Origin of the sequence: Microtetraspora fusca, from assembly GCF_001570365.1 — a bacterium.
In the GTDB taxonomy this organism is placed as follows: domain Bacteria; phylum Actinomycetota; class Actinomycetes; order Streptosporangiales; family Streptosporangiaceae; genus Microtetraspora; species Microtetraspora fusca.
Window position 1 is genome coordinate 55,993 of the sequence record NZ_BBYK01000044.1, and the last position, 111,645, is coordinate 167,637.

Below are 111,645 nucleotides of genomic sequence, written 5' to 3' on the forward strand. Positions count from 1 at the left end.
CCAAGGCGGCCGTCTCGATCGGAAGGACGGACACGTTCATGGGGCATGTGACGGAACCGGTGGACACGGGCAGACGGTACGGCGGCGCGGCCGCACCGGCGCGCGCCGGCGGGCGGGGCGGCTCCCGGAGCGGAAAGGGCCGGATCCCGCGCGGCGGTGTGGTCGTCGCCGGGCTGCTCGCCTTCGCGGCGACCACGTCGTCCGCGTTCGCGCAGTCCGCGCCCGCCTCGGCCGGGCCCGCGTCCGCTTCGTCCTCGGCCGTGCCCGCCTCGGCCGGCCTTTCGGCGACATCGAGCAGCACGCCCTACCTGCCCAAGCCGACCGGGTCGAATCCGGTCGGCACCACGTCCCTGTACCTGAAAGACACCTCCCGCCCCGACCCCTGGGTCCCTTCCGTGAAAGCCCGGGAGCTCATGGTCTCCCTGTGGTACCCGGCCAAGTCGCCGGGCCGTAAGCGGGCCCAGTACATGACGCCCAAGGAGTCCGAGCTCCTTCTGAAGGGCGCGAAGATCACCAATGTGCCGGCCGACACGCTGAGCAAGACGCGGACCAACGCCTTCACCGACGCCAACCCGGCAGGTCGCAAGCACGGTCTCCCCCTCGTCGTGCTCTCCCCCGGCCATACCAAGCCCCGGGCCGAACTCACGGGGCTGGCCGAGGATCTGGCCAGCCGCGGCTACGTGGTGGCCGCGATCGACCACACCTACGAGAATGTCGCCACCACCTTCCCCGACGGACGGGTGACCACCTGCGTCACCTGCGATATGGACAAGGATCCGGCGTGGTGGGAGAAGCTGGTGAAAAGCCGGGCGGCCGACGTCTCCTTCGTGCTCGACGAACTGACCGGGTCGCACTCGAAATGGAAGGGAACCCGCCTGATCGACCCGTCTCGTATCGCGATGGCCGGCCACTCCGTCGGAGGAGCGAGCGCGACCGCGGCCATGCTCAAGGACTCCCGGATACGCGCCGGCATCGACATGGACGGCACCACAGATCTCCCGATCCCGGACAGTGGGCTGTCGCGACCGTTCCTGTTCCTGGGCAGGTCGTCCACCTACACCCCGGGTAAGGGAGAGCCGGCCGCCACCTGGGAGCGCGACTGGAAGCATCTGACCGGCTGGAAGCGCTGGCTCCTGATGACCGGGGCGGAGCACACGTCCTTCACCGACCTCGGCGTGCTGGTCGACCAGATCGGCATCGACGTCGGCGCCGACGTCCCCGGCGTCCGGGCGATGGACATCACTCGCACGTACGTCGCGGCCTTCTTCGACCTGCACCTGCGTAAGCAGCCCCAACCCCTGCTGGACGAGCCGTCGACCCGCTACCCCGAGATCAAGTACTGCTCGGCCGAGACGAAAACCTGCCGGTAGGACGCCGCCCGGTGAAGTACCGAACCCGCCGCCTCATCATCACTCCCGGCGATCCGACCTTCACCGGCTGAAGCTTTCTCGCCGTCGCCGATCGTCCGCTCCGGGACCTGACCGCGTCGGCTCCACGCGGCGGCGGAGGCGTCGAGCAGCGGGCGGATCTCGGCGGCGGCCTTCCGCAGCTCGGCGGCGCGATCGCGGTCACGGCGACCGCCGATCACCTTCCGGGATCGCCAGGAAAATACGCCACCTATATGTATGCATATGTCACACGCCGAAAACCCGATGTAGCGGGATGCTCCGCCCCGGAATGATGGCCGGGTGACCATCGCGAACGACCTCACCGTGCGCCCCTACGCCGACGCGGACATGCCACTCCTCCAGCGGACCTTCGCCGACTGGATCGCCGAGGCGGGCCGCTGCGGTTACGACCACATCGGCGAGCTGCCGCACCGCATCTACGAGAACCTCCGCGGCCGACGCCCGGTCGGCGAGCTGGTCCACGTCTGGGAGGGCGTCGGGGGCGTCGCCGGGCTCGCGATCAACCTGCGCTTCGGGGCGGCCTTCGACGTGTTCACCGCGCCCTCGCTGCGCGGGACCGCGGCGGAGTCACACATGCTCCGCACCGCGTACGAGACGACGGGCCGCCTCATGGGCGAGGACGAGCCCTTCGTGCTGACCGACCTCTTCGACTGCGACACCGTGCGGGCCGACCTGCTCAGCCAGCTCGGGTTCACCCGCTTCCGCGTCTGGGACCACGTCAACGAGCGCGATCTGTCCGGCCAGGTCGCCGAGCCCCGGCTCCCTGCGGGGTTCGTCGTGCGCGGCGCCCGCCCGGACGACGCCGCCGGGCTCGCCGAGGCCCGCAACAACTCGTTCGAGGAGAGCTGGACGGGAGACCTGTACCGCTCCGCGGTCATGGAGAAGCCCGGCTACGACCCCGCCCGCGAGATCGTCGTCGAGTCGCCCGAGGGGCGGATCGCCGCGTTCACCGTCTACTGGACGGACGACCGGAACGGGATCGGGCACTTCGAGCCGGTCGGCACCCATCGCGACTTCCAGCGCCGCGGCCTCGCCCGCGCCGCCATGCTGTACGCGATACGACGCATGGCGGCGGACGGCATGACCGCGGTCACCGTCAACCACAACGCCGAGAACACCCCCGCGGCCCTGCTGTACGCCTCGCTCGGGTTCGTCCGGCGACACGAGACGTACGGCTTCCGCCGCCCCCGCCCGAACGACGTCTGACGATCGTCACCCGGAGGGCCGCGACGAGGAGGGCGAATCGGACCCGGTCGCGGCCCCCGGCAGGATCCGCCGGAGGTGGTGGTCGACGATCGCGGCCGCGTCACCCACGGCCAGTTCCCCGAGCAGCACCCCGTCGGCGAGGCCGCGCGCGAGGCCGAGCAGCGCGTGCGCCTCCGCGCCGGGGTCGACGTCCGCGGCCGGGCCGGAGGCCGCCACCAGCGCGGCGATCTCGCGATGGACGGCGTCGCCGCCGGCGCGATAGAGGTCGCGGATCTCCGGATCGCCGACGGCCCTGGCCAGGAACGCGTGCCCGGCGAGCAGCGGGATCGGAGCGGTCACACCCAGCCCGACGACCGCGAGCAGCGCGCGCCGCAGCGTGTCCGCCGGGCCGCGGGCGTCCCGAACGGCCTCGAGAATGCGGCGCTCGATCTCTCCTCGCATGACGTGGGCGCTGGCGCGCAGCAGATCGGCCTTCCCCGCGAAGTAGTGCTGCACGAGCCCCTTGGAGACGCCGGCCTCCTGCGCGACCTGCCCGATGGTCACTCCGGCCAGGCCGTCTCGCGCGCACAGCCGCAGCGCCGCCTGGGCGATCTCCTCCCGCCGAGCCGCGTGGTCGACCTGCTTGGGCACGGCCCGCCCTCCCTCTTTCGCAATACGACCGTATCGTGATATCGATACAATACGATCGTACTGCCAACGGGGAACGGAGGACCCGTACGTGAATGACCTCGTGCGGCCCAACATCGGAGCCGAGTTCCGCCGACGGCGCCTCGGGCACTTCCCGGACGCGCCGGCCTACGCGCGCTACCGGCGGAACTACGACCGGGCCATGGCCGACCTTCCGGCTCCCGGCGGGGTCCAGGACGTGCCGACCGGCTTCGGGACCGTGCGCGTCTACCGCTTCGGCACCGACGGCGCCGACGCCGGAAGGCCGCTCCTCCTGCTGCCGGGACGCACCGCGTCCACCCCGATGTGGGCGCCGAACCTCGCCGGTCTCACCGCGTCTCGCCGCGCCGTCTACACCATCGACCTGCTCGGCGAGCCCGGCCTCTCGGTGCAGAGCGAGCCGTTCGCGAGCGCGGCCGACCAGGGCGTGTGGCTCGCGGAACTCCTGACCGGGCTCGGCCTCGACCGGACGCACCTGCTCGGGGTGTCGATCGGCGGGTGGACCGCCTTCCAGCTCGCCAGGCACGCTCCGGAGAAGGTCGCCTCCCTGAGCCTGCTCGACCCCGCCTGCCTGTTCGGCCGGATCACCTGGAAGACGGTCGCCGTCTCGCTGGGATCGGTGGGGCCGCTCCCCGAGTCGTGGCGGCTGCGGCTGCTGAGCTGGATCTCCGGCGGAGCCGACCTCTCCGGCGACGAGCCGGTCGCCGACCTGATCTCCGCGGGGATGCGGGAGTTCACCGCCTTCCTGCCTCCGCCGACGTACCCCTCGGACGAACAGGTCGCCGCGGTCGACGTGCCGACCCTCGCTGTGATCGCCGGGCGCAGCATCATCCACCACCCGGGCCGGGCCGCGGAACGCGCCCGCCGGCTGCTCGCCCGAGGGGTGGTCGAGCTGTGGCCCGACGCCTCCCACGCCCTCAACGGCGAGTTCCCGGAGCGGGTCAGCGCCCGGGTTCTCGCCTTCATCGACCAACTCGACGGGGACGACACCGGCCGCTCCTGACCCTCGTGGCCGGCGGGAGCCGAGCTCAGCCCGGACGGGGAATCCGCAGCGGCGCGAGCCCGGGAGGCGAGGGGTCCGAGAACCCGTCGGCCATCATGGTCGCGACCGCGTACAGGTTCCAGACCACGTCCATCCGCCGCCGCGGGAGGATCGCGAGGAACCGGCCGAGCTCGTCGCCCTCGACGAGACTCGCCAGGCTCTCGCGTACCCGCGCCTCGCCCGGAGCGGCGATGCCCGCGCGCAGCAGGTCGGCCACCTCCTCGGAGGGCGTCAACCGCCAGTTCCACGGCTTCCCGCCGCCTGTTCCACCGGCTGCGCCGGCGACGGGAGGCCGGGTCCGTGCGCGCCGGCGCAGGATCCGGTTCACGAAGCCGTGGTCGGAACGCTCCACCGCGAAACGCCACGGCCTGCCCTCGATCGGGATGCCGCGCAGCTCCGGCGCGAAGTGGTCGATCACCCGGTGGACGACGTCCTCGGAACGCCTCCACAGCGGGTCCATGCTCAGCGCGGCCCGTACGACACGGTTGTCCAGGAACGGCGGGATCGGATTGCTCGTACGCAGCAGTGAGGCGCGCGAGGCGGCGTGCCACCGCCCGACGCGATACGTGACGTAGAAGTGGTCGAGCGCCTCGGCCGGGTTCTCGTGGCACCGCGCGAGCCACGGCGAGGCCAGCGCCTGGGCGTGCTCCCTGGCCCGCTCGGTCAGCAGGTCCGCGTTCTTCGCGTAGAAGCCCTCCATCCGGCGCCTGACCGCCTTGTGGCCGGGGTCCTCCTGGTTGTGCAGGAAACCGGCGCGCAGGATCTCCCCGCCGTGCCCCGACATGCGCGGCGCCGGATCGAAGCGCGCCGGTCCCGGCACGTTCTCGTACGCCGACAGCATGCCCTCGCAGGCGTACCGGACGTTGTGCGCGCGAACCAGCGGATGCGGGACGACGACGCTCTCGCCGTCCGGCGACCGTTTCGGCCGGTGGACGCGATGCTCGACGCCCAGCGCGGCGGCGACGCGCCGCGCGAGCTCCACGTCCGGGTCGCCGTCGTTCCCGCTCGTCGTGGCGACGAAGGGGATGCCGGCGCCGTGCAGCAGGGCGGCGAGCAACCGGCTGTCCCGTCCTCCGGTGAGCGAGAGCCGCACCGGCTCGGCCGTGCCGAGCAGCGGCTCGACGGACGAGAGCAGCGCGTCGCCCAGCTCGCCGACCTGGGCGCGGATGTCGCGCTTGGACGCCGGCATGGGACGCGCCGCCGGTAGCGGGACGACCGTGACGATGCGGCGGCCGCCGGCGATCCTGATCTCGCCACCGGGCGGCAACGCCGTCACACCCTCGAACGGGGTCTCGTCGGAGAGGAAGTACCCCGTCCGCACCATCGACTCAAGAGCCGGCAGGTCCCAGACGATCTCGGGCCACGCCGAGCCGGTCCGGGCGGCCTGCGCGACCAGGTGGACGAGCAGGGCACGGGTGCCGACGACATGGACGTCCGAAGTCTCCGCGTAGAAGATCGGGCAGGCTCCCGTGCTGCCCGTCGCCGCGGCCAGGTCGTCGTCGCAGGCCCGCAGGACCGAGAAGCAGCCGCCGGTACGGCCGATCGTCTCGCCCAGCCGCGAGGCCGCGAGCAGCGTGTCGGCGTCCGACGGCCTGCCGAGATGTCCCGTGATGCCCGCCACCCGGCCGTCACGCCGCAGCATCACCGGCAGCCCGTGGTCTTCCGGCTCGTTCGACCAGGAGAGCAGCGAGATGTGGCCGCGCGCGGAATGCCACTCATGCGCGACGACGGTCTCGGCGGGCACCGGGAAGGCCCGCGTTATGGCCTCGCGGGCCGTGGTGAGGGCCTCGAGCGGCAGCGGGACACCGGCGCGCCTGGCCGCGATGCCTAGATGAACGCGCACCGTGCCACCCCTGCCGTCCGGCAGCCCGTACCGCCGTCGAGATGAAGGGGAAACGGTGCCCGGGAACGACCGGGCCGAGCCATGGTTGTGCTCCGATAGATCACGAATCGCATACCCGGTAAGAGACGCCGGCGGTCAGGAAAGTTGGCGAGAACTCGTCACGACCGATCCGCACCCGTGTATCGGCACTCGCGCCGAGGTTACCCGACGGGTCCGGCACGCTCGCCGAGGTTCCCCGACGGGTCTGGCAGCGTGCCGCAAAAGGCAGCAAACTGAGCCTTTCACGCACGGCGGCACCCGGCTGACGCGGACCCGGCGGAGGCAGCATGACGACGGCGCACCGCGACCCGCCCCAGACGCGACGGCCGGAGTTGGACGTCATCCGCGCGCTCGTGGTGGTCGGGCTGGTGTTCTTCCACGCGGCGCTGGTGTTCGACACGGGCGACGACTACTACGTCAAGAACGCCGAGACCACCGAGGCGACCACGGTCGTGGCGGGCCTGGCCGTGGTGTGGGCGATGCCGATGCTCTTCCTCATCGCCGGGCTCGGCGCGTGGCACTCCCTCCGCCGTCGCGGGCCCGCCGGGTTCGCGGTGGAACGGCTGCTGCGGCTCGGCGTTCCCCTGGTCTTCGCGACCATCGCCCTCCTACCGGTGCCGCAGTGGCTGAGGCTGCGGGCGGACCCCGCCTACCAGGAGTCGTATCCGCGCTTCCTGCCGCGCTTCTTCGACGTACGGCTGGACCTGTCGGAGTTCCCCTTCGTCGTGCAGGGCGAACACTTCGAGTCCGGCCATCTGTGGTTCGTGGTGATGCTGCTCGCGTACGCGCTGCTGCTCGCCCCGCTGGTCCGCTGGCTGCCGCGCGAGCCCGGCCGCCGGATCCGCGAACGGCTGGCCGCCGCCGTGCGGACGCGCGGGGCGATCCTCGCGCTTCCGGCGCTCCCGATCTCCCTGATCACCGCCCTGGCGGGCATGGAGAAGCCGTTCGCCGGGTGGAGCCGCTGGGCATACCTGCTGTTCTTCCTGTACGGGTTCGTGCTCGCCTCCGACGAGCGGTTCCGCGTCGCGATGCGGCGGGACGCCCGCCCCGCGCTCGGCTCCGCGCTTGTTCTACTGGGGATCGGAATGCCGGGCTTCCTGATCGCGGGCGACGCCCTCGGCGCGGACCCCTTCACCGACATGACCGCGCTCGCGATCACGGTCCGCGCGCTGTACGGCGCGGCCGGCTGGTGCTGCCTGGTCGCCATCCTGGGCCTGCTCGACCGCCGCCGCACCGCGCGGAGCCCTGGGACGGAGCCGACCGCCCCTGCTCTCTCGTCCTCGCCGGGGCGCGGCCCCGGAGGGCCGCATCCGGCGCCGCGGGCCGGCCTCGGCAGGCGGCTGTACGGCTACCTGGCCGCCGCCGTGCTGCCGCTGTACATCCTCCACCAGCCGATCCTCGTCGCCGTCGCGTACGGCGTGGTCCGGTGGGACGCCGCGACGCCGGTCAAGTACGTCGCGATCGTGGCGGCCTCGCTCACCCTGACGGTCGCCGCGTACGAACTGGTGGTGCGCCGCACCCGCGCGACCCGTTTCCTGTTCGGGATACGCCGATGAGCGAGCCGCCCGTCGCGCGGGCCGGTTCCACGGCCGGCGTACGGAGGCTGAGCTGCGCGTCCGCAGCCCGATGATCTGGGAACGCGCCGACGTCCGCGTCCGCCCCTTAAAGCTTCCAGGTACCCGACAGAACCGGTCCCCCTCACCATCTCCTTATGCGGCGCCTGGACGGCCCGGGAGCCTTTCATCCCTCACCCAAGGCTTCTACGGGTCGGATCGGGTTCGCACACTTTTCCGCCCCTAACCGGGGCACGAAAACAAGGAGACAAAGTGGCATCACGGAGGATCAGAGTGCCCATGCCGTCTCGACGGCTTGCGGCGGCGGGCACCGTGGCGGCGGCGTTCCTGGGAACGGTGCTGATCGCCGGACCGGCCTCGGCCGAGCCGTACGGCACCCGCACCTGCAACAACGCCCCTCCGCTGATCTCGTGCACGACGGGGTCGCTGGAGCCGCACAGCACCCAGAAGTGGCTGGAGGTCAAGCTCAACCCCAGCGGCTCCGCGATCTGCCGCGTCAGCTGGTCGCTGTACGACATCACGAACAACTGGACCCGAGTGGCGGACGGCACCAAGTACCTCGCGACCAGCAGCACGACGTTCAAGGTCAACAACCTGAACGCCAGTCACTACTACAGGCTCGAGGCCGTGTCCCAGAACTGCATGCTCTCGATCCGGCTGCGCAACTTCACCTGAACAGGCGATGTGGCCGGGGCGGGCCCGCGTTCGCTCTCAGGTCCGCCCCCCACAACGTGAGCCCGCGCCGCGGCCCCCATCAGCCGCGGGCGCGGTGCGTTGTCAGAAGGCCCGCGCCGCACTCCGCGGCCAGGTGGTGCGCGATCCTTCGGGCCGGGTCGAGTTCCGGCGAGGAGATCAGCAGGAGCCGGCCGGCTCCGTCGAACGCCGCCCGCAGGCTCGCCGGGTCGTCGTAGTCGCCCCGCCGTACGGGGACGCCCTCCGGAGCCCGCGCGGGGTCGCGGACGACGGCCACCACGTCGGTCCTGCCGGAGAGCCGGTCGACGACCAGGCGTCCGAGCTGTCCGGACGCGGCCGAGATCACAATCATGGCGCAGGAGAACAGCCTGAAGGAGGGCGATCCCCCTTCGCGCCGGGGAAACGCCGACGCCGCAGATCGCCGGTCCTCTGACGTCGCCGGCGACGCAGTCAGGGATCGGTCTCGGGGTGCAGGGGTGGCCTGTTGTCCAGGCAGCAGCGGACGAAGTCCCGGACGACGGGGTTGGCGTCGTCGGCGGGTGCCCAGGCGACGCCGACCTGGCTGGGGCTGACGCCGCTGACGGGCCGGTAGACGACGCCCGGGCGCGCGTAGAACCGAGCGGAGGATTCGGGAGCCAGCGCGATGCCGTAGCCGTTGGCGATCACGCTCAGCCAGTCGTCGGGTTGGTCCATGACGGCGCCGACGCGGACCGGATGGCCGTCACGCTCGTCGGCGGCCAGCCAGTAGTCCCGCCACCCGCCTGTCTCGGGTGGGGCGGCGACGAAGGGCTCGTCCCACAGGTCGCGGAACGGGATCACGTCACGCATGGCGAACGGATGCGTGTCGGGGAGCGCAACCCAGCGCGGCTCGGCGAACAGAACCTCCACACGCAGGGTGTCCTGGCCGGGGAACGGCAGGCGCAGCAGGGCGACGTCGACGTCTCCGTCGGCGAGTCCGGCGGTCGGGTTCGACCACGCGGCCTGCCGCATGTCGACGCGCCAGCCCGGCCGGCGGCGGGTGAACGCCGCGATGATGCGCGGGGTGGCCTCGTTCGCGGCGCTCGCGATGAAGCCGACCCGCAGCACGCGGGCCGCCCGCTCGGCCACCTGCCTGGTCTCCCGCAGCGCCCGGTCCCAGTCGGCCAGCAGGGCGGGCACCCGCTCCGCCAGCGCCTGTCCCGGTTCGGTCAGCGCCATCCCGGCCCGGGACCGCGTGAACAGCCGCGTCCCGAGCAGGTTCTCGAGTTGCCTGATCTGCTTGGTGAGCGCCGGTTGCGACACGAACAGCCGGGCGGCGGCGTGCGTGAGGCTCCCTTCCTCGGCCACCGCGAGGAAGTACCGCAACAGTCGCGTGTCGACATCCATGCCATCAGGTTATAGACGCAGGTATTGGACGCCTGAGGCGGCGCTCGGTGAGACTCGACACAGCGAGCGGGGAGCGGCTCGCAGCGCTCACGTCCGTGGGAGACGCCATGCCGTCTCGATGCTTTCGCCACAGCTGCCCCGCGACCGTGGCCGTGCGGACTGTACGGCCGCGTGCCGCCCCCGCGACGCGCCATCTCCCCCATCTCCATCCGAACAGGGGCCATCCGCGTGTTCATCGCCTACGTCATCGTCACCGTCGTCACGATCGCGGCCAACGCCGGGATCGCCGTCGCCGACTTCTCCCGGGCCAGGGCCGTACTCGCCAACTCGGCCGCGGTCGGTGTCCCGCCGTCCTGGATCCCGCTGCTGGCCACCTTGAAGGCCGCCGGAGCGGCCGGGCTCCTCCTCGGCCTTCTGGGCGTGCGGGCCATCGGCATCGCCGCGGCCGTCGGGCTTGTCCTGTTCTTCACCGGCGCCGTCGCCGTCCACGTACGGGCCCGCGTGTTCCACAACATCGCCTTCCCGGCGGGCTACTTCGCGCTGGCCGTCGCGTCCCTCGCCCTCGCCGCCGCGCGATGACGCCACTGGCGCGTACCGACCCTCGCTCCCAAAACGGGCGAACCAGTCGGGAAGATCGCACATCTTCACAGCTGTGATCAAACGCGTTATAGCGACGGCCTAGGGGTGACGTGCGCGAGCCCGCTCCGTTCCGGGACTCCCGGACTTCTGAACGAACGGCGCGGCGGAAATGGTGCGGGCGGACGAAGTCCGTCGCTCTCGATATCAGCAGGATGAACGAATGGCTGACCTCACCCACCTGCAGAGCCTGCTGGACCGCGAGGCGAAATCCCTTCAGGTCCCCGGCGCCGCCGTCGGCGTGCTCTTCGACGGCGCGGAGCACGTCCTCACCACCGGCGTCACCAGCGTCGACGCGCCGACCCCGGTGACCGGCGACACGCTGTTCCAGATCGGGTCGACCACCAAGACGGTCACGGCGACAGCGATCATGCACCTCGTCGAGCGCGGCCGGCTCGACCTGGACGGGCGGGTACGGCAGTACCTGCCCGACTTCCGGCTGGCCGACGAGCGGGCCGCCGACGAGCTGACCGTACGGCACCTGCTCACCCACACCGGCGGATTCCTCGGGGACATCGACGACGGCGAGAGCTGGGACACCGGCGCGCTGGCCGCCTCGATCGACGCCTACGACCGGCTGCCCCAGCTCTTCCCGCCCGGCGCGCTCGCCTCGTACAACAACGCCGGGTTCCGGCTGCTCGGCAGGGTCATCGAGGCCGTGTGCGGCGAACCGTACGAGCACGCGGTCAGCCGGATCGTGCTCGAACCTCTGGGCATGAGCTCCAGCTTCTTCTTCCCCTGGGAGGTGGCGACGCGTCCGCACGCCGTCGGCCACACCGTTCGGGAGGACGGCCCGCAGGTCGCGCACACGTGGGGACTGTTCCGCGAAAGCATGCCCGAAGGCGGGCTGGTGTCGTCGGTGCGCGACCAGCTCCGCTACGCCGCCTTCCACCTGGGCGCGAGCGGTGAGGAGCCGGTCGGTGCCGCCACCAGGGAGCTGATGCAGGCGGAGCACGTCCCGGTCGGCGTGCCGTGGACCGGCATCGGGCTGCCGTGGCTGCTGGACGAGCAGGCGGGCGTGCGTTTGGTCACGCACGGCGGCAACATCGGCAACCTGCAGTTGTCCGCGTTCGTGCTGGCGCCCGAGCGCGGCTTCGCGGTCACCACGCTCACCAACTCCGCGCCCGGCAAGGCGCTGGGCAACCTGGTGACCGACTGGTGCCTGGAGCACCTCCTCGGCGCCACGCCGCAGGCCGTACGGCTGACGCTGCGCGAACCCACACCGGAGTACGTCGGCGGCTACGACGCGGGGCAGTGGACCTTCGAGGTCGACGAACACCTGACCGCGCGGTTCGTGCTCTGCCCCGAACTGGTGGCCGCGGGGGTGGAGGGCATGCCCGACATGCCGCTCGCGCTGGTCGAAGGCTGTGACGACGTGACGCTCGCCGCCGCCCCGCAGCGCGCCGTCGGTCGCTTCCTTCGAGACGACGCAGGCGAGGTCGCATTCCTGCACCTGGCCGGTAGGGCGGCCCGACGGATCCGCGACACCAGCCGCTGACGATGACAACGGAGGGGCCCGGCACCAGGGCGCGCATCTGGCTGTGATCAAGGAACGGTCCGGTGACGTCTCTGATCCAGACCGCGGCGCGAAGGTGGAGGCCGGACTTCGATCTCACCGAGACCGTCGTACGCGGGCGCCGGGCCGTTCGTCCTCGGCGCCCCGGGCGACGGTTTCGGCACCCACGCGGCGTTCCCGCTGGTGCCCGCGCCGATCGCTCGTGGTCGGCGGGATCGTCAGCTCCAGGTCGCGTACTTGAGGACCGTCGAGAGGCCCTGCGTGTTCCACTGGTCCACGAACAGGATCTTGGACTTGGGCAGGTACCACTCGCGCTGGGTGAAGCGACCCTTCACCTTGCCGCTGTTCGGGGTGACGCAGTCGGCCGACCAGGCGCGATAGTACGCCTTGTGCCCTGGGCCGACCTGGCGCAGCCCCTTGGCAGCGAGCTTCATCTCGCCGACCGAGAGGTTCGCGTCGTACACGCAGGGGCCGACGTCGGTGGCCGGATAGAACGGGGCGTCCGGGGTGTACGCCTGGAACACCTCGTGCCCTATCTCGATCGCGCTCGGGCCCAGCACCCAGAAGCTGCGGCAACCGGAGTCACGGAACCCGAAGACCTCGTCGTTGACGGTCGGGCACGAACCGGTCACCACGCGGGTCCAGTCCTTGCTGATCTTGTAGACCTTCCAGGACTCGGGGATGATCAGGCTCAGTCCGGCACGCAGCCGGAGGGTCTTGGTGTCGGAAGCGGCGGCGGAAGCGGCGGCGGAAGCGGCGGCGGAAGCGGCGGCCGAAGTCACCAGGACAGCGAGGCCGGCGACCACAGCGGTGATCGTCTTCTTCATCATGGCGCGATCGTAGAAACGCGTGGTTGTAAATGACTTGCCGGAGATATGTGGTGCGCGTCTCGCGGTGTACCGCCTCGCCCGTATCAAGGTCCGCCTGCCCGTTGGTCGCCCGCGAACCCGCCCAGGTGCGGTAGCCGCCGACAATGCCTACTCCTCTCGCGCTAACCGCACCCATCTGCGTCGACGCCGAATCAAGGCCGTCATCCCGGAAAAGGCCGACCAGGCGGCCAACCGTAAGAAACGTGGGACACAAGTCATATCCAAGAGGTGCTGCCTAACATCTCCCTGGACGCTGGACCGGGAGCGTCCAGGTATCGAGATGCGTACGCAATATGCACCTCAGTTCTTCCCGGCTTTCCACGGCGAAGTATCAAGGAATTTCTCATGCAGATCGGATATGCAGTCCCGCAGTACGGTGCCTTCGCGGACCCGGATTTCATCCGGCAGGCCAGCGCGGACCTGGAGGCCATGGGCTACAGCAGCCTGTGGGCGGGTGATCGAATTATGCTGCCGCTCGCACCCAGCGATCCCTACCCGGGAGGAGACGGCGAGGTCCCCCCGGCCTTCGCGACGTTCTTCGACCCGCTGACCGCGTTGACGCTGGCCGCCGTCAGCACTCGGGAGGTCCGGCTGGGAACCAGCACGCTCAACGCGCTGTGGCAACCGCCGGTCCTGCTCGCCCGCATGCTGACCTCGCTCGACCTGCTCAGCCACGGACGGCTGGACGTCGGCATCGGCCTCGGCTGGCTGCGTGACGAATACACCGCGACCGGGGTGCCCTGGCAGGGGAGGGGAGACCGGCTCGAAGAGACGCTCGACCTGATGGAGGCCGTCTGGAGCAGTGAGGTGGTCGAGCACAAGGGCACGCTCTGGACCGTGCCGCCGTCACACATCGACCTCAAGCCCTTCCAGCGGCCGCGCCCCCCGATCCTGCTCGCCGGTTACACGCCCTCCTCTCTGGAGAGGATCGGCAGGCGAGCCGACGGCTGGCTGAGCGCGGCGATCCCCATGCCCTATCTGACTTCCCTGTGGGATGTGGCGCTGCAGACCGCGGCACGCGTCGACCGGGACCCGTCGGCCCTGCGAATGGTGGTGCGCGTCAATCCGAAGATCACCGATTCTCCCGCGCCCGACGACCAGGTGCCGCACGCCGGAACCGTGCAGCAGATCGGTGACTACCTGCTGACCCTCGCCCAGGCCGGTGCCCACGAGGCGTTCGTCGACCTGCAGACGACGACGTCCTCGCGCGATCAGTTCCTGGACGTCGCGCATGAGCTCATCACCAGGCTGCACGCCGGCTGAGCTCGCGCGCCCGGCCCACGCTCGGCACCGTGGCACCGCAGGACGCCGCACCAGCCAGATCAAGGAGTGGCGCGGGCCGGCTTGCCGCTTCGACAAGACGCCGGAGAGCTATCTGGCAGTACTCCGTCCGCGCGGTGCCATCCTGTGGATCCGGAGCCTCCGTCCCATCTAAAGATCCGAACTCCGCGAGCAGGCCCTAGTCAAGCCAGATCACGATGCCGGTCAGGCCGTTGAGCACGGCTGCGGCACCGGCCCGGACGGCGCGCCCGGCACGCTCGGGGGTGAAGGTGCCGGGATCGTACGTCGACGACATGCCGAGCCCTTCGCCTCGAAACGACGCACCGGCCCAGTCGGCGGCGGTGACGTTCGCGGTGGGCTCGGCCAGTTCGGCGCCGACCACGAGGAACTGCTGGTCGAGGTGGTTGGGAGTGACCAGGGCCAGGGGGTCGATGAGGTCGTCGCCGGCGCTGATGATGAGGTCGGGCTTCATGTCGATCGCGCTGCTGATGCGCGGAATGAACTGGTCCGGCTCCGTGGCCGTGAGGGTCTTGAGGCTGACGTGCTCCTCCTCGGCCCACTCCGTCACGGCGCTCACCAGCGTTTCGGTCTGGGCGTCGTCCCCCGCGGTGAGCAGCACCACCCGGTAGCCCTCCGACGGGCGAACCCCGTTCCATGAGCCGGGTCGCGGCGTGATCGTCGCCTCCGGGGCGGGCGACGCGTCCGGGAAGAACCCCGGGCCGGGGGTGCCGACGGCGCTGGGCTTCGCGTGCGGCCGGGACCAGTCGTCGCCGGAGCCGCATCCGCCGACCAGCAGGGCGGTCGCGACTGCCGCGGCCAGTGCGCCGGCAGACAGAAGCCGAGAGCGCATAGAAGATCGTCCTCCGAGATGGGGGGAAGTGCGCCTACTTCCTACCTCATCGCTTACGGCGTTCGGTGCGAGAGCTGTCTCCGCCGGGTTTGGTTCGTCGCGATTTCGCGTGCGAGAGGCCATTCGTTCATCTGAGTCGAGCAGATTTCGTACACCAAACCCGAAAAGGAGTCATATGTCCCCCGCCGCACGGCGTCGTGCCGGTGTCGTCATCACCGCCGTAGCCGTGGCCGTCCTGCTCAGTGCCGCGCCCGCTCTCGCCCACGGGTTCACCTCGACCGTGTACGCCGGCCTCACCTCAACCGAGGCCGGGCACGTCCGCACCGAGCTCCAACTGGAGTACGACCTGCTCGTCGTCTCGGCCGCCGACAACGCAAAGAATGATCAGCTCTTCCGAGCGGGCACCGCGGCGTTCGAGGCCGGTGACGCGGCGGAGCAGGCCGCCGCGCTCGACGCCCACGCCGACTCGGTCGTCGCGTACGTGACCGAGCGCTTCGGCGTCACGGCCGGAGGCAAGGCGTGCACCCCGGTCCGGGACGGCGACTTCACGATCGGGCAGCGCGAGGGTGTCCCGTACGCGCTGTTGACCCTCGACTACCGGTGCCCGGAGTCCGCCGAAGCGCACGAGGTGCGCAGCGGGCTGTTCCCGGATTCCGAGGGCTATGTACGTGACAGCAAGACGATCGTCACCTACGACCTCGACCTGCAGTCCGGGAGCACCGCCCTCGACGCCCAGCATCGGTCGTTCTCCACGCAACAGTCCTGGATCGAGCGGTTCTGGCAGTTCTTCCGGCTCGGGGCCGAGCACCTGCTCGGCGGACTCGACCACATCCTGTTCCTGCTGGCGCTCATCGCGGGATCACGCCGCCTGCGCGAGATCGTGCTGGCGGCGACGACCTTCACGCTGGCCCACTCGGTGACCTTCATCATCGCCGCCCTCGGCCTCGTGGAGGTGCCCGAGTCGTTCGTCGAGCCCGTCATCGCCCTCTCGATCGCGGTCGTCGCCGGCTGGCATCTGTGGCAAATCTGGCGACGCCGATCGCATGCCACGGAACTCGCGACGCTCAGCCGCAGTCACCTCAGCCTGGACCGCGCGGGCTGGACGCGGCTCGCGGTGGTCTTCTGCTTCGGACTCGTGCACGGGCTCGGCTTCGCCTCGGCGCTGGGGATCGATCAGGCCTGGTCGTGGACGCTTCTGTGGTCGCTCCTCGTCTTCAACGTGGGTATCGAGGCCGTCCAGTTGGCGATCATCATCGTCGTCTTCCCGCTGCTCGCCCTGCTGCGCCACCGCCGACCGGCCGCGGGGCTGTGGGCGACCGGGGCGATCGCGGCGGGAGTGTCCGTGATGGGCCTGGTGTGGTTCGTGCAACGAGTTCTCGAAATCTGAGATCACGTCACAACTTCCGGCGCGCGCAACAGCCTGCCCACCCGGCGTTCACCTCCACGACACCGCTTTCCGGAATCTTGACAAACCTCCCTAATACCCCCAATTGGATGGAAACACATGAAGATCGACAAGGGGACCCAAGGTCCGGGGCGTGTTCTGCGCCGGGTGGCCATGAGCGCCACCGCGGCGGCCATCGGTGTCACCGCGGTGCTCGGCGGCGGCCTGGCGACCGCGGCCCACGCTGACGGCACGACGCTCACCGGCATCGTCCTCGGCGTGGGCACCAACGAAACGCAGCGCGTCGTGTCGTGGTACTCCTCGGCCGGCACCGCGCAGGTGGTCCAGGTCGCGCCGACGTCCAAGCTCGTCAACGGCCAGTTCCCCGCCAGCGCCGTCACCTTCCCGGCCACGGTCGCCGCCAACAGCGTCAACGGCGGCCACAACGCCCACGCCACGATCGACAGCCTGAAGCAGAACACCTCGTACTCCTACCGTGTCGGTGCCGAGGGCCAGTGGTCCCCGACGTACTCCTTCACGACCCAGGACTTCAACGGCAACAACCTCGACTTCCTGTTCTTCGGCGACCCGCAGATCGGCTCGTCCGGCAATGTGGCGAAGGACGGTGCCGGGTGGCTCGACACCCTGGACGTCGCCCTCGCCGCCAACCCGAAGGCCGAGCTGCTGGTCTCGGGTGGCGACCAGGTCGAGACCGCCAACACCGAGACGCAGTGGGACGCGTTCCTCGCGCCCGCCAAGCTGCGCCAGTACCCGTGGGCCGCCACCATCGGTAACCACGACGTCGGCGGCAAGGCGTACGAGCAGCACTTCTGGACGCCGAACACCGACCGTTCCGCGCCGTACTACAACGGCGCCTCGACGACCCGGTCGGGCGGCAACTACTGGTTCAAGTACAAGAACGTGCTGTTCATCGACATCAACAGCAACGCCTACGCCAGCGGCTCCGACGCCGCGCACGTCGACTACATCAGCAAGGTCATCAAGGAGCAGGGCGCCGACGCCAAGCACACGGTGCTCATCTACCACCACGCGATCTACTCTCCGGCCAGCCACGCGAACGACTCCGACAACAAGCAGCGCCGCCAGGACTTCCCGACCGCCTTCTCCAAGCTCGGCGTCGACCTGGTTCTGCAGGGTCACGACCACAGCTACTCCCGCAGCTACGTGATCAAGAACGGCCAGAAGGCGAACAAGGACGAGCAGCCCGGCGCCGCCGAGGTCTCCAAGGGTCCGGGCGGCGTCATCTATGTGACGGCGAACTCCGCGTCGGGTTCGAAGTACTACGACCTGACCGCTCCGGACGCCACCAAGGACCCGAACTACGGTCCCGACCCGCTGAACCCCAAGAGCCACTGGGCCAACTCGGTCGAGAACCAGGAGCACGTCCGCACCTACGTGAGGGTCCAGGTGCGCGGCAACAAGCTCGTTGTGGAGAACATCCGCAGCGGCACCTGCGCCGCCCCCAACGCCGCGGTGGAGCTCGGCCAGGTGAAGTGGTGCGGCCCGAACAACGGCGCCGACGCCGCTCCGGGGGTCGGCTCCAGCGTCGACAAGGTAGTGATCCACACGAACGAGGGCAAGGCCAACGGGAACAAGTCAGCCGCGGCTGACTCCGGCTGGCTTCAGTAGACGACCGAGAGTGGTGCCGGGCTCCTCACGCTCACCGCGTTGAGCCGATCCGGCCCGCTCGACCTCGTGGGGTGGGTGCCGTCGGGCGCCCACCCCACCACAGGTCCTCCATCCCACGCACGCCTTCCAGAACCGCCCAAGGACCATGAGATGCACCCGTCCAGACCGCGTACGTCCACAGCAGCCGGATCCCTCGCCCAGGCCACCGTCGTGGTGCTGCTCGCCGTGCTCGGCTTCCTCGGAGTGGGAACGGGACCTGCCGCCGCGGCGGACGGCGAGGTCTCCTGGACGGTCAGGACGGCCTCCAACGACTTCGGGTCCGGCCGTCAGAACTACGGCTACACCCTCGACCCGGGCGGGCAGCTCGAGGACGGTCTCGTGGTCGTCAACCACGGCACGGCGCCGCTCCGCCTGGCCGTGTACGCCGCCGACGGGTTCACCACCGAGCAGGGCCGGCTCGACCTGGCCGCCAAGGACGCGAAGTCGACCGGGGTGGGTGCGTGGGTCCACACGGACCGGTCCGACGTGACCGTCCCACCCGGTAAGTCGGTCGAGGTGCCGTTCACCGTCGCTCTTCCGGACAGCGCCGCGCCCGGCGAATACATGGGCGGCATCGTCACCTCGCCGGCGCAGGCCGGCGAAGCGGACGGGATCGATGGGGACCGGCGTCTCGGCATCCGGATCCGCCTGCGCGTGGGGGGAGAGCTCAAGCCGAGCCTCTCGGTAGAGGAGCTGAACGTGCGCTACTCGGGCACGCCCAACCCCTTCGGGAAGGGCGATGCCACCGTCACATACACGATCCACAACACGGGCAACGCCATCCTCTCCGCTCGGCAGGCGGTGTCCGTTTCCGGCCTCTTCGGGCGCTCGGACGGCCAGGCGGGGGAGATCGACGATTCGCCCCAGTTGCTCCCGGGCGACACCTGGAAGGTCTCCGTGCCGATACACGGAGTGGTTCCCGCGCTGAGACTGACGGGGACGGTCACCCTCGTCCCGCTGCTCACCGACGCGGCGGGCTCGGTCGCCCCGCTCGCCGACGTTGAGAACACCACGCACGCCTGGACCGTCCCCTGGGCACTGCTGCTCTTCCTCATCGTCCTTTGCGGCCTCGTCGTCGCGGCTCTGGCCTCCCGCCGCCGTCGGACCAAGCTCCGCGTCCAGGAGGGTGTCGAGCACCCGCTCCGCGAGCGGGAGACCTCCGACCGGTAGCCGTTCGGATCCACGGCGTGCCTCCAGCTCAGCGGACCGGGCATCACCCTGGGCCCGGCACGGCGCACCGGTTGGGAGTCAGCCGGCCGTGGCGCGCCGGCAGCGGGCCAGTGCCGCACGCAGGTCGCGTCGCAGTGCCCGGTCCAGGCCGGGCTGGGCGAGGGCGTCGGCGAAGTCGCGGGCGGCCTCGTCCCACCGCTCCAACCGCATCAGGGCCGTACCCCGGTTGTAACGGGGCACCGGCGCCGGCGACAGCGCCACCGCCCGGTCCAGGTCGGCCACGGCGGCGGCCACGTCGCCGCGTTCGAACCGGACGGCGGCCCGGTTCGTCCATGCCTCGACCAGCTCCGGATCCCCGGCCAGGGCCCGGGTGAGCAGCTCGTCGGCTTCGGCGAGGCCGCCGCGCTCCGAGCGGATCAGCCCGAGGGTGCACAGCAGCGCGGGCTCCTGCGGGGCCAGCGCCAGCCCGGCTCGCGCGCCCTCCTCGGCCGCGTCGAGCGCGCCGCGCTCCACCTGCAGGTTGACCAGGGCGATCCGAGCGTCGAGGTGCCCGGGGTCGATGGCGAGCACCCGCTCCAGGTCGTTTCGCGCCGACTCCGGTCGGCCCCGCTCCTGCTGGAGCACGGCGCGGTTGTAGTACGCCTCGGGCAGGTGCGGTCCGAGGCGGATCGCGGTGTCATAGTCCTTGATCGCGGCCTGGGAGCGACCCGCCGCCCGGTGCAGGGCGGCCCGGTCCACGTAGTACTCACAGTTGTCGGGGTCGTGTGCGATCACCGTGTCGAGGTCGGCCAGGGCCTGTTCCGGGTCGCCCAGGGCCAGATGCACCTGTGCCCGGTTGTGGCGTAACCGAGCCAGATCCTGCGGACGCTCGCCGGGAGCGAGCACCGCCGTCAGTCGGGCCAGCCCGTCGTCGATCAGCCGCAGCGCGCGGGCAGGCTCACCCTCCCTGCTGTCCAGCAGCGCCAGACCCTGCTCGTAGAAGACGGTGGACAGCACCCGCTGCCGCGGGTCGTCCAGTCCGGCGGCGAGGTGGAGCGCCTGTTCCAGCCAGTGCCGCGCCTGCGCCTGGTCCTGCTCGGCCGCCGGCAGGTGCCTGGCGTACAGCATGGCGGTGGCGTACGCGGCCGACATGGTGATCTTGGGGTCGTCAGTGGCGGCGCGCGCCTCGTGGTAGAGGTCGAGAGCCTCGGCGGCGCGGTCCAGCGCCGCGAGGGCGGTGGCCAGGCCGGTGGTGAACGCCCACCAGTGCCGCAGATCGCCCTCCGGCGTCACCATGGCGCGCCCGCGCGAGGCGACTCGGGCCGCGTGGTGGTAGAAGCCGCGGGCCAGGCTGTCGCCCAGGGCCGTGCGTATCGCCTCCGGCGTCGGGTCGGCCGCCACCGGCTCGCGGGCGCCGCCGTCGCGCAGGTCCAGGCGCAACGGGGACGATCCGACCCGGCGGGTCAGCGCGTCCAGCAGTTCGCGGGTGGTCTCGTCGGCATCGGCCACGTGGTCGAACCGCACGGTGACCGGGTGCCGGAGCGTGTCCGCCCAGGCCCCTGCGAACTCGGCGGCGCCGTACGCCAGACAGGCGGTGCGCCGGGCGGGATGGAACCGGATCGGCTCCTCCTCAGCCGCCGGTCGCGCCACGGGGTCGAGCCAGGGGGCGATGGCGTACAGCTCGACCTTGTGGCGGGACGCCAGACGGGGACGGTCGGCGGCGATCCGGCCGAGAAAAGCCGCGACCCCGGCGTACGGCCCGTGGTCGCGATGGCAGTCGTACCCGCTGTGCTCGTCGGTCACGGTCGGGCCGATCGCCGCAGGGGCGGGCGCCCGGGAGCGCCCGCCGTGCCGGCAACTACCAGCACCACTCGATCCAGAGACGACGGGCACCGGACAGCAGGCGCAGCCCGGCCTTGCGACGGACGGTCATCTTCCTCATGAGCACCTCCGCTTGATCCACTTCAGGACTGGCCCGAGCATAATCCGACACAACGGAAATAAATAGACACCTTTCACTTACGTCAGGCCATGCTCATGCGGACGGGATGCGTCTGCGGGCAGGCGCGGACGCCGGATCTGGTCAGCCGTCGTCCAGAGTGAGCAGGCCGCGCCGGAAGGCGACGGCGACAGCGGCCGCCCGGTCGTTGACGCCGAGCTTTGTGTAGATGTGCAGCACGTGGCTCTTCACCGTGGCCTCACTGATGAACAGGCGCGCGGCGGCTTCGCGGTTGGTGGCGCCCTCGGCGATGAGGTGGAGGACCTCCAGTTCCCGGGCGCTCAGCGGGTCGGCGGGCGCGCGGACCTGGCCGAGAAGACGGGTGGCGACCGACGGGGACAGCACGGCTTCGCCCCGCGCCGCCGTACGGACGGCACGGATGAGCTCGTCCCGGCCGGTGTCCTTGAGGAGGTAGCCGGTGGCGCCGGCCTCGACGGCGGGCAGGACGTCCCTGTCGGTGCCGTACGTGGTGAGGATGAGGACGCGGGCCGCGACGCCCAGCCTGGCGAGTTCCTTGATGGCCGCGACGCCGTCCATCCTGGGCATGCGGAGGTCCATGAGGATCACGTCGGGGTTCAGCGCCCGCGCGAGTTCGACGGCCTGGGCGCCGTCCCCGGCCTCGCCGAGCACCTCGAAGTCCGGGGTCGATGACTGCCATGGCTCAAGCATCTTTCGCCTGCGCCCGGGGCGAATCGATCTGCCGGCCATACTCGTCCGCGAATGCTGCTGACCCGAAAATCCACCGTTCGGTGGATGCCGCCGAAGAGCCCTACGAGGCAGGCGGCGGTTCCAGAAGGTCGACGTTGACACCGGGACCACGGCGTTCGGCTTCCTGGTAGGCGAGCCAGGCCAGGGCGAGGTCCTGACAGAGGAAGCAGCGCAGGCGGATGCCGGTCAGGTAAGACCTGCGTCGTGAGCGAGGAGCGCGATCTGGGTGCGGTTGTCCAGGCCGAGCTTGGTCAGGATGCTGGAGACGTGGGCTTTCACGGTCGTGATGCCCATGACGAGATCGGCGGCGATGTCGGCGTTCGTCCTGCCCCGGGCGATCGCCAGCGCCACCTCGTGTTCGCGCGGGGTGAGTGCGGCCAACGCGGCGCGAGCACGCTCGTAGGCGCCGGCCTGGGCGACTGTTCGATCCATCAACCGCCGGGTGATGCGCGGGGACAGAATCGGGTCTCCCGCGGCGACCCGGGTGATCGCTTCCACGATCTGCGGCGGCGAGGTGTCCTTGAGCAGGAACCCGGCGGCGCCTGCGCGGAGCGCGTGCAGGACGTTCTCATCCGTGTCGAACGTGGTCAGCACGATCACCTCGGGCGGCCGGGCGCGGGCACGCAGTCGGCGGGTGGCGGTGATGCCGTCCACGCGGGGCATCCGCAGGTCCATCAGGACGACGTCGGGGGCGTGGGCGTCGGTGGCGGTGATGGCCTCCTGGCCGTCCGCCGCCTCGGCGACGACGGTGATGCCGGCGGCGCCGTCGAGCATCATGGACAGCCCGGCGCGGACCAGGGCGTCGTCGTCGACAAGTAGCACGCGGATCACGCCGGCCATGGTAGCCAGGCCTGGAGCCGGAACTCTCCGTCGGTGGTGTGGTGGTCCAGTTGCCCGCCGGCCAGCCGTACCCGCTCGGTGAGCCCGACCAGGCCGAGCCCGCTGCCCGGCGCGAGGGGGGCGGCGTCCGCCGGGGGCAGCGGGTTGCGGACGTCGATCAGCAAGGGTGTGCCGGGAGCGCCGCGCAGCAGCACCTCGACCTGCCGGCCCGGGGCGTGCTTGCGGGCGTTGGTCAGGCCCTCCTGCACGACGCGGTACGCGGTCCAGGACACGGCCGCCGGCAGGGCGGCGACGTCGGTGGCCTCCTCGCGCAGCCGTACCGACTGGCCCGCCTGCCGTACGTCGGCGATCAGGCCGGCCAGGTCGGCCAGGCCCGGCCGGGGTTCCAGCTCGTCCACTTCGTCGTCCTGCTCGTGCAGCAGGTTGATCACCTGGCGCAATTCCTCCAGCGCCTGGTGCACACCGGCGCGGACCACCCCGGCGGCGCGGGCGAGCTGGTCGGGAGAGGAGTCGGGGCGGTATTCCAGTGCCCCGGCATGCGTGGCCACCAGAGACAGGCGGTGGGCCAGCACATCGTGCATCTCTCTGGCGAGCCGGCGGCGTTCGGCCATGCGGGCCTCGGCCACCTGCCTGCCTTGTTCGGCCTCGGCGCGGTGGGCGCGTTCGCGCAGGGAGATGAGCAGGGCGCGGCGGGAGCGGGTCAGCGCACCCCAGCCGAGGAGCGCTCCGTAGGAGGCACAGATCAGCAGCAGCCACCAGCCGAGGGAGATACCGGAGTTCGGTCGCCACAGCCCCTGGACGACGTGTGCCGCCATGCCTGCGGCGGCCACCGCGGCTGCGACGGGGAAGCGCCTGCGCTGGGCCACCTGCAGCGCCCCCATCGACGCCGCCGGCGTGGCCACTGGAGAGAGCGTGGCAAGGAGGGTGGCGGCCAGTGCCCCGGAGGTCGGCCACCGCAGCTGGGCGAGCGCGGCGACCATGCTCACCGCCGCGACCGCGATGTCCAGCCCCCACGTGGGCCGGCCGGCCTGGGCCCACAGCGCCACCGCGGTCAGCGCGCCCATCCCGAGGACCACGCCGGCCACCGCGACCACGTACGGAGGCTGGATCTTGCTCATCGGCCCAGGTTAGTCGGCGGTACGGCGGAGCCATCACCTACCAAAGTCGGACCCGTACCCCACAGGGGAAGGACAGGGCGCGACCTCGCGCCCGATGTGGCAGACCGGGCCGGCGGGCGAAGCTGACCGACATGAACATCTCCGTCAAAAGACTCCTGCTCACTGTGATCGGCGCACCCGCGGCCGCCCTGGCCGTCTGGGCCCTGGCGGTTCCGGTGGCCGGAACGACGCTGACCGCGCGGATGGGCGACAGCACGCAGCCGGTGGGGCCGGTACTGGTCGTGGTGACGAGCCTGCTGGCCGGGCTGGCGGGCTGGGGGCTGTTGGCCGTTCTGGAGCGATTCGCGTCCCGGCCCGGCCGGACCTGGACGATCGTCGCCCTGATCGTGCTCGCCCTGTCCCTGTTCGGCCCGGTCGGCAACGCCGTCGGTATCGCCGCGACGCTGGTGCTGCTCCTGCTGCACCTGGTCGTCGGCGCCGTGCTCGTTCTGGGGCTGGCCCGGCGATGAACGTGCCCGGCGAATGCCTGATCACCTGGGTGGTGTCGCGATCTCCACCCTGTGCGCATCGGCCGCACCGGCCCGGACCCGACTGCGGACGGTCGCCCGATTTGCGGGCCTTTGCGAAGACCAGGACGATTCGCACCTTGTTGGACAACAGCAGGACGACACAGGAGACATGACATGACGGTCCTCGCCAGAGCGATCGAGGCCACCCGCCAATACGGTGACGTGCTCGCGCTCGACCGCGTCTCGCTCGACATCAGGGCAGGCGAGCTGGTCGGGCTGCTCGGCCCGAACGGCGCGGGCAAGTCCACCCTCATCAACCTCTTCGCGGGACTGCGCCGGCCGACGTCGGGCGTGGTGGAGCTGTTCGGCGGCTCGCCGCTGGACCCGGCCATACGGCGCGGCATCGGTGTGACGCCGCAGGAGACCGGGCTGCCCGAGTCGTTCCGCGTGGGCGAGATCGTCGACTTCGTCTCCGCGCACTTCCCCGAGCCCGTCGGCAGGGCGGAGCTGCTGGCCAGGTTCGGCCTCAGCGACCTGGTCAAGCGGCAGATCGGGGGGCTGTCCGGCGGGCAGCGGCGGCGGCTGGCGGCGGCACTCGCGTTCGCGGGCCGGCCGCGGCTGGTGTTCCTCGACGAGCCCACGACCGGGCTGGACGTCGAGGCCAGGCGGGCGCTGTGGGACGGCATCAAGGCTTTCCACGAGGACGGCGGCACCGTGCTGCTCACCAGCCACTACCTGGAGGAGATCGAGGCCCTGGCCCAGCGGGTCGTGGTGGTCGGCAACGGCCGCGTGCTGGTCGACGACACCGTGCCGGCCGTACGCGGCATGGTGGGCGCGCGGCGCGTCTCCCTCGTCGCCGAGGACCTGCCCGAGCTGCCCGGCGTGCTCGGCTCCGAACGTGCGGACGGCCGGATCGACCTGGTCACCACCGACCCCGACCGGCTGGTCGTGGAGCTGGTGCGCAGCCGCGTGCCGTTCTCCGGCCTGGAGATCAGGCCGGCCACTCTGGAAGAGGCCTTCCTCGCCATCACTTCGAAGGAGTCCGCGAATGTCTAACCTGGTCCTCGCCCATACCCGCTTTCTCATGGTCGAGCAGATCAGGGTGCCGATCGGGCTTCTGGCCAGTTCGTTGTTCCCGGCCATCTCGATGCTGGCGTTCGTGGTGCCGTTCGCGGGCCAGGACGTGCGGGGAGCGACGACGGCGACGGCCTCGCTGATGTTCTTCGGCGCCATGTCGGCCGCGCTGATCGGGCTCAGCAACGCGGTCTCGCAGGACCGCGAGCGGTCGTGGAACCCGTACCTGCGCACACTGCCCGCGGGCCCGTTCCCGCGCTTCGCCGGGCGGATCCTGTCGACGCTCGCGGTCATGCTGATCTCGGTGATCCCCGTACTCGTGGTGGGCGCGCTGTTCACGGTGGCGACGATCACGCCGGCCAGGCTGCTGCTGGGGCTGGGCGCGCTGGTCACGGGTGTCGTGCCATTCATGCTGATGGGGCTGTTCGTCGGCTTCGTGATGGCGTCGAAGGCCGCGATGGCGGTGTCGCAGCTCCTGTTCTTCCCGATGGCCATCCTCGGGGGGCTGCTGCTGCCACCACAGATCCTGCCGGAGTTCGTGCAGGTCGTCTCGCCGTACGTGCCCACCAGGGGCGCGGCCGAGCTGATCTGGTGGGCAACCGCCGGCGTCAGCCCGAGCGCGGTGTCGCTGGTCATGCTGGCCGTCTGGACTGTTCTCTTGGCGGCTGCGGCCGTGTGGGCCTACCGCCGCGACGAGGGCAGGCGTTTCTCCTGACCCGCCGAACCTTAAGCTAGAAGAGGGCCTCCGGGCCGACCGGCGGATGGGCGCATGGTCCTGCGGGGCGCGTACGAGGTTTCGCGAGAGTGGCGCGGGAACAGCATGTTGCGTGTAGTGTCGCAGGCACAGGTTGTGTCGAAGTCCCAGTATGCGTAAAGCGCCTGCGGAGCTATGACAGCGGGCGTTACCGTACGAAGCCGAGGCTTTCCCAAGGCGGTCGGTCGCAGCAGCCCGAGGATCACATTCGTGGCTCTCAAGATCGTCTAAACAAGGAGAAAGCATCATGGCTCAGGGAACCGTCAAGTGGTTCAACGCCGAGAAGGGCTTCGGCTTCATCGCCCCCGACGACGGCACTCCGGACGTCTTCGTCCACTACTCGGCCATCGACGCCGGCGGCTACCGCTCGCTGGAGGAGAACCAGCGGGTTGAGTACACCGCGGGCCAGGGCGCCAAGGGCCCGCAGGCCGAGCACGTCCGACCGCTCTAAGCAGCGCTTCGCACCGCTGATGCCGGGCCCACTGAGAGTGGCCCGTCATCCGACGGCATCCGGCCCCGGGCTTCTCACGGAGTCCGGGGCCTCGTCATGCGGACGCACGATCTTCAGCGGCCGAGGTCGCCGCTCCGATCTTTTGCGGCAACGAGATCCCGCTGTGCGCGGGCGTCGCGGGGATACCCACCTGGACCGCGTCGGGGATCGACACGATGGAACTCCTACAGGATATCCGTTCGTCTTCTGGACGATCACGACGACGTGTCGGCCGGCCGACCTACGCTAGCGTAGGTTACGTTTCGGCAGCTTGCAGACCCGGAGGCCACACATGCCGATCACGTCTCGCCCGCTCACCCAGACGGAGCTTCTCGTGGAGCTCGAACCCGTGGTCGGGCGAGAGCTGGACCGCCACCTCGCAGTGGCCAAGGAGTGGTTCCCTCACGAGTTCATCCCGTGGAGCGAGGGCCGGACGTTCGACGGGGTCCTGGGGGGCGAGGCCTGGTCGCCGGAGGACTCCTCGATTCCCGAACCCGCCCGTGTTTCGCTCATCGTCAACCTCCTGACCGAGGACAACCTGCCGAGCTACCACCACGAGATCGCCACGACATTCGGCAGGGACGGCGCTTGGGGCACCTGGGTGCACCGGTGGACAGCGGAGGAGGGCCGGCACGGGATCGCCATCCGCGACTACCTCACCGTCTCCCGGGCCGTCGACCCGGTCGCTCTGGAACGAGCCAGGATGACCCACATGCAAACCGGCTTCGCCACGGAGTACGACGGCATGCTCCGGCAGTTGGCATACGTCTCGTTCCAGGAGCTGGCCACCCGCGTCGCCCACCGGAACACCGGGAAGGTGTCGGGAGACCCTCTCTGCGAGAGGTTGCTCTCGAGGGTCGCCGCTGACGAGAACCTCCATATGCTCTTCTACCGGAACCTCCTCGCCGCCGCGTTCGAGCTGGCCCCGTCGCAGACCATGCGAGCCGTCACCGATGTCGTGACCTCATTCCAGATGCCGGGCCAGGGCATGGAGGGCTTCGCCCGCAAGTCGGTGATGATCGCCATGGCGGGCATCTACGACCTGCGCCAGCATTGTGACGAGGTTCTGACGCCGGTGCTGCGGCAGTGGAAGCCCTTCGACATGGAAGGGCTCGACGCGGAGGGGGAGCAGGCCCGCGAGGAGTTGGCGGCCTTCCTCGCCAAGCTCGAAGTGGCCGCGACCCGCTTCGAGGAGCGCCGGGACGCCCGGCGGGCGAGGGCCGAATCAGTGTCGTAGCGAATGCGGACGCCTCTCGACACGCCCGCCCCGGAAATTCACGCAACACAGGAGTTCCTCTACCGCGCCCACTACGGGGACGACTGGGCAGACGAGGAGGAGACAGAGGTTGTCGTCAGCGTTGTCGTCAAGGCCAGGCAAGAACGCCCCGGCCGTGATCGGCTCGGGGCGTTTGGGCTGTTCTTTTGGGCTGTTCAGAGAGTGTGGCCAGGGGCAGGGGCGAACTGCCGACCTTCCGCTTTTCAGCTGTCGCAGTCGCCCTGCCACCTATCCGGGATCCGGGGATGGAGGGCGCGTGATGGCGCCCGGCGTATGCCTCTGACCGAGGACGTTGCCGCCAAGGTTGCCGTCGGCATCAGCAGCAGGAAACTCGTCAGTAGCTGAAAGTGGTCGCGCCCTCGTCGCCGATCCACTGCCACATCGGGATGGTGCCGCCCAATTCCGCGCCCTCGATGAGCCGCTGCCCGTCGAGCGCGCGCGCCTCGAAGCAGATCGGGCAGACGAAGTAACGCCCGCCTGCCTTGGCGTACCGGGCTACGAGGTCGGCCAGTGGAGGACAGCCGTCACATGCGACTGCGGTGGCGACGCCGTCCAGGGCCAGCCGGGTTGCTTCCTTGGTAAGGAACATGAGTGTGGGGCGGCCCTGCTCGGCCGCGCCGAGCGCGACCAGGAACGCGACAGTGACCCGCTCGGGGTCCTCCAGTCCGGTAGTCAGGCTGATGACGGCTTTTCCGGCCATGATCTTCTCCTTGTCCTTCGTCGAGAGCGTGTATCGGTGCCAGTGAGTCAGGGAGCGGGTAGCGGTCCACCACGCCGTCGGCGAACCTGCCCGCTCGGCGCCGGGGACAGTTGGTGGAAGTCATCGGGACACCCCGAGCGGATCGAGCTACGAGCCGCCTGCGTCGCCCCGCCGGTGGGAAAAGGCCTCATCGGTAGCCCCGACGGCCGCCCGGACACCTGGGGGCAGCTCGCGGAAGACCGGATCCGGGACGGCGCCGACCGCGGACAGGATGCCGCTGAAGAACCGGCGCAGACAGACGGCGAGGACGATCTGGAAGATGTCGGCATCGGCCAGGCCGTGCCCGCGCAGGACCGCGATGTCCCCCTCGGTCACGCCGGCGGGATCGGCGGCGACGCGGTCCGCGAAGTCCATGGCCGCCACATCCACCGGCGCCAGCCCCGCGTCGTGATGGTCGGCCATGATCACCCGCAGGGCCGCGTCATCGTAGAACCGCTCAAGCAGCGCGGCCGCGTGCGCGAGACCGCAGTACGTGGAACCGAGGCGGCGGGCGGCCGTCAGGGTGACCAGTTCGTACCGACGCGGGTCCATACCGGCCCTGACCGCCTCCCCGAGCCGCAGCCATGCGTGGTAGACCTCAGGCCGCAGCGCCAGCACCCTCAGATAGTTGGGCACGTATCCCTGGGCTGCCCGCTCAGCTTCGTAAAGGGGTGATTCGCCGGGTGTGCTGAGATAACTCATGTCTCCCCCTTGGGACGGCATCTCAGCGCAGAACGGTAGGTCCTCGCGACGATCCGCGATTGGGGAGAATTCCCTATTTTGCCGGCTTCCGGACTAGGTTCAGCCGGTGTGCCGCAGCAACTGCCTGGCCCCGGTTGGCCACACCGAGCTTGTCCAGCACCGCGGAAACGTGGTGGTCGACGGTTTTGACCGACAACGACAGGCGCCCGGCTATCTCGGCATTGGACAGCCCTTCGACCAGCAGCGCGAGCACCTCCGCCTGGCGCAGCGTAAGGCCGCCGGGGTTGGCGGCCGTCGTCCGGCGAGGGCCACGCGGCACCTGAGTGAAACCGCGCCTTCTCAGCTCCGCCCGCAACCGCTCCGCCACCCGCGTGGCCCCCAGCTCGTCCAGGACCCGCAAGGCTTCGGCCGCAGCGCCCTGATCACCGCCCGCCAGTGCCTCGACGCGCATATACGCGGCCCCGCGCCGCGCCCACTCCGCGGCCGCGCCGGCCCAGTCTCCGTCGATCATCATCTGGTACGGCCGGGCCCCCGCACCGGGCGACCCGTCCTCCCCGGCCCGCCACAACCGGTAGGCCAGCTCCCCGATGTAAACCGAATGGTTCGCCCTGACGGCCAGGTCCAGGCCGTGCCGGGCCTCCTCGGCGGCACGCTTGGCATCGCCATACAGCAGGAAGTACTCCGAGCGGGCCGCCGCCACCGGGCAGACCCGCTGCACCTCACCGGTGCGTTCGGCCTGGCGGGCGGCCTCGTCGAGCGTGACCCGCGCCTCGCGTTCGCCACGGGCCGCCTGAATCCGGCCCCGCGCCAACAGCGCGGGAACCACGGCGACCCCGGCTCGGACCGGCCGATCCAGTGCCGCGTCCGCATCGGCCAGAGCGCCGGCCCAGTCACACCGCACCAGCCGCACCCCCGCTCGCACCCCGAGCAGGTACTGGACGTAGCCGTCGAGGTCCTGTTGAGTCGCGTACGCCAGCGCATGTTCGACCGCCGGTGCGGCGGCTTCGTACTCGGCCAGTTGCACCAGCGAGGTCGCCAGGTTGACGAGTGCCCGGACGGCGTGATCGGCCAGCCCGAGGGTTGAGGCGCGCTCGTGCACCTTCCGCAGCGCCGCGACCGCGGTTTCGTCACCGCCGGTGAGCCGGGCGGTGCTCACGTTGATCTCAGCGTGGACGGAGGTCTCCACATCCCCCAGCCGAACGGCCAGGGTTCGCGCCCGCTCTCCCCACGAGACCGCCGCCTCCCCCTCGCCCGCAAGCATGTGCAACTGGGACCGGTTGCTGTAGGCCATGGCCAGTTGCCGCCCCGGCGGCTCGGTCTCGAGGACTGTGATCGTCCGCGCGGCCGCCTCCCATGCCTGCCCCGCGTTCCCCGCCCACCAGGCCAACCGGGAGATCCAGCGCAGATTCTCACCGACCTGTTCGGCTTGCCGCAGATTCTCCCGTACGGCCAGCGCCGCCCACCGGGCCTGCAATCCCTCCTCGGCCAGCCCGGCCAGGTACGCCTGGAACGCGTAGGCCTCCAGCAGCTCGGCCTGCTCCTCGGCCGGTAGCCGGTCCGCGTACACGGCGGCCGACCGATAGTGTGCCGTCGCCTCTCGATGGGCGCCCTGCCGGGCAGCTCCGGCCCCCGCCACCTGCCCGTACCGCAGAACCGCGGCCTCGTCCCCCGCTTGCGTAGCGTGATGGACCAAGCGGCCCGGGTCGACCCCGGAGACCCCGGCCAGCACGCCCAGCACCCGCCGGTGCAGCGCGGCGCGGCGCGCGGGCGGCAGCGCGTCCTCCACCGCACTCCGCAGCAACTCGTGACGGTACGACACACCGTCACCGGACGGCACGAGCACCCCGGCGTCGACGCACATGTCGACCAGGTCCGGCACTCCCGCCACGACGGCGGCGTCGGCGCGAGTCGGGATCACCGACACCAGGTGGGCCAGCTCCCGGGCGGGCCGCGGCAACAGCCGCAGCCGGTCCAGGACAAGGTCCTGCACGGTGGCCGGCACCGCCCGCCCCTCCGCCTTCAACAGTTCGGTCACCAGCAACGGGTTGCCGCCGGACAACCGGTAGACCAGCTCCGGATCCCGCCCGGTCCGGTCTGCCTGATCCGCCACGCACTCCCGCGACAGCGGCGACAGCGCCACGCGTCGCGTGATCGCGCCGGGCAGGGTCGCAAGGGCGCCCCGCAGCGGGTGCTCGGCACCCACCTCGTCGTCACGGTAGGTCACCACGAACAGGACCGGCATCCGACCGATCCGTCGGCCCGACCAGATCAGCCAGTCGAGTGTGGCCTCGTCAGCCCAGTGGGCGTCCTCTACGACAACGACCGGGCGCGGGCGCTGCGGCGGGCCGGAGATCTCGTCCAGAAACGCCGTGAAGAGCTCCTCCTGCGCGGCGCCGGCGTTCAGCCGCTCGGCCAGGACACCTCTGGTCTGGCGGCCGATGTCGTGCAGGGGACCAAGGGCCCGTGGGGTGATCAACCGGTCGCAGCCGCCCCAGAGCACCCATGCCGCCGGCCCGCATCGCCGGACGAACTCGGTCACGAGCACGGACTTGCCGATCCCGGCCTCGCCGGCCACCACCGCCACGCGACCGCCGCGGGCGCTCTCACGCAGAAGATCGCCGAGGAGATCCAGCGTCCCGGAACGCTCCCACAGCTCCATGCGCACGATAGTAAAGTCCAAAACGGCCCGGAGCGTGATCGCTCGGGGCGTTTGGGCTGTTCAGAGAAGTGTGGTCATGGGCAGGGGCGAACTGCCGACCTTCCGCTTTTCAGCTGTGGCAGTCGCCCACCTCGCCCTTGCTGACCTGGGGCTGGAGAGTGCTCGGCGGTCCTGTTGAACACGTTGATGTGGCCGGTGCCGTCGTACCAGGTGTTCTCGACCGCCGGGACCGCGACCAGGTCGTCCTGCTCGGCATTGAACTTCGCGGCGCTCTCGTGCAGGTAGCGCCACTCGGCGGAGTCGGCGTCCGGAGGGCCGGGCACATCCCAGCGGAGTCGGATCTTCTCTCGTCCACGCCGACCACCACCAGCCGGTCGGTCTCGTAAGCACGAGCCCCGTGAACGGTGTCGCAGGCACCGTAGCCATACCGGAGAAGCAGTTCGTTCGGCTCGCTGGCGACGAGGTCGAACGCCGTCACTTCTTCGACGTCCCCGTGCATCCCCTTGGGACGGGTTGTGACGGCCGAGGGGTCGACCGCCACATGGACCTTCTTCTGCTCGACTCCCTCAACGGTGTCGGCGGAACTCGTCGGCGGCGCGGGCTCACCGGCCGGGCGCGGACGCTGGACTGGCTCGCCGAGGCCGGTATGTCGGAGGAGGCGTTCTGGAGCCACGTCAAGACGCAGGCGCTCATCGGCCGGGTCCGCGAGCGCTTCGCCGGTGAGTCCGCCCGGCGCTATCTCGCCGAACACCCGGACGAATTCACCGTACGGCGGGCCGCGTGGGTGACCGGACCGCGGCCGGAGGCGCTGCATGCCCTCCTCGACGGCCCGGTTGCGGAGTTCACCGACCGGGCCACCACGGCGCTGCTGCCCACACGGCACGCCGGACACCCTGCCGTGGCGGGCGCCGACGATCTGGGACTCCACTTCGAAGCCTCCGCGACGCTCACCCCCCGGCTCCCGGAACCCCTGCGCGGGCTGCCCGCGGGGGCCGCGATCGGGCCGGTCCCCTACGGCGGCGGTCACATGGCCGGAGTCGTGTACGAGGTGCTCCCGCCGGATCCCGAGGCTCAGGAGGTGCTCAACGCGGCGCGCGATGCCGCGTTCCAGGCGTGGCTGGACGAGCGGCGGCGCACATCGGACATCAGGTGGTTCTGGCTGTGAGAAGGCGAGTGCCGCTGCGGATGCAGCTCGACCGCAGCGACTGCGGCGCCGCCTGTCTCGCCATGGTGCTCGGCGCCCTGGGGCGCCGTACGAGCCTCGCCGAGGTGCGCCGCCATCTCGCCGAGGGCGTCGACGGCGTGAGCATGCGCGAGATGATCCAGGCCGGTGCCCGCTTCGGGCTGCGGCTGCGTGCCTGCCGCGCCCCGATGGACACCATCTCCGGCCTTCCCACGCCGTTCGTCGCCCTGTGGGAGAACAACCACTTCGTCGTGGTCGAGCGGATCACCCCGCGTGCCATCGCCGTCCTGGATCCGGCGCGGGGACGGCGGCGGCTGTCACAGCGGCAGTTCAGGGCTGGGTACTCGGACAAAGTGCTGCTCGCCGACGCTCCCGCCGGACTCACCCCCGCCGCCAAGTCGCGGCCGTGGCGGGTGCTGCGCCCGCTGGTCGCGCCCGCGCTGGCCAACCGGGGGCTGATCGTCGCCGTGGTGCTGGCCTCGCTCGGTACACAGCTCCTCGGGCTGGCCGTCCCGCTGTTCACCAAACTCGTGGTAGACCGGCCGGCGACCCTGGATACGACGGCGCTCGCGGCGGCGGCGGCGTGCGTCGCCTTCGTCCACGCCCTGCTGTCATGGGTACGCGCTTGGGTGATGATCAGGCTGGAGACGTCGGTCGCGGCCGAGGCGATGCGCAAGCTGGTCGGCCACACGCTGGCCCTGCCGTACCGCTTCTTCCAACGCCGCTCCAGCGGCGACCTGCTGAGCAGACTCAGCGGGGTGGCGATGCTGCGCGACCTGCTCACCGAACAGTCGCTCACCTTCCTCTTCGACCTGTTCACCGCCGTGACGTACCTGACGCTGCTCTTCATCGCCTCGCCTGGCCTGGCGCTGTTGACACTCGCGGCCGCGGCCGCCCAGGGTGCCGTGGTATTGGCCACGGCCCGCCGCGGAATGCACCTGGCTTTCGCCGCGCTGCACACCAACGCCACCACCCAGTCCACCCTGGTCGACAGCCTCGCCGGCATCGAGGCCATCAAAGCCTCCGGCGGCGAAGCCGCCGCAGTCGCCCGATGGCGCGCCCATCACGACGATGAGCTGACCACCGGCGCCGCCCGCGACCGGCACGTGGCCGGGGTGCAGGCGGTGAGCGGCGCCCTGCGGACGGCGCTCCATCTGGGGCTGCTCGTCGCCGTGTTCGCCACCACCGGCGGCGACGCCATGCTAGGCGACCAGCTCGCCCTGGTGTCCCTCGCCATCGCGGCGACCACCCCGCTCGCGTCGTTGCTCGGCATCGTGTACCAGCTCCAGCTCGCCGCCGCACACATCGGGCGAATCGCCGACCTGATGGGCACCGCGCCGGAACGCATCGGCGGCATCCGGCTGGGCGGCCGGCTGCGCGGCGAGATCACCGTCACCGGGCTCAGCACCGGCTACGACGCCCGCACGCCGGTGCTGCGCGACATCTCCCTGCGCATCCCGCAGGGTTCGAGAGTCGCGATCGTCGGCACATCCGGATCCGGCAAGACCACCCTCGGACGTGTACTGGTCGGGCTGGTCGAGCCGACCGCCGGACGGGTCTACTTCGACGGGATACCGCTGGAGGAGCTCGACCGGCAATGGTTACGCGGGCAGGTGGGAGTCGTCACCCAGCAGCCGCACCTGTTCGCCGGCACCATCATGGCCAACATCGCCGGATTCTCCGGGCTGAGCAGACCGGCGGTCGAGTACGCCGCCCGCATGGCCGAGATCCACGACGAGATCGTGCGGCTCCCGCAGGGATACGACACCGACATCGGCGAGGGCGGCGGGCGCCTGTCGGGAGGGCAGCGCCAGCGTCTGGCCATGGCCCGCGCGCTCGTCCGCCGCCCGCGGATCCTGCTGCTGGACGAGCCGACCGCCAGCCTGGACGCGGTCACCGAAGAGCGCATCCGCCGCAACCTGTTGAGGCTCGGGCAGACGCAGATCATCATCGCCCACCGGCTGTCGACCATCCAGGACGCCGACCTGATCGTCGTGCTGAACCGCGGCCAGCTGATCGAGGCCGGCACCCACCACCAGCTGATGGCCTACGGCGGGCACTACGCCGACCTGGTCCGTTACCAGCACCAGTCGACCGGCCCCACCTTGACAACCGCCCCCGGCTCCCGCTGAACCGCCGGCATGTGACCAGGAGATCCGGTCGGGAAGCCGCCGATCTGTGCTCACGCCTCCCTCGACGACAAGCGCCGTGCCCTCGGCAAGCTTGGGGAGACACTGGGCTAACCACAAGCCACCAAGGGCCTCACCAATGAAGTGGTCGAGGCCCTTCGTCATGCACGTAGGTACTTCCGCCATGACAAGCGACGAGCCACGCTTCAGCGGGATCTTCGATGACTTCGAACCGCCAGGGGTCCTCTGGCCGATTGCTGATGACGATCTCCTCGCCGAAGATCCCGACTGGCGGTTTGTGGCCCGCCTCGACTTCCAGAAGGGCGAGTGGCATGGCTACAGGCACGTTGCTGTCATTGGAGATCAAAAAGCCCCGGGCCGTCATCGGCTCGGGGCGTTCTTGCTGTTCAGAGAAGTGTGGTCAGGGGCAGGGTCGAACTGCCGACCTTCCGCTTTTCAGGCGGACGCTCGTACCAACTGAGCTACCTGACCCGGCGGCTTACGCCGTGAGCGGTCCTGACGGGACTTGAACCCGCGACCTCCACCTTGACAGGGTGGCGAGCACTCCAAACTGCTCTACAGGACCTTGTTTCGGAGGCTTTTCGCTTCCGTTTTGTTCGGCTTGCTTAGCTTACCAGTTCTTCGGAGGTCTTCGACCTTCCGTTTCCCCGGTGAGCTTTCGCTCGCCAGTGCCCCCAACGGGATTCGAACCCGTGCCGCCGCCTTGAAAGGGCGGTGTCCTAGGCCGCTAGACGATGGGGGCTCGGAGCTTTCGCCCCGTTCCGTTCCGTCTTCCGTCGGAGACCTCTGAAGCATAGGGGACGTTTGCCCGTGATGCCAAAGCGATCGGCGACGGTGTGCCGCTGATCGTTCCCGTTGGCGACGGGACGTTCTTCGGCTCCGGAAGAATTGTACGGCCCGGCTCCGCCTCGATACGCCGCTGGCACTGGATCCACTGCTCTCCCAGACCGCCCACAGTGATGTCGTCCCAGGCCTGGAGCCGGTGGGTGTCCTTGCTGAAATACAGAACGGACGCCTCAAGTGGGGTCGGTTCCTCGTGCTCCAGGCCGCGAAGCCCGGCGCCTCCGGTGGATCCCTGGACCATCAGCCGCGTACCGGTGGGCAGCAGCTGGGTCGAGCGCTTGTGGACGTGCCCGGCCAGCACCAGCGCCGTGGAGCCGGAGAGCCCCCGGCCCACGGTCGGGTCGTGCACGGCGACGAGATCGACCGGGATCTTCTCGGGCGACGGATCGGCCGCGGGGTTGGGCCGTTCGGGCGGCGCGAGCCGCGCGGCGTGGGTCCGGCCGAGGTTGACCAGGTCGGCGTCGTCGGCGGCGGGCTCCAGCGACTTGTCCGGGGTGAACCTGGGGTCGCCGATCCCGTAGATGCGCAGCCCCTTCACCGTCTTGGCGGTGCCGTCCAGCACGATCGCGTTCTTCTGCTTGGCCACCGCACGCTGCGTGATCGCCGAGTCGTGGTTGCCCCGGACGTACACGTACGGGACCCCGAGCTTGCCGATCTCCTCGACGAACGGGTTCTCCGCGCGGGTCCCGTGGTCGCTGATGTCACCCGTGTCGATGATCAGATCGACCTTGAACTGCTCCTTGAGCGAGCGGATGACGTTCCAGCCGACGGGGTTGATGTGCAGGTCGGAGACGTGCAGGACCCTGATCGTCCCCGGGTCGGGGGTGTAGATCGGCAGCGTGGAGCCCGCCTCGTAGAGCTGGGAGACGTTGGTCACCAGCTTGGCCAACTGGCCCCGGTACTCGTCGAACCGGGTCACGATCGACTGCGCGCTGCCGATGAGCGACGGAACGCCGGTGAGCAGCCCGGTGTAGCGGGGTTCGGAGACGGAGCGCGGGTTGAACGTGAGGACCGACACCCCACCCAGCGCGGCCACGGCGACCAGCGCCCCCGCGCCCGTCCACGCGGCGCGCGAGAGGCGGCGGAACACGATCAGCCCGGCCAGGAAGCCTCCGCCCACGGCGAAGAGCACCGCACGGATCGCCAACTGGCGCAGCCCCTCGAGCAGGTCTCTCTCGATGGTCTCCGGGAGGCGGTTGGCCCACTCGGGGCTGTTCAGGATCTCCTGCGCCACGTCCGGATGGACCGCCTCGATGCCGAGCGTGAGCCGTACCGGCCCCCTATGAGACGCGAACCGGAGCGTTCCCAGCGGGCGGACGTCGATGACCGACTCACCGCGCCAGGTCGGCTGGAAGGACATCTGGACGTCCGCCGGCCCCATGGAGGTCCGGACGGACGCCCCGAGCGCGAGCCCGAGCCACGCACCGGCCACCGCTACGGCGGCGATCGCGAGCACTCGTGCCACGCGGCCCCTGATCAGCCGCCGGGCGATACTCTTCCACGCCGATATCTCCATGCCTTTCCTGCTTACCCCAATCCACAGTCGATCGCGACCGGATACCCCTCGGAATCGCCGCCAAACGGGCGGCCGCCGCCCCGACCGAGCGCATCGCGAGGGCGCCGGAGGCGTGGCGGAGGGCCGGTGACCGGCCGCGGCGTCCCTTCACGGAGCCGCCGGGGCCGTACGGTGTCACCTCGCGGCGACATCCGCGTTCCCCGATGACACGATGGAGACATGATCGACGTCCCCCTGGACAGGTTCGAGGAGCTCGTTTCCGAGGCGCTGGACACGATCCCGCCCGGGCTGGCCAAGGTCATGGACAACGTGGTGGTGGTCGTCGTCGACGATCCACCGGAGCCGGGCCTTCTCGGGCTCTACACCGGCATCCCGCTGACCGAGCGCGGCGACTGGTACTCCGGGGTCCTCCCGGACCGGATCGAGATCTACCGCAACCCCACCCTGGAGATCTGCGAGACACCGGAGGAGGTCGTCGAGGAGGTCCGCATCACCGTCGTCCACGAGATCGCCCACCATTTCGGGATCGACGACGATCGGCTGCACGAGCTCGGTTGGTGATCCCGTACGAGTTGCGAAACCCCGAGACCGTGGGAACCCTTAGTGACATACTGAACACGGTTCGTATGGGTGATCTCAGCGGGGTGATATGGCGGCGACCAGGCCCGGTCGGTCCCCCGGACGGCATCGTCGTCCCATCGAAGGGCAGGCGACCTACGGCGAGGTCATCGCCATCGGCGAGTTCCGCGCCCTGTGGCTCGGCCAGGGCATGTCCCTGCTCGGCGACCAGCTCGCCCAGGTCGCCCTGGCGATCCTCGTCTACAACCGGACGCAGTCCGCTCTCGCCACCGCCGGCGTCTACGCGCTGACCTACCTGCCGCCGATCGTCGGGGGGCCGCTGCTCGCGGGGCTCGCCGACCGTTATCCGCGCCGCCGCATCATGCTCGTCTGCGACGTCCTCAGAGCCGGGCTGATCGCCATCACCGCCGTGCCCGGCATGCCCTTCGCCGCGCTCTGCGCGCTCGTCTTCGGCGTGGTCCTGCTCAGCGCGCCGTTCTCCGCCGCCCGCGCGGCGCTGCTGCCCGAGGTGCTCGAAGGCGACCGGTACGTCGTCGGCTCCGCCCTGCAGAACGTCACCAACCAGGCGGTCCAGATGCTGGGGTTCGCGGCGGGCGGCGCCGTCATCGCGACCCTCGGGCCGTACCGCGCGCTCGCGCTCGACGCGGCCACCTTCCTGGGGTCGGCCCTGGTCATCGTGGCGGGTGTGGCCAGGCGCGACGCCCCCGCCGGATCCGGGGGCCGCCTCTCGATGTGGACCACGACCAGGGCCGGCGGCCGCCTCGTCTTCGGTGACCGGCGGCTGCGCACCCTGGTGTTGTTCGCCTGGCTTTGCGGGTTCTACGTGCTGCCCGAGGGCATCGCCGTGCCGTACGCGATGGAGCTCGATGACGGGACGCTGCCGGTGGCCGCCGTGACGGGGCTGCTCATGGCGGCGATGCCGACCGGGACCGTGATCGGGGCGTTCGTGTTCAGCCGGTTCATCGCGCCGTCGGCGCGGCTGCGGGCGATGGGGTGGATGGCGATGCTGACGTGCGCGCCGCTCATCGTGTGCGCGATGCGGCCCCCGCTCGTCGGCGTGCTGCTGCTGTGGGTCCTGTCAGGGATCGGCGGCGCCTACCAGCTCGCGGCGAACGCCGCCTTCGTGCAGTGCGTCCCGGCCGACCGGCGCGGCCAGGCGTTCGGGATCGTCCAGTCGGGCCTGCTGGCGGCCCAGGGCGTCGGCATCCTCATCGGAGGCGCCGTCGCCCAGGAACTCGGTCCGGAGCCGGTGGTGGCCCTCGCCGGCGCGGCCGGACTCTCCCTCGCGGCATGGCTGGCCATGGCCTGGACCGAGTCCCGTACGGAGATCTTCGCCGAGGCCCGGGCGGCGTGACTCACGCCTGGGGTCCGTGCGGCCCCTGCGGCTCCTGCGGCGACTGGCGGGGCTGGGCGTAGGGGTGCTCTCCGTAGCCGTCCTGCCGGTACGGCTCCGCCGTCTCCCCCGTCGGCTGCGACCAGGCCTGCTGGGCGCGGTCCCACCTCGTCTTGGTGTCCTGCCAGACGTGCCCGTCCTTGTTCTTGTTGACCAGGTCCTGGACGATGGAGGCGTCCTTGCCCTCCTCGGGGATGAGCAGCCAGGCGACCGCGTAGATGCCGACGCCGAGGCCGCCGAAGAACGTCGCGACGGCGAAAGCCACCCGGAGGATGTTGGCGTCGACGCCGATGTACTGGCCGACGCCGGAGCAAACTCCGGCCACGACCCTGCCGTTCCTGGTCCGCCGTAGCTGCCTGACCGAACTGTTCGTGTGCGTCTCGTTCATGTCTCCAGACTGCCTCCTGCGTCCGCGTCCGAACATCGGGATTCCCCCTGGCCCAACCCCGGCTCGGCCCCGATACGCTGGCAGCCATGGACGACCTGCTGCGCCTCGATGACGAGCTCACCTCCGAACAGCGCATGATCAGGGACGCCGTGCAGTCCTTCGTCGCCGACCGGATCCTCCCGGACGTCGCCGAGTGGTTCGAGGAGGCCGTCTTCCCCGCGCGCGAGCTCGCGCCCCAGCTCGGCGCACTCGGCGTGCTCGGCATGCACCTCGAGGGGTACGGCTGCGCGGGCCTCGACGCCGTCTCGTACGGCGTGGCCTGCCGCGAGCTGGAGGCGGGCGACTCGGGGCTGCGCTCCTTCGTCTCGGTTCAGGGTTCGCTGGCCATGTTCCCGATCTGGAAGTACGGGTCCGAGGAGCAGAAGCAGGAGTGGCTGCCCCGTATGGCCGCCGGAGAGGCCATCGGCTGCTTCGGGCTGACCGAGCCCGACCAGGGCTCCGACCCCGCGGGGATGCGCACCACTGCCAAGCAGGACCCGTCCGGCGACTGGATCCTCAACGGCGCCAAGATGTGGATCACCAACGGCTCCGTCGCCGACGTGGCGATCGTGTGGGCGCAGACGGACGGCGGCATCCGCGGCTTCGTCGTCCCGACCGACACCCCCGGGTTCTCGGCCCCGGAGATCCACAAGAAGATGTCGCTGCGCGCCTCGGTGACGTCCTCGCTCTACTTCGACGACGTCCGGCTGCCGGCGTCCGCCGTACTGCCCGGCGTGACCGGGCTGAAGGGCCCGCTCTCGTGCCTGAGCGAGGCCCGCTTCGGCATCCTGTGGGGCGTTCTCGGCGCCGGCCGCGCGTGTCTGGAGTCCGCCGTCGACTACGCCAAGACGCGCCTGCAGTTCGGCAAGCCCATCGGGGCGTTCCAGCTCACCCAGGAGAAGCTGGCGTGGATGGCCGTGGCCCTTGAGCAGGCGGGGCTCACCGCCCTGCACCTCGGCAAGCTCAAGGACGCGGGCACGCTCAAACCGCATCAGATCAGCTTCGGCAAGCTGGCGAACGTCCGCGCCGCCCTGGACATCGCCCGCCAGGCCCGTTCTGTGCTCGGGGCCAACGGGATCACCCTGGAGTACCCGGTGATACGGCACATGAACAACCTGGAGAGCGTCCTGACCTACGAGGGCACCCAGGAAGTGCACCTGCTGACGCTGGGCAAGGTCCTCACCGGGCTCGATGCCTTCCGCTGACCCGTTATCGTGATCGCGGTAAAGCACGTCGCCGGAGGCGCGGTACCCTCTGTACCCTGCTTCTAGCAAGGGGTGCTAGCTCAATGGCAGAGCAGCGGACTTTTAATCCGTAGGTTCAGGGTTCGAATCCCTGGCGCCCCACCACCAATGAGCTGGGCAGACTCCCGAATGATGATCCTTCGGAAGCCTGCCCAGTTGCATTTCTGGTTGCAGTTGTGCAGTTGTCTGTTCAGTCGGCCCACAGCGCGCGGCCCATCCTCGCGACCGCGTCACCGGCCAGATTCTCCGTGACGTGGGTGTACCGCTTCGTCGTGGTGAGCTGGGAGTGCCCCAGGATGACCTGAACGACCCGCATGTCCACGCCCTGCTCCAGGAGGAGCGTCGCGGCTGTGTGCCGAGCATCGTGGACTCTGGCGTCCTTCTCGACCTCGGCCAGGCGGAGCAGTTCCTTCCACTCCTCCCAGTCGTTCCGCGCCTCGATCGGGCTACCGTCCGGCTCACACCAGACGAGGTTCCGGTCCTGCCACTTCTCCCCCGCCGCCCGGCGTTCGGCGTCCTGGGCTTCACGGTGGAGCTTCAGAAGGGGAATCAGCGGCGGAGGGAGCGGGACGGTTCGCCGGCTCTTGCCCTTGGGCTTCACGAACGCCCATCCGCCGATGCGCTGTGGGCAGGACGGCGCGTGCTTAGTGCAGCCGGGTTCGCAGAACTTCGGGCACTTACCGCCGTGCCTGTCACAGGAGGCCGGGCAGCGCTGCTTGACGCAGGTGTGCCGCCGTCCGGACGTCCGTTTGGCCTTGGAGCAGTCGGCCGGGCACGGGTACCGGTGACGGTCAGCGCCGCAGGCGTGGGGATCGTCGCAGCCGTGCCGGTAACGCTGGTGCTTGATCTGCCAGTAGATCCGGAGCTGCCCCTTCTTCAGGTCCACGTACTTCCACCGCAGCCCCAGCGCCTCACATTGCCGAAGACCGAGCGCGAGAGCCACCGACCAGCGCGTACCGTTCCGGCGATCCTGGGCGACGTCGAGGATGTCGCGCGCCTCGTCCTCCGAGAGCGGCTCTATCTCGACCTCTTCGCCGTTCGGTGCGTCGATCAGGCCGCAGACGTTGCGGCTGATGATCTCGCGGCGTACGGCGAGCTTGATCGCCCGCGAGAGGATGCGATGGATCTGCAAGATGGTGTTCGGCTTGAGGTCCTGCTGGTTCAGCCAGCCATAGAAGGCGTCCAGGTGCTCCGGCCGGAGCCGATCGAGCCGATGGGAGCCGAGCCGCGGAATGATCCACCGCTCAACCTTGGGCCGGTAGGTGCTGACGAGCGTTTCCTGACTGACGTTCAGCGGCGCGATCTCGTCGAGGTAGACCCGCATCCACTCTTTTACGGTCGGCACCTTCCCCGGCTTGTCGATCTTTCCGGAGTCGCGCGACTTCTCCAGCTCTTGGACCTTGCGCGTGACCTCCGCTTCGGTCTTGCCGATACGGTGCCGCCGGTCGGGCGTGCCGTCGTCCTTGACGCCCATCGTGACCCAGCCGTGCCACTTGCCGTCCTTGCCGAAATAGATCGACGACCGGCCGTTGGGCTTCCGCGACATCACGCCACCTCTTGCAGGTGACGGGCAAACTCCTGGAGGGCGTCAGCCGGGACGAGGCGGTAGCCCTCGTACTTGACCGAGCGCAGTTCGCCTGACTTGATCAGCCGGAACACCGCTGTACGGCTCATGCCGAGCACGACCGCCGCGTCCTTGGGCCGGTAGAAGAGTCGATCCATCACGCCGCCCTCCCTTCTGTTGCCGAAAGATCTTGTCCGTCTGCTTGGGCTTGGAGCCGGGCCAGGTGGTTGCGCCATCGCTGGCGTTCGTGGACCGACCGCAGAAGCCGGACGCCGATGGGGTCGAGGCCGGGATCACCGGGCTTGACCGGCCGCCAGACGTACCGGTGTGGGTCGACTGGCTCGTCTGGCAGGCCGAGGGCTTCCAGGACCCACGTACGGCGGTCGTGCTTGTGCTCGGTGAGGGTCTTGTTCGACCACTTCCGGGAGACCAGGACCCGGCGGCCCGCGTAGCCGAGGTGCTCGGGCTTGTGCGCCTTGCCCCGGCACCGGCCAGGGATCATGCCCGGCTTGGCGCCCTTGGGCTGGACGCCGTACCGGAGCCAGTTCGGGCACGTGGGCGAGCACGGCTCATAGCGGAGGGCGTTGCCGAGGCGTTCCGCGTGCTCCCGTTGCGCGGAGTCGTCCGGGTCGATCGCATCCCCGATGGACTTGGTCAGGTACTTCGACAGGTAGCGGATGCACGTGTCGGCATCGGTCGTACCGGCAAGGACGCCTTGGACGTCGAGCTGAGGACCGAAGGTCAGCACGTGGAGCGGTTCGGCCTCGTCATCCTGGTCGAGTTCGTCGAGGGCTTCATCCCAGGTGGGCAGGATCACGCCGGTTTCCGGGTCGAGGTAACCGACCCCGTCCGCCCACACCGGCAGGTGGTCCCCCTCGAACCTCACGGTGTCGACAGATGGCCACCACACCTGGTGGTACGTGGCCGCCGCAATCTGCTTGATCTCCGCACGCGGCAGGTGGCCCCGGACCGCCATGTGCAGATGCGGGGCGAGCCGCTTCTGAGGTTCGACGGCCGCGAAGTACTGAACGTCGAACCCGGCCACGCGGCGGAGGTTCTGCACGAAGCGGTCCACCAGCTTGGAGAAGTGCAGCGCATCCCGAGCAGCCCGCCCGTAGTCATACGTGCTCGGATCGACGGGCGCGCCGTTCTTCCTGACCCGCCCGTACGAGGGCAGGGTGAGCGTGATGAACATCGATGGCCGGAATGTCTTACCGTTCGAGCCGGTGAAGGTCCGCCCGAGCGTCGTGGCGCTCATGGTCCGCTTGGGCAGGTCCGGGGCGTCCTGCCGCCGCCTCGTGGACCGCGACCGCTTCCCCGAGGTTCGGCCGAGGACATTGCCGCGCATCCCGGCCCGGGTGATCTCGTCGTCCAGGTCGCCTATCGCCGCGTCGAGGTCGGTTGTGTCCTCGCCGGCCTTCTCCGCTTCGTCCCGCCAGGCTTGCGCGTCGGCGCGGAGTTCGACGAGGTAGCGCTGATAGTCGTCGGCCTCATCGGGGGTGTTGACCGGCTCGTGGTCGAGGTGCCAGCCCTCCCGACACTGGGCCATCCGAAGCTGCCGATTCCGCTTGGCACAGGGTGGGCACTTGCTCTCCAAGGTCGCCCCGCACGGCACGTCGATGGTTTCGACCTTGCCGGTGTAAGTGTCGAGCCGCCGCAGGGCGATGGGGCGGATGCACACGCCGTATTGCTTGGCGATCTCTTCGACGACCTCGCGGGCGAGTGGCTGGGCCATGCGCAGCGCGCGAGGTGTTGCCCGGTTGACGGGGCGGGAGGAGGGGCCGGGGGAGATCGCCTGGTCTCCCCCGGCCGGGTTGGCGTCGGTGGTGTCGGTCAACTGTCCTCCTTTCCGATCTCGGGGAAGGTGAGCGCGGTCTGTCCGCATTCGCGGCACTCGATCAGGCCCCGCACGGGGTCGAGCCACAGCACGTCGAGCGCGGCGCAGCAGGAGCAGCGCAAGCCGTCGAGCAGGTGAGCCAGGATCACGGCGCTGCCTCCCGCATGACCGGCACGCGGGTCGTGAGGGACGTAGGGCTCGGGGCCGTCGTCTGCTCCATGACCAGCTCGGTATCCACAGCCTGTGCGTACTCGGCGACCATGGCCCGGATGTCGTCGTCGGAGACGTATGCGGCCCGCACCCGCACCGGATCCGGCGAGGTCTCCAGTCGGACGTATCCGACGCCCGCCCCGAGTTCGGGAACCGGTGAGATGTGGTCGGCCAGCGCACCGCGATCACGTGCGCCATCACCGAGGACCATGTCAACCTGTTCGGACTCATCGAGCCGGAGCGCGATCTTGTCGGGGAACAAGTTGCGGATGTTCATGACCTCCTTGCGCGGGTCCTGCAACGCGGCCATGACCCCGACGCCGACCGCCCGCCCCTGGGTCGTCAGGGTCGCGAGCGCGGCCGTGATCCGCTGCTTGAGTGCCCGGTCGGACTGGTAGGCGGTGAGGAACGCGACCTCATCGACGAGCACCAGGACGAACGGGTCCGCCACCGTCGCGGTGTGGGAGCGCTGGAGTCCGGCGAAGCGTCCGGCGCGTTCCTGCATGACCGTGACCGCCTGGTCGAGCAGGTCGGCGCACTGTTCCGGGTCGGCCGCGTACCGGGTGAACAGGTCACGGCCGAACGAGAGCTCCATCAGCTTGGGGTCGAGCGCCCAGAGTTCGACCAGGCCCGCCCGCAGCGCGGGGAGCAAGCCGCGGATTGTCGACCAGAGGAACGAGCCTTTGCCGGCCCCGGTCGCTCCCGCGATCAGGACATGTGTGCCGTGGACCTTGAGCCGGTAGGGTGTGCCGTCCTCGCGGGCGCCGATCTCGACCGGCACCACCGAGACCACGTCAGGGATCGGAACGGCAGGTAGCGGAACGGCCAGCGGGTCACGACGCGGGAAAGTCAGCACGAGCCGCCCAGCACGAGCGATCGAAACCCGGCAGGTTCGGGAGTCGAAGCCGTGGGCGAGCTGGTCGGTTCGGTCGGCCCAGTCTTTGACCGCCTGCCCGTTGAGCATCTTCACGGTGACGCGGTCGGCCCAGCCGTCGCACTCGACCCGCACGAGCCGGGGCAGGTAGTCCCGGCCGCGTAAGTGCCGTCCGAGACCGGAGACGATCATCACGGGTTGCCAGTGACGGCGGTAGATCCAGACGCGCCGCCAGAAGGCGAGCAGCCGCCAGGCAACCAACCGCGCGAACGAGCCCCGGTGAAGCGATGCCCAGGACAGGCCCGCCAGGAGGACGAGGCCGACGAGGAGCAGGGCGAGACGCCAGCCGTACAGGGTCCAGATCACGCCGGGGACGACGGGCACGGCGACGGCGATCGGATGCCGCCAGACGAGCCGGACCAGGCCCGCGACCAGGCGCGACAGCCAGATCACGATCGTCACGAACGCCGGGGTGCGGACGACGGCCGGACGGAAGACAACAGCGGTGTCGGGTGTGGTGGAGACGAGGTTGCGCGCCTCGTCTCCGGGGAGCTTGCGGAACATTAGGCTTGGTTTCCTCTCTCAAGCATTCGCGTGTGTGGGAGATCAGGGGCCGCCGGAAGGACCAGTTCCAGCGGCCCCGCTTCATCTCTCAGGCCGCCTCACCGGAGGCCCGAGGAGTGGCCGATTGCTGCTCGTCGTGTAGGCGCTCGCAGTCGGCCAGGTAGCGCGCGGCGGCGTTGAAGATCTGCCGGGCAATGTCGACATCGGTCGTGGTGACCGGCCCGGCCCCGCTGGTCGAGATCGAGATGTCGGCCTCGCGGGAGGAAACCGACAACATCGGCCGTTCACCGTGCAGCACTGAGGCACGCGCCCGCAGATCCGGCGTGTAGAACGAGACGCTGATCCGGGGCGGCTCGCCGGGATCGATCGACATCGAGACGTAGGTGTACGGGGCGTGTTCCATCAGGCCGCCACCCCTCGACCGTCCGGCAAGCCGTGGAACATGCGCTCCACCGACCGGGCGAACGAGGCCGCCTCACGCGCCAGGGTCCGGGCGAACTCCACATCTTCGGCCGTGACGTGGTCGGCGGCCGATGTGGTGACGAGCACCTGCACGCCGCCGAAGACCAGCCCCAGCACCGGGGAGCGCTGCGGGTACGGGTGGTTGACCGCCGAGGCGCCCGGCCCCGTCTTGAGACTGATCGTGCTCACGGGGTGAGCCATACGCCGCCCCATCACGCCGCGTCCTTCGCGCTCGCGGTCTTGCCCGTCCGGACGGCGCGCATTTCGCGGACCCGGATCGAGTACGCCAGCCGGTTGGTGTTGCTGTTGACGTACGGCGTGACCGTGACGCCGTCGAACTCCACCGGCGTGAACGGCACCCCCGGCACCGGGGCCGGCGGAACCGGCTGCACCGCGGCCAGGATCTTCACCGCCACCGTCTTCTGCGACGGCTTGAGCGTCGGGTCCGCGTCCATCACCGCGACCTGCCAGACCAGTTCCCTCGTCTGCTTGTCGCGAGCCTGGACGAACCGGCCGTTGGTCGAAGCGTCGAAGTCCTTGACCGCCTCGACCTCGCCCACTAGGTAGCAGCCGTGCGGGAACACCATGTCGAACGTGACCGGGATAGGTCCCTGTAGAGCCATGTCGCCCACCTCCTCTTGTCATCCTCTCGACAACTCGTATTGTCGAGTGATTCGAGAGTAGCAACGAGATGCAGGCTCGACAAGTCGAGTTGCCGAGCTTTTTGAAGAGTTGATCTGCGTACGCTGACCACCATGGCGGGAAACATCCCAAGGCGGGCGAAAGCGGCCGCCCTCAGATGGGTGACCACCTTGGGCGGCCCTCACATCCCCAGCACGCGTTCCCTACAAAGGGCACAGCAAGCCTGTCAGAGAGAAGATCGCCAACTCCAGCCCACGCCACGCTCCGCGGCCCCGGGCGAGCGAGCCAATGCCCAGTTGAAGAGTTGGCGCGACCTTCAGAAACTACGCTGCCGCCCCAAACGAGCAGGTCAGCTCGTGAAAGCTATTCACGTCCTTCAGACCCGAGAAGCAGGATGAAAGGGCTAGCGACTTGCCCGATGCCCGTTGGGTTTTGATCGAATCTGCGTTGACGGCGGTGCTCCACGCGCCATCATTCGCCAACCCGCAACACGGACTACCACCTGGGAGGGCGTGAGGCGTATTTCGGGCTGCGCCAATCAATTACTTAAGTAGGACCAGAAACGACAGGCGGACTAGCCGTGGAACATCGCAAACTGTAGCCTCTTGACAGAAACCGTCCGTGTCAGCATGTATGGTCGCGACGCACAGTTGATGCAAGAGGGGGTAGCGTGGCGCGAATCCGGCCAACCCGTCGCATTGAACGCGCCGGGGTCAACGCGCTTCGAACGCTTCTTGAAGAGAATGATCATCTCGTTCAAGAGATAGACGGCAGTATCGATCATGGCGAAGACCTGTATGTAATATTCACGCGGAATGGCCGAAGGACTGGTCATGTCATCGCGGCACAGGTCAAGAGTGGCCGGAAGTATAAGCGAGCAAATGGCTACGCGATCCCCGTAGATGATCACGCTCAAGACTGGAGAAATAGCCGGATTCCGGTAATAGGCGTAGTGTACGACAATGACAACAAGGAGCTCTGCTGGGTAAACTTGACAAAGGTCCTCAAGGAATACAATGCACAACTTAGTTGGATTCCGGTGCCGGCTGAGAATGTCATGTCGAAGTCTTCGTTGCGCGGTATCGTCGCAGAACTGGAAGCATTCATTGATCTGGAGGGCATGAGAGTTCGCCGATCATCCGTTGCAGAGGTTCTAGAGATAGCAATCAGAGCAAGGCGTGCGGGATTGCTTGACCATCTAGATGATCCCGATGACCCTAACCCGCTCTTTGAGCCTCTCGCAGACTTCGCCCTCAAGCACGAGAAGCCCTTGAAGCATCTCATCAAGCATTCGCCTAAGTATCTCTTGCTGTGCATTCTCGGCATGATCATGGCCTTTGAGTGGCCGCATCAGGTGAGATTCGTTCACACCTATTCACAGCTCGATCCGGTCATTTGGATAGGCAACATCTATCTCTTTACATATGTTCTTGCCTTGATAATGTTCTTTGAATTCAAGGCCGGGCGTGTGCCAAGATTTACCGGATATATATTCACGCTAATTATGTGCAACTTCTATGTGAATCCATTCTTTATGGGGGACGGCAAGCAAGATTTCGACGTCTTTTGGGGTAGCACATGGATTACAGTTGGAGTATTTCTCCCCACTTTTGGATATAAGCTCGCAGTGATTCATTATGTGCGTGCTGCTCTAGAGAGACGGAGGCGCAAAGCGCGAAGCAGCGCTCTTAATTCGTAGCAGTCGACGAAAGTAGCGGCTATGTTCCGCCACGGTGTGGACCGCTCCGGGTTTCGTGGAGGCCCTGGTGTGATCCGGAGCGTTCGCTGCCATCGCGTCTTCCACTGGATCAGTCAGAAATCGGCGGGCATCTTCCATGGGATGCGCGCTGAGGCTCCGGTTCTCCTGCCCCTCCTCAGAGGGAGTAAGCGTCTTCCAGCTCGTGAACGTCTCCAGGGAGGACCAGGTCAACGACGAGGGCCGGACGGCCGCCGCCGTTGTAGACGCTGGCCAGCACGCCGAGGACGGGCGCGGTTTTGCGGAGTTCCAAGAGCTTGGCCTCTTCCGCCGACGGATGCCGAGCGCTGAGCCGTTCCGCGACATGTTCGAGCTTGAGCCCCTTGGACTCCTGGAGATGCTGACGGATGCTCACCGCGAGGAGTTCGGAGCTGCCGAGGCCGGTGCCGTCGGCCAGTTCTGCAAGGCACCAGATGGTGACGAGGTCGATCGGTCGGTCAGCGTCTCGGAAGAGCACCCGTCGCATCATCACCGGCGTCTTCTCAGGCACGCCCAGAAGCTTCGCCACGCTCCCTGGAGCAGGGTAAGCGCCAGCGTTCACCAGTACGCCGTTCTCGTCTGCTTCCGCCCGATCCAGTACGGCCCGGCCGGGCCGGGAACTCTCCTCCACTGCGACCGGTGGGGCCGCCTTCACGAAAGAGCCTTTGCCGTGCTCCCGTTCGATCACGCCGCGAAGCTGGAGAACCTGGAGAGCCCGAACGACGGTGGGGCGGCTGACGTGGAACTCTTTGACGAGTTGCGTCTCAGAGGGAAGAAGCGAGCCAGGCGCATAGGTGCCGTCCTCGATCCGCCGCCGGATCGACTGGACGATCTGTACGTATTTCGGCGGAGCGTACTCTTCAGACGACATGACGACTTCCCTAGAACTCGACTTGTCGTGAAGTCTAGCTATGCCTTTACGGTCTGTCTCCCCCAGGCGGGAACCCCGAGGCGCGACGGCGCAGGAGCTTTCCTCACTGTCCCGAGGGCTCGACCGCGCCGCCGCGCCCGTCTACCCGGATCTGACCGGTCAACACGGCTGTCCATGTTCGCCAGGCGTGCCGGATCGGCCACCGGTGGGTCTCGAAGATCACATGTCCGCGCTCGTTCTGGATCGTCTTCCTGATGAACGCGACACCGCCGGACTGGATCAGTTCGAAGTACACCGCACGGCAGTCGCAGGTCCAGGCCAGCACCCGCTCTCGTCCCGGGGGCTGGCGGCTCAGCCATATGAGCGGCTCGGCATCCGGCTGTGGCCGTCCAAGGTGCGGGCTCAGGTGGCGTGAAGCGCTCACGAGCCGCCGCCCTCGAAGTACGGCGAGTACGGGTGATTGCGGCGCAGTTCCTCACGGCGCAGAGCGACCCGCCGAGCGGTCGTGATCACATCGTGTGCCGGAGCGAAGGCGTACACGGGGCGGCCGTTTACCGAGGTTCGGCCAGTCGACCAGCGGAACCAGCGGCCGTTGGTCCAGACGAGCAGCTCAACCCAGACAGAGAGCAACGCGACGCCGTGGCCCGAGTGCACATCGGCGGTGATGCCGTGCCGTAGCGCGAGGGCATCACGGAGGAGTCCGGCCGCCTGTTCGGCGGTAAGAACGGCATCAGGAGGCAGCGAGGGAAGCTCGATCGCGTCGAGGTGGAATGCGGCCATGGCGGGACCTCACTCCCCCGAAACGGTGCCGCGTCCCTGGCACCCGAGGCATTCGACCCTGACCCGCTCCCCGCTCACGGTCTCGCCGGCCCCTTCCGTGGCCACGACGACACCGCGTCGCGGACTGGCGTATTTCCAGCCCCGACCTCCGCACAGCTCACACTGCCCATCCATGATCCGAGGATTTCCCGAGGGGCTGTCACGTCTCGACCGCGCGCCTGTACCGCCTGTGTTCACGCCGTCTCGTTTTGTCTCGTCTTCGTCTCCTCCTGATCGCCTCTGCTGGTTAACCTGTGGGCAGACCAGGGTTCCCGATCTCCGAGGCGCGGATCATGACCGAGCAGTCGATCGTGTTGAAGTCGCTCTTACGGCAACGCCACTGGCAGACATACGGGACGTTCTGTCGCGAGTACGACAAGGCCGCCAAGAAGGTGGATCCCGCGCTTCAGGGCAGGTGGCCCAGCCGCGCCCAGCTTCACCGCTGGCTGTCCGGCGAGCTCAAAGGCCTGCCTTACTCCGACCATTGCCGCGTCCTGGAGGCCATGTTCCCCGGCCTGTCCGCCGCCGAGCTGTTCGCGCAGAGCACACCGGAGATCCCCGCCCCCAGGAGCAGCCAGGACAGGCCGATTGAGGTTCCGGAGCCCGCCGACGATCCCCAGCTCGCTGACGTGACCGCCGTGTTCAGCAGCCGTTCCGCGTTCAGCGCCGCCTACCCACCCGCGTCGCTCTTTGACGGGGCGAACGAGATCAGCGCATGCGGCCTGTCTTTGAACGTGATCTGCCAGAGCTACCCCGACCACCAGCTCAAACGGCTACTTGAGAACGGCACCCGCATTCGCTGCCTCTTCTTGGATCCCGAGGGCGAGGCGATCAAAGCGCGCGAGCGGGAAGAGAGCTACACCGACGGCACGCTCCAGACGCTGACCGCCCTCAACATCAGCATGTTGACCCGCCTCAAAAACAGACTCGACCCCGAGGCCGCCGAACGCCTTGAGATCCACGTCTACGACGAGACCATCCGGTTCAACATCCTGATCGTGGACGGCACGACATGCGTGGTTCAGCCGTACCTGCCAGCGGCCCGCGGAGTCGACTCACCTACGCTCGTCATCACCGACAACACCGCCGCTGACGGCCTGTTTCCCGTCTTCGATCAGGTCTTCACCTCTATGTGGGAGCGGAGCAAACCCGTATGACCGTTGACGCCCGCGCGCTACTGCCCATAGCCGAGCAGGCCGTCACCATCGCCAGTGAAATCGTCCGAACCAGGCTCCCCGGAACCGTCACCACCAAAGGCGACCGCGACATGGTCACCGAAGTGGACTACGCCGTCGAGCACGCCGTACGCGAGTTCCTGTCCCGCGAGACACCCCAGATCGGGTTTCTCGGCGAAGAGGAAGGCATCAGCAGCACCGGGCACGGCCTCATGTGGGCGCTCGATCCGGTGGACGGCACCGCCAACTTCACCCACGGCATCCCGCTCTGTGGCATCTCCCTTGGTCTCGTGGACCACGACCGATCGATCCTCGGAGTAATCGACCTGCCGTTCCTCGGCTCGCGGTACGCCGCAGCCGAAGGAGCCGGCGCCACCGCCAACGGCCAGCCGATCAACGCCAGCGGCACAGATGCTCTGGATACCGCGATCGTGTCCGTAGGGGACTACGCCGTCGGCAACGGCGCGGAAGCCAAGAACCGGGTACGTCTGCCCCTGAACTACCAGCTCGCCACCCGAGTGCAGCGAGTCCGAATGTTCGGATCAGCCGCCGTCGACCTCGCCTGGGTCGCCGAAGGCAAGACCGACGCCTGCATCATGCTGTCCAACAACCCCTGGGACACCGCCGCAGGCGTCCTCATCGCCCGCGAAGCCGGAGCAATCGTCACCGACATCGACGGAAGCCCTCATAGCACTAAAGCCCGAGCCACAATCGCCGCCACCCCCAAAATCGTCGCCGAACTCGTCGAACTGGCCGCAGCCGCCGAAAAAGATGCAGGCCGCATACTCTAGCAAGGCGGCGATCACGGCTATACATTAGATCGACCCACCGACCTACTCCTAAATACATAGGGCGGCATAATTGGCCAGAATCCCCGCAGAGACCGCAAAGACTCGAATGATTGAGCGCAATCTCTGGCCAATAGCCGTATATAAGAACACGCAAGACAAATGGCTGTGCGTATGCATGAACTGCGGCGAGTTTGTCGAGCCGCGATACAACAATGTCGTCAATAAAGGTGCTGGAGGGTGTCGGCCATGTGGAACGGCGACCACAACCAGCAAGTTGACGATGAATCCAGCAGTCGCAAAAATGAAAATGATTTCCTGCGGCGTCTGGCCGGTGTCGGCATTTAAAAGAACGCTCGCACCTTGGCTGTGTGTCTGCATGGAGTGCGGTGAATTTGTTAAACCGAGCTACGCCAACGTTGTAACCAAGGGCCAGGGTGGATGTCAGCCCTGTGCAACCCGGTCCAGAACCGTCGATCCCAGCGAAGCCAAACAAGCGATGATAGACCGTGGCGTCTGGCCAATCGCAAGCTTCAGAAATACGAGCGATAAGTGGCTCTCAGTATGCATGGAGTGCGGGGAGTTTGTCACCCCCCGATACAACTCCGTCGTACACAAGGGTAACGGCGGCTGCGCGCCTTGCGGGCGAAGAGAAATCGACCCCGTGCAGGCAAAGTCATTCATGATTTCGAAGGGCATGTGGCCAGTCGAGGAGTTTGTGACTGGCAACGCTCCTTGGCTATGCATATGTATGGACTGTGGAGAATTTATCACGCCGCGTTACGGGGTGACGCGTTATCGCGGGTCCGGATGTAAGTTCTGCGCCAAGAAGGCACTCAATCCAGAAGTGGCGAAAGCCAGGATGATTGAGCGCGGATATTGGCCCATCGCGAGGATAATTGGCTCCCATGACCGCATCCTCTGTGTCTGCATGAAATGCGGGGAATTCAACTCACCGCGCTACGATAGCCTTGTAAGTGGAATTCAGGGAGGCTGTCTTGTCTGCGCAAAGAGTGGTTTCAAGGTAGCCGAGCCAGCATCTATATATCTGCTACGCCACGAGCTCTGGAAAGCCGCAAAAGTCGGCATCTGCAACGTGGGAAGTGGTCGCCTAGCTAAGCACGAACGATTAGGATGGGCTGCGCATAGGACCTATTCGTTCGATACAGGAGAATCCGCCTGGCTCGTGGAACAAGAAGTGCTGAGGACTTGGCGTTCCCGAGGCGACGATTGGGGGCCAGTCCTTCCATTCGACTCCGAAAAATACGACGGATATACCGAGACCGTCTCTCTGTCCCGGCAAAACGGTGATAGTACCTCCATCGAAAGTCTCTGGGAAGACGTGATGAGGGCCACCAAGCAAGTGATGGACGACCGTCTTGTCGCCGCAGAGGCTGCAGAACTTGCTGCCGAATTACCCTTGTAAGGATCAAGGGCGGCGCTGCGCGCCGCCTCGCGGCCCTGCGCCCGCTCGGCGGCCGGGCATGCGGCCTGGGGGCCGGTCCCGACCGCCGGCAGCTCGGGCCGCCAGCGACGGGAAAGCGGGCCGCTATCCTGCTGCATCATGCGGCCATGGCGACACGTAGACGGGCGCTTCCTCTACCTTCCGGCCAGTCAAGACGTCTGGGACCAGTTGCGGGCCCGGCTGGAACTCGCCCAACGACTCAGCGGCACAGTCGTCTGGGTTCCCCACCCCGGCGCGATAGGCATCGGCGTGGATGTCGACCTCCCAATCGGCGGCTTCGTCGACGTCCTTCTGCTGCCCCGCGACACCACCCACTGGCCTCTCGAAGGCACCCAGATGGAGTTCTACATCTGGTGGATAGACGAATATCCACAGATCCGCCTCCTACCCGCCGACCCCCATCGTCGCCGCGAAGACTTCGACGAGTGGATCTCCGGCCAGAACGGTCCGGCCGCTGCCACCTTCCGCACCCACCACAGCGCATAGGGCGGTTTTGCATTCACGAACCCTGTCTCCGACGGGAGCCTCGGCTCCGGGATGATCGCCCGAGCGTGAGCCGGAGTCCGTAGCTGGCTGAGGTGGAAGCCTGATCGCCCCGCCTGCCACGACCCAGGCAAGCCCAGCAGACCGACTCCTACGGCTCAAGCCCGTCTGTGACCGTTGGCGTCCAATGGCCGAGGAACGAGTTCCGGGCTAACGTACACGCAAAGACGGGCTTGCCCCTCCGTCGCCGGCCCACTGCCCCTTCGGGGTGGGTCGAGGCATACGGGAAGATCAGGCAGGAGGAGGTGCGGCTTGTCGCCGAGGAGTCGGATGCCGCGGGCGCTGAAAGTTGATTTGCTGACGCTCTTGGGGTGTTTTCTGGGCCTGGTGCTCGTGGATCTCTTGGATGAGCCTGTGGAGGCAAGCGGTTGGCACGCGGTAAGCGTGACCTTGGCTGTTCTAGCGTGGATGTTCTCGTTCGCGATCATCATCTCCTTCGTATTCGCTGTTGTGGATAGTCTGAAGATGATCACGAAAGGCCGGCGCGAGCGAACTCGCGACTGATCTTGATCCCTGCCCTGCAGAACCTCCGGGGGTTGCAGTTTGAGTTGCAGTTCCGAGTGATCCAGATCCGTTCAAATCAGACCAGCCATGCGCGCCGACCTGCATTGAACTGTCCGGAACCATGATCCGCCGAGCTTTTAATCCGTAGGTTCAGGGTTCGAATCCCTGGCGCCCCACCACTCCATACCCCATCTGACGTGGGGTTTCTCGACCAGGCATGACCTCGGATCGAGAAGTTGATCTCGTTTGGTTGCTCGTTGTTTGCTCGCGGGCACGGATCGGGCACGCGGTAGATCGTTTAGACCGCCCATGTCAGGGCAGACCCGAGAGACGATCAAGAGAAGATCACAACCGAAGACCTCTCGGGGCACCCACGCCCGACGATGGCATGCCAACCGTCAAGGATCGTCTCAACGTACTCTGCTGGACTTACGGCCTCCTGAACCAGCGGACGGATAATCCGCTGGTGAAGCTGCTCAGCCGATGTTCACCCGCGAGGTGTGCTTTCTCACCCTGGTGTTACATGCCGGGGCGGACGTCCACCTTCACAAACGCGTTGTAGCAGTAGCACGGCTCGGCTTCGATCGGCGGGTATTCGGGGAAGGTAGCCTCTCCACGGCCGACAACCTGCCCCTTCCTGTTCTTTACGACAACTCGGACGGGCATGCGCGAGTAGTCGATGGCCTGTCCAGGAAGGTTGACGTTGAAGACGATGTCCTGGGCTCCGGCCGGGGTGCTGAGCCCCTGGGCAGGGGTGGGGAACATAGACGAGCTGGGAACGATCAATGGCCCTTCCCTGCAAATGTCATGTGCGTCGCAGAGTTGATAGGTGAGGCCGGATCTCACGATCGAGTGATGCACGGTGAGCTGGACCCTGTGTCCCGCGCACGGTTTGCAGGCAGGGGTCGTCCCGCATCCCGTCAGCGCCGCCGCTACCACGGCGGCGCAGAGCAGCGTACGGAATGTCGGCGGTTGCGACTCGGGTTTTCGATGCGCTGCTGTGATCATGTTTGCCTCCGTGGATACATCGGCTCGGAGTGGCGCATCGTTCCTCACCTTGAGCGCGTCTGGGTCACGAGAAGACTGCGGGCCCGTGGGCGGCACCCGATGGCGCCTCCCACGGGCCCGCAGCGCTTTCTCGTTCTACGGCATGCGGTACTTGCTCAATTACCTCCGCCCCTGCAGGCACCGGCAGTCACCGGCGTTTTGCGGCGGGATACCGAAGGCCGAGTCTGGAAGCCGTTTGAAGAGGTACCCGGCCTCCTCTGCCTGCTTACGGAACTTGGACAGCTCCTTGTCTGTCAGGACACGAGACGGGGCGGCAGGCTGCTGCCGGACCCTGAGCGGAGACGAGGCCGCAGCTTCCAACCCACCATTGGCCGCGACAACCCGGAAGCTGTAGTTGGTAGGCCCGCCGAACAGATAGCCCATGGTGAAGCCGGGATCAAGCGTTGTGGCTTCCAGAGGAAAAGGCACCCGGACCCAGTCAGCGTTGCTTTGCGTGTGCTGGAAGTACTCGATCCAGTACCCAACCGCGCCAAAGGAGGGATTCCAGGTGAACCGAGCCTCGGCGGGACCCGTCTGCCAGGCATCGATCATTGATACGACCGGCGGCGTACCTCTGCCGGTGTGCGCGGGCAGCGCTCCTCCGGGCACACCCGGTCCGACGGCATTGGCGCTGGCGACAGCAATGTTGTAGCGGTGGTCCGTGGCAAGGCCCGTGTAGGTGTAGCTGGTCCCGGTGACGGTCACGGAGGGCAGCCAGGCTCCGGTGGTCTGGTCCTGTCCGTAGACCTCGTACTTCGTCGCACCGGGGGTCGCCTTCCACGTCACCTCGACACTGGTCTGGCCCGGTATCAACTTCACCCCCTCGGTCTGCGGCGGGGTCTGCGGGTCGGCTACCGCCGAGGCGACTGGTGAAGCGGGACCCCCCTGGTAACCGTGGACCGGAGTGACCTTGTATTCGTAGGTGTGTCCCTTGAACAAGCTGCCGGATAACCAGTTGTCATTAGCGACCGGGTAGGGAAGCTTGTTGAACGACGACTCACCTGCGGTCACATCGCGTGTGTGGATGTAGTAGCCGCCTGCACCGTAGACCCTGTCCCACTTGAGCTGGATGCCTTCCGGTACGGCCTGTGCCGTCATCCATTGCGGCGCGGTTAGGGTGATGCCGGGCACGTCGGAAGGGATGGACCCGAACGGCGAGCCGATCGAGAGATGAGCCGCGAAGGCGTCAGCAAACGCCTTGGCGATTTTGTACTCGCCAAGGCCGTTCGGATGCAGTCCGTCGTAAGCGTCGCTCGCATGGTTGAACGTTTCGCACGACAGGTTCTCCCTGATGGCGTAGTAGTTGCAGAAAGCCATGGCTAAAAAATGGGGGAATTCGGGCAAATTTGGCAGTGATTGCCGCGAACAGTAGACATCGGGAAAGTGTCCGATTCAATATCTATTGGTCTCGCGAAATTCTGCCGCGAATTGGAGCTTTGGTAAGGTTTGTTTCAGGAGCTGGGATAGATGTCCAGCTGCACGGATGCGTTGTCGCAGGAGCAGGGGTCAGCAGCTTCGACGGGCGGATATTCAGGGAAAGTCGCTTGCCCGCGACCAATGATCCGCCCCTTTTTGTCTTTGATGACTGCGCGGACGGCCATCCGCGAGTAGTCCGTAGCCTTCCCCGGGAGATCGACGAAGCCGAGAGGAATCTGGATTTCGGTACTTAGGTCGGTTCCCTCGGCAGGCGCGGGGAAGCGGGAGGAGCCGGCAAGGGGCAAGTGCCCTTTCCGGCAGAAGTCACGTGCGTCACAGAGTTCGTATGTGTGTTCAGGGCTTACGATCGACCGATACGCGGTGAGCTCCACACCGCTTCCAGGGCACGGACCGCAGCTGGGAGTGCCCCGAGTGCACCCAGACAGCAGTGACAAGCTCACGGCCATGTGCAACAGCACACGGAAGCTCGGCGGTCGCGACGCGCCCTTTTCCTGCGCTGCCTTCATCACGCTTCCTCCAGCAGGCACATCACGTCTTCCAGGTAAATCCGGATGGAGAAGTGGTCGTGCGCGATCAGTGGCTGGGTAGCGGGTCCATCGAGCTCGTTGCGCCAGCTGATTGCGGCCGTTACGCATGCTCAACGGCTCGTATCGAATGCCCTCGATGTCCGCCTACCCATAGCCTTCCAGGTCAACTTGTTCAGTTTGGCCCGAGCTCCCCCAGAGGCTGACTGGCCGAGCGTGACGAGTTAGCGGCAGCTGACGATGCCGGGATTGCTGTTATGGCTCTTATGCCATGAGGATCGACGTGGCGACCGAGGTCGCCTGTGCTCTCACTACGGATTGCCTCTCAAGCCATGTCGAGTGCACACCGTAAACATGGAGCAACCCAGCGCTAATTGTCTTGTTTTGTCACAGTTCGATGATCGCTTGGGGTGTTAAAAAATATCAAGTGTTGACCTCTGTCTTGCGACGTGATACCTTTCAGATTTTTCTCTTATTTCACTCCATCGCGCTGTTGGCCCGACCCATACGGGTCTATTAAGACTTCGGGCCCGCTGGCGATTCCAGCGGGCCCGGGAGGCAATTCTGGGCGGAAGGCCGATCAGGGGCTCGGGACGACGGCCAAACGCAAGAGGGAGCCCGTACGGGCCACTGGTCGTGACGACGGAGCCTGCCCGGGGGTGTCGCCGCGATAGTCACTTCCCCCATCAGGAGACGGCGTCGGCGGAGTTGGAGCGGCCAATAGCGCGGCGGTGGATTCGGCCGCCGCTCGCGCGACCTCGGGGTAGACACTGGTGTAGGTGTCGCGAGTAAACGTGGAGGAGACGTGGCCGAGGGTTTCCTGGACCACCTTCAACTCCACCCCGGCCGCGAGCATCAGGGAGGCGGCGCCGTGGCGCAAGTCGTGGAGCCGGATCGGCGGCAGTCCGGCCTCGTAGCACATCCAGTAGAACTGGTCGGTGACATGCTGCGGGTGTAGCGGCCGCCCGAGTGCGTCGGTGAAAACGAACCCGCTGTCCGTCCACGCCTCGCCGGCCTTCAGCCTTTCCCTGGCCTGGCGACGGTGATGGTCCTTCAGGATCTGCACGGTCTCAGCGTCCAGGGCGATGACGCGGTCGCTGGCGTCGGTCTTCGGCTTTCCCTGTACGGGGGTCCAGCCGAGCTGGGTGATCTGCCAGTTCACGCCGATCGTCCCGGCTGTGAAGCTCACCTCCGGCCAGCGCAGCCCGACCGCCTCGCCCCGGCGGAGCCCCCGCAACGCGATCAACCGATACAGGGCATACAGGCGGTGGCGGCGCGCATACGCGAGGAACGCTGAGGTTTGTTCCGGGGTCCACACCATGACCGGTGAGGGCCGGGCGGTGGTCAGGTAGACGTTGACCACGTCCACGCTGCGTCCGGCCCGCCGCTGGTTCTCAGCGGCGTGGTTGGCGGCGTGGTCGGCGCTCCAGCGGGTGAGGCGTTCCTCCGTCCACACGAGTCCTTTGGGCCGGGTGACCGTGGGGAGTTCGACCACGGCGGCGGGGTTGAAGTCGATCAGCCGGTCCTGCTTGATCGCCACGTTGAGCGCGTGGCGGAGGGTGGCGCGGATGCGGTGCATCGTGGCCGGGCCGACCGGCTTGCGGTACTTGACCTTCGCCCGCTCCTGCGGGTCACTGCTGGCGCGGGCGGTGGCGATGACGTCGTTGAACTCCTCGATCGCGTCGAACATGCCGCTGATGTCGGAGAAAGCAGGTGGGCCTACCAGGCTCCGCTCGCAGCGGACGGCCAGCCGCGCGCCGCCACCAGATCAGTCAGCGGTGGGGCGCCAGTGGCGAGCGGCTCGGAGAGCCCCTACGCCACCGGCCAATCCGATGACGACTGCGAGTACTGTCGCCGCCACCGCGCTCGCCCCGAGAATCTCCCAGGAGAAAGTTCCGGATCTTGACATAGCGACGAAGAACTTACCTTGCCAGGCTGCCACGACCACGCCGATGACGACGGCGAGCATCGTGGGGAGGGTGAGGTTCACCATCGCGATGCCGAGAGGCAGTCGTTTGCGTTCGCTCAGTACCGTCAACGGTGCGACCGCGACCGTGAAGACGAGGAACTCGGCAGCTGAGCTGAGCGCCACCGCAACCAGCAGGATCGCCAGCGTCAGCACGGTGAGCAGCCTCACCCATGCGGCCATTGTGGCGAGCCGGTCCGCCCCGAGGAGGAAACCATCGAAGGGCCGGTCCACCCTGGCCATGCCGAACGCCCTATTGGCGGCGGCTTTCACTTTCCAATCGAGACCATCGGAGCCCAGCGGGGAGACGACAACGAGCTGATCGACAGGTCTCTCGCTGCGGAGAACGTCCCCCTCCCTCAGCGAGACCTCACCGGTCATATAGCCGACGGTGCCAGCCAGGATCTGAGCACGGACATCGCCTTCACTCAAGTTACTTGTCAATACAGGGCATGTGAGCCCAATCTGGCGGAAAACCGGGCACGAGGCATGTAGCTCTGGGGGCCTCTCGGGATCACCCGACGTCCTGACCGCCATAAGACTGCTCGTTTTGGGGAGCAGACCACGGAACACGCTTATCTGAGCGGAGGTCATGGAGGGCGCGGCGACCATCATCACTGAGTCGTGTAGCTGCTGCTCCAGGCGCTTGGCGTTCTGCCCGGTATCACCCAGCCGGCTGGTCCACACCTGCGCCTGGGTGATGACGCCGAGACCGATGACGACCACGGCCACCAGCCGCACCACGACGCCGGGCCGGGCCTGGGCCCACCGGCCCGCGACCAGCGCGGCGCCTTGGCCGGTCCGGAGACCGAATTCTGCTAATCGTGCGCCCGACCATCGGACGACCACACCTGCAGCTGAAGGCAGCATGCCCCACAGCAGTGCGGTGCCTCCGATGTAGCCGAGGAAGCTCATGACCTTCGGCAAGTAGGGAGTGATGACTACCAGCGTCAGCCCGGCCAGCCCGGCCATCAGCCGCCACACCGGAACCCGCGCGGCGAAGGTGCGCGGCCGGGTGGTGCGGCCGTCCAGCGAGATCCGGTGCAGCATGACAACCGCGAGAAACACGACCGCGCAGGCGATCAATGCCGCCAGGGGCACCGACCAAGCCCATACACGCAGATCGGCCGGGTCGAGGACGAACCCTGAGATCGGCAGCCTGGTGGTAACCGTCATCATGACGAGGTAAGGGAGCACGCCCAGGGCTGTGCCGAGGATGGTGGGCGGCAGCGCCTCGCCGACATTGACCAGAGCTCGGTGCCATCTGTTTCCACCCAGTGCGGCAAGGAGGTGGGTACGCCTGTCCCGCGCGACCGATCCGGTGCGCACAGCGATCACCAGCAATACCAGGGCTGTGCCTCCTAGTGTCAGCGCGAGCGCGCCAAGGAACTGCCCCGCGGGAACGCGGTTCAGCGAATCGCCCACCGGCTGGGCATGCGGAGAGCCGAATCGGGCGATCTTGAACCAGCCCCTATGGGCGTCGAGCTTGGGCCGTACATAAGCGAGCCGCTCTCCCGGAGAGGCGAGGCCTTCCTTACCGATGACTCCGGCGAGCGTGCCATATCGCGTGGTGATGTGCTCATCCACTCCTTCACGGATCAGCTCTGGGGAGAGGAACGCCTCGCCCGGCTCAGGCCATCTGGGGAGTCCCGGCGGTGGAGAGGCGGATGAGGAGAGCGGTTCGATGGAGATGACGCTGTGGGGCACTGTGCCTACTGCGTCCCCGCTCCACTTGTAGAGGGCGATCGCCGGTGTGTTGTTGTTCCTGGCGAGCTCTGCGCCGCGGGCCGACTCACGCCGGTCCCATCCGTCGTAGACGGCCAGCACCATGAGGCAGGACATGAGAGTTGCCGTCATGACCGCCGCAGCGGAGATCAGAGCGATCTGCCGCAACCGGCCGCCGGACGAACGCCACGCGGACGCCATGCCGATCCGCAGCAGTTGGCTCCACAGCGTCCGCCCCCTCATCCGCTAGCCCCAGCGAGTCGGCCCGCGATGAGATCGAGCCACCGATCGGCTCGACGGGCGACGGCCTGATCGTGGGTCACGACAAGCAGCGCGCGCCCATCCCGCTTCGGAAGATCGAAGAGGATGTCGGCCACGGCATCGCGGTTCTCCTGATCAAGAGCTCCCGTGGGCTCATCCGCCAGGATCAGCGGCGGATCCGTGATCAGCGCTCGGGCTACCGCCACCCGCTGTCTTTCCCCACCGGACAGGTACGCGGTCGGAGTCCCGCCCTCGGGCACACCAAGATGCGCGAGCAGTGCTTCCGCCCTGTCGTACGCGGTGGTGTGCGCAACACCTGCCAGTAGCGCGGCGAGCGCCACGTTCTCCCTCGCGGAAAGCTCGGGCAGAAGCTCGCCGAACTGGAAGACCATGCCCATATATCTCCGGCGATGAGCCGCGAGCTGGCGCTTGGACATTCGCGTCACGTCGTCGCCGGCCACGAGAACGCGGCCATGGCTCGGACTGGTGAGGCCCAGCACGCATGTGAGAAGGCTGGTCTTGCCCGTCCCACTCGGGCCGCACAGCACGACGGACTCGCCTGGATAGACATCAAGATCGAGCTCATCGAAGATCCGTGTGCCTCCAGCCGAATAACAGAGCTTTTCGATATGGAGGACAGGTGAGGGAAAGTCTGTGGTCATCAATCACCTTAAGGCGGTGTCGGGCGGGCAGCAGCTGCCCGCCCGACTCCAAGCATGGCTAGGGCTACTTACGATTGCCAGGCACTGCAGTCATCCGGCCATGCAGGGATGTTCTCGCATGCCCGGAGCTTGGTGACGGTCGAACTGTCAATCCCCTGAAAACGTGGAGACGGTCCTATGCCACACCGGCCCTCAGCAGGCCCGTTGACGGTTGCCTCTTCTCGGTCATCTGACGCTCGAATGCGATGGGCGACAGTCCGTCGTTGGCGCTGTGCCTCCTCCTTGCGTTGTAGAAATCGGTGATCCAGGTTGCGATCTTCACGCGGGCCTCGGCCCGCGTCCGGAAACGCTGCCGGTGCACGTACTCGACCTTGAGCGTGCTGTTGAACGCCTCGGCCGCAGCGTTGTCGAGAGCGCATCCCACCCGGCCCATCGACTGCACGACGCCGTGCTTGCAGCATTCGGCCTGGTAACGGGCAGCGGTGTACTCCGACCCACGGTCCGAGTGAAAAATCACCCCGTCCACATTCCCGCCCCTGGTGGCCACCGCCATCTGCAGTGAAGCGACGGTCAGCGCCGCGTCGTGGTGCTCGGACATGGCGTAGCCGAGCAGCCGGCGAGAGAACAGGTCCTCAACCGTGGCCAGGTACAGCGGCCCTTCATCGGTATCGATCATCGTGCCGTCGCCGACCCACAACACGTCCGGCGCGACCGCCGTGAACGTGCGGCCGACCAGGTCCGGCGCCGCTCGCCGTTTGCCCTGCCGGGTCAGCGACCGGCGCTTCTTGGGCGGCCGGCCGGCCAGCCCGAGCACGACCATCCGGGCTGCGACCGTGTTCTCCGACACCTTCCAGCCCTCGGCATGCAGGTCCTGCGTGATCCGGGGCGAGCCATAGGTGCCGCCCGATGCCGCAAACAGGCGCTTGATCTCCTCATCCAGACGCGCCCGCCGCTGCTCACGCGCCGTCGGGGCGGTCTGGCCGATGCGGTTCTTCCACTTGTAGAACCACGACTGCGACACCCCCAGCGCCCGGCAGGAGGTGGCATGGTCGATGCTGTGGTCGGTCTTCTGAGAGCAGATGAAGGCCGCCACGCTCACCGGCCCATCGCCTCTTTCACCCACAAGACCACCGAGCGCTTGAGAACATCACGCTCGTCCTCCAGCTCAGCGCGTTCCTTCTCCCACGCCGCCTTCTCGCGAGCGCGCTCCTTGACCAGCTCGGCCTTCTCCCGCCGCAGCCGCGCCAGCTCCTCGCTTTCGGACTCCTTCAGCGTCCCGCCTCCACCGCCGACGGCCTGCCCGCTGGCATGCCGGTCCATCTGCACCCAGTTGTGCAGCGTGTACTCGTTGATACCAAGGTCCCGCGCGACGTGCGATACGGGTTTGCCGGTCTCCTTGACGATGCGCTGCGGCTCCCCCGGTCCCACGCGGACGACGCGTAGGAACCCGGTGGGCGCCGCCCGAAAAGAGAGGGTGCACCATCGGTGTGTACCACTAGTACACTCTGGGGCATGCGGATCATCGTCAAAACCGTGGGCACCGTCCTGGTCTCGATCGTCCTCACGTACCCGCTGTGGGCACCTCAGTGGGGGCGGGGAATCCTGGGCGAGATCGCCGCGCTGGGCATGCCCGGCGGGCTCATCGCCGTCGCCGTCTTCTTCGGCCTCGTCGCGCTGTACTGCCGCGCCCTCCAGCGCACGATGACGGCCGTACGGCCGGATGCCAGGACGGCGGCTCCCGCGTCGGTCTGGTGGATGTTCGCGATCCCCTACAACTTCACCGAGGACTTCTTCATCGTGCGGACCGTCTCCACCTCACTGGCCGCAGACGCGTACGTGCCGAGCGGCTTCGTCCGGCGATGGGCGGCACTCGGCTACGGTTGGTGCGCGTTCCAGATCCTGTCGCTCTTCCCGGGGGCGGCCGGATACGTCGGCGGGGCGATCGCCCTCCTGATGTGGGCGGCACACTGGATCATGACGGCCCGCGTCAATCGCACGCTCGCCCTCCGGCGGCAGGCCGCCTCGCCCGCACACAGCCTCTAGGGACACCGATGCCACTGCCCCGCTTCGACCGGCTGCCGGCCGACGCACGAGCCGCCATCCTCGCGGTCGCCCGCGCCCACTTCGCCCGCGACGGCAAGGACACGGCGTCGTTCAACCAGATCATCGCCGAGGCCGGCATCTCCAAGAGCTCCGCCTACCACTACTTCGACGGCAAGGACGACCTCTTCGGCGCCGTGGTCGCCGACGCGGCGGCCCGCACGCTCACCGCGCTCGGCCCCTGGACCGAAGTGGCGACCGCGGACGAACTGTGGGAACAGGTGGTGGCCGGTACGACACGACTGGTCGCGCATCTACGCGAGCATCCGGATGACAGGGCGGTGCTCGCCGGTCTGCCCTGGTCCGACAGCGGTTCGTGGGTCCAGAGCCTCGTCGCGAACGGCCTCAAGATCGGCCTCATCGCCCCGCACCCCAGCGCCGAACTGGTCACCGTGGCGACCACGGGCATCTTCGACGCCCTCGACACATGGGCGCTCGACCGTCCCCACGAGCTCGACAGCTCCGTCGCCGACACGCTCGTCCTGTTCCTCGCGCGGCTCTGGCAGGCCACGCCACGCGGCGAGACCGCCCCGGCCTGACCGCATCGTGCGGTCGCGCTCGGCGGGGTGCGGCAAGCCGAGGACCTGCTCGTGCGGAGCCTTGACGCGTACCGCGAGCTGGGCGATCCGCGCGGCGAGGCCGTCAGACGCCTGGGCGATCGGCTGCCCGAGACCGCGGGGACGCTGGTCATGTCCAGGGTGGCTCTGGCCGAGGGGCGGCCCGATGCCGCTCGCCGCGGCGCGGAGGAGGCACTCGGGATCTACCGCGAGTACGCCGACGACAAGGGGGCCGCGCAGGCGCAGCTGGCCCTCGGCGGTGCACTGTTGGACCTTGACACGGCACCGGTGAGGACGCCAAGTGCGTGTGCAGCGAAGTGGGCGGTTACCTCAACGCGGGCAACTCGCTCGAGATGTACGCGGTGTTCGCCGCCCCGCCTGCTTCCAATCCCTGGCGCCCCACTACCAATGGGCTGGGCGTTCTCCTCAATGGGAGGTCTTCCGATCATGGCCTGGGACACGGATGGGTCACACCTGGGTCATCCAGCCGCATCGCCCCCGGCGAACCCGTCGGGCGGTCCCGCGCGCCGCCGACAGCACCAGCCGTGCCGTCGCCCTGGCCGCCCGGTGATGCAGCTCCGGTAGCACCGAGGTGTAGGTGTCGGCGGTCAGCACGATGCTGGCGTGGCCGACCTGGTCCTGTACGACCGGTAGATCCACATGTGCGGCCAGCGCCATCGTGACCGCGCCGTACCGCAGGTCGTGCAACCGCACCGGCGGTAGCCCGCTCCTCAGCACCAGCCCATGGAACCGGTAGGTCAGGTAGTCCGGCGCCACCGAGCTGCCGCCCCGGCGAGTCTGCGCCGTGTCGTCCCAGGCCTCCCCGCGACGTGTCTTCTCCGCCCGCCGGTCGCGTTCATGACGGCGTAGTAGCCGCACCGTCTGCGGATCCAGCGCGACCGTGCGCCTGCCGGCCGCACTCTTGGGCGGGAACGGGACCAACTTCCCGCCGACGTGCACCAACTGCTGGACCACGGCGAGTTCGGATGTCTCCAGGCTGAGATCCACCCAACGCAGGCTGGCCAGTTCGCCCCGGCGAAGCCCGCGAAGCGCGGCCAGCCACCACAGCGGGAACAGCGGATCCTCGCGGACGCCGTCCAGGAAGGCCACAAGCTGCGGAATCGTCCACACCGCCACCCTGGGCCTCTCCCCGGTGGCCTTCCACACCGCCACCCACCGGTCGGTCCACACCTGCGCCCTCTGACGCGGCGCGGCAGGCAACCGTAGAGTTCGGGCGGGATTGCTGTCGATCAGCCCTTCCCGGACGGCTCGTTCAGCGCGGCCCTCAGCGTGGCGCGGATCCGCTCCAGCGACGCCGCCGCCAGCGGTCTGCCGTACCGATTCCGGCGTCCGGCCAACGCCGTGAACATTCGCCGTACATCGCGGGCGGACAGTTCCGACAGCACGATCCGTCCCAGCGCCGGGACCAGGTGCAGCCGGACATGATCCGCATACCCCTGACGCGTCCTCGGCCGGATCCCCTGATCGGTCGCCAACCAGTACCGCAGCCACTGGGCCACCGTGCACCCCGCCCCGATCGGGCCGCCCTGCTCGGCTGCGATCAACTGGCACCCGGCTTGCTCGGCTTCCCCCGCGCTGGCATAGCCTCCTCGCCGAACACGCTCCCGGCGTCCCGACAGACCCCGAATCTGCACCGCGAAATACCACGAGCCATGCCCGTCCTCGAGCAGCCTCGGGCACCGCCCGCTCCGTTCAGTGCACCCGCACCGCTTGTAGACCACTGGATGGCTCTCACGCATCGCCATCACCTTCCTCTCCCAGGAGGAACGGTGAACCACCTGATGGTGAGCTAGACCGCTGATGGCGCCCGTGCATAGGTTCTGCCATCTGTGAGGAGCCGTCCAGTTTTACGGTCCGTCGATTGCCTGTTCGAAGCGGCGCAGTACCGAACCGTCTCGCTGCCCGGCGCGATGACGGCTGCCTTCAACCGCTCGAGCGCGGGGCGCGTGTGCGGCAGGGGCGGCCCAGTAGTCGGCCAGCGGGGCGTAGCCGTTCATCGACGAGCCGAAGCCATGTGAGAAGACGATGATGGGCAGGTTGTCGCCGGTCGCGGGCGCGGATACACGGACCTGCAGATCCTGCCCGCGGTCCGGGGCGGACAGCACGACCGGTTGCGCAGATATCACCGTCGCGGGCGAGTCGGCGGACTTCGGCGTGCCGGCAAGGCTCGAGGGGGACATGGATGCACCTTCGTTCGGTTCCGTGGGCGGCTAGGTGATGGAACGGCATGGTGACAGGGCGCGGCCTGGTGGTCGGGCAGTTGATCTGGCACCATGAACAAGCGGGACTCTGTCCCGTTTGACGATACGGGACACTGTCCCGTTTATCAATGTCGAGGGTGGAGGTGAACGTCGCGGTGAATGACGGCGAACCGGGCGCCGAGCGCGCGGGCAGGCCCAGGCGAGCCGACGCCCGGCGCAACGAGGAGACCCTGCTCGACGCGGCCGCCGCGGTCTTCGTCACATCGGGCGTGGAAGCACCGATACGCGACATCGCGGCCAAGGCCGGCGTGGGAACCGCCACGATCTATCGTCACTTTCCGACGCGAGCGGATCTCATCATCGCCGTGTACCGGCACCAGGTCGAAGCCTGTGTCGAGGCCGGTCCGGCCCTGCTGGCGACCAGCGCGACCCCACACGCAGCACTGGAGCGATGGGCCGGCCTCTTCGTGGACTTCCTGGTCACCAAGCACGGGCTCGCCGCCGTGCTGAGGTCGGACAACGGCCAGTTCGACGCCCTGCACACCTACTTCGTGGACCGCCTCGTGCCCGTGTGCGCCCAACTGATCCAGGCCGCAGCCGCCGCCGGCGAGATCCACACCGACCTGGAGGCCTACGAGCTCATGCGCGGCATCGGAAATCTCTGCATCGGCGCGGACAGCGACCCCGGCTACGACGCGCGCCGACTGGTCGCGCTCCTGCTCGCAGGACTGCGCCAACTGTAGCGGCCAGGGCGGCCGCTCGATTGGGCCACCGGCAGGATCCAGTGCCCACATTCGCCGTCCCATCTCCTTCTTCCTTGTCGAACAGACACTCGCCCGCTAGATCGCTCGCTTATGAGAACCGCGTCCTTGGCTCGAGGCGGCTCACCTGAGATTCAAGCTTGGATCGAGGCCGGTCAGGCTGGCGGTGGCGGTCCACAGGCGCGCCGCGAGTACGGTGTCGGCCAGGTGACCTTGGATGGGCTCGAGCGTGGGTAGGCCGCGGATCCCGAATACCCGAGGTCCCAAAAGCTGGCCGCCGCGCACGGACGGGTCGACGACGGCCCGGACGGCGGGCCAGGCAGCGGCCTCCTTGCTTTGCAAGAGGAGGCCGGCCGGCAGGCCGCACAGTCGTTCGCCCGTGGTTCGGAGGCGGACCGGCGGGCGTGAGGGCGTGAGGGAGTCGAGTGCGCCGCCGGGGTGGGTGATCACGCTCAGCGTCGTGCTGCCGGCGGCGTGCAGGCGGCGGTCGAGTTCGAAGCCGAAGAGCATCTGCGCGAGATTGGATCGTGCGTAGGTACGTTTCGGCCGGTAGTCCCGAGTTTCGCAGTTGGTGGGCAGACGAGACTCGTCAATTCGGGGGCTGGCCTGCGGAGACATGCGTGAAGTAGCGGCAAAGGCGTGTGTCCACGCCCCTGCTCAGCGATTCCCCTGTTCAGGGCCTATTCGGCGGGTTGGAGACCGCTCATCTTCGGCGGCGGAGACGCTCCGCAGTCTTTGAAGAGCTGGGCTTGGGCCGGGTGAGTTTGGTGGTCTGGGTCAGCCGCCCGGCAGGGCCGGACAGGGTGACCTGATGGACGCGGCCGAGTTCGCGGTTGATAGTGCGCCAGGTCTGCCCGGTGCGGCGTTCGGCAACGCGGATGAGCAGCAGCACCAGCCAGCACAGCAGGACGTGCGCGACGATCCGTTCGTCCAGGCGGTGATAGACCGGCCGCAGATCCAGGGTGGTCTTCATGGTCCGGAATGCGGCCTCGGCTTCGAGGAGGTTCTTGTAGCCGAGCGCGATGTCCTCGGGGGTCAGATCGGGGTCGGACGTGGCGATGAGGTACTTACCGTCCAGGTTCGCCTCGGCCTTCACCTTGCGCATGTCGATCGACAGGCGGCCGGTGGTGGGGTGCTGCTTGAGCCAGCGGCCGAGGGAAGCGTGATCGCGTAGCGCGCATTCGGCCTTGCGGTGCGGGGCATCCGACGGCTTGGCTGCCATCCGCCCCTTGCCCTGCTGCGCGGCCTTCGCCTGGGCCTTCCTCACATCAGCGGCGCGGGAAGCGGCGATCCGTTCCAGCTCTTGTCTGATCGCGTCCAGCTGGGTGTCGCGGCGCATCTTGTCCCGCTCGGCCTCGATGGGGTTGTGGCAGATGATCCACCTGCGCCCGGGATCGGAGGCGAGCTTGACCTCCTTGACCCGCAGGTTGTCGCGGACATCCTGGTAGCGGCCCTGCCGCGAGAGCGCCTCGGCTGCCTGCTCGGTCCCCTCGCGCATCTTGACGCCGCAGATGTAATGGCCGCCGGCCCGCTGCAGGTAGGCCATGTTCTCCTTCGAGGAAAACCCCGAGTCGGTGACCGTGACGGCCCGGCCCAGCCGCCAGTCCCGCAGATCGTCTTTCACCTGCTCGATCACGGTCATGTCCGAGGTGTTGCCGGGCCACACCCAGCAGCGGACCGGGATGCCCTCGCGGGTCACCGCCAAGCCGATCACGATCCGCGGCAGGTCCCGGCGGTGGTCCTTGGAGTGTCCGAACCGTCGAAGCCCCTGCTCTCCGCCCTCATCCGGGGCCGGCTCTCCGTCGCGTTCGAAGTACGTCGAGGTCGTATCGAAGAAGATCAGGTCGACTTCCAGGTTCAGCAGGTTGGCCACGGAGAAGAACACCTCACGGGTGACCTCGCCGCGGGCGTCGGCGCCTGCCAGCAGGTCCATCGCCCGCATCGCCTGGTCCTTATCCATGCCGGCCAGGCCTGGGACGGCAACGGTATGGGTGGCCCGGTCAGCCGCGGCGAGCTTGGAGGAGGGGGCCACGGCCCGGTTGGCGATCAGTGCGAAGATGATCCGCTCGATGTCGGTGCGAAACCGTCGCGGCCCGAGCACCGTGGCCAGGGCTTTGTCGATGTTCAGCATCCGCCACAGCTCGTCCAGCAGCCAGATCGCCCCGAACGGGCGGGCGGACTCAGCCGACAGCGGGCCCGCCGCATCGGCTGCCAACGGCACCGTGACGTCGTCTTCATCGCCGAGGTACCGGTTGATGGAGGCGACCAGCCGTCGAAGCGCGTCCACGTCGAGCTTGTCTTCGCGGCCCAGGTTGACCAGCACCTCGGCCTGGGTCGTCCCGTTCACCCGCCGGTTGTTCGCCAGTTGCAGGTACCGGACCACGCTTCCGTCGCCGTTGCGCCGCTGCATCTTCCGCAGATATATGCCCGCATCATCTATCACAGCTAGCAGACAGCGCAGCAGAATCACGAACAGTCGTGTGCCCACGATTTGCACGCCTCAGGGCGCACCTCAGCCCGCTGACCAGTACCTACATCCCGCGATCAAGCCTCATGTGCCCACGAACTGCGAAACTCGGGATCCAGGCTGAGATTCGGTTCGAACGCAACCTCATGACATGGACGTGGACGGATTCTATTCGTCGGCACGAGTAAGGCTTGGCCACCAGCTACGCTGAAAAAACAACCCAGGTGACGCGACCGAAGGAGTCGAGCGACGGTGAGCGTGGACCTCGAACACGAGCCCATTCACGATCTCGCCCGCCGGGTCATCCGGTTGGCCGAGGAAACCCAGCACGCCGCTCAAGTGCTCGAGCGCCGTTTGGAAGCGCTGGAACGCCGCACCGGAGCCGCCGGCAGAGCCGAACGCATCCTGAGCGTTGCCGCCGATATGCGAACCCGCCTTGGCCAGGACAAGCTGTCCACCGATGACCTGTACGACCCGGACACCGGCCTTCCCGCATGATCATCGATTCCAGCGCCATCATCGCCGTCATCAACGGCGAGCCCGAGGCCACCCGCTTTGCCCACGCCATCGCCGCAGCCGTGTGTCGTATCTCGGCTGTCAACTACGTCGAGGCGGCCATCGTGGCGGACAACCGCGGCGAGACCATGCGTAACGCCTTCGACACGCTCGTCAACGAGATGGGGCTCATCATCGAGCCCGTAACACCTAATCAGGCAAGAATCGCGCGCCGCGCTTACCAGACTTACGGCAAAGGCAACCACTCCAAGGCCAAACTCAACATGGGCGACTGCTTCGCCTACGCTCTCGCCAAGGACCTGGACCAGCCCCTGCTCTTCAAAGGCGAGGATTTTCCACACACGGACATCACCCCTGCCAAGCCATGACGGTCAACGCATCCCCTGCCCGAGGATGATCGCAGGCAGTCCTCGGCAGGAGTATCGTCTGCGGCCATGACTCGCCGCCCCCCGAAAGAACACCTGGACGAGCTGATCGAGCAGGTGATTGTGGACGCCTACACCGACGAAGAGCAGCTCTCCAGCTTCCAGATGATGATCGGCGACAACCTGGCAGTGCCGTTCGAGACGAACATGCTCGGCCTGCAGGTCACCGTCACCGCGATCGACTTCCGCGTAGGGAGCGGCATCGTGGCGATCTGCCGCCACGGCCGGCAACGGCAGGCGATCGGCATCCTCGACCTGCCGTTGCCTGACCCACCCCCGGCCGGCGCCGAATGGATCGACGCGTACCGCCGCTGGGCCGGGTGAAAGCGTGAGCGAGTACCAGTACTACGAGTTCCTGACCATCGACCGGCCGCTCACCGACCGGCAGCAGGCCGAGGTCCGCGCCCTGTCCACCCGAGCCCACATCACCGCCACCAGCTTCACCAACGAATACCACTGGGGTAACTTCCGCGGCGACCCGCACCGCATGATGGAGCGCTACTACGACGCCCACCTGTATCTGACCAATTGGGGCACCCACCAGGTCATGCTCCGCCTCCCCCGAACCGTGCTGGATCCCGCGCTGGCCGAACGCTACTGCGCAGGCGACCAGGTCAGCGCCTGGACCAGCGGCGAACACCTCATCCTCAACTTCACCAGCGAGGCGGAAGAGGAGTACTGGGAAGACGGCGTCGAACGCTCCCTGTCAGCGATCGTCGGGGTCCGTGCCGAACTGGCCGCCGGTGATCTGCGGCCGCTCTATCTTGCCTGGTTGTCGGCCTACGGGACATGGGAGCGCGACGAGGACGCCTTCGACTACGCCGAAGAGGACGAGCCGGAGCCTCCTGTCCCACCGGGGCTGGGCTCGCTCAGTGCCGCCCAGCGTGCCCTGGCTGACTTCCTGCGCTTGGACGACGACCTCCTCGCGACCGCCGCCGAGGCCAGCCCACCGGCGCAAGCCGTGCAACATGATCGGGCTGCTCTGGCCGCCTGGATCGGTAGCCTGCCCGCCAAACGCAAGACCGCGCTGCTGTTGCGGGTGGCCGAGGACGACACCACGCGGGTCCGATGGGAACTGCTCCGCGAGTTCGGCGGCAACACCGCCTCCCAGGTGGAGGCCGGGCGGACGGTCGCTGAGCTGCTGGACGCCGCCGGCGCTCGCCGCCACGCCCGTGAGCAGCAGGAGACAGCCCGGCGCGCGGAAGAACTGGCACGCCAGGAACAGGAGCGGCGCCAGGCCCGGGAACTTCATTTGAACCGGCTCGCCCACGATCTCGAAGCCGCGTGGGCACGGGTGGAGATGTTCATCGACACCAAGAAGCCACGCGAGTACGACCAGGCCGTCGATCTCCTCCGCGACCTGCAGGCCCTGGCCATCCGCGACGACCATGTCGGCACCTTCGCTCAACGCTTTACCCACCTTCGGGAACGGCACCGGAGCAAGCCCAGTCTGATCAAGCGATTCACCGAAGCCGGCCTCGTCGCGGAGTGACCAGAAATCCCGGCCTTGAACATCGGCGATGTGCGTTCGCCGCGGAACGTATAGCCATAGTCGGTGGGGTAAAGCCCACCCGGCATCGCTGGTTGCTCATCGACTGACAGCGGGGTCGGTTGCACCTCCCATACAGGGCGGGGCAAGTGAGCCTCGTACGGGAGGTGTGCGCTGCCCAACCACGAGAGCGTGAAGGAGTTCCCCAGTTATCAGGTCAAGCCCTCATTTGCTCGTTTGGATGCCCCGGTCGGTTGCTCGATGATCGCTCGCGTGTATGGGATACGACATGACATGGACCGTCACCAGCCGATACGAAAACGGCGACAACGCCGGACAGGGTGACACGAATCGGCATGCCCGGATAGCAAATGGCAAGTAACAAGTGATCTTTTAATCCGTAGGTTCGGGGTTCGAATCCCTGGCGCCCCACCACTCCGCACCCCGTCTGACGTGGGATTTCTCGATCAGGCGCGGCTTCGGATCGAGAAGTTGATCTCGTTTGGTTGCTCGTTGTCTCCTCGCGGGCACGGATCGGGCACGCGGTAGATCGTTCAGACCGCCCATGTCAGGGCAGACCCGAGAGACGATCAAGAGAAGATCACAACCGAAGACCCCTCGGGGCAACCACGCCCGACGATGGCATGCCAACCGTCAAGGATCGTCTCCACGTACTCTGCTGGACTTACGGCCTCCTGAACCAGCGGACGGATAATCCGCTGGTGAAACTGCTCAACCGACGTTCACCCGCGAGGTGTGCTTCCTCACGCCTGGCGTTACATGCCGGGGCGGACGTCCACCTTCACAAACGCGTTGTAGCAGTAGCACGGCTCGGCTTCGATCGGCGGGTATTCGGGGAAGGTAGCCTCTCCACGGCCGACAACCTGCCCCTTCCTGTTCTTTACGACGACTCGAACGGGCATGCGCGAGTAGTCGGTGGCCTGTCCAGGAAGGTTGACGTTGAAGACGATGTCCTGGACTCCGGCCAGGGTGCTGAGCCCCTGGGCAGGGGTGGGGAACATAGACGAGCTGGGAACGTTCAACAGCCCTTCCCGGCAAATGTCATGTGCGTCGCACAGCTGATAGGTGAGGCCGGATCTCACGATCGAATGATGCACGGTGAGCTGAACCCTGTGTCCCGCGCACGGCTTGCAGGCAGGGGCCGCCCCACATCCCGTCAGCGCCGCTACTACCACGGCGGCGCAAACCAGCGTACGGAATGCCGGCGATTGCGACTCGGGTTTCCCGTGCGCTGCTGTGATCATGTTTGCCTCCGTGGATACATCGGCTCGGGGTGGCATGTGGGCCGCTGTGGCTTAGGACCTCTCCACGTTTTCAGGGGATTGACACTCCTCGCTAGGAGGGGAAGCTCACTGCCTTGTGCTGCCGTCTTCGCCGGCCAGCACAATGTCCTTTTGCCGGGCGCGCTCGTCTTGCACCATGGCCCGTACATCGGCGCGCAGGCGGGCTGCATCGTAGACGATGCCCTCCCTGACCGTCAGCTTCACTCCACCCGTGCGATAGGGAAGGCCTTCGGGGCTATAGCGCAGGTGGCCGTGGCCGTAGAGCAGCTTGAGGTTGGCCAGCGGGTTCTCCTCGACGATGAGAAGGTCGGCGCGCTTGCCGGGCTCGATGCTGCCGGTCACGTCATCGATGCCGAGCAGCTCCGCACCGGACAGGGTGGCCGCGCGTATGACCTCCAAAGGATGCAAGCCCGCCTCACGCAGGAGTTCCAGTTCTTCCACCAGGCCGAATCCGTAGACCTTGTAGATGAAACCGGAGTCCGAGCCCGCGGCGACCCTGCCGCCTCGCTGGTGGAAGTCGCGGACGAGCTGCATCCACTTCTGATAGGCGTGCCGCCAGGCGACCTCCTGCTCGGTGCCCCAATCGGAGAAGAACGAGCCGTGCGCACGAGGGCTCGGGGTGAAGAAGCTCTCGAGTTGGGGAGCCGTGTAGTCAGCGTGCCACTCCGAGGCGCGTGTCCTGGCGGCGTCGCGGGTCGCGATGTAGATGTTGAACGTCGGTACCAGCGTGGTGCCCAGGCTCAGCAGCTCGTCCAGCACGGCGTCCCAGCGGGCGCTGCCCGGCTCGGCGCACTGCTGCCACACCTCGGCGCCCACGCCGAAGCGGACGGCTTCATCAAGGTAGTTGTAGTCCGGCCGGTAGTGCTGCACCGTTCGGTCGGTGAACATGGCCTCGGCCAGCCCATACCAGTGCTCGACGCTGCGCAGCCCCCACCGCGACGTGGCCAGCGCGTTGACCCGCGCCACGTCCTGCTGGGCGTGGTGGCAGGCGGTGCCGAGCCCGAGATGTGCGGCCTCCTGCAGCGCAGCCTGCATGGCCTTCGGCGGTGCCCCGAAGAACTTCACGCCAGCCGCCCCCTGCTCCGCCGCCGCCTGGACCCAGGCGCACGCCTGCCTTTCGCCGGTCGGTGTCGCGCCCAAGCCGTGCCCGAAATACACATACGGAACGATCGAGGGTGCGACGATCTCCAGCTCCTGGCTGCGCCGGGCCTCTTCGGCGGTGAAGGCGAAGCCGTTCGTCATCGCGCCCAGCTCGCGGACTGTGGTCACTCCGTGCCCGAGCCACAGCTTGTAGCAGTAGTCGGCCCGTGGCGCCTGCTCGGGTGTGGCGATGTGAGCGTGCGCGTCGATCAGACCCGGTAGAACGTAGTGTCCGGTCAGGTCGAGCACCCGGTCGGCAGATACCGTCGCCCATGCCTCGGGGGCATCGGCGACCCGCGTGGCGTTGCCCGCTGCGAGCACGGCGGCGATGGTGCCGCCTTCGATGACGAGGTCCACCGGCCCGTAGGGAGGCGCCCCGGTGCCGTCCACTACGGTGAGACCGCGCAGGATCATACGGCGATATGGGCCTTGGCCAGGGGTGTTGTCCGCGGAACGATCGGGGGAGGGCCCGATGGGGCGGAAGCCAGCCAGGGCTTCGGACATGTTCTCCTCCAGGGTGTGGAAGCCGGGCTACGACAAAGGGGCTCAGTCTCTGGACAGCTCTCTCCCGGCCATCTCCCGCATCGTGAGGAAAGCGACGCCGGTGATCGCGCAGAGCAGGGCAACCCACCCGAAGTACGCCGCGCGGAGGCCCTGACCCTCCAGCCAGGTGGCCAGGTAGGGCGCGGTGCCACCGAAGGCCGCCGTGGCCAGGGCGTAGGGCAGTCCGATGCCCAGAGCACGCACCGACGTGGGGAACTGCTCGGCCATCACCGCTGAGACGGTGGCGCTGGTCATGGCGAGGAAGGTGATCGCGACGCACAGGAGGAGGACCGCGAGGACCGGTCCGCCGTCGAGGGCGAGGGAGACGGGCACGACCGCGACGGCCATGCCGAACGCACCTGCCGCCATGATCGGTCGTCGGCCGAACCTGTCGGTCAGGTGTCCCCACAGCGGCATCTGCGCGGAGTAGACGATAAGGGTGATCGAGGTGACGACGAAGGCCGCCGTGGCCGACATTCCCACCGCGGTCTTCAGGTAAGTCGGCATGTGAACGGCGAAGGTGTAGTAGGCGATCGTGCCGCCGACGTTGAAGCAGACCACACGCACCACGGCTCCGGGGTGCCTGCGCAGCAGTGCTCTCAGTCCTTGCTTCGGGCCGTCGGCGCGCTTCGCGACCTCGCGGAACGCCTCGGTCTCCGGGAGCTGCTTACGCAAGCGTAGACCGTACAGGCACAGCACAGCCCCCAGAACGAAGGCCAGACGCCATCCCCAGTCGGTGAGCTGGGCCGGTGACAGCAGCACGGACAGAGCCGTCCCGAACAGTGTCGCCAAAAGGGTGCCCGCGCCCACACCGAGAAAGATGAACGAGGAGTAGAAGCCCCGTCGGGCCGCCGGCACAGCCTCAGTGAGGAAGGCGCTGCTGCTCGGCATCTCGCCGCCGGCCGACAGGCCCTGCAGCAAGCGGGCGGTAGTGAGCAGCGTGGGAGCGACCCAGCCGATCGTCGCGTAGGAGGGGGTGATGGCGATCACTGCCATGCTGGCGGACATGAGCAGGATGGACGCGGCGAAGGCGGGACGGCGGCCGAAGCGGTCCGCCGCGTAGCCGAACAGGACACCGCCGAGTGGCCGGACGACGAACGACACCGCGAAGACCAGATAGGTGGCGAGCAAGGAGGCCAGCGGCGAGGAGGCGGGGAAGAACTTCTCCGCGAAGTAAGGCGCGAAGATCGCATAGACCGACCAGTCGAACCACTCGACGATCTGCCCGATGGTGGTCCCGGCCACGAGCGGCCGGAGCGCGGTGCGCGGGGACTCGCCGGTTGCGGCGCCGGCGGGGAGAGTAGGCAAAACGATCACCTCGGTGCGGGGGGTGTGCGAGAAGGCAGCGTTCGATTGGACGGCCAGTTGGCTCTGCCGCACTAAGGTCAGTGATGGGTGGCCATAACGACAACCACCCCGCAGTAAAAACGCGGAAACCGGCAACTTGATCGCTCTTGATGAAGGATTCAGGCAGGATGAACGCCCTGTCACAGCTTGACCTCACGCTGGTCCGGGCGCTCCGGCGCCACCCTCGCGCCCCGCTCAAGGATCTGGCGGCTGCCTGCGGGGTCAGCGAACGCACGGCGGGACGCCATCTGGACGCCTTGCTCGACCGAGGCACTATAAGGGTCACCGCGACACTGATCTCCGAGCGGATCGGCGAGGGCCTGGTGGCCGCACTCGACGTGACGTGCGCACCCGGCCGGGCCGCGCAGGTGGCCGATGAGCTCGCGGCACGCGACGACGTTCGCTTCGCCGCACAGACCGTCGGCAGTGCCGACGTCGTTGCCGAACTGACCGCCGCCGACCGCGCCACCCTCGTCCGCTCGCTGAGCGACGACATCCCGCGGATCCCCGGCATCCTGTCCATGCGCACGGCGATCGTCCTGGAGACACTGCTGACCGCCAACGACTGGGATCCGGGCGGGCCGGACACTCCCTGGCGTGCGCGGGCCAGACGCGGCGAGCAGCCGCCCCGCGCGCCTGCCCTGGACACCACGGACAGGAGAATCGAGCAGGCGCTACGCCGCGACGCCCGGCTCCCGGTGGCCCGTCTCGCCCAGGAACTGGGCATGTCGGAGTCCGGGGTACGGCGGCGCCTCGAACACCTGCTGGCGTGCGAGGCCCTCGTGCTGCGGTGCGAGGTGCCCGCCGACCTGCTCGGATACCCGGTGGAGACCCGGTTCCTGCTTAACGTGCAGCCCCGCCACCTGGAGCGTGCTCTGCGACAGCTTGCCGCCGAGCCGGTGATCCGCACCTTGGAGGTGGTGACCGGACCGTTCAACGTCCTCGGCTACGCCGCCCATCGCACTCCCGGCGAGATCACAATGCTCTTTCACCGTTCGCTGGCCCCGTTGGCGGGAGTACTGGCCACCGACGTGTCCGTCGTCCTGCGCGCGACAAAACGCTCGTGGACCCGGCTGGGCGGCGACACGTGAGCCTCCTGACACCGGATCCGATCCCAGCGCGGATCAAGCGACGCCCCGCCCAGGCCCGCCTACCCTGCGACGACTTTTGAAGCGGTACAGGGCAGAATCGCCGAGAAGAACCGCTTGCGCTCGCCGGTGACCTCGTCGATGCGCTTGTCGTTGACCCGCGGAGCCTTCACCTCGATCGCGCCGGCCGCAACGCCACTCCAGGAGCTTCGAGTGCCGTTCTACCGTGCCTGTACTGCTTCAAAACGGCTCTTCGCAGTTGAGGGTGTAGCCGCGGGGCGTGCGGCGATCGCCGAGCTGGGTCGAGCCCGTCGAGGCATACACAGAGGGAGAGACTGACTTGTCCAGTTCAACCTGAGAGCCCACACGGCTGACGGTCGGCGCTCGCTCACTCCTCTTCGCCGCGTTCTTCGCAGGCAAGGGCGGCGCGGCGCGCTGGCCGCACTGGAGCGCTACAGCGCGAGGGACGCCTGGTATGTCCTGAAGGACATGATGGGCGGTGACCTGCACGCAGACGTGCGCGACAGCCGGCACCCAGAAGCTGCGCGGCTGTTGAAGGCATTGCCGGCCGCGCCACTGCGGATCCCGATCTATCAGCTCAAAATCTCTTTGTCACGCGGGTTGTGGCGGCGCGTCCTGGTGCCGGAAAACTATTCGCTGGGCGCACTGCATCGGGTGATCCAGGTGCTGTTCGGCTGGAGCGGCGATCACCTGCATCTCTTCGAGCACGGCAAGCGCCGCTACACCGACCCTTTCTACCCGCTGGAGAATTGCGGGGATGAGGAGCTGTGCCGGCTGAACCGGGCGCTGCCCGCCCTGCGGACGAAGCTCACCTACACCTACGACCTCGGCGACTGCCGGCGGCACGAGATCGTCCTGGAGAAGATCCTCGACCCGGAGATCGACATCCCGATCTGTGTGGACGGGCATGGCGACAACCCAATCGAGGACTACAACCCTGACTACCCCGAAGAACCGGTGCCGTTCGACCAGGACGCCGTCAACCAGACGCTGGCCGAGCGCTTGGCATACCAGACTGCCGTGCGTGACGACGATAACGATCGACGAGGCGCTTACCCGGTTTCTGAACGAGCAGCGCGCCCGATCGGCTCCGCGGACCTTTCACACTTATGAGGAGGTGATCGACCTCTTCCGGGACTGCATGAACATGTACGGTCCCAACATCCTGGACGAGGAGGACGAGAAGCGGTGGCGCGAAACCTTCGACAACGGTGACGAGGACGCCTTCACCCGACTGCTGGACGCGGGATACATCGAGAGCATGCTGAGCGAGTTTCTCGGCTATTTCATGATCCGCAAAGTGATGGCGGTCCAGGGACTACTACTCGCTGCCGGAACCGTCACCAAGAAGCTCGTCACATGGCTCGCCGAGCAGGGCGTGATCGAGCGGGAAATGGCAGCCGCCCAAGCCGCGCGAGCCGCCGATGCGGCGCGCGACCCGCCCAAGGCGGACCGTCTGGCCGAGGCGCTGCACCGGTCGTCGCTGAAGACTCCGCATCGTGACCCGGATACCACTGATCGCTGGGTGGAGGAGGGCATTCCCCTTCCGATCAGTTGAGCCGGGCAAGCTCTGGTTCGACGAGGACATCGGTCCGCTGGCCGTGCCACCGGAGATCAGCCACCTCGCCCGGATCGGGTGGGAGGTGGCTGTAGTGCTGGCCTTCACCGCGAACCGATGGTGGCCGGTCGAGGTTGGCAATGTATATCCATGACCCTGGGTACATAGCCCGGGACTCTGCGCTGGAGCGGGCTCTACGGCAATTGCATCGCCTGTCGAAAGCCGGAGCCACCGGGCCTGCTCATGGACCTCTGAGGTATACCTATTGCTATACTCCATAGGTGGCCGGAGAGGAATGGGACGTCTACCTCGTAACCGAGGTCCGCGAATGGATCGAGCAGCTCGACGATGCCACCCACGCCAGGGTGGTGCAGGCCATCGACGCGCTCGCCGAAGGTGGCCCCGGGCTGGGACGGCCGCTGGTCGATACGATCAGCGGATCGTCGATTCAGAACCTCAAGGAACTCCGGCCCGGCACGGTACGCGTCCTGTTCGCCTTTGACCCGTGGCGCTCCAGCATCCTGCTGGTCGCCGGCGACAAGGCCGGGCGATGGAAAAGCTGGTACGAGGAGGCCATTCCGCTGGCCGAGCACCGGTTTGAGGTCTATCTAAAGGAGCGCGCTCAGCAGGAGGAGGGCAGATGAGCGGGTACGTTCGCTGGAACGATATCCGGGCGAAGCATGTCGAGCGGGCCGGCGGCGAGGAAGCGGTCGAAGCCGGTAAGCGGGAGCTTCTGGCCGAGGTCCAGGGACATCGGCTGGCGGAGATCCGCCGCAGCCGTGGCCTGACTCAGCAGCAGGTGGCCGAGCGCATGGGGGTCACCAAGGGGCGCATCTCTCAGATCGAGCAGGGCAAGATCTCTGGCCAGGACATCCTGGCCCGCTACGCGGCCGCCCTCGGAGGCCGACTCCACCAGTCGATCTACTTCGATGACGGTGATATCGCCGCGATCGCTTGACCAACTCGATCAGAACGTCATGCTGGGCGCGGTAGCCGACTTGGGCGACCACTCCGCGTAGGGCGCGTGGGCAACCCGGCGATGGTCAAGCGATCCGTGTTTGCTCGCTGGTTGCTCGCCTGTCCCCGGTACAGCACGGCACACGGTGTCATCACCCGGCAGAGCGGCAGGGAGAATGGCGGACGAAACGGTGTGAAACGACACGGTGCGACACCGGGCGACACTGATCCATGGCGCTTTTAATCCGTAGGTTCAGGGTTCGAATCCCTGGCGCCCCACCACACTGACCTGGGCGTGCGCCTTAACGGGAGATCACTCGATCATGGCCTGGGACACGGATGGGTCACACCTGGGTCATCCAGCCGCATCGCCCCCGGCGCACCCGTCGGGCGGTCCCGCGCGCCGCCGACAGCACCAGCCGTGCCGTCGCCCTGGCCGCCCGGTGATGCAGCTCCGGTAGCACCGAGGTGTAGGTGTCGGCGGTCAGCACGATGCTGGCGTGGCCGACCTGGTCCTGTACGACCGGTAGATCCACATGTGCGGCCAGCGCCATCGTGACCGCGCCGTACCGCAGGTCGTGCAACCGCACCGGCGGTAGCCCGCTCCTCAGCACCAGCCCATGGAACCGGTAGGTCAGGTAGTCCGGCGCCACCGAGCTGCCGCCCCGGCGAGTCTGCGCCGTGTCGTCCCAGGCCTCCCCGCGACGTGTCTTCTCCGCCCGCCGGTCGCGTTCATGACGGCGTAGCAACCGCACCGTCTGCGGAGACTGTCCGCTCGCGCCGAGCCAGAACTTGATCTTTCATGCGCAGCGCAGATCCCGGTTCACGTGCGTTTCACGTACGTAGGCCGCGTAGACGGCTTCGTAACGGCGGGCGGAGGCCGACAGGGCGGTCATGCCGGTCCCGCCATGGAAGATGTCCGGGGCGTGATAGGTCGTCACCTCCACGCCCTCCCGCAGGAGCAGCTGGGCGTAAGCCTGACCAGAGTCGCGCAGCCGGTCGAACTGATTGGTCATGATCATGGTCTTGATGCCGCGCATGCCGTCCGGGATCGCCGCGCGCAGCGGTGAGGCCGCGAGCAGTTGCTCCGAGCGGGGAGACTCGCCGAACAGGTGGCGACGGGCCAGCGCGAGGTCGGCGGCGGTGGGAGTGCACCGCGGGTCCATCTCCGCCTCGTAGATCGCGTCGTCGAGCCAGTCGGTCAATGGCACGCTGAGCACCTGGGCGACCAGTCTGGGCCCGTCACCGGCCGCGCAACGCAGGGCGACGACCGCCGCCGCGTTCGCGCCCGCGCTCTCCCCTCCCACCGACAGCGACGAGGGGTCGAGGCCCAGCTCCGCGCCGTTGGCGGCGAGCCAGGCCGTCGCCTCCGCGCAGTCGTCGATCGGAATCGGGTAGGGATGCTCGGGCGCCAGCCGGTAGTCGACCGAGACGATCGCGACCCCGGACAGCTTGGCCAGCCAGCGGCTGTGGATGTCGGACAGCTCCACGCTGCCCAGCCAGTAGGCGCCCCCGTGGAAGAACACGTGGGTTCCCACCGCGCCTTCGCAGCGGTAGATCCGCGCGCCGATCACGCCGCCCTCGCCCGGGATCTCCAGGTCCTCGGTGGCGACGCCCTCGGGGGCGGGTCTGACCACGAACTCGAGCGAGGCTCGCCACAGCTGGGCGTTCTCCTCGCGCAGTTCGGCGGCGCTCCGCTCCTGGTCGACCGGTTCCGAAGCCATCATCACGCGGAGCACCTCGCCCAGAGGACCCTCGACCACGCCTGCTCGGATGGACATCACTACCTCTTCCGCTCGGCCTGCGCCCGATCACCCCTAGCCTACCGAGTGCTTGGTAAGTATGCTCGCGGCATCTTTCCGAAGGGATGCCGATGTCTGATCAACTCCAGGGCCGTACGGCGGTCGTCACCGGCGGGGCCAGCGGCATCGGGGCCGCTCTCTGCGCGGAACTCGCATCGCGCGGGATGGCGGTCGTCGTGGCCGACATCGACGGCGCGGGCGCACGACGCGTCGCCGCCGAGCTGGACGGGCCCGCCCTCGGCGTGCCCACCGACGTCACCGACCCCGAGTCGGCCGAGGCTCTCGCGCGGGCCGCCTACGCCGAGTTCGGCTCGGTCGAGCTGCTGTGCAACAACGCAGGTGTGCTGCTGTTCGGCACGATCGCCGACTCCTCGGTCGGCGACTGGCGGTGGCTGTCCTCGGTCAACGTCGAGGGCCTGCTCAACTGCTTGCACGCCTTCCTGCCCAGGATGCGCGGGCAGGGCGGGTGGCGGCACGTGATGAACACCGCCTCCACCCACGCCTTCCTGCCCGACCCGGGCTTCACCGCCCTCTACAGCGCCACCAAGAACGCCATCGTCGCGCTCTCCCTCGGCCTGCGGACCGAGCTGGAGCCCGACGGCATCGGCGTCACCGTCCTGTGTCCCGGCCAGGTCGACACCCGCATCCTCGACTCCCAGCGCAACCGCCCGGGCACCTTCGGCCGGCGGGCAGCCGAGCCGTTCGGCACCGGCCCCGTCCCGATGGCCATCGAGCCGGGGCAGGTCGCCCGCGAGGCCGTCGAGGGCGTCCTGCGCGGCGCCCCGCTGGTCTTCGCCCTCCCCTCGCACGGCCGCGACCTCTTCCACTCCCAGGTGCGGGAGCTGTGGCAGCTCGCGGGTGACGCACTGCAGCGCGATGCCCCGCACTAAGGAAGCCGTGCCCGCCTCGCTGCGGCGGCTCTTCCTCACCGTGCCCTTCGTCGGCGCCGCCGCGCCCCTGGCCTACGCCACCTCCGGCTACTTCCTGCCGATCCAGGTCCAGGCCATCGACAACGGGGCCAAGGTCGGGAACCTGGCTCTCATCAACACCCTGAGCGCCTGCGCGGCGATGGTCGCCCAACCCGTCATCGGCCTGCTGTCCGACCGGACCCGCACCCGCTTCGGCGCCCGGGCACCGTGGATGGTCGCCGGCGCGGCCATCGGCTTCGCCGCACTGCTGCTGGCGGGCCAGGCGAGCACCGTGGCCCTGCTGATCGCGGCGATGATGCTGGTCCAGTTCGGCTTCAACGCCTTCCAGGGCCCGCTGGGGGCGATCATGCCGGATCGGGTGCCCACCCGGCTGCGCGGCCGCTACTCGACGCTGATCGGGCTGGGCCAGGTCCTCGGAGCGATCCTCGGACCGGTCCTGGCCTCCCTGTTCCTCAGCCGTATCCCCGCCGGCTACGCCACCTTCTCGGTCGTCGTCCTGGCGGTCATCCTGCTGTTCGTCGTGCTGAACCGCGACCCCGGCAACCGGGACCTGGCCCGGCCGCCCTTCTCCGCGGCGGCCTTCCTCAAGGCGTTCTGGGTCAACCCCGTGCGCCACCCCGACTTCTTCTGGGCGTTCCTGGGCCGCATCCTCATCTTCGGCGGCTACTACATGGCCCTCACCTACAGCTTCTACATCGCCCAGGACTACCTCGGCCTCGATGCCGAGGAGGCCGCCAGGCTGACGCCCCTGCTCGGGCTGGCGGGCGTGCCCGGCTTCCTGGTCGCGATCGCCGTGTCCGGACCGCTGTCGGACCGGATGGGCAGGCGCAAGCCGCTCACCCTGACCGGCGGGCTGGTCATCTCCCTGTCGGCGCTCGTCCCGCTGCTGATGCCGACCGTGGCCGGCATGCTCGTCTCGGCCATCGTCGCGACCATCGGCTTCGGCGTCTTCATCTCCGTCGACCAGGCCCTGGTCTCGGAGGTGCTGCCCAGCCGCGACGACTTCGCCAAGGACCTGGGTGTGCTCAACCTGGCCGCGACCCTGCCCAACACGGTGGCACCCGCCGCCGCAGGGGCCGTCGTGTCGGCGTTCGGCGGGTACGGCCCGCTGTACGGCGCGGTGGCGATCATCACGGTCCTGGGCGCGCTGGCGGTCCTGCCGATCAAGGGGGTGCGTTAGGGTCGGCGGATGGCCAGGACACGTGGCGCCGAGCGCGCCGGGGCGGCCCGGCGCGCCAAGATCCTGAACGTCGCTCTCGACCTCTTCGCGGCCCGCGGCTATCGGGGCACCTCGATCGCGGCCGTCGCCGAGGCGGCCGGGATCACCCAACCGGGCCTGCTGCACCACTTCCCCAGCAAGGAGGCACTGCTCGCCGAGGTGCTGGCCGAGCGCGACCGGCAGGTCCTGCTGGCCGCCGGCAGCGACCGCGCGGCCGAGGGGCCCAACCTGGTGTGCGCCCTGGAGATCGTGCACGACATGCTCGCCCAGGCCCGCGGCAATCGCGGGCTCACCCGCCTGGGGCACCTCGGCACGTCCGGCTCCGACGAGGTTCCCGAGCTGGCGCGGGAGTGGGCCAGGCGGCGCGTCCACACCTATCGCACGGACCTGGCCACGGTGATCGCGCAGGACATCGCCGCCGGTCGCGTGCGCGCCGACGCCGACCCCGTCGCGACCGCGTCGCTCATCATCGCCGCGATCACCGGGCTGGAGGAGCAGTGGCTGCTGGATGAGTCCTTCGACATGCTGGCGGCGATGGACGCCTTCACCCGGGTGCTCTGCCGCGACCTGATCGAGGGCTGATCAGGTGGACGAGCGTGGGATCAGTCGGAAGTGCCGGGCGTCCGCGGCCAGGCCGTACCGCCTGCCTTCCAGGGCCTCCAGCACCGCGTCGGCCAGTTCCCGGCCCAGCGCGTGGCTGTCGAAGGCGACGGTGGTCAGCGGCGGCCCGGCCAGCCGTGCGGTCGGCATGTCCTCCACCCCCACGACAGCCAGGTCGTCCGGGGCGGCAAGGCCCCGCTCCCGCAGGCCCGCCAGGACGGCGACGGCGACCTCGTCGCTGTAGGCGCACACCGCGCTCACGCCCTCCTGCCGCCAGCCGGCCACGGCCCGCGCCGCGCTGTCGGCCTCCAGGTCCACGGTCAGCACCACCGGTGGCGCCAGCCCGGCGGCCGCGCAGGCCTGTCCCACGCCGCGCAGGCGCTCGTTCGCGATCGGCTCGGCGAGCGCGATGCCGGGGGTGGCGTAGCCGATGCGCCCGTGCCCCCTGGCGATCAGGTGCTCGGCCTGCAGACGGCCGACCTCGCGCTGGTAGTCGGCGAGGCTGTCGGTCTCGGTCGGCAACACCACGTCGGCGCCGGCCTCGTACAGCGCGGCGGAGGTGGCGGCGTCGAAGGGCTCCAGGCCCAGGACCGCCGAGGCCGCGACGGCGGCGCAGACATCGGGCAGCGGGCGTGTGCCCTCGCCTCCCAGGTGCAGAACGAGCGTGAGCCGCCTGGCCGCCAGCGCGGCGGCCAGGCCCTCGACGACGCTGGTGACGGTCGGCCCCTGCGTCATCGAGTGCAGCGACAGCAGCACGATGTCGCTGCGCCCGGCTGCCAGGGCGCGAGCCGGGGCGTGTGGCCGATAGCCCAAGCGCTGGGCGGCCTCCAGCACGCGGCGCCTGGTCTCCTCGGGGATGGACTGGCCCGGCCGGTCGTTGAGCACGAAGCTCACCGTGGTGCGGGAGACGCCGACGGCCCGGGCCACGTCGGCGCTGGTGACCCGCCTCGCGGCTTTGGCCATGCGCCCCTCCCCGTTATCAAACCTTGGCTTGCCCGTACGGCAGAGCCCAATGCTAGCGTGCTAACGCGCGTTGGTAACGCGCGTTAGTGAATGGGGCCAGGGATGAGCTTTCCGGACGGTTTCCTGTGGGGCGCTGCGACCGCCGCCCACCAGGTCGAAGGAAACAACGTCAACAGCGACTTCTGGGTGCTGGAGAACACCGCAGGAACGATCTTCGCCGAGCCCAGCGGCGACGCCTGCGACCACTACCGGCTCTACCGCCAGGACGTGGCTCTGCTCGCGGAGCTGGGGCTGACCAGCTACCGCTTCTCCGTCGAATGGGCCCGGGTCGAGCCCGAGCCGGGCAGATACTCCCGGGCGGCCCTGGCCCACTACCGCGACGTGCTGGACGCCTGCCACGAGCACGGCCTGACCCCGATGGTCACGCTGCACCACTTCACCAGCCCGCGCTGGCTGATGAGGCTCGGCGGCTGGAGCGCCCCGGGCACCCCCGAGCGCTTCGCGGCCTACTGCCGCACGGTCATGGCCGAACTCGGCCCGCTCATCCCCTACGTATGCACGATCAACGAGGCCAACATCGGCCCCGTCGTACGTCAGATCGCCGGCGACCTGCTCGAACTGGCCCCGGTCGGGCTCGGCGACGCCCCTGCCGGCGGACTCGGTGCCTGGCTGTCCGCCGCCGCCCACGCCCTGGACACCACTCCCGACCGGGTCAACCCCTTCCTGTTCGCCTACGACCAGGCCGCCAACGAGGTGATCATGCAGGCACACACGGCCGCCCGCGCCGAGATCAGGGAAGTCAGCCCGGACACCCGCGTCGGCCTCACCCTCGCCCTGCAGGACTACCACCCCGAGCCGGGCGGGCAGGAGCGGGCGCGGCAGATGTGGTGCGAGACCTTCACGGACTTCCTGCCCGCCCTCGACGGCGACGACTTTCTCGGCGTGCAGAGCTACAGCCGCATGCGCGTCGGCGCCGACGGCCTCCTGCCGGCCCCCGACGGGGCCGAGGTCACCCAGATGGGCTACGAGTTCTTCCCGGGATCGCTGGAGAACGTCATCCGCGGCGCGGCCGCGGCCGGCCTGCCGGTGATCGTCACCGAGAACGGCATCGCCACCACCGACGACACCCGCCGCACCGAGTACGTCCGCCAGGCTCTGGAAGGCGTGCGGCGCTGCCTGGCCGACGGCATCGACGTGGGCGGCTACTACTACTGGTCGGCGCTGGACAACTTCGAGTGGATGCTCGGCTACGCCCCCACCTTCGGCATCATCGCCGTCGACCGCGCCACCCAGACGCGCACCGTCAAGGACAGCGCCCGCTACCTCGGCGCCCTCGCTCGCAAGAACGGGGAGACCTTGTGAACGATCGCGTGGGCAAGCTGCTGGAACAGATGACCGTCGAGGAGAAGGCCCAGCAGCTCACCAGCATGCTGTCCCAGGAGCCCCGCGACCTGTACGAGGTCTACACCCGGCCCTCCGAGGCGGCCATCAAACCGGCTGGGTCCACGTCCGCGCTCAGCCTGTTCGACCAGCCGTACGTCAGCGAGAACCCGGTCACGCCGCTGTCAGTGGCCCGCGAAGGCGTGGAGCCGGCCGACCGGCTCGCCCGGCAGTCGATCGTGCTGCTGCACAACGACGAGTTGCTGCCGCTGTCGCGCCAGGTGGCGCGCATCGCCATCGTCGGCCCGCAGGCCGAGTCCCTCGCCGACGCCGTGCGCAGGCTCGTGCCGCATGCCGAGGTCACCGTCGTGCCGGGCTTCGGGGTGACCGAGGCCGACCCTGCCGGGCCGGCGGCCGCGGTCGAGGCGGCCAGAAACGCCGAGGTGGTCGTCGTGGCCCTGGGCGGGCGCGGCGGCTGGTTCAGCCCCGACACCGAGGGCGAGCCCGGCGACACCGCGAACATCGACCTGCCCGCCGTACAGGTGGAGTTGGTCAAGGCCGTGACCGCGACCGGGACGCCCGCGGTCGGGATCGTCCGCACCGGCCGGCCCGTCGCGCTCACCGCGGTCGCCGAGGACCTGCCCGCGTTGCTGCACACCGCCTACGGCGGGCCGCGGGCCGCCGACGCCCTGGTCGACGTGCTGTTCGGCGAGGTGAACCCGAGCGGCAAGCTGCCCGTTTCGCTGCCCCGGCACGCGGGCCGGGTCCCGACCCACAGCGGTCAGCTGCGCGGCTCCGGATACCGGCGCGCCGCCACCGTCTCCCACAAGGGCTATCTCGACCTGCCCTCGACCCCGCCATACTGCTTCGGCCACGGCCTGAGCTACACCACCTTCGACTACCGCGACCTGGCCGTCGCCCCCCAACGAGTGGAGCCCGGTGCGGCGATCGCCATCTCGCTCACCGTGACCAACACCGGCGGGCGCGCCGGAACCGAGGTCGTCCAGCTCTACCTCTCCGACCATGCGACCGGCATCACCCGTACCGCCCGGGAGCTGGCCGGCTTCGCCCGGGTCTCACTCGACCCCGGCGCGTCGGCCCGCGTCGAGTTCACCGTCGAACTGAGCCGGCTCGGCCACCTCGGCCGCGACGGCGACCTCGTACTGGAACCCGGCCCGGTCGAGGTCCAGGCCGGGGCCTCCTCCGATGACATCCGCCTCACCGGCGCGTTCGAGGTGGCGGGAGAGGCGGCACGCCTGGCCGGCCGACGCTCCTGCCTGTCCGCCGCCGCGATCCGGCACCTGTAGCCGGCTCATCGGCGATCGGGCCGGCCACCTCTGCCCCTTCTGTGGCAACGATCACAAAACTGGCCGATCGGTCAGCATCTGACCGATCGGTCAAGTAGTGTGGCGTCCATGGCGCGCAACAGTTCCGGCTTCCGCAGGGAGATCCTCGAAACGGCATCCCGGCTATTCGCCGCGACCAGCTTCAAAGCCACCTCCTTGCAGGACATCGCCCGCGAGGTCGACTGCTCCAAAGCGGCATTGCTGTACCACTTCGACGGCAAGGACGCGATCCTCACCGAACTGCTGATCCCCGCGGCGGAGGCGCTCGCCGAGCTCGACGCGCGACTGACCGGCCTGGAAGGCGACGAGGCCGTCCTCCCGGCCGTCGCGGGATTCGTCGACCTCATGCTCCGATTCCGACGCGAGGTCAAGATCATTTATGACGACATTCCGGAGATGCTCCGCCACCCGGCACTGGCCGGGGTGCCGGACAAGATGGACCGGCTGATCGACGCGTTCGCCGGTCACTCCGCCGATCCCGAGGCTCGCGTGGCCGCGCTGATGGTGCTCGGGTCCGTGCCCGTCGTCGGCGTGAGCCCGGTCCCGCTACCGGATGACGAGCTGCGCGCCGTACTCGTCCGGTGCGCGCTGCGCACCCTTGACCGCGATCCCACCCGCTCCTGAGAAGGATCCCTCTCTCCATGGCCACACTGCTTTACCGGATCGGCCGCGCATCCTTCCGCCACCGGCGGATGGTGCTCGCCCTGTGGATCGCCGTACTGGCGGCCCTCGGCGCGTCGGCCGCGGCGTTCAACGGGCCGACCACCGGTGACTTCACCATGCCGGGAACCGAGTCCCAGCGCGCACTCGACGCGCTGGCCAAGCAGTTCCCACAGGCCGTGGGCGCCACCGGCACGATCGTGGTCGCCGCCCCCGAGGGGCAGGCGCTCGCCTCGGCCGGCAACCGGGCCGCGCTACAGGCACTCACCAAGGAGGCCGCCGCGCTTCCGGGCGTGGTGGCGGCCCTCGACCCCTTCCAGGCCGGTGCCGTGTCCCAGGACGGCCGCTACGCCCTGGTGCAGGTGCAGTTCGCCGAGCCCCGCGACAAGCTGACCGACGCGCAGCGCACCGCGTACGAGAACAGCGGGAAGAGCGCGCGGGCGGCAGGGCTGCGGGTGGAGCACGGCGGCGAGGTGACGGGGACGGGGACGGAAATCGGCGGGACCGAGGGCCTGGGTGTCGCCGTGGCGGCCGTGGTTCTCATCATCACCTTCGGCTCGCTCGTGGCGGCCGGGATGACTCTGCTCACCGCGCTCATCGGCGTCGGCGCCGGCATGGCGGGGCTCTTCGCCCTGAGTAGCACCATCGAGCTCACCAGCACCGCCCCGGTCCTTGCCCTCATGCTCGGCCTGGCTGTCGGCATCGACTACTCGCTGTTCATCACCTCACGTCACCGGCAGAACCTACGGGACGGGCTCGACCCGGAGGAGGCCGCCGCACGGGCCGTCGGCACCGCGGGCTCGGCCGTCGTCTTCGCCGGAGCCACGGTGGTGATCGCCCTCGCGGGCCTGGCCGTGGTCGGCATCCCGTTCCTCAGCGTGATGGGCCTGGCCGCGTCCGCCACCGTGGCCGTCGCCGTCCTCGTCGCCATCACCCTCCAGCCCGCCCTGCTCGGCTTCGCCGGGCTCCGGGTGCTGCCACGCAAGGAACGCGGGGCGGAGCACGACCCCGCCGCGGCGCGCCCCGGTTTCGGGTTCCGCTGGGCGTACGTCGTGACCCGCTGGCGGGTGCCGTTCATCGTGGCGGGGGTGCTTGTCCTGGGCGGCCTTGCCGTACCGGCCGCGCAGATGCGCCTGGCGTTGCCCGACGCGGGAACGGCGGCAGAGGGCAGCGCGGCCCGTCGGGCGTACGACCTCATCAGCGAGGGCTTCGGCCCCGGCTTCAACGGCCGGCTGGCCGCCGTCGTCACCGGCGAGTCCCCCAAGGCCACGACGCGTGCCGCGAAGGAGGCCGCGGCGGCGATCCAGGCCACCAAGGGGGTGCTGGCGGTCACGCCGCCGCAGCTCAACGCCTCGGGCACTACCGCCCTGCTGGCCGTCTTCCCGGCCACGGGCCCCACCGACGAGGCCACCGAGACCCTCGTGCACGACATCCGCGCCAAGGTCGCGAAGATCGGCGACGTCTCCCTGACCGGCCAGACCGCGATCGGCATCGACGTCTCCGAGAAGCTGGCCGACGCGCTGCCCGTCTACCTGCTGCTTGTCGTCGGCTTGTCGGTGCTGCTGCTGATGCTGGTCTTCCGGTCCGTCCTGGTCCCGATCAAGGCCGCGCTCGGCTTCCTGCTCACCGTGGGTGCCACCTTCGGCATCACCGTCGCGGTCTTCCAGCAGGGCCGGCTGAGCGACCTGTTCGGCGTCGACACTCCCGGGCCGCTGGTCAGCTTCCTGCCCATCCTGCTGATCGGCATCCTGTTCGGGCTGGCCATGGACTATCAGGTCTTTCTGGTCTCCCGGATGCGCGAGGACTTCGTCCACGGCGACACGGCACGGCAGGCGACGATCTCCGGGATGGGACACGGTGCCCGCGTCGTCACCGCCGCCGCGCTGATCATGATCTCGGTCTTCGGCGGCTTCGTGTTCATGGATGACCCGATCATCAAATCGATCGGCTTCGCCCTGGCCCTCGGCGTGGCCGTCGACGCTTTCGTGGTCAGAATGACGATCGTGCCGGCCGTGATGTCCTTGCTGGACGCCCGCGCCTGGTGGCTGCCCCGCTGGCTCGCGCGTGTTCTGCCCAACGTCGACATCGAGGGCGAGCGGCTGCGCGAGCACCTCGACCGCGCCGCCCCGGACGTCGCCGTCAAGGCCTGAACATCCGAAGGTGTACGGCGAAATCGCCGCCGATCGCAGCGGATCCGGCGGCGCCGACTCCGGGAAATAGGTGAAACCTCAAGAATTGAGGTCGGCAACTCGGCAACCAGCGGACGGACGATCTGCTGGTTGCCGCAGGTGCTCGCAGTCGGGCAGTCGGCGTACTGATGGCCATGCCATCGCCTGAGTGGGTGCTCGGCGGTTGCCGTCCCGCAGGTGCCCACCGCCCGATCACCAGAATGGACGATCTCCCCGCCTGAAGGCGTTCCTTGTTGTACGCGCCCCGGCGCCCCTTGAGCACATCGACGCTGCCGGCAGCCGCTGACGAGACAGACCCGGTTGGGAGTATCAGGTTGAGCCTCGAATGCGGAGCGTTACCGGCGTAGTGATCGAGGCCGGCGTGAACGCAATGAACGTTCCCGCATGCGACTGTGCCCGCCTTCGAGATAGCAACGGATGGGCTGAGCGACAACTTTCGAATGGCTAGCGGCGGCTAGCGGAGACGTCGATTTCGACGACTTCAGCAGGAGCAGCCCGGGAGTTCCCTCAGGAGGCTAAAGAAGCGGGCGTGCCACCCAATTAGCTTGACCATTTCGATGGACTTTGACGCTGATGGCGCAAATCCATCGAGATCTTGCGGGGATGAGCATTCGGAGTGCAATCATCTTCCGCGTCAACAACTGCTCGACATCTTGCGATGGACACAACACACCTCTTCGAGGCGGCGGGCCCTATCCGAGCAGAGGTAGTCATTTCCTTCTACTGATCGGGGCCGACGGGAACTCCGCCGACCCCGATCAGGTGTCGCGCACAGGCACTGGTGCGTCGCTGCCGGCCGCGAGCATTTTGTCGTCCTGGCGGACGCTATCGGCCGCGCCGGCCGTCGCCCGGTCGGGGCTGTGCCAGCCGACGAACCAGTGCCCACGCACCACGAGGCGCTACATGCCCGTTCCGTAAGTCATGTTCGTTTGGCCGGTTTTCACCTGGCCGGCGATGTGGAGGTTCCCGCTGGAGTCCACGATGATCTTCTTCTGCGACCCGTGGTGGGTCGTGAAATAAATCTTGTCCGCCTCTTGAGAGCTGGAAAGGTTCGTGTTCACCGAAAGCTCGATGCTCATCGGTGAGCTTATGAGCACGCCCTTCTTCGGAGAGGTCGGGTAGATCTGGTTCTGGCGCAGCTTGATTCGGCCGTGAGTGTCACCTTCATCCCACTCGGTGGCCACCCCGAGGTCGACATCCGGCATGTCGACTCCCTTCGTTTCTCTCCGTTCAAGAACGACCCTTTTGGATCGCGCCATAGCGAAGGATATGTGGCCCTTAAGAGATTTTCTAGAGTTCTTCCAGGCATTTCCTAAATATGGAAATTGGGCCACCTAATATAAATCTGAGGCGTTAAATTCCCTTATCTGATATTTGTCCGAATGTGATGAGTAGGGCAAGGCATCGAGTGCGAAGTCGAGATGCCTCCGGCGGGGGCACTCCGGCTCCGGGATGATCATTGGTCGTCTCCTGAAGGCCGTAGCTGGCTGAGGTGAGCCCGATCGCGCTGCAACCTGACGCTCCTCGCCGCTGATAGGTGCCGCGATGGAGGCCGGCGCGGGCTGCCAATGAGGTGGTAGGTCATGGACATCTCGCTCCTGATCGAGCAACTCGGCAAGTCCCCGCTGATCGAACAACTCGACTGTCAGGGCCGCACCGACCTGATCGACTCAGCACGCAACGCCCGGAAACGGACGATCACCATCGCTCTCGACGGCCTGCGCCCCCACCATCCTCGATTGCCGGGACCGCCCCTTCTCCCGCCCTCCTCGCCGACCACTGGGAGCACGCCCCACCAGACTCGACAAGGTCGCCAGAAGGGCCGTAGGCCCCAGCCGAAGACGAGGTCCTGGGCTTCGGCCGGGGCGCCAATAGTGTGCTGGTTCAGGACATCGGAAGAGGCCTCGATATGGGGGTGCCGGCGCCTACAGTGCCGATTGGGAGCGGGCGACGGCTTGGGCGAGAGCGGTGACGTGCTCGGCGAGCGCCGTGACCAGGGTGGGCGGGTTCCTGACGGTGAAACGCCAGGGCAGACCGGTGAGAATCCGCGCCATGGCCGGCAGGTCTTCTGCCCCGCTGATCAGGATGACACCACCGTCGGCACAGGAGTAGAGGTCGCCGAAGGTGGCAGGCAGGTGGTTGCGCGCGGTCTCCAGGTCGGTGTCCAGCCACACCTCGGTGCGGTGGGTCCAGGCGCCGAGCGTCAACGTGTGCAGGACGTGCGCCACGGGGTCGAACCCGCTGGGTGGGGTGAACTGACGGGATAGTTCGGCGGCGCCGCCGATCCTGTCCAGGCGGAACATGCGGACCGCGTCGCGGAGATGGTCGTGTCCGACCAGGTACCAGGCGCGTGCGTGCACGACGAGCCCGTAGGGATCCACATCGCGCGCGCCGCGGGTGTGCTCGATCCGGACGGTGCGGCGGGAATGGACGGCCTCGGCCAGCGTCAGCGCCAGATGCGGTTCGGGGGTCAACGGACCCGTAGTGGCGGAGGTAGCGGCGATCAGCGCGGTGACGCGTTGGCGCAGCGATGCGGGCAGGATCCGGTTGAGCTTGACCAGCGCGCGGTCGGTCGGGCTGGGCTCCCCTGTCTTCTCCCGCTCACCCGCCGTGGCCAGCGCCACGGCCACGGCGACCGCCTCCTCGTCGCCGAGCATCAGAGGCGGCAGTCGGACGCCATAGGCAAGCCGATAGCCGCCGTAACGCCCTCGGACCGACTCGACGGGGATGTCCATCTCCCGTAGGGCGGTGACGTACCGGCGAACGGCGCGGGCATCGACGTCCAGGCGCCGGGCGAGTTCGTCGGCAGGCACCAGGCCGCGGTCCTGAAGGATCTCCAACAGCGAAAGGACACGGGTTGCCGGACGGGACACGATCATCATCGTAATGAGGGCAGAAAGCGTCCACAATCCTTCCTAGTCTGGCGCCGCTACAGATCGATCGAAGGGAGTCGGTTCATGCCGACCATCGTTCTCGTCGGCGGTTCGTTCCTTGGCGCGTGGGCATGGGAGCGGGTCACGCCGCTGCTGACCGCGTCCGGCCACCAGGTGCACCCGCTGACGCTCACCGGCTTCGGTGACCGTGCGCATCTTGGCTCGCCGACCACGGCGCTCGCGACGCACGCCCGCGACATCACGGCCGCCATCGAGTTCGCCGGCCTGCGCGAGGTGGTGCTCGTGGCGCACTCCTACGGCGGGGCCGGCCACCATCGCCGCCAACGCGATCCCCGAGCGGATCGCCCGGGTGGTCTACCTCGCCGGGCTCCTGCCCGAGCCGGGCAAGAGCCTGTTCGACATCACTCCCGCGCCTGTCGTCGAGGCGATCACGGAAACCGTCCAGGACGGGCGGATCCCCGTGATGAGCGACGAGATCATCGACGCCGGCTTCGGTGAGCACGGGCTCACCCCCGAGGACCGGACGTGGCTGCGGGCACGCGGCGTCGGCCAGCCGATCGGCACCTACCAGGACCCGGCGCCGGCCGACCTCAGCGCAGTGGAGAGGCTGCCACGCACCTACATCGCCTGTGCGGGCGATCCGGGCGACCCACCCGGTCTCCCCGGCCACGACATGATCACTCTGAATGCCGGGCACTGGCCGATGATCAATGCGCCGGCGGAGCTGGCCCGGGTGCTGGACAAGGTGGCCCGGTCATGATGCGGCCGTTCCAAGTGGCGATCCCGCAAGCGCGCCTGGACGAGCTGGCCGCCCGCCTGGCCAGGACCCGCTTCACCCGCCCTCTGCCCGGCCACGGGCTCGGCGTGCCCGTCGACCGCGTGCGGCAGCTGGTGGAGTACTGGCGGGACGGCTACGACTGGCGCGTCTGGGAGAGGCGGGTCAACGCCCACCCGCAGTTCATGACTGAGATCGACGGGCTTGACGTGCACTTCCTCCACATCCGTTCGGCACGCCCAGACGCCTTGCCGCTCATCCTCACGCACGGCTGGCCCATGTCTGTTGTGGAGTATTTGCCGCTGATCGAGCGATTGAGCGATGCGTTCCACCTCGTCATCCCCTCGGTGCCCGGTTTCGGGTTCTCCAGCGCGCCGCGAGAGCCTGGCTGGAACCGGCGCCGCATCGCCGCGACGTGGGCGGAGCTGATGCGCCGGTTGGGCTATGAACGCTACGGCGCGCATGGCAACGATGTCGGATCCATGATCTCCATCGAGCTCGGGCGACTGGACCCCCACCGCGTCCTCGGGGTGCACGTCACCCAGATCTTCTCCCTGCCCTCCGGCGATCCGGCGGAGCGGGCCACGCTGGGACCGGACGACCTGGCGAAACTGCGTCGCATGGAACGGTTCATGGCCGACAGCAGCGCCTACCTCACGGTCCACTCCACCCAGCCGCAATCTCTCGCGCACGCAATGGCGGACTCTCCGGCCGGCCAGCTCGCATGGAACCTACAGCTTTTCCCGGATTCGGTGAGCGACGACTACATTCTCACCAACGTCACGATCTACTGGCTGACCGATACCGCCGGCACCTCGGCCCTCACCGGTTATCACGGAAACCGGCCGCCAGCCGAGCCGTCATCCTTTCCCTTGGGCCTGGCGTACTTCGCCGGAGACTTCTTCCCCTCCATCCGCCCGCTCGCCGAACGAGATCACAGCGCTATCGTGCACTGGAACGAGTTCGACAAAGGCGGGCACCATGCCGCACAGGAGGAACCCCAACTCCTCGCCGATGACATTCGCATGTTTTTCGCCGCCCGTCACTGACGTCGGCCGGGTGCGCCCGCGCTGGTCAGCGACACGTTCGAGACATCGACACCTCAGCGAGATCGTTTCTGATCCGTAGGTTCCGGGTGCGAATCCCTGGCGCCGCACCACTCCATGCCCCATCTGACCTGGAAAGCATCGATGACCTGGTCAAAGCCCTCGGCGCCGACAGCGGGATCTCCAAAAGCGAGGTCTCCCGCATCTGCGCCGACCTCGACAACGAGGTCGCCGCCTTCCGGGACCGGCCACTCTCGCACACCGCCTTCCCGTACGTGTTCCTGGACGCGACCTACGGCAAGGCGAGGGTGAACCACCGGGCCATCGCCCAGGCCGTCGTCATCGCCACCGGCGTCTCCGCCGACGGGCGCCGGGAGATCCTCGGCTTCTCCGTCGGCGACAGCGAAGACGGCGCGTTCTGGACCGCGTTCCTGCCCTCACTGAGGGCCCGCGGCCTAGACGATATCCAGCTGGTCATCTCCGACGCGCACGTCGGCCTGGTCGCCGCGCTGCGGGCCGTCTTCCTCGGCGCAGCCTGGCAGCGCTGCCGGGTTCACTTCGTACGCAACGTTTTTAGTCCGCGTCCCCAAGGGCTCGGCCGAGATGGTCTCCGCCGCTATCCGCACGATCTTCGCCCAACCCACCGCCCAAACCGTCCGCGCTCAGCTCGCCACGATCGCGACCATGCTCGGCCGCCAGTTCCCACCCGTGGAGCAGATCCTCCTGGATGCGGCCGACGACATCACCACCTCCGCCGACTTCCCCCACCGGCACTGGAAGAAGATCTGGTCGACCAACCCCTTGGAGCGGCTGAACGGGGAGATCAAACGCCGGTCCGACGTCGTCGGCGTCTTCCCCAACCCCGCCGCCCTCGCTCGCCTAGCAGGTGCGGCGCTGGCCGAACATCACGATGAATGGCAGGTCAGCGACCGCCGCTACCTGTCAGAGGGTTCCATGGCCCAACTCGCCGCACCGATCAGCGAGCCGAGCGGAGATCTGACCGAACCACTGGCGCCGACCGCTCTGGCCGCGTCATAGTCACAACGTTCCGATACAACTCGCCGGCCCAACATGATCGGCTCGAGTTACACCACTCCACGGGACGTGACCATCCTCCGGAACGGGGTGTCGTAGTCGATGCCGCGGGCCACGAGGAGGTCCCAGAGATCCTTGTCCACATTCAAGGTCCGCTCCTTCTCTTCGCATGGAAGATACGAACAAGGCCGGGTGCGCGAGAAAGCCCTGCGGGCCGCCCTTGACCCAGGTCTGCGGCGATGGGGTTCTGGTCTTACCTGTCACGACTTCTACCGAATTTCAGCGTTACGAGCGGGATCTGACCGAGGGGGACGGCGAGGCATGCGCAGATGCGGCCGAGCAGATCTGGGCGGGCATCGCGTCGGTGGGCGATGCAGACCGCCGACGCGCAGCGACGACTACTGCGGCGGCCGTCACGAGTGTGAACACCGCTACCCCCGCGAAGGCGATCAGTGTCTGCCGATCGAGACGGGTGACCGGTATGCCTCGCTTCGCCTGCCAGGTGAGCACGGCGAACACACCGGTGTAGCCGAGGCCGGCGACGCCGACCAGCCGGGCCCGGACCCGTTCGTCGCGGAGCCAGCTATGACTGGTCGCGAGCACACCCAGGATCGCGGTGATGAGCAGCAGCACCTGGATGGCGTGCAAGCCGACGAAGTGCGGTACGCGAAGGTCGCCGCCGGTCGTACTCCAGTTGGTAAGGAACATCCCGTTACCGTCGGGGTCGCCGATGCCGTGGCCGCCCTTCATGGACACCGGGTTGCCGTTGGCGTCGGTCACCGTGCGGGGTGTTGCGCCTGAGGAGTTGCTGAGCCAGAGGGCCACGGCCATGCTGGCGACGGCGAGCCCGAGTCCGGCGCGCAGAGCGCAGGTCATGGCGCGGTCGCCGGTGCGTTGGATCAGGACCAGGACCGCGATGATCAAAGTGATCAGCAGGAGCGGCGCGACGCCGATGGAGAACACGGTCCGCACGGTTTGAGCGACAGGCTCGGCGTTGTTGTTGAAATGGCTGATGGTGCCGTGCGCGGCAGCATAGAGGACGGCACCGACGTCCAGCAGACCGGCGACCGCGAAAACGGTGCCGAGCCACCAGCCGAAACGTCTGCCCTTGCTCAGCTTGCTGAGCAGCCACGCCAGCGTCAGGCCGTACACCCCCATGGCGAAGCCGAACTTCATCGGCTTCACCCAGACCGATTCGCCCATGAGCAGGCGATCGTCGACGAGCAGACCGACGGCGGAGAGCAAGGTCAGGGTGAACATGAGCGTGGCGTTCGTCACCAGCGGGCGGTGCCAGCCGCGCATGGCGCTGAGACGTGTTGCAAGGATGGTCAACGGGCGCTCCAGACGAGGATCAGGGGGGTCGTAGCTATTTGAACGAGCCCGCCTTGGGCGATGCTGATGTGTCCACCAGCCTCAGTGAATGCGCACCCCGTAACCATCCGATACGCCCCCGGATACAACCGGGGGTTAACCCCCGGCCAGGGTTTCGGTGGCATGGCGGAAATCCACTGACCGCGCCCGCTCCGAAGATTGCGCGCGTTTTGGAGCCCGGCCGTGCCCGATACAACGGCCAACACGGGGACGCGACGGCGAACCGCTGGGCCGCTTGTCAACGCTGCGTAGCAGGGGGCCGGCGAACCAGATCCGCAGCGTGCGGATCAACCCGATTCCCAAGCTGACAGCGCGGATTCGATTTCCTGTCACCGGCAGAGCAAGATCGGTAAGCAGGCAGACAGACACACAGGCGGTGAAGCGGGTTGAGGACCGGGGACTACCGGGAGCTGTTCTCCACGCTCAGTAAGTGGCCACTCATGTACCTGCCTCGGGCGGACTTCACGAGCGTCGTTGCGTTTGTCGAAGGCTGCAATCATGGGAACGCGGGTGCCCTGCTCACCGGCTTTCGGGAATGGCTGGTGACCCGGGTTGGGTGTGGGAACAACCTGGTTTGGTGGAGCCTCGTTCTGCGTCTGACCGAGCCGGAGGGCCCGAAGAGCGCGCGTGACATGGACCCCGACACTGACGCCCGCGCCGTCGAGACGCTGCTGCAATGTCTGGACGACTTTCTGGCACTGCGCCAGGAGCACGACGGGCTACTGTCGAGCCGTGGAAACAGGGCGGAAGCGGCTCAGTACTCGAGAACGCCGTGGGCGGCCACGATGTCACTTGATGCGTTCGGCCGCACCTCGGTGATGCGCTCGGCCAGCAGCAGCGCAGCGGCAAGCCCGCCCTCCGACTTGTCGCCGACCAGCCCGAGCTCGATCCGGTCGGCCAGGTAGTCCTCTGAGATGCCATCCTCGTCGTCGGGAAACAGCGGATCGAAGGACAGGATCCTGCGGCCGTCAACGTAATGGTCGAAGGACGCGACCATGTTCACGTTGACGAAGACGCTCGCCGTGACCGTCCCAGCCGACAAGGGCCGCAGCACCTCGTCCAGCGTGCCGGCGAAGCCGTTCCACTCGCTCAGAATGGTCCCGCCCTCAGCCGACCGGGCAGAGATGAGGCCCTCATCGATCTCGCCTTCCTCGGCATCGCCGTCGAATACGTCAATGCCAAGGCGGGCCAGCGCCTCGTGCGGGGTAAGGCCGCGGACGAAGGTTGCGCAGAACGCATCGTCATCGAGCCAGTCGTAGCCGCTCATGAGAATCCTGTTCTCTCTAGGGACAGATCATGGAGATCCTGGCATGCGAGTCCGACGAAAAGTCTGTACGACCTTGAGAGGTGATATCGGGGTCATCCTCGCGGGCCGACGTCCTGAGCACGGACCACATGAGACAGCCCACCCCCTGACGGTTTACGTCCTCCTCGCTGATCGAGTGTCCCGGTTGGGGCCACCGAGTCGAGGGCGCCTACGGCCTCGCCATGCGATCAACTTCGTTGACCCTCGACACGGCGGCCCCGCCCTGGGGATTGACAGCTACGAGGAGGACGGCGGGAACCAGGGGGCGGGCGTAGTACTGCAACGCGTACTGCAACAGACACACACCCACTCACTCACGATCACAACCGTTGGCCACCGTCACGAGCCAGGCCACAGCCGTCTGATCACAAGGTGAAAAGCCCTGATAAGAAAGACACCGCTCCCGGCGTGGGAGCCACCCGAACGGAGACTCACAAACTGAGCCGAACAAACCTGAACGGCGGGGCGACCTCCGACCAGCACGGCGAACGATCCTGAACGACACTGGAGATCGTTTGGGGACCTACGGATCAGAAGGTGCGTGCCCGTTGCGTGCCTGTTCGGACGGCGATCAGCGAGGAGTCACAGGGACTCACGGTAACTGGATCGACATAAACCCAGGTCAGCGTTTTCGCAGCTCAGACAGCATTATCTTGAAAGACTTCCCAAGCTGATGTTGTCGTTGGAAGAGCGCCTGGTCTTATTCATCATCGTCGTCACTCGTATATGCGTCGTACAGCTTGCGGCGGAGGAGATCGGTTCGGACAGTCAGGGCACCAAGAAGTTCCTCATCGCTCAGCCCGTCCGTGGTCCTGAAGGCCCATGAGGAGTGACCTTCCTCATCAAGGCACTTCACGAGAACTATCGCGCCCAGAGCGGTCCATCCTTCGGGAAGCGGGTAGACGTTGAGGCCATTCAGAGCCTCGCCGACGGGTACTTCCTCTTCCTCTGTCACGGAGCCTCCTGCTGGCTGGTGGTGGCACGAATCGAGGTGTGCTGCTCAAGCGCGTCGCAGCAAACATCGAAACCACTGTGCCGGGGGCACTCGACTTCACCAGCTCGCGGGCAGTAGTAGATGTCCGAACAGCCGCAGTCGATGAACACAGGCAAGGGGTCAGGCAGTGCGGCCATGTTCCTGATCATGTGCCGTTGGCTCCCCGCTGTGCAACTGCTTTGATCTTCGAGATTCCGGCAGTACCACAGCAAAGCCACATGGCGGCTCATATTCACATCCGTCCAGCACTGGTCGGGGCCAAGTTCTGAACTCCTGATCACGGCCGGGGCAGTGTCAACGCGCAGGAGACGCGCTGCTCGCGGAGGGCGTACGACCCGAACGCCGTCGCCCGATGACGCCCGCCGCCCAGAGCGCCACGCCGATGTAGAGGACCTGCTCGGGGAGGCGCTGCCACAGCGGCGTCGCCGCCTCTCCCGCCAAGGTCGCCCCGGCCAGGGCGGCGTGGATGTTGGCCGGAAGCATGAGCACGAACAGCAGCGCCAGGCAGATCCCGGCCGCCCGCCGGGTGGCCGGGAGTACGAGGCCCACCGCCCCCGCCAGTTCCAGGACACCGGTCAGGTAGACCACGAGAGCGGGGAACGGGACGAACGGCGGAACCATGGCCACCATGTCGGCGTGGTTCGGCATGAAGGTCACGCCCGACGGGACGAAGTGGGCACTGGCCGTCATGACGAGCATGACGGCCAAGCCGTGCGCGGCGCTCAGACGCCAGGTGGTGAAGCGGGCCAGGCCGAGCGCCACGCCCAACAGGCGGAAACACAGCGCGGCCACAGCGAGAACGATCACGGTCATAGCACTCACCCTTCTCTTGGATAGCCATGCTATCCAAATTCGGATAGTGACGCTATCCAATATGGGCGGCATTCCACGACTTGAGTTCCCGGGTCCGCGGCACGTGCTCCTGCCCCTACACCGCGCCTGCAGACAGAGCGGACAGAGCGGACGGTTGGCGGGGGCCCGTGCCGCACTCCCACCCCTCCCTGACGGCCGGAGATCGCTACGTCAGGCGAAGCCGCGGCCGTGACCTGGGCGGGTGACATTATCGGCAGGCGCAAGGCCGGTACCCCGCCCTGCCTGCGCGGAATATCAACAGGAGTGCAGAAACAGACATGGAGGACGGCGGAGCAGGTCGATACGTTGTGGGGCTGCCGTGCCCGGTAGTCATGCCTACCGTCGTCCCGCCTGCCTGATCGGAGTGACACCGTGAAGAACACCGACATCGTCGCCGCCCACTACGCCGCCTCCACCCGCGGCGATCTCAATGGCATGCTCGCCCCGTTCGCGCCCGGCATCCGCTGGACCGAAGCCGAGGGATCGCTTTACGAGGGCACCTACGTGGGGCCTGACGCGATCGTGGCGAACGTCTTCGCGCCGATCGGCGAGCAGTTCGAGGGGTTCACCGCCGAGATCGACCGACTGCTCGACGCTGGTGACCAGGTGGTCGCGCTGGGCCACTACTCGGGAAAGCACCGTGGAACAGGCCACTCCTTCCGTGCCCGGATGGTGCATGTCTGGCGGCTGGACGGCGGCAAGGTAGTGGAGTTCGAGCAGATCGTGGACAACGCGCCGCTCAACGCCGCCGTGTCAGGCTGACCGCTACTGGCGCTCAGGCCGCGCGACGCTGCCGGTAGGCGCTCGGCGAGAAGCCGAAGGCGGCCTTGAAGATGCGGCTGAAATGCGCGGCGTCCAGGAACCCCCATCGAGCCGCCAACGCCGCGACGGAGCGGTGGCAGTGCAGCGGATCGAGAAGGTCGCGGCGGCAGCGCTCAAGCCGCCGCGAGCGGATCCACGCAGCGATCGTCGTCCCCTCGGCCCGAAACAGGTTGTGCAGGTGCCGAGTCGAGATGAAGTGGGCCGCCGCCACCTTGGCCGGACAGAGGTCCGGGTCACCGAGGTTGGCGTCGATGTAGTCGCGGATCCGGTCGACGAGCGTCTGGTTCGGGTTTCCCGCCTGGCGCGCGGTGCCGAGCTCGTCGGCGAACATCGTCGTCACCAAGTCCAGGGCGTTGTGCGCGAGGCGTAGCCCGCTTGTGCCGGAGAACTGATCGAGGTTCTGGGCCAGCTGGACAAGGAAGGGGCTGATCACCCGGCCGAGACCGGTGTTGCCTGGCATCCGGACGGCGGTCAGTTGCCCCACAGCATCGACGGGGAGGTCGATCAGCGTGCGCGGGAACATCACGATGAGCGAGCGAAAGTCGTCGTCGTGCGTCAGGGTGTACGGCCGGCTCGTGTCGTAGATCGCGAGGTCTCCGGGGGAGAGCACCGCCTCCCGGCCATCCTGGACCAGCAGTCCGGTGCCGGACAGTTGCAGGCTCAGCTTGAAGAACGCGGCGTCGTCCCGGCCGATCAGCGTCGCGGTGCGACGGACGGTGTGGCTCGACGCGGTGATTTCGCACAGGGATACGTCGGTGAGCACCCGGCGGCGGATGCCGCCGCGGAATCGCCGCGAACCGTCTCTGGTGACCCCGAGGGAGACGAAGGATCGAGAGACGAGGTCCTGCCACTCATCGAAGGACGACGCGACGGAGACAGCGAGGTCATCGGCGGTTGATCTCACCCTGCTCCTCCTTGCCAGAAGGTTGCACTGCGCTGTGAGAAGTCGGGCCAAGAAGCCAGGTCGTACAAACATATACGATCACGTACAAAAAAAGGGATCCATCAGCTCGGCTTTCCTCGCGGCGCTTGGGGCGTGATCGCCTCGCACGATTCAGGGGGCTGGGCAGCCGAAACCCGACGTCAGGCTCGTGCCGATGACCGGCGCGGAGCGGGGATGCGAGGCAGAGGATCCGTTCGGCGACTTCTCGCTCGTCGGTAGCGCCCGAAAAGCGGCCGACCCGGAAATCTCGGGCCTCCCTGACGAATCAGTCAGGGGGTCGGCGGCGAATCGCCGACCGACGGGCCCACGCAGTTGACCTGGCTGCGGTCCTCGACCGGTTCCCCGGCCAGCGCCCGGGGCAACTGCAACGCGGTCCCATTGGCGGCGTTGTCCACCGAAGTCGGTGCCACTGCAGGCAGGCGCGCGTAGGGCGACGGTCGGCGCCTCGGAGGCGACCAGGTGCGGATACGCGTGTTTGACGAGCAGGAAGGCGCTGCGCAGGTTGCCGGCCATGACAGTGGCCCAGACGTCGGCGGTGGTGTCGTGCACGTTCTTGCCGACCGGCCCACCGAGCCCGCGCGGACGACGGCGACGTCGATGCTCTGGTAGCGAGCAGCCATCGACTGCACCGCGCGGCGCTCTGGTAACGAGCAGCGATCGACTGCACCGCGCGGCCACTTCCAACTCGACGGAGATGCCGGCTGCCCCGACTTGTCGTCGCGGGCACATCTGTGCGCCGGCTCCTGGTGCGACGGCAGCTTTTCGCGCGTGGTCAACGGCCCTACGCGCATAGTCAAGGTGATCGCAGTGGCCGGCCCTCATCCTGGCGGAAGCTCTCGCCGGCGCGGGAGCGCCGAGAGAGTCCACTCGAGCAGGAAGAGGCGGCAGTGGCGACCAACGTCTACATCGACGGGGCATGGGTGCCGGCATCGGGCGGCGTCATCCCGACCCATGACCCCGCGACGGAGGAACTGCTCGAGGAGGTCGGGTTCGCCAACGCTTCCGACGTCGACGCCGCCGTCGCCGCCGCGCGGCGGGCTTTCGAGGATCGGCAGTGGCGGTCGATGCCGCCGGTGCGGCGCGCCCGCCTGCTGTTCGACCTCGCCGACCTCATCGAGGCACACGCCGAGGAGCTCGCCGTCCTGGAGACCCGCGACCAGGGCCAACCGGTCGGCATCTCCCGCGCCGTGAGCGTCGCCGGGGCCGCCGAGCACTTCCGCTACTACGCCGGCTGGGTCACCAAGATCGAGGGTGCCACCACGCCGGTCTCTTTCCCGGACACGCTCCACTACACCCGCCGCGAGCCGGTCGGAGTCTGCGCGTTGATCACGCCATGGAACTTCCCCCTCATGATCTTGGCGTGGAAGCTCGCCCCCGCGCTGGCCACCGGCAACACCGTGGTCATCAAGCCGGCCGAGCAGACCCCGCTCACCTCCATCCGGCTCGTTCAGCTCGCCGATCGGGTGGGCTTCCCGCCCGGGGTGATCAACCTGGTCACCGGCGACGGCTCCACCGGGGCGGCGCTCGCCGCGCACCGCGGGGTGGACAAGGTGTCGTTCACCGGCTCGACCGAGGTCGGCCGCTCGATCGTGCGGGCCAGCGCCGGCAACCTCAAGCGGGTGACCCTCGAACTCGGGGGCAAGGCCCCATCGATCATCGCCGCTGACGCCGACATCGACGCCGCGGTCGCCGGCAACATCGCCGGTAGCACCCTCAACAGCGGCCAGGTCTGCGCGGCGTACACCCGCTTCTACGTCGACCGCAAGCGCGAGGACGAGTTCGTCAGCAAGCTCGCCGAGGGGGTGAGTGGGATGCGACTCGGGCCGGGCCTGGACGAGTCCACCCAGCTCGGCCCGCTCGTCTCCGCCGAGCACCTACGCTCGGTGGAGCAAATGGTCGCTACCGGGCCGGCCGAGGGTGCCGAGCTCGTCACCGGCGGTCGGCGTGCGGCGGGCAAGGGGTGGTTCTTCCAGCCGACGGTCTTCGCCGGGGTGAAGGACGGGATGACGATCGCCACCAAGGAGATCTTCGGTCCGGTGCTGTCGGTGCTCTCCTACGACGACGAGGACGAACTGGCCGCAGTGATTGCCCGGGCCAACCGCACCGAGTACGGCTTGGCGGCGACGATCTGGACCAGGGACCTCGCGGTGGCGAACCGGGTGGCCGAGGGCGTCCGCGCGGGTGCGATCTTCATCAACATGCCGCCGATCCCCGACATGGCTGCTCCCTGGGGTGGGTTCAAGGCCAGCGGCTGGGGCCGGGAGATGGGGTCGTACGCGATCGACGCCTACACCGAGGTCAAGGGCGTCTGGTGCCACTACGGAAGCTGAGTGGGTCGCGCCCGGCCCGGCGCACCCGGGACGTCGCACCAGCACGGCCGAAAGGGAGGAGAGCCGATGGGGAGGTGACTGCGTCGGCGGCTTCTACTTCCCCCAACACCTTGGCTCCGCCCCCGGCCAATTAGTGCCCAGGACCGCTGAGCGTGCAGCCTTGAGTCCGAATGCCGGATCTCGCCCTGCGCCAGCGTTCGGCGAGGCGGCCCCACACTGATGCGGCAGCGATGGAGACGAGGAGCAACACACCGCTTCCGACAATGTCGAGCACGTAGTGGTTCCCTGTGACGAGCACATTTGCCGCCATGGCGAGTGGGAACACCCACGACAGCAGCGCCAATCGCGGGTGAGAGGCCCGAAGCGCGGACCACACGGCATACGCGCACCACGCCGACCATCCCACGTGCAGACTGGGCATGGCCGAGTAGAGATTCTGGCCGTTCCCGGTCCCCTGTGAGGCATGGCTCCCCAGGATGTCGTATTCGGCGACGATGTCGACGACACCCGGCAGGGCGAACCGCGGGGGCGACATGGGCAGCGCCCAGAAGACCGGCAGAACGAGGACGATCATCGCGAGAAGGGTCCGGCGGACCTTGATGTAGACATCGGCGTGCCAGACGAAAACCCATATCAGCACACCGACAAGCACGACGTAGTACAAGCGGTAGTAGTACACCGCCGGCTGGATCAGGGCCGGATGTCCGGTGAGCCACTCGTTCGCCATCTGCTCGATGTCCACGTGGAGGGCGCGCTCCACGGACTGCAGGGCGAGAGCGTTGGCGGTGGCAGACGCGACGTCCTTGCCTGCGAGGGCGTGAAAGTGCGTGAAGAACAGAAACCCGAGCAGCAGAACAATCACTTCAACGAGCACGCCTGGGCGCCCGCGCACGCCTCCGACAAGCGCGCCTGATCGGGCATGCTCGATCAGGCGCGAAAATCGGCCGATGGCAACCTCGCGCCGCCAGTTTCCACGATCCGGCGGTGGGCTCATGCGGTCACCATAGCTGACCATGATTTAGTAGCGGGCGTTCAATTCATCAGGTCTTGGAGCCCGGCTCAACGTAACAGTTTGATGTCGAGCGTCCTTTGTGGATCAGCGTAATTGCGGAGAGCGGCCCGAAGGCGCTCATGGCCGGGACCGGCCCCGCAAAGTCGCCCGATCGCCATCGAGGATCAGCACCACACGCTTGCGACCGTTCTGGTCTCTTCGCTTATTGGAAAGCGCCTCAAGCCGGCACAACTGACCCGGCTCCGGCGGAGGCATTCAGACTGAGGGATGATCAGGAGGCAAGGCATACGTGTCGCGCAGGGAAGACCAGGTCACGGGCTGATCGTCGTGCAATTGGCGTGCGATTAGACAGGGTGACGAGTGGCCGGCCACGGTCACTCACGACCGCCCCGAAGCCCAACTCGGCGGCCCTACGAGCCGAAATCTATGCCCTTCCCAGCTGCACATGGGGATTGCCCCGGGGTCTATAGCCTCCTGTCACTGCCGACTACCATCACAGGGTGAGACACGATGTCGGGCAGCTTCCCGATGGGTGGACCTTAGCGCGCGTCGCCGAGGTGGCCGTGGCTGACTCGGCTGAGTTGTTGCCTCTCGACACCCCCGTGTTTCTAGACGATCTAGACGGCCGAGAGAAAGTCCCAGTCTCGCTGATCATCAAGGTCGGAGGATTGTGTCTGGCACGTGACGCCCGAGACGGTGAGTATCTCATGGGAGAGATTCATGATTCGGAGTCCGTCTGCTGCTGGTCTTCTTACGGAGACGATCTAGCAAAGGCATTAATGGCGCTTTAGCCGCCGAGTCGCATTCCTGGTTGCAGTTCCAGGTGATCCAGGACGGTTCAAATCGGATTACGTACGAGCTCTGACCTGCATTGAACTGTGCGGAACTACGGCAAGCCCGATCTTTTGATCCGCGGATTCATGAGTTGACCTTTGAACTTGCTCCTCTTGCAGGACATCACTCCCACGAGCCTGGCGCGGCAACGATGAGATCTTCAGGCCGCGGGAGCGTGGCCGGCTCATCTTCGACGGAGTAGACCTCAAGACACGAAAGATGGCCTTCTTCGACGAAGAGCAAGACGCCATCGCTGCGCCCACGTACGTCGGCGGAAATCAGCACGCCGTCTTGCACCGGTGAGGTGAGTGCGCGAGGTTCTGTTCCCGCGCGAAGGTCCACTGTCGCGCACCCGCATGCGCATCGCCCGCTGACAACTGCCGAAGGAACCTGAGCCCGAAGTTCGTCCGCGCCGGGGAAATCCTGCGCGAGGAGTGCCAGGATGACGGCCTGCTCCTCGACTGACAGATGACGCTCGCTACTCGACACGGCGTCACGGTAGCGGATGGGCCTACGGGATATGTCCCGGATGATCTCCCCCCGGCCGCCGTACGCCAATAGCTTGTCGAGCAGGTCAGTGGCATACGGCAGAGGAAAGGAATCACCCACTTCTCAGCAGCGGCGCGCCGCGCCGCCATACGCACCGCGCCAGTGTCCTCGTGCCGCGCTGCGGCCTCGGGGCCGGTCGCGACACGGGCGCCGAGGGGGGCATCGCCGTATGCGGCCCCGCCGTACCCAACGAACTCGCCGACCACCGGCACACCGCCGCCAGTCACTCAATGACCGAGCCCAACCACCATGCAGGGTGCACGTCCTTCGAGCCGACGCTGCCGGGCCGCTTCCATAGCACATCCCGCTCTCAGGACGTCACTCCTGGCAATTACCGGATCTATCAGTGCCTATGCCAACCTCTACGCCATGCACATCCGATTCGGCACCCAAGACGACGCCGAGCGCATCGCAGAACTGCACACCCATAGCTGGCAGACCGCCTACAGCGAAATCATGCCCGCCAGCTACCTGAACGGGTCACTACTCGACGAGCGCAAGGTCATGTGGAAAACCCGGCTTACTGCCGTCGCCCCTGAGTCGGATCACGCCTCCTGCCTGCTCGTCGCCGCCGAGGGCACCACCCTCGTGGGATTCGCCTACCTCACCCTCGAATCTGACGGCCGTGTCCTACTCGACAACCTCCATGTCCGACCCGGGCTCAAACGTTCCGGTATCGGCCGCCGACTCGTACACCGCGCTTTCTCCTGGGCTGCCACGCATCATCCCGGCAGGGTGATCTACCTTGAGGTACTGCGTGACAACGTCTCCGCGATCGCCTTCTATCAGCGACTCGGCGGCCGCCTCACGAAGGAATTCGTTGAACGGTTCGCCGCAGGGTTCGAATTGCCCGTCATCGAATACACATGGAGCCCGGACCTCGTCGAAACCCTTGCGCTCCTTGCGTCCGAGACGCCTCCGGCGGGGGCCTCCGTCTCCGGGTGATCGTGGAGTTGGCATCCAATGGCCGAGGAACGAGTATCGCCACAGGGTGGCCGATCTCTGCCGTGATTAGGGACGATTGAAGTTCCGGAGTTCGTTTTCACACCCCTGTCACCGAGTAACGTGGCGGATCGCCGCGTGTTGCGTGGTGGTTCCGATTCTCCTCGGAGACCGACAGGAGCATGAGAATGAGCGTGGCGATGACCGGGCACAGGGCTGATGCGCGTACCCGGGCGTAAGGAAGTAGCAAGGGGCGGCCTCTGGGGTCCCGTTCTGGTGAACCTCGGACTCGGTGTGCCCGCGGGTGTGCCGCTCTATCTGGCGTGGTGGCTGCTGACCAAGTACATGCCGATGGACTGCAAGAGGCCGGAAGACCTTACCAAGCCGGAGCTCACCAACTGCAACTACACGACCCTCGATCATGCGTCCGGCATCATGTTTCTCCTGGCCGTGACCGGCATATTCACATTGGCATTCGTGGCCATGATCGACGTGATCATCCCGCTCCAGCGTGGACGAAGGCTAGCGGCATGGCTCGGCGCGGCTACGCTCATCCCCGTCCCTTTCGCGATTTTCCTGGCGCTGGCCTGACGGCTGGTACCGCCTTGGTCCGTTTACGCAAGATCATTCGCATGCCACCCGCCAGACCTAGCGGTGATCAAGGGGGAGCCACAGGGAAAGAGGGCGATAACGAAGAGAGCCCCTGGACTGGCATTTCTGCTAGCCAGGGGCTAACTGATCGCAAGCCATCGAGCTGTAGGACATCGACCTCTGCCGCAGCTCGTTCGTGCATCCGCTCGACCCGTTACCCGGCGGCATCCTTAGAATCACGGCCGCCCTGCTTCCGCATGAGATATGAAACTCCAGCCACCAGCTTGAACAGGATCCCAAGCGAGAGAAACACCCACATGCCCGTCAGCCATGCATCCGGCATCGGACCATGAAACCCAGAAAGTCCGAACACTCCGCCGGACATGGTCCAGCCGCAGAAGACGAAAAAGAACGCAGACCCGAGCTGATACCAAACGGATCGCCGCACATTCATATCGCAAACTCTCTCATCCCATCCCTCCGATCAAAAGAGCACCTCCGGCGGGGCACGCCGGCTCCAGGGGCGATCACCGTGCGCGGGCAACATCCTTAGATGGCTGAGTGGAAGTCTGATCGTCCCACCAGGCACGACCCAGGCAAGCCCAGAAGGCCGGTTCCTACGGCTCAAGCCCGTCTGTGACCGTCGGCGTCCAATGGTCGAACGGCAACCGGCTGAC

The 111,645-nt window shown here is 67.8% G+C and carries 106 protein-coding genes, 4 tRNA genes and 5 pseudogenes; 56 read left to right on the forward strand and 59 right to left on the reverse strand.

The genetic code is table 11. The annotated features are described in order from the left end of the window. Positions 1–38 precede the first annotated feature (38 nt). Both AWQ68_RS12790 and AWQ68_RS12800 read left to right on the forward strand, forming a co-directional pair. A complete protein-coding gene (locus AWQ68_RS12790) occupies positions 39–1,370 on the forward strand; it encodes an alpha/beta hydrolase family protein (RefSeq protein WP_157545234.1) in 1,332 nt (443 codons plus the stop codon). 318 nt (positions 1,371–1,688) lie between these two features. After that, positions 1,689–2,615, forward strand: coding sequence for a GNAT family N-acetyltransferase (locus tag AWQ68_RS12800; RefSeq protein WP_066939663.1), 927 nt, complete (start codon positions 1,689–1,691; stop codon positions 2,613–2,615). Between the two features lie 6 nt (positions 2,616–2,621). On the opposite strand, the gene AWQ68_RS42345 is transcribed toward AWQ68_RS12800, so the two are convergent. Continuing rightward, positions 2,622–3,245 (reverse strand): TetR/AcrR family transcriptional regulator, encoded by a 624-nt coding sequence (locus AWQ68_RS42345; RefSeq protein WP_066939665.1) that lies wholly within the window; start codon positions 3,243–3,245, stop codon positions 2,622–2,624. Between the two features lie 88 nt (positions 3,246–3,333). Between AWQ68_RS42345 and AWQ68_RS12810 the strand changes: the two genes are divergently transcribed. Then, on the forward strand, positions 3,334–4,284 hold the full coding sequence (locus tag AWQ68_RS12810; protein WP_066939668.1) for an alpha/beta fold hydrolase: 951 nt from the start codon (positions 3,334–3,336) through the stop codon (positions 4,282–4,284). A gap of 25 nt (positions 4,285–4,309) precedes the next feature. Here the strand turns inward: AWQ68_RS12810 and AWQ68_RS12815 are convergent, their stop codons facing one another. Next, positions 4,310–6,166, reverse strand: coding sequence for an asparagine synthase-related protein (locus AWQ68_RS12815; protein ID WP_066939671.1), 1,857 nt, complete (start codon positions 6,164–6,166; stop codon positions 4,310–4,312). Between the two features lie 326 nt (positions 6,167–6,492). Here AWQ68_RS12815 and AWQ68_RS12820 point away from each other — a divergent pair, with 326 nt between their 5' ends. Further along, a complete protein-coding gene (locus tag AWQ68_RS12820) occupies positions 6,493–7,761 on the forward strand; it encodes an acyltransferase family protein (RefSeq protein WP_066939674.1) in 1,269 nt (422 codons plus the stop codon). Between the two features lie 297 nt (positions 7,762–8,058). Next, positions 8,059–8,454 (forward strand): hypothetical protein, encoded by a 396-nt coding sequence (locus tag AWQ68_RS12825; protein WP_066939676.1) that lies wholly within the window; start codon positions 8,059–8,061, stop codon positions 8,452–8,454. Between the two features lie 79 nt (positions 8,455–8,533). On the opposite strand, the gene AWQ68_RS12830 is transcribed toward AWQ68_RS12825, so the two are convergent. After that, positions 8,534–8,824: an NAD(P)H-binding protein gene (locus AWQ68_RS12830; protein WP_174554102.1), complete on the reverse strand. Its 291-nt coding sequence runs from the start codon at positions 8,822–8,824 to the stop codon at positions 8,534–8,536. Positions 8,825–8,922: 98 nt separating this feature from the next. After that, positions 8,923–9,837: a LysR family transcriptional regulator gene (locus AWQ68_RS12835; RefSeq protein WP_066939682.1), complete on the reverse strand. Its 915-nt coding sequence runs from the start codon at positions 9,835–9,837 to the stop codon at positions 8,923–8,925. Between the two features lie 228 nt (positions 9,838–10,065). Here AWQ68_RS12835 and AWQ68_RS12840 point away from each other — a divergent pair, with 228 nt between their 5' ends. Next, positions 10,066–10,416, forward strand: a complete 351-nt coding sequence (locus AWQ68_RS12840) for a DoxX family protein (RefSeq protein ID WP_066939685.1) — start codon at positions 10,066–10,068, stop codon at positions 10,414–10,416. Between the two features lie 220 nt (positions 10,417–10,636). Continuing rightward, positions 10,637–11,971 carry a serine hydrolase domain-containing protein gene (locus tag AWQ68_RS12845; RefSeq protein ID WP_066939688.1) on the forward strand — a complete coding sequence of 445 codons (1,335 nt, stop codon included), beginning with the start codon at positions 10,637–10,639 and terminating at the stop codon, positions 11,969–11,971. A gap of 236 nt (positions 11,972–12,207) precedes the next feature. On the opposite strand, the gene AWQ68_RS12850 is transcribed toward AWQ68_RS12845, so the two are convergent. Then, positions 12,208–12,819 carry a hypothetical protein gene (locus AWQ68_RS12850; RefSeq protein WP_066939691.1) on the reverse strand — a complete coding sequence of 204 codons (612 nt, stop codon included), beginning with the start codon at positions 12,817–12,819 and terminating at the stop codon, positions 12,208–12,210. A gap of 73 nt (positions 12,820–12,892) precedes the next feature. Between AWQ68_RS12850 and AWQ68_RS42350 the strand changes: the two are divergent. Together AWQ68_RS42350 and AWQ68_RS12855 are read left to right on the forward strand one after the other, a co-directional pair. After that, a pseudogene (locus AWQ68_RS42350) lies at positions 12,893–13,072 on the forward strand (IS5/IS1182 family transposase); the annotation flags it as partial. Positions 13,073–13,203: 131 nt separating this feature from the next. Next, positions 13,204–14,121: a TIGR03619 family F420-dependent LLM class oxidoreductase gene (locus AWQ68_RS12855; protein ID WP_066939695.1), complete on the forward strand. Its 918-nt coding sequence runs from the start codon at positions 13,204–13,206 to the stop codon at positions 14,119–14,121. 196 nt (positions 14,122–14,317) lie between these two features. Here AWQ68_RS12855 and AWQ68_RS12860 read toward each other — a convergent pair whose 3' ends face one another. Further along, the gene (locus AWQ68_RS12860; protein WP_066939698.1) at positions 14,318–14,989 is read right to left on the reverse strand and encodes a type 1 periplasmic-binding domain-containing protein; all 672 of its coding nucleotides are present in this window, start codon (positions 14,987–14,989) and stop codon (positions 14,318–14,320) included. Positions 14,990–15,164: 175 nt separating this feature from the next. On the opposite strand from AWQ68_RS12860, the gene AWQ68_RS12865 reads away from it, so the two are divergent. The 3 genes from AWQ68_RS12865 (at position 15,165) to AWQ68_RS12875 (ending at position 19,232) form a co-directional block, all read left to right on the forward strand. Further along, positions 15,165–16,376: a HupE/UreJ family protein gene (locus AWQ68_RS12865; RefSeq protein WP_066939701.1), complete on the forward strand. Its 1,212-nt coding sequence runs from the start codon at positions 15,165–15,167 to the stop codon at positions 16,374–16,376. A gap of 117 nt (positions 16,377–16,493) precedes the next feature. Continuing rightward, entirely contained in the window at positions 16,494–18,023 is a 1,530-nt protein-coding gene (locus AWQ68_RS12870; RefSeq protein WP_084463924.1) for a purple acid phosphatase family protein, read from the forward strand. Between the two features lie 150 nt (positions 18,024–18,173). Further along, positions 18,174–19,232, forward strand: a complete 1,059-nt coding sequence (locus tag AWQ68_RS12875; RefSeq protein WP_066939703.1) for a WxL protein peptidoglycan domain-containing protein — start codon at positions 18,174–18,176, stop codon at positions 19,230–19,232. A gap of 78 nt (positions 19,233–19,310) precedes the next feature. Here the strand turns inward: AWQ68_RS12875 and AWQ68_RS12880 are convergent, their stop codons facing one another. The 4 genes from AWQ68_RS12880 to AWQ68_RS42360 form a co-directional block, all read right to left on the reverse strand. Continuing rightward, the gene (locus AWQ68_RS12880) at positions 19,311–21,014 is read right to left on the reverse strand and encodes a tetratricopeptide repeat protein (RefSeq protein ID WP_066939706.1); all 1,704 of its coding nucleotides are present in this window, start codon (positions 21,012–21,014) and stop codon (positions 19,311–19,313) included. A gap of 280 nt (positions 21,015–21,294) precedes the next feature. Continuing rightward, entirely contained in the window at positions 21,295–21,879 is a 585-nt protein-coding gene (locus AWQ68_RS12885) for a response regulator (protein WP_066939709.1), read from the reverse strand. A gap of 225 nt (positions 21,880–22,104) precedes the next feature. Continuing rightward, entirely contained in the window at positions 22,105–22,758 is a 654-nt protein-coding gene (locus AWQ68_RS42355) for a response regulator (protein ID WP_066939712.1), read from the reverse strand. Beyond that, complete coding sequence (locus AWQ68_RS42360) at positions 22,746–23,876, reverse strand: sensor histidine kinase (protein ID WP_066939715.1); 1,131 nt, start codon at positions 23,874–23,876, stop codon at positions 22,746–22,748. The genes AWQ68_RS42355 and AWQ68_RS42360 overlap by 13 nt, the downstream gene beginning before the upstream one ends. Before the next feature lie 131 nt (positions 23,877–24,007). On the opposite strand from AWQ68_RS42360, the gene AWQ68_RS12900 reads away from it, so the two are divergent. From AWQ68_RS12900 to AWQ68_RS12920, 5 genes are all read left to right on the forward strand, one after another. After that, complete coding sequence (locus AWQ68_RS12900; RefSeq protein ID WP_066939718.1) at positions 24,008–24,385, forward strand: DUF6069 family protein; 378 nt, start codon at positions 24,008–24,010, stop codon at positions 24,383–24,385. A 174-nt stretch (positions 24,386–24,559) separates the two neighbouring features. After that, positions 24,560–25,441, forward strand: coding sequence for an ABC transporter ATP-binding protein (locus tag AWQ68_RS12905; protein WP_066939720.1), 882 nt, complete (start codon positions 24,560–24,562; stop codon positions 25,439–25,441). Further along, entirely contained in the window at positions 25,434–26,174 is a 741-nt protein-coding gene (locus tag AWQ68_RS12910) for an ABC transporter permease (protein ID WP_066939723.1), read from the forward strand. Before AWQ68_RS12905 ends, AWQ68_RS12910 begins: the two co-directional genes overlap by 8 nt. Positions 26,175–26,460: 286 nt before the next feature. Next, on the forward strand, positions 26,461–26,664 hold the full coding sequence (locus tag AWQ68_RS12915) for a cold-shock protein (RefSeq protein WP_066939726.1): 204 nt from the start codon (positions 26,461–26,463) through the stop codon (positions 26,662–26,664). Positions 26,665–26,995: 331 nt separating this feature from the next. After that, on the forward strand, positions 26,996–27,940 hold the full coding sequence (locus tag AWQ68_RS12920; RefSeq protein ID WP_066939729.1) for an acyl-ACP desaturase: 945 nt from the start codon (positions 26,996–26,998) through the stop codon (positions 27,938–27,940). A 373-nt stretch (positions 27,941–28,313) separates the two neighbouring features. Here AWQ68_RS12920 and AWQ68_RS12925 read toward each other — a convergent pair whose 3' ends face one another. The 3 genes from AWQ68_RS12925 to AWQ68_RS12935 all read right to left on the reverse strand — a co-directional run bounded on the left by AWQ68_RS12925 (position 28,314) and on the right by AWQ68_RS12935 (position 32,079). After that, positions 28,314–28,679 carry a DsrE family protein gene (locus AWQ68_RS12925; protein ID WP_066939732.1) on the reverse strand — a complete coding sequence of 122 codons (366 nt, stop codon included), beginning with the start codon at positions 28,677–28,679 and terminating at the stop codon, positions 28,314–28,316. A gap of 147 nt (positions 28,680–28,826) precedes the next feature. Then, positions 28,827–29,354, reverse strand: coding sequence for a carboxymuconolactone decarboxylase family protein (locus tag AWQ68_RS12930; protein ID WP_218006863.1), 528 nt, complete (start codon positions 29,352–29,354; stop codon positions 28,827–28,829). A 139-nt stretch (positions 29,355–29,493) separates the two neighbouring features. Then, positions 29,494–32,079: an ATP-binding protein gene (locus AWQ68_RS12935; RefSeq protein ID WP_066939736.1), complete on the reverse strand. Its 2,586-nt coding sequence runs from the start codon at positions 32,077–32,079 to the stop codon at positions 29,494–29,496. Between the two features lie 541 nt (positions 32,080–32,620). Here AWQ68_RS12935 and AWQ68_RS12940 point away from each other — a divergent pair. Both AWQ68_RS12940 and AWQ68_RS12945 read left to right on the forward strand, forming a co-directional pair. Further along, positions 32,621–33,244 (forward strand): hypothetical protein, encoded by a 624-nt coding sequence (locus AWQ68_RS12940; protein WP_066939740.1) that lies wholly within the window; start codon positions 32,621–32,623, stop codon positions 33,242–33,244. Beyond that, positions 33,241–35,394: a peptidase domain-containing ABC transporter gene (locus tag AWQ68_RS12945; RefSeq protein ID WP_066939743.1), complete on the forward strand. Its 2,154-nt coding sequence runs from the start codon at positions 33,241–33,243 to the stop codon at positions 35,392–35,394. The genes AWQ68_RS12940 and AWQ68_RS12945 overlap by 4 nt, the downstream gene beginning before the upstream one ends. 415 nt (positions 35,395–35,809) lie before the next feature. Here the strand turns inward: AWQ68_RS12945 and AWQ68_RS12950 are convergent. The 4 genes from AWQ68_RS12950 to AWQ68_RS12965 all read right to left on the reverse strand — a co-directional run bounded on the left by AWQ68_RS12950 (position 35,810) and on the right by AWQ68_RS12965 (position 37,720). After that, a tRNA-Phe gene (locus AWQ68_RS12950) sits at positions 35,810–35,883 on the reverse strand. Between the two features lie 19 nt (positions 35,884–35,902). Continuing rightward, positions 35,903–35,977: transfer RNA gene (locus AWQ68_RS12955), tRNA-Asp, on the reverse strand. Positions 35,978–36,081: 104 nt separating this feature from the next. Then, positions 36,082–36,154: transfer RNA gene (locus AWQ68_RS12960), tRNA-Glu, on the reverse strand. Then, the gene (locus tag AWQ68_RS12965) at positions 36,140–37,720 is read right to left on the reverse strand and encodes a metallophosphoesterase family protein (RefSeq protein ID WP_245655892.1); all 1,581 of its coding nucleotides are present in this window, start codon (positions 37,718–37,720) and stop codon (positions 36,140–36,142) included. Before AWQ68_RS12965 ends, AWQ68_RS12960 begins: the two co-directional genes overlap by 15 nt. A 270-nt stretch (positions 37,721–37,990) precedes the next feature. Here AWQ68_RS12965 and AWQ68_RS12970 point away from each other — a divergent pair, with 270 nt between their 5' ends. Together AWQ68_RS12970 and AWQ68_RS12975 are read left to right on the forward strand one after the other, a co-directional pair. Further along, a complete protein-coding gene (locus AWQ68_RS12970) occupies positions 37,991–38,332 on the forward strand; it encodes a metallopeptidase family protein (protein ID WP_066939747.1) in 342 nt (113 codons plus the stop codon). Between the two features lie 88 nt (positions 38,333–38,420). Continuing rightward, a complete protein-coding gene (locus tag AWQ68_RS12975; RefSeq protein ID WP_066939749.1) occupies positions 38,421–39,704 on the forward strand; it encodes an MFS transporter in 1,284 nt (427 codons plus the stop codon). Position 39,705: 1 nt separating this feature from the next. Here AWQ68_RS12975 and AWQ68_RS12980 read toward each other — a convergent pair whose 3' ends face one another. Further along, positions 39,706–40,131, reverse strand: coding sequence for a PspC domain-containing protein (locus AWQ68_RS12980; RefSeq protein WP_066939751.1), 426 nt, complete (start codon positions 40,129–40,131; stop codon positions 39,706–39,708). A gap of 86 nt (positions 40,132–40,217) precedes the next feature. Here AWQ68_RS12980 and AWQ68_RS12985 point away from each other — a divergent pair, with 86 nt between their 5' ends. Both AWQ68_RS12985 and AWQ68_RS12990 read left to right on the forward strand, forming a co-directional pair. After that, positions 40,218–41,375 (forward strand): acyl-CoA dehydrogenase family protein, encoded by a 1,158-nt coding sequence (locus tag AWQ68_RS12985; protein ID WP_066939754.1) that lies wholly within the window; start codon positions 40,218–40,220, stop codon positions 41,373–41,375. Positions 41,376–41,444: 69 nt separating this feature from the next. Continuing rightward, positions 41,445–41,519 (forward strand) — tRNA-Lys (locus AWQ68_RS12990). A gap of 85 nt (positions 41,520–41,604) precedes the next feature. Here AWQ68_RS12990 and AWQ68_RS12995 read toward each other — a convergent pair. From AWQ68_RS12995 to AWQ68_RS13025, 8 genes are all read right to left on the reverse strand, one after another. Continuing rightward, entirely contained in the window at positions 41,605–42,960 is a 1,356-nt protein-coding gene (locus AWQ68_RS12995; protein ID WP_218006864.1) for a tyrosine-type recombinase/integrase, read from the reverse strand. Next, positions 42,960–43,136, reverse strand: a complete 177-nt coding sequence (locus AWQ68_RS13000; RefSeq protein WP_157545288.1) for a helix-turn-helix domain-containing protein — start codon at positions 43,134–43,136, stop codon at positions 42,960–42,962. Before AWQ68_RS13000 ends, AWQ68_RS12995 begins: the two co-directional genes overlap by 1 nt. Continuing rightward, positions 43,136–44,713 (reverse strand): replication initiator, encoded by a 1,578-nt coding sequence (locus tag AWQ68_RS13005; RefSeq protein ID WP_066940246.1) that lies wholly within the window; start codon positions 44,711–44,713, stop codon positions 43,136–43,138. The genes AWQ68_RS13000 and AWQ68_RS13005 overlap by 1 nt, the downstream gene beginning before the upstream one ends. Before the next feature lie 98 nt (positions 44,714–44,811). Next, positions 44,812–44,964, reverse strand: a complete 153-nt coding sequence (locus tag AWQ68_RS42365; RefSeq protein ID WP_157545238.1) for a hypothetical protein — start codon at positions 44,962–44,964, stop codon at positions 44,812–44,814. Beyond that, complete coding sequence (locus AWQ68_RS13010; RefSeq protein WP_084463928.1) at positions 44,961–46,463, reverse strand: FtsK/SpoIIIE domain-containing protein; 1,503 nt, start codon at positions 46,461–46,463, stop codon at positions 44,961–44,963. Before AWQ68_RS13010 ends, AWQ68_RS42365 begins: the two co-directional genes overlap by 4 nt. An 88-nt stretch (positions 46,464–46,551) precedes the next feature. After that, on the reverse strand, positions 46,552–46,866 hold the full coding sequence (locus AWQ68_RS13015; protein ID WP_066939760.1) for a hypothetical protein: 315 nt from the start codon (positions 46,864–46,866) through the stop codon (positions 46,552–46,554). After that, positions 46,866–47,114 carry a hypothetical protein gene (locus AWQ68_RS13020; protein ID WP_066939763.1) on the reverse strand — a complete coding sequence of 83 codons (249 nt, stop codon included), beginning with the start codon at positions 47,112–47,114 and terminating at the stop codon, positions 46,866–46,868. Before AWQ68_RS13020 ends, AWQ68_RS13015 begins: the two co-directional genes overlap by 1 nt. Before the next feature lie 23 nt (positions 47,115–47,137). After that, complete coding sequence (locus AWQ68_RS13025; RefSeq protein ID WP_066940249.1) at positions 47,138–47,548, reverse strand: plasmid replication, integration and excision activator; 411 nt, start codon at positions 47,546–47,548, stop codon at positions 47,138–47,140. 220 nt (positions 47,549–47,768) lie between these two features. Between AWQ68_RS13025 and AWQ68_RS40740 the strand changes: the two are divergent. Beyond that, a pseudogene (locus AWQ68_RS40740) lies at positions 47,769–47,965 on the forward strand (IS5/IS1182 family transposase); the annotation flags it as partial. A 272-nt stretch (positions 47,966–48,237) separates the two neighbouring features. Then, a complete protein-coding gene (locus tag AWQ68_RS40745) occupies positions 48,238–49,266 on the forward strand; it encodes a DUF4365 domain-containing protein (protein ID WP_084463929.1) in 1,029 nt (342 codons plus the stop codon). A 175-nt stretch (positions 49,267–49,441) separates the two neighbouring features. On the opposite strand, the gene AWQ68_RS13035 is transcribed toward AWQ68_RS40745, so the two are convergent. The 3 genes from AWQ68_RS13035 to AWQ68_RS13045 form a co-directional block, all read right to left on the reverse strand. Beyond that, positions 49,442–50,173, reverse strand: coding sequence for a GntR family transcriptional regulator (locus AWQ68_RS13035; protein ID WP_066939768.1), 732 nt, complete (start codon positions 50,171–50,173; stop codon positions 49,442–49,444). A 103-nt stretch (positions 50,174–50,276) separates the two neighbouring features. Next, positions 50,277–50,597: a hypothetical protein gene (locus AWQ68_RS13040; RefSeq protein WP_157545240.1), complete on the reverse strand. Its 321-nt coding sequence runs from the start codon at positions 50,595–50,597 to the stop codon at positions 50,277–50,279. Further along, positions 50,594–50,953: a hypothetical protein gene (locus AWQ68_RS13045; protein ID WP_066939774.1), complete on the reverse strand. Its 360-nt coding sequence runs from the start codon at positions 50,951–50,953 to the stop codon at positions 50,594–50,596. The genes AWQ68_RS13040 and AWQ68_RS13045 overlap by 4 nt, the downstream gene beginning before the upstream one ends. 332 nt (positions 50,954–51,285) lie before the next feature. Between AWQ68_RS13045 and AWQ68_RS13050 the strand changes: the two genes are divergently transcribed. Both AWQ68_RS13050 and AWQ68_RS13055 read left to right on the forward strand, forming a co-directional pair. Next, entirely contained in the window at positions 51,286–52,149 is an 864-nt protein-coding gene (locus tag AWQ68_RS13050) for a DUF5919 domain-containing protein (protein ID WP_066940252.1), read from the forward strand. Then, positions 52,146–52,958 (forward strand): inositol monophosphatase family protein, encoded by an 813-nt coding sequence (locus tag AWQ68_RS13055; protein ID WP_066939777.1) that lies wholly within the window; start codon positions 52,146–52,148, stop codon positions 52,956–52,958. The genes AWQ68_RS13050 and AWQ68_RS13055 overlap by 4 nt, the downstream gene beginning before the upstream one ends. Positions 52,959–53,006: 48 nt before the next feature. On the opposite strand, the gene AWQ68_RS42370 is transcribed toward AWQ68_RS13055, so the two are convergent. Next, entirely contained in the window at positions 53,007–53,336 is a 330-nt protein-coding gene (locus tag AWQ68_RS42370; protein WP_157545242.1) for a hypothetical protein, read from the reverse strand. A gap of 1,183 nt (positions 53,337–54,519) precedes the next feature. Between AWQ68_RS42370 and AWQ68_RS13060 the strand changes: the two genes are divergently transcribed. Both AWQ68_RS13060 and AWQ68_RS13065 read left to right on the forward strand, forming a co-directional pair. Beyond that, positions 54,520–54,906 (forward strand): hypothetical protein, encoded by a 387-nt coding sequence (locus AWQ68_RS13060; RefSeq protein ID WP_066939779.1) that lies wholly within the window; start codon positions 54,520–54,522, stop codon positions 54,904–54,906. A 327-nt stretch (positions 54,907–55,233) separates the two neighbouring features. Beyond that, positions 55,234–55,467, forward strand: coding sequence for a hypothetical protein (locus tag AWQ68_RS13065; RefSeq protein ID WP_066939782.1), 234 nt, complete (start codon positions 55,234–55,236; stop codon positions 55,465–55,467). 519 nt (positions 55,468–55,986) lie between these two features. On the opposite strand, the gene AWQ68_RS42375 is transcribed toward AWQ68_RS13065, so the two are convergent. The 7 genes from AWQ68_RS42375 to AWQ68_RS13100 form a co-directional block, all read right to left on the reverse strand. After that, complete coding sequence (locus tag AWQ68_RS42375; RefSeq protein WP_157545244.1) at positions 55,987–56,475, reverse strand: hypothetical protein; 489 nt, start codon at positions 56,473–56,475, stop codon at positions 55,987–55,989. Between the two features lie 159 nt (positions 56,476–56,634). After that, the gene (locus AWQ68_RS13075; RefSeq protein ID WP_066939789.1) at positions 56,635–57,831 is read right to left on the reverse strand and encodes a fibronectin type III domain-containing protein; all 1,197 of its coding nucleotides are present in this window, start codon (positions 57,829–57,831) and stop codon (positions 56,635–56,637) included. A gap of 1,224 nt (positions 57,832–59,055) precedes the next feature. Then, entirely contained in the window at positions 59,056–60,165 is a 1,110-nt protein-coding gene (locus AWQ68_RS13080; RefSeq protein WP_066939792.1) for a site-specific integrase, read from the reverse strand. Between the two features lie 78 nt (positions 60,166–60,243). Next, positions 60,244–62,409, reverse strand: coding sequence for an ABC transporter permease family protein (locus AWQ68_RS13085; RefSeq protein WP_066939795.1), 2,166 nt, complete (start codon positions 62,407–62,409; stop codon positions 60,244–60,246). Beyond that, positions 62,406–63,089: an ABC transporter ATP-binding protein gene (locus tag AWQ68_RS13090; RefSeq protein WP_066939798.1), complete on the reverse strand. Its 684-nt coding sequence runs from the start codon at positions 63,087–63,089 to the stop codon at positions 62,406–62,408. The genes AWQ68_RS13085 and AWQ68_RS13090 overlap by 4 nt, the downstream gene beginning before the upstream one ends. Before the next feature lie 175 nt (positions 63,090–63,264). Then, positions 63,265–64,188 carry an IS3 family transposase gene (locus AWQ68_RS13095; RefSeq protein ID WP_157545246.1) on the reverse strand — a complete coding sequence of 308 codons (924 nt, stop codon included), beginning with the start codon at positions 64,186–64,188 and terminating at the stop codon, positions 63,265–63,267. Beyond that, a complete protein-coding gene (locus AWQ68_RS13100) occupies positions 64,185–64,517 on the reverse strand; it encodes a transposase (protein WP_066939801.1) in 333 nt (110 codons plus the stop codon). The genes AWQ68_RS13095 and AWQ68_RS13100 overlap by 4 nt, the downstream gene beginning before the upstream one ends. 84 nt (positions 64,518–64,601) lie before the next feature. Between AWQ68_RS13100 and AWQ68_RS13105 the strand changes: the two genes are divergently transcribed. Together AWQ68_RS13105 and AWQ68_RS13110 are read left to right on the forward strand one after the other, a co-directional pair. Then, a complete protein-coding gene (locus tag AWQ68_RS13105) occupies positions 64,602–65,132 on the forward strand; it encodes a hypothetical protein (protein WP_066939804.1) in 531 nt (176 codons plus the stop codon). Positions 65,133–65,140: 8 nt separating this feature from the next. Next, positions 65,141–65,728 carry a TetR/AcrR family transcriptional regulator gene (locus tag AWQ68_RS13110; RefSeq protein WP_066939806.1) on the forward strand — a complete coding sequence of 196 codons (588 nt, stop codon included), beginning with the start codon at positions 65,141–65,143 and terminating at the stop codon, positions 65,726–65,728. Between the two features lie 486 nt (positions 65,729–66,214). On the opposite strand, the gene AWQ68_RS13115 is transcribed toward AWQ68_RS13110, so the two are convergent. The 3 genes and pseudogenes from AWQ68_RS13115 to AWQ68_RS13125 all read right to left on the reverse strand — a co-directional run. Continuing rightward, a complete protein-coding gene (locus AWQ68_RS13115) occupies positions 66,215–66,937 on the reverse strand; it encodes a site-specific integrase (RefSeq protein WP_066939809.1) in 723 nt (240 codons plus the stop codon). Between the two features lie 59 nt (positions 66,938–66,996). Beyond that, positions 66,997–67,311 carry a tyrosine-type recombinase/integrase gene (locus AWQ68_RS43540; protein WP_066939812.1) on the reverse strand — a complete coding sequence of 105 codons (315 nt, stop codon included), beginning with the start codon at positions 67,309–67,311 and terminating at the stop codon, positions 66,997–66,999. 414 nt (positions 67,312–67,725) lie between these two features. Continuing rightward, positions 67,726–67,947, reverse strand: a pseudogene (locus AWQ68_RS13125) (chlorophyllase); the annotation flags it as partial. Positions 67,948–68,096: 149 nt separating this feature from the next. On the opposite strand from AWQ68_RS13125, the gene AWQ68_RS13130 reads away from it, so the two are divergent. Further along, positions 68,097–68,711, forward strand: a complete 615-nt coding sequence (locus tag AWQ68_RS13130) for a TetR/AcrR family transcriptional regulator (RefSeq protein ID WP_084463932.1) — start codon at positions 68,097–68,099, stop codon at positions 68,709–68,711. Positions 68,712–68,852: 141 nt separating this feature from the next. Here the strand turns inward: AWQ68_RS13130 and AWQ68_RS13135 are convergent, their stop codons facing one another. Both AWQ68_RS13135 and AWQ68_RS13140 read right to left on the reverse strand, forming a co-directional pair. After that, positions 68,853–69,347 carry an SDR family NAD(P)-dependent oxidoreductase gene (locus AWQ68_RS13135; protein ID WP_218006865.1) on the reverse strand — a complete coding sequence of 165 codons (495 nt, stop codon included), beginning with the start codon at positions 69,345–69,347 and terminating at the stop codon, positions 68,853–68,855. Between the two features lie 62 nt (positions 69,348–69,409). Next, a pseudogene (locus tag AWQ68_RS13140) lies at positions 69,410–71,154 on the reverse strand (IS1634 family transposase). Positions 71,155–71,448: 294 nt separating this feature from the next. Between AWQ68_RS13140 and AWQ68_RS13145 the strand changes: the two are divergent. The 4 genes from AWQ68_RS13145 to AWQ68_RS13160 all read left to right on the forward strand — a co-directional run bounded on the left by AWQ68_RS13145 (position 71,449) and on the right by AWQ68_RS13160 (position 73,629). After that, on the forward strand, positions 71,449–71,694 hold the full coding sequence (locus tag AWQ68_RS13145) for a hypothetical protein (protein ID WP_066939818.1): 246 nt from the start codon (positions 71,449–71,451) through the stop codon (positions 71,692–71,694). Further along, complete coding sequence (locus AWQ68_RS13150) at positions 71,691–72,080, forward strand: type II toxin-antitoxin system VapC family toxin (protein ID WP_066939821.1); 390 nt, start codon at positions 71,691–71,693, stop codon at positions 72,078–72,080. The genes AWQ68_RS13145 and AWQ68_RS13150 overlap by 4 nt, the downstream gene beginning before the upstream one ends. Positions 72,081–72,146: 66 nt before the next feature. Beyond that, positions 72,147–72,461 (forward strand): calcium-binding protein, encoded by a 315-nt coding sequence (locus AWQ68_RS13155; protein ID WP_066939824.1) that lies wholly within the window; start codon positions 72,147–72,149, stop codon positions 72,459–72,461. A 4-nt stretch (positions 72,462–72,465) separates the two neighbouring features. Beyond that, positions 72,466–73,629, forward strand: coding sequence for a hypothetical protein (locus tag AWQ68_RS13160; protein WP_066939827.1), 1,164 nt, complete (start codon positions 72,466–72,468; stop codon positions 73,627–73,629). A 773-nt stretch (positions 73,630–74,402) separates the two neighbouring features. Here AWQ68_RS13160 and AWQ68_RS42380 read toward each other — a convergent pair. From AWQ68_RS42380 to AWQ68_RS13175, 3 genes are all read right to left on the reverse strand, one after another. Further along, on the reverse strand, positions 74,403–74,891 hold the full coding sequence (locus AWQ68_RS42380) for a hypothetical protein (protein WP_157545250.1): 489 nt from the start codon (positions 74,889–74,891) through the stop codon (positions 74,403–74,405). Positions 74,892–74,996: 105 nt separating this feature from the next. Further along, a complete protein-coding gene (locus AWQ68_RS13170) occupies positions 74,997–76,574 on the reverse strand; it encodes an amidohydrolase family protein (RefSeq protein WP_066939832.1) in 1,578 nt (525 codons plus the stop codon). 42 nt (positions 76,575–76,616) lie between these two features. After that, positions 76,617–77,921, reverse strand: coding sequence for an MFS transporter (locus tag AWQ68_RS13175; RefSeq protein ID WP_169808910.1), 1,305 nt, complete (start codon positions 77,919–77,921; stop codon positions 76,617–76,619). Between the two features lie 167 nt (positions 77,922–78,088). Between AWQ68_RS13175 and AWQ68_RS13180 the strand changes: the two genes are divergently transcribed. From AWQ68_RS13180 to AWQ68_RS13200, 5 genes are all read left to right on the forward strand, one after another. Further along, positions 78,089–79,051 (forward strand): Lrp/AsnC family transcriptional regulator, encoded by a 963-nt coding sequence (locus AWQ68_RS13180; RefSeq protein ID WP_169808911.1) that lies wholly within the window; start codon positions 78,089–78,091, stop codon positions 79,049–79,051. 486 nt (positions 79,052–79,537) lie between these two features. Then, positions 79,538–80,182: a plasmid pRiA4b ORF-3 family protein gene (locus AWQ68_RS13185; RefSeq protein ID WP_084463934.1), complete on the forward strand. Its 645-nt coding sequence runs from the start codon at positions 79,538–79,540 to the stop codon at positions 80,180–80,182. A gap of 4 nt (positions 80,183–80,186) precedes the next feature. Continuing rightward, complete coding sequence (locus tag AWQ68_RS13190) at positions 80,187–80,627, forward strand: hypothetical protein (protein WP_066939840.1); 441 nt, start codon at positions 80,187–80,189, stop codon at positions 80,625–80,627. Between the two features lie 281 nt (positions 80,628–80,908). Next, positions 80,909–81,271: a type II toxin-antitoxin system RelE/ParE family toxin gene (locus tag AWQ68_RS13195; protein ID WP_066939843.1), complete on the forward strand. Its 363-nt coding sequence runs from the start codon at positions 80,909–80,911 to the stop codon at positions 81,269–81,271. Next, positions 81,268–81,585 carry a helix-turn-helix domain-containing protein gene (locus AWQ68_RS13200; protein ID WP_066939846.1) on the forward strand — a complete coding sequence of 106 codons (318 nt, stop codon included), beginning with the start codon at positions 81,268–81,270 and terminating at the stop codon, positions 81,583–81,585. Before AWQ68_RS13195 ends, AWQ68_RS13200 begins: the two co-directional genes overlap by 4 nt. Before the next feature lie 343 nt (positions 81,586–81,928). On the opposite strand, the gene AWQ68_RS13205 is transcribed toward AWQ68_RS13200, so the two are convergent. Together AWQ68_RS13205 and AWQ68_RS13210 are read right to left on the reverse strand one after the other, a co-directional pair. Then, positions 81,929–82,339: a site-specific integrase gene (locus AWQ68_RS13205; protein ID WP_245655893.1), complete on the reverse strand. Its 411-nt coding sequence runs from the start codon at positions 82,337–82,339 to the stop codon at positions 81,929–81,931. Between the two features lie 45 nt (positions 82,340–82,384). Further along, positions 82,385–83,365, reverse strand: coding sequence for an alpha/beta hydrolase fold domain-containing protein (locus AWQ68_RS13210; protein WP_084463936.1), 981 nt, complete (start codon positions 83,363–83,365; stop codon positions 82,385–82,387). Positions 83,366–83,457: 92 nt separating this feature from the next. On the opposite strand from AWQ68_RS13210, the gene AWQ68_RS13215 reads away from it, so the two are divergent. Genes AWQ68_RS13215 through AWQ68_RS13225 form a run of 3 tightly spaced genes read left to right on the forward strand, consistent with a single transcriptional unit; the run spans position 83,458 to position 86,116 of the window. Next, the gene (locus AWQ68_RS13215) at positions 83,458–84,276 is read left to right on the forward strand and encodes an SDR family oxidoreductase (protein ID WP_066939854.1); all 819 of its coding nucleotides are present in this window, start codon (positions 83,458–83,460) and stop codon (positions 84,274–84,276) included. Then, on the forward strand, positions 84,263–85,495 hold the full coding sequence (locus tag AWQ68_RS13220; RefSeq protein WP_084463938.1) for an MFS transporter: 1,233 nt from the start codon (positions 84,263–84,265) through the stop codon (positions 85,493–85,495). Before AWQ68_RS13215 ends, AWQ68_RS13220 begins: the two co-directional genes overlap by 14 nt. Positions 85,496–85,504: 9 nt before the next feature. Further along, positions 85,505–86,116 (forward strand): TetR/AcrR family transcriptional regulator, encoded by a 612-nt coding sequence (locus tag AWQ68_RS13225; protein WP_066939857.1) that lies wholly within the window; start codon positions 85,505–85,507, stop codon positions 86,114–86,116. Here AWQ68_RS13225 and AWQ68_RS13230 read toward each other — a convergent pair whose 3' ends face one another. Next, positions 86,117–87,097, reverse strand: coding sequence for a LacI family DNA-binding transcriptional regulator (locus tag AWQ68_RS13230; RefSeq protein ID WP_066939860.1), 981 nt, complete (start codon positions 87,095–87,097; stop codon positions 86,117–86,119). It lies immediately after the preceding gene. A 102-nt stretch (positions 87,098–87,199) separates the two neighbouring features. Between AWQ68_RS13230 and AWQ68_RS13235 the strand changes: the two genes are divergently transcribed. The 4 genes from AWQ68_RS13235 to AWQ68_RS13250 all read left to right on the forward strand — a co-directional run bounded on the left by AWQ68_RS13235 (position 87,200) and on the right by AWQ68_RS13250 (position 92,633). Then, the gene (locus tag AWQ68_RS13235) at positions 87,200–88,459 is read left to right on the forward strand and encodes a glycoside hydrolase family 1 protein (RefSeq protein ID WP_066939863.1); all 1,260 of its coding nucleotides are present in this window, start codon (positions 87,200–87,202) and stop codon (positions 88,457–88,459) included. Then, complete coding sequence (locus AWQ68_RS13240; protein ID WP_066939866.1) at positions 88,456–89,784, forward strand: glycoside hydrolase family 3 C-terminal domain-containing protein; 1,329 nt, start codon at positions 88,456–88,458, stop codon at positions 89,782–89,784. The genes AWQ68_RS13235 and AWQ68_RS13240 overlap by 4 nt, the downstream gene beginning before the upstream one ends. Before the next feature lie 108 nt (positions 89,785–89,892). Then, positions 89,893–90,447 (forward strand): TetR/AcrR family transcriptional regulator, encoded by a 555-nt coding sequence (locus AWQ68_RS13245; protein ID WP_066939868.1) that lies wholly within the window; start codon positions 89,893–89,895, stop codon positions 90,445–90,447. A gap of 17 nt (positions 90,448–90,464) precedes the next feature. Continuing rightward, the gene (locus AWQ68_RS13250; RefSeq protein ID WP_066939871.1) at positions 90,465–92,633 is read left to right on the forward strand and encodes an MMPL family transporter; all 2,169 of its coding nucleotides are present in this window, start codon (positions 90,465–90,467) and stop codon (positions 92,631–92,633) included. A gap of 938 nt (positions 92,634–93,571) precedes the next feature. Here the strand turns inward: AWQ68_RS13250 and AWQ68_RS13255 are convergent. Beyond that, complete coding sequence (locus AWQ68_RS13255) at positions 93,572–93,877, reverse strand: DUF6342 family protein (protein ID WP_066939874.1); 306 nt, start codon at positions 93,875–93,877, stop codon at positions 93,572–93,574. Positions 93,878–94,597: 720 nt separating this feature from the next. Continuing rightward, positions 94,598–95,545 (reverse strand): helix-turn-helix transcriptional regulator, encoded by a 948-nt coding sequence (locus tag AWQ68_RS13260; protein ID WP_066940267.1) that lies wholly within the window; start codon positions 95,543–95,545, stop codon positions 94,598–94,600. A gap of 84 nt (positions 95,546–95,629) precedes the next feature. On the opposite strand from AWQ68_RS13260, the gene AWQ68_RS46150 reads away from it, so the two are divergent. From AWQ68_RS46150 to AWQ68_RS13275, 4 genes and pseudogenes are all read left to right on the forward strand, one after another. After that, positions 95,630–96,064 (forward strand): alpha/beta fold hydrolase, encoded by a 435-nt coding sequence (locus tag AWQ68_RS46150; protein ID WP_157545252.1) that lies wholly within the window; start codon positions 95,630–95,632, stop codon positions 96,062–96,064. After that, entirely contained in the window at positions 96,030–96,326 is a 297-nt protein-coding gene (locus tag AWQ68_RS46155) for a hypothetical protein (RefSeq protein ID WP_157545254.1), read from the forward strand. Before AWQ68_RS46150 ends, AWQ68_RS46155 begins: the two co-directional genes overlap by 35 nt. After that, a complete protein-coding gene (locus AWQ68_RS13270; protein WP_066939880.1) occupies positions 96,323–97,390 on the forward strand; it encodes an epoxide hydrolase family protein in 1,068 nt (355 codons plus the stop codon). Before AWQ68_RS46155 ends, AWQ68_RS13270 begins: the two co-directional genes overlap by 4 nt. 104 nt (positions 97,391–97,494) lie before the next feature. Next, a pseudogene (locus tag AWQ68_RS13275) lies at positions 97,495–98,425 on the forward strand (IS256 family transposase); the annotation flags it as partial. Positions 98,426–98,707: 282 nt separating this feature from the next. Here the strand turns inward: AWQ68_RS13275 and AWQ68_RS13280 are convergent. The 5 genes from AWQ68_RS13280 to AWQ68_RS13290 all read right to left on the reverse strand — a co-directional run bounded on the left by AWQ68_RS13280 (position 98,708) and on the right by AWQ68_RS13290 (position 102,906). Continuing rightward, positions 98,708–99,754, reverse strand: a complete 1,047-nt coding sequence (locus AWQ68_RS13280; protein WP_218006867.1) for a hypothetical protein — start codon at positions 99,752–99,754, stop codon at positions 98,708–98,710. Positions 99,755–100,547: 793 nt separating this feature from the next. Then, positions 100,548–101,060: a DUF6461 domain-containing protein gene (locus AWQ68_RS13285; RefSeq protein ID WP_066939885.1), complete on the reverse strand. Its 513-nt coding sequence runs from the start codon at positions 101,058–101,060 to the stop codon at positions 100,548–100,550. 739 nt (positions 101,061–101,799) lie between these two features. Then, a complete protein-coding gene (locus AWQ68_RS40760; protein WP_084463940.1) occupies positions 101,800–102,054 on the reverse strand; it encodes a hypothetical protein in 255 nt (84 codons plus the stop codon). Beyond that, on the reverse strand, positions 102,051–102,230 hold the full coding sequence (locus AWQ68_RS40765) for a hypothetical protein (RefSeq protein WP_157545256.1): 180 nt from the start codon (positions 102,228–102,230) through the stop codon (positions 102,051–102,053). Before AWQ68_RS40765 ends, AWQ68_RS40760 begins: the two co-directional genes overlap by 4 nt. A gap of 157 nt (positions 102,231–102,387) precedes the next feature. Then, positions 102,388–102,906, reverse strand: a complete 519-nt coding sequence (locus AWQ68_RS13290; protein ID WP_066939888.1) for a DoxX family protein — start codon at positions 102,904–102,906, stop codon at positions 102,388–102,390. A gap of 411 nt (positions 102,907–103,317) precedes the next feature. Between AWQ68_RS13290 and AWQ68_RS13295 the strand changes: the two genes are divergently transcribed. Next, on the forward strand, positions 103,318–103,707 hold the full coding sequence (locus AWQ68_RS13295; protein ID WP_066939891.1) for a nuclear transport factor 2 family protein: 390 nt from the start codon (positions 103,318–103,320) through the stop codon (positions 103,705–103,707). Positions 103,708–103,720: 13 nt separating this feature from the next. Here AWQ68_RS13295 and AWQ68_RS13300 read toward each other — a convergent pair whose 3' ends face one another. After that, positions 103,721–104,671: an AraC-like ligand-binding domain-containing protein gene (locus AWQ68_RS13300; protein WP_066939894.1), complete on the reverse strand. Its 951-nt coding sequence runs from the start codon at positions 104,669–104,671 to the stop codon at positions 103,721–103,723. Positions 104,672–104,979: 308 nt separating this feature from the next. Then, on the reverse strand, positions 104,980–105,120 hold the full coding sequence (locus AWQ68_RS42390; protein WP_157545258.1) for a hypothetical protein: 141 nt from the start codon (positions 105,118–105,120) through the stop codon (positions 104,980–104,982). Between the two features lie 477 nt (positions 105,121–105,597). On the opposite strand from AWQ68_RS42390, the gene AWQ68_RS13305 reads away from it, so the two are divergent. After that, positions 105,598–107,040: an aldehyde dehydrogenase family protein gene (locus AWQ68_RS13305; RefSeq protein ID WP_066939897.1), complete on the forward strand. Its 1,443-nt coding sequence runs from the start codon at positions 105,598–105,600 to the stop codon at positions 107,038–107,040. A 130-nt stretch (positions 107,041–107,170) separates the two neighbouring features. Here the strand turns inward: AWQ68_RS13305 and AWQ68_RS13310 are convergent, their stop codons facing one another. Beyond that, positions 107,171–108,034: a phosphatase PAP2 family protein gene (locus AWQ68_RS13310; RefSeq protein ID WP_084463967.1), complete on the reverse strand. Its 864-nt coding sequence runs from the start codon at positions 108,032–108,034 to the stop codon at positions 107,171–107,173. Between the two features lie 975 nt (positions 108,035–109,009). Beyond that, positions 109,010–109,375: a hypothetical protein gene (locus tag AWQ68_RS40770; RefSeq protein ID WP_084463968.1), complete on the reverse strand. Its 366-nt coding sequence runs from the start codon at positions 109,373–109,375 to the stop codon at positions 109,010–109,012. Between the two features lie 429 nt (positions 109,376–109,804). Between AWQ68_RS40770 and AWQ68_RS13315 the strand changes: the two genes are divergently transcribed. Together AWQ68_RS13315 and AWQ68_RS13320 are read left to right on the forward strand one after the other, a co-directional pair. Continuing rightward, on the forward strand, positions 109,805–110,380 hold the full coding sequence (locus AWQ68_RS13315) for a GNAT family N-acetyltransferase (RefSeq protein ID WP_066939903.1): 576 nt from the start codon (positions 109,805–109,807) through the stop codon (positions 110,378–110,380). 273 nt (positions 110,381–110,653) lie between these two features. Next, positions 110,654–110,968 carry a hypothetical protein gene (locus AWQ68_RS13320; RefSeq protein ID WP_245655895.1) on the forward strand — a complete coding sequence of 105 codons (315 nt, stop codon included), beginning with the start codon at positions 110,654–110,656 and terminating at the stop codon, positions 110,966–110,968. Positions 110,969–111,645 lie beyond the last annotated feature (677 nt).

What these genes read in the sequence shown, in the direction of transcription:
- AWQ68_RS12790 (WP_157545234.1), top strand. Translation starts at nt 39, where the DNA reads ATGGGGCATGTGACGGAACCGGTGGACACGGGCAGACGGTACGGCGGC.
- AWQ68_RS12820 (WP_066939674.1), top strand. Translation starts at nt 6,493, where the DNA reads ATGACGACGGCGCACCGCGACCCGCCCCAGACGCGACGGCCGGAGTTG.
- AWQ68_RS12825 (WP_066939676.1), top strand. Translation starts at nt 8,059, where the DNA reads ATGCCGTCTCGACGGCTTGCGGCGGCGGGCACCGTGGCGGCGGCGTTC.
- AWQ68_RS12830 (WP_174554102.1), bottom strand. Translation starts at nt 8,824, where the DNA reads ATGATTGTGATCTCGGCCGCGTCCGGACAGCTCGGACGCCTGGTCGTC.
- AWQ68_RS12835 (WP_066939682.1), bottom strand. Translation starts at nt 9,837, where the DNA reads ATGGATGTCGACACGCGACTGTTGCGGTACTTCCTCGCGGTGGCCGAG.
- AWQ68_RS12845 (WP_066939688.1), top strand. Translation starts at nt 10,637, where the DNA reads ATGGCTGACCTCACCCACCTGCAGAGCCTGCTGGACCGCGAGGCGAAA.
- AWQ68_RS12850 (WP_066939691.1), bottom strand. Translation starts at nt 12,819, where the DNA reads ATGATGAAGAAGACGATCACCGCTGTGGTCGCCGGCCTCGCTGTCCTG.
- AWQ68_RS12855 (WP_066939695.1), top strand. Translation starts at nt 13,204, where the DNA reads ATGCAGATCGGATATGCAGTCCCGCAGTACGGTGCCTTCGCGGACCCG.
- AWQ68_RS12860 (WP_066939698.1), bottom strand. Translation starts at nt 14,989, where the DNA reads ATGCGCTCTCGGCTTCTGTCTGCCGGCGCACTGGCCGCGGCAGTCGCG.
- AWQ68_RS12865 (WP_066939701.1), top strand. Translation starts at nt 15,165, where the DNA reads ATGTCCCCCGCCGCACGGCGTCGTGCCGGTGTCGTCATCACCGCCGTA.
- AWQ68_RS12870 (WP_084463924.1), top strand. Translation starts at nt 16,494, where the DNA reads ATGAAGATCGACAAGGGGACCCAAGGTCCGGGGCGTGTTCTGCGCCGG.
- AWQ68_RS12875 (WP_066939703.1), top strand. Translation starts at nt 18,174, where the DNA reads ATGCACCCGTCCAGACCGCGTACGTCCACAGCAGCCGGATCCCTCGCC.
- AWQ68_RS12885 (WP_066939709.1), bottom strand. Translation starts at nt 21,879, where the DNA reads ATGCTTGAGCCATGGCAGTCATCGACCCCGGACTTCGAGGTGCTCGGC.
- AWQ68_RS42355 (WP_066939712.1), bottom strand. Translation starts at nt 22,758, where the DNA reads ATGGCCGGCGTGATCCGCGTGCTACTTGTCGACGACGACGCCCTGGTC.
- AWQ68_RS42360 (WP_066939715.1), bottom strand. Translation starts at nt 23,876, where the DNA reads ATGAGCAAGATCCAGCCTCCGTACGTGGTCGCGGTGGCCGGCGTGGTC.
- AWQ68_RS12900 (WP_066939718.1), top strand. Translation starts at nt 24,008, where the DNA reads ATGAACATCTCCGTCAAAAGACTCCTGCTCACTGTGATCGGCGCACCC.
- AWQ68_RS12905 (WP_066939720.1), top strand. Translation starts at nt 24,560, where the DNA reads ATGACGGTCCTCGCCAGAGCGATCGAGGCCACCCGCCAATACGGTGAC.
- AWQ68_RS12910 (WP_066939723.1), top strand. Translation starts at nt 25,434, where the DNA reads ATGTCTAACCTGGTCCTCGCCCATACCCGCTTTCTCATGGTCGAGCAG.
- AWQ68_RS12915 (WP_066939726.1), top strand. Translation starts at nt 26,461, where the DNA reads ATGGCTCAGGGAACCGTCAAGTGGTTCAACGCCGAGAAGGGCTTCGGC.
- AWQ68_RS12920 (WP_066939729.1), top strand. Translation starts at nt 26,996, where the DNA reads ATGCCGATCACGTCTCGCCCGCTCACCCAGACGGAGCTTCTCGTGGAG.
- AWQ68_RS12925 (WP_066939732.1), bottom strand. Translation starts at nt 28,679, where the DNA reads ATGGCCGGAAAAGCCGTCATCAGCCTGACTACCGGACTGGAGGACCCC.
- AWQ68_RS12935 (WP_066939736.1), bottom strand. Translation starts at nt 32,079, where the DNA reads ATGGAGCTGTGGGAGCGTTCCGGGACGCTGGATCTCCTCGGCGATCTT.
- AWQ68_RS12940 (WP_066939740.1), top strand. Translation starts at nt 32,621, where the DNA reads ATGGACCTTCTTCTGCTCGACTCCCTCAACGGTGTCGGCGGAACTCGT.
- AWQ68_RS12970 (WP_066939747.1), top strand. Translation starts at nt 37,991, where the DNA reads ATGATCGACGTCCCCCTGGACAGGTTCGAGGAGCTCGTTTCCGAGGCG.
- AWQ68_RS12975 (WP_066939749.1), top strand. Translation starts at nt 38,421, where the DNA reads ATGGCGGCGACCAGGCCCGGTCGGTCCCCCGGACGGCATCGTCGTCCC.
- AWQ68_RS12980 (WP_066939751.1), bottom strand. Translation starts at nt 40,131, where the DNA reads ATGAACGAGACGCACACGAACAGTTCGGTCAGGCAGCTACGGCGGACC.
- AWQ68_RS12985 (WP_066939754.1), top strand. Translation starts at nt 40,218, where the DNA reads ATGGACGACCTGCTGCGCCTCGATGACGAGCTCACCTCCGAACAGCGC.
- AWQ68_RS12995 (WP_218006864.1), bottom strand. Translation starts at nt 42,960, where the DNA reads ATGTCGCGGAAGCCCAACGGCCGGTCGTCGATCTATTTCGGCAAGGAC.
- AWQ68_RS13000 (WP_157545288.1), bottom strand. Translation starts at nt 43,136, where the DNA reads ATGGATCGACTCTTCTACCGGCCCAAGGACGCGGCGGTCGTGCTCGGC.
- AWQ68_RS13005 (WP_066940246.1), bottom strand. Translation starts at nt 44,713, where the DNA reads ATGGCCCAGCCACTCGCCCGCGAGGTCGTCGAAGAGATCGCCAAGCAA.
- AWQ68_RS13010 (WP_084463928.1), bottom strand. Translation starts at nt 46,463, where the DNA reads ATGTTCCGCAAGCTCCCCGGAGACGAGGCGCGCAACCTCGTCTCCACC.
- AWQ68_RS13015 (WP_066939760.1), bottom strand. Translation starts at nt 46,866, where the DNA reads ATGGAACACGCCCCGTACACCTACGTCTCGATGTCGATCGATCCCGGC.
- AWQ68_RS13025 (WP_066940249.1), bottom strand. Translation starts at nt 47,548, where the DNA reads ATGGCTCTACAGGGACCTATCCCGGTCACGTTCGACATGGTGTTCCCG.
- AWQ68_RS13035 (WP_066939768.1), bottom strand. Translation starts at nt 50,173, where the DNA reads ATGTCGTCTGAAGAGTACGCTCCGCCGAAATACGTACAGATCGTCCAG.
- AWQ68_RS13045 (WP_066939774.1), bottom strand. Translation starts at nt 50,953, where the DNA reads ATGGCCGCATTCCACCTCGACGCGATCGAGCTTCCCTCGCTGCCTCCT.
- AWQ68_RS13050 (WP_066940252.1), top strand. Translation starts at nt 51,286, where the DNA reads ATGACCGAGCAGTCGATCGTGTTGAAGTCGCTCTTACGGCAACGCCAC.
- AWQ68_RS13055 (WP_066939777.1), top strand. Translation starts at nt 52,146, where the DNA reads ATGACCGTTGACGCCCGCGCGCTACTGCCCATAGCCGAGCAGGCCGTC.
- AWQ68_RS42370 (WP_157545242.1), bottom strand. Translation starts at nt 53,336, where the DNA reads ATGCAGACACACAGCCAAGGTGCGAGCGTTCTTTTAAATGCCGACACC.
- AWQ68_RS13060 (WP_066939779.1), top strand. Translation starts at nt 54,520, where the DNA reads ATGCGGCCATGGCGACACGTAGACGGGCGCTTCCTCTACCTTCCGGCC.
- AWQ68_RS13065 (WP_066939782.1), top strand. Translation starts at nt 55,234, where the DNA reads ATGCCGCGGGCGCTGAAAGTTGATTTGCTGACGCTCTTGGGGTGTTTT.
- AWQ68_RS42375 (WP_157545244.1), bottom strand. Translation starts at nt 56,475, where the DNA reads ATGATCACAGCAGCGCATCGAAAACCCGAGTCGCAACCGCCGACATTC.
- AWQ68_RS13075 (WP_066939789.1), bottom strand. Translation starts at nt 57,831, where the DNA reads ATGGCTTTCTGCAACTACTACGCCATCAGGGAGAACCTGTCGTGCGAA.
- AWQ68_RS13080 (WP_066939792.1), bottom strand. Translation starts at nt 60,165, where the DNA reads ATGTTCGACGCGATCGAGGAGTTCAACGACGTCATCGCCACCGCCCGC.
- AWQ68_RS13085 (WP_066939795.1), bottom strand. Translation starts at nt 62,409, where the DNA reads ATGAGGGGGCGGACGCTGTGGAGCCAACTGCTGCGGATCGGCATGGCG.
- AWQ68_RS13090 (WP_066939798.1), bottom strand. Translation starts at nt 63,089, where the DNA reads ATGACCACAGACTTTCCCTCACCTGTCCTCCATATCGAAAAGCTCTGT.
- AWQ68_RS13105 (WP_066939804.1), top strand. Translation starts at nt 64,602, where the DNA reads ATGCGGATCATCGTCAAAACCGTGGGCACCGTCCTGGTCTCGATCGTC.
- AWQ68_RS13110 (WP_066939806.1), top strand. Translation starts at nt 65,141, where the DNA reads ATGCCACTGCCCCGCTTCGACCGGCTGCCGGCCGACGCACGAGCCGCC.
- AWQ68_RS13130 (WP_084463932.1), top strand. Translation starts at nt 68,097, where the DNA reads ATGTCGAGGGTGGAGGTGAACGTCGCGGTGAATGACGGCGAACCGGGC.
- AWQ68_RS13135 (WP_218006865.1), bottom strand. Translation starts at nt 69,347, where the DNA reads ATGTCTCCGCAGGCCAGCCCCCGAATTGACGAGTCTCGTCTGCCCACC.
- AWQ68_RS13150 (WP_066939821.1), top strand. Translation starts at nt 71,691, where the DNA reads ATGATCATCGATTCCAGCGCCATCATCGCCGTCATCAACGGCGAGCCC.
- AWQ68_RS13155 (WP_066939824.1), top strand. Translation starts at nt 72,147, where the DNA reads ATGACTCGCCGCCCCCCGAAAGAACACCTGGACGAGCTGATCGAGCAG.
- AWQ68_RS42380 (WP_157545250.1), bottom strand. Translation starts at nt 74,891, where the DNA reads ATGATCACAGCAGCGCACGGGAAACCCGAGTCGCAATCGCCGGCATTC.
- AWQ68_RS13170 (WP_066939832.1), bottom strand. Translation starts at nt 76,574, where the DNA reads ATGTCCGAAGCCCTGGCTGGCTTCCGCCCCATCGGGCCCTCCCCCGAT.
- AWQ68_RS13180 (WP_169808911.1), top strand. Translation starts at nt 78,089, where the DNA reads ATGAACGCCCTGTCACAGCTTGACCTCACGCTGGTCCGGGCGCTCCGG.
- AWQ68_RS13185 (WP_084463934.1), top strand. Translation starts at nt 79,538, where the DNA reads ATGATGGGCGGTGACCTGCACGCAGACGTGCGCGACAGCCGGCACCCA.
- AWQ68_RS13200 (WP_066939846.1), top strand. Translation starts at nt 81,268, where the DNA reads ATGAGCGGGTACGTTCGCTGGAACGATATCCGGGCGAAGCATGTCGAG.
- AWQ68_RS13210 (WP_084463936.1), bottom strand. Translation starts at nt 83,365, where the DNA reads ATGTCCATCCGAGCAGGCGTGGTCGAGGGTCCTCTGGGCGAGGTGCTC.
- AWQ68_RS13215 (WP_066939854.1), top strand. Translation starts at nt 83,458, where the DNA reads ATGTCTGATCAACTCCAGGGCCGTACGGCGGTCGTCACCGGCGGGGCC.
- AWQ68_RS13220 (WP_084463938.1), top strand. Translation starts at nt 84,263, where the DNA reads ATGCCCCGCACTAAGGAAGCCGTGCCCGCCTCGCTGCGGCGGCTCTTC.
- AWQ68_RS13225 (WP_066939857.1), top strand. Translation starts at nt 85,505, where the DNA reads ATGGCCAGGACACGTGGCGCCGAGCGCGCCGGGGCGGCCCGGCGCGCC.
- AWQ68_RS13230 (WP_066939860.1), bottom strand. Translation starts at nt 87,097, where the DNA reads ATGGCCAAAGCCGCGAGGCGGGTCACCAGCGCCGACGTGGCCCGGGCC.
- AWQ68_RS13235 (WP_066939863.1), top strand. Translation starts at nt 87,200, where the DNA reads ATGAGCTTTCCGGACGGTTTCCTGTGGGGCGCTGCGACCGCCGCCCAC.
- AWQ68_RS13245 (WP_066939868.1), top strand. Translation starts at nt 89,893, where the DNA reads ATGGCGCGCAACAGTTCCGGCTTCCGCAGGGAGATCCTCGAAACGGCA.
- AWQ68_RS13250 (WP_066939871.1), top strand. Translation starts at nt 90,465, where the DNA reads ATGGCCACACTGCTTTACCGGATCGGCCGCGCATCCTTCCGCCACCGG.
- AWQ68_RS13255 (WP_066939874.1), bottom strand. Translation starts at nt 93,877, where the DNA reads ATGCCGGATGTCGACCTCGGGGTGGCCACCGAGTGGGATGAAGGTGAC.
- AWQ68_RS46150 (WP_157545252.1), top strand. Translation starts at nt 95,630, where the DNA reads ATGCCGACCATCGTTCTCGTCGGCGGTTCGTTCCTTGGCGCGTGGGCA.
- AWQ68_RS46155 (WP_157545254.1), top strand. Translation starts at nt 96,030, where the DNA reads ATGAGCGACGAGATCATCGACGCCGGCTTCGGTGAGCACGGGCTCACC.
- AWQ68_RS13270 (WP_066939880.1), top strand. Translation starts at nt 96,323, where the DNA reads ATGATGCGGCCGTTCCAAGTGGCGATCCCGCAAGCGCGCCTGGACGAG.
- AWQ68_RS13285 (WP_066939885.1), bottom strand. Translation starts at nt 101,060, where the DNA reads ATGAGCGGCTACGACTGGCTCGATGACGATGCGTTCTGCGCAACCTTC.
- AWQ68_RS40765 (WP_157545256.1), bottom strand. Translation starts at nt 102,230, where the DNA reads ATGGCCGCACTGCCTGACCCCTTGCCTGTGTTCATCGACTGCGGCTGT.
- AWQ68_RS13290 (WP_066939888.1), bottom strand. Translation starts at nt 102,906, where the DNA reads ATGACCGTGATCGTTCTCGCTGTGGCCGCGCTGTGTTTCCGCCTGTTG.
- AWQ68_RS13310 (WP_084463967.1), bottom strand. Translation starts at nt 108,034, where the DNA reads ATGAGCCCACCGCCGGATCGTGGAAACTGGCGGCGCGAGGTTGCCATC.
- AWQ68_RS13315 (WP_066939903.1), top strand. Translation starts at nt 109,805, where the DNA reads ATGCACATCCGATTCGGCACCCAAGACGACGCCGAGCGCATCGCAGAA.